104 protein-coding genes and 1 pseudogene (1 of these 105 running past the window's edge) are annotated in these 114,428 nt (G+C 73.9%); 78 read left to right on the top strand and 27 right to left on the bottom strand.

The window, feature by feature from the left end; genetic code table 11:
• Positions 1 to 202, top strand: partial view of a helix-turn-helix domain-containing protein gene (locus tag FZ988_RS14610; protein WP_149204756.1) — the 3' portion only. It extends 137 nt beyond the left edge of the window; only the last 202 of its 339 coding nucleotides appear in the window; its start codon lies beyond the left edge, outside the window; it ends in the stop codon at positions 200 to 202.
• A 45-nt stretch (positions 203 to 247) separates the two neighbouring features.
• On the opposite strand, the gene FZ988_RS14605 is transcribed toward FZ988_RS14610, so the two are convergent.
• Complete coding sequence (locus FZ988_RS14605) at positions 248 to 1,042, bottom strand: Fpg/Nei family DNA glycosylase (protein WP_149204755.1); 795 nt, start codon at positions 1,040 to 1,042, stop codon at positions 248 to 250.
• Positions 1,043 to 1,090: 48 nt separating this feature from the next.
• On the bottom strand, positions 1,091 to 6,379 hold the full coding sequence (locus FZ988_RS14600) for an Lhr family ATP-dependent helicase (RefSeq protein WP_149204796.1): 5,289 nt from the start codon (positions 6,377 to 6,379) through the stop codon (positions 1,091 to 1,093).
• Between the two features lie 68 nt (positions 6,380 to 6,447).
• Here FZ988_RS14600 and FZ988_RS14595 point away from each other — a divergent pair, with 68 nt between their 5' ends.
• The 7 genes and pseudogenes from FZ988_RS14595 (at position 6,448) to rny (ending at position 13,117) form a co-directional block, all read left to right on the top strand.
• Positions 6,448 to 6,675: a DUF3046 domain-containing protein gene (locus tag FZ988_RS14595; RefSeq protein WP_149204754.1), complete on the top strand. Its 228-nt coding sequence runs from the start codon at positions 6,448 to 6,450 to the stop codon at positions 6,673 to 6,675.
• Positions 6,676 to 7,007: 332 nt separating this feature from the next.
• Positions 7,008 to 7,922, top strand: a complete 915-nt coding sequence (locus FZ988_RS14590) for an ABC transporter ATP-binding protein (RefSeq protein WP_223145153.1) — start codon at positions 7,008 to 7,010, stop codon at positions 7,920 to 7,922.
• On the top strand, positions 7,922 to 8,731 hold the full coding sequence (locus tag FZ988_RS14585; RefSeq protein WP_149204752.1) for an ABC transporter permease: 810 nt from the start codon (positions 7,922 to 7,924) through the stop codon (positions 8,729 to 8,731). Before FZ988_RS14590 ends, FZ988_RS14585 begins: the two co-directional genes overlap by 1 nt.
• Entirely contained in the window at positions 8,732 to 9,568 is an 837-nt protein-coding gene (locus FZ988_RS14580; RefSeq protein WP_246169530.1) for an ABC transporter permease, read from the top strand.
• A 359-nt stretch (positions 9,569 to 9,927) separates the two neighbouring features.
• Positions 9,928 to 10,962, top strand: a pseudogene (gene recA / locus FZ988_RS14575) (recombinase RecA); the annotation flags it as partial.
• An 85-nt stretch (positions 10,963 to 11,047) separates the two neighbouring features.
• Positions 11,048 to 11,626, top strand: coding sequence for a regulatory protein RecX (locus FZ988_RS14570; RefSeq protein ID WP_149204750.1), 579 nt, complete (start codon positions 11,048 to 11,050; stop codon positions 11,624 to 11,626).
• Between the two features lie 30 nt (positions 11,627 to 11,656).
• A complete protein-coding gene (gene rny / locus FZ988_RS14565) occupies positions 11,657 to 13,117 on the top strand; it encodes a ribonuclease Y (protein WP_149204749.1) in 1,461 nt (486 codons plus the stop codon).
• A gap of 54 nt (positions 13,118 to 13,171) precedes the next feature.
• Here rny and FZ988_RS14560 read toward each other — a convergent pair whose 3' ends face one another.
• From FZ988_RS14560 to FZ988_RS14545, 4 genes are all read right to left on the bottom strand, one after another.
• Positions 13,172 to 14,053 (bottom strand): amino acid ABC transporter permease, encoded by an 882-nt coding sequence (locus tag FZ988_RS14560; protein ID WP_149204748.1) that lies wholly within the window; start codon positions 14,051 to 14,053, stop codon positions 13,172 to 13,174.
• Positions 14,050 to 14,697 (bottom strand): amino acid ABC transporter permease, encoded by a 648-nt coding sequence (locus FZ988_RS14555; protein WP_149204747.1) that lies wholly within the window; start codon positions 14,695 to 14,697, stop codon positions 14,050 to 14,052. Before FZ988_RS14555 ends, FZ988_RS14560 begins: the two co-directional genes overlap by 4 nt.
• Before the next feature lie 148 nt (positions 14,698 to 14,845).
• Positions 14,846 to 15,733, bottom strand: a complete 888-nt coding sequence (locus FZ988_RS14550) for a glutamate ABC transporter substrate-binding protein (RefSeq protein ID WP_149204746.1) — start codon at positions 15,731 to 15,733, stop codon at positions 14,846 to 14,848.
• A 127-nt stretch (positions 15,734 to 15,860) separates the two neighbouring features.
• On the bottom strand, positions 15,861 to 16,649 hold the full coding sequence (locus FZ988_RS14545; RefSeq protein ID WP_149204745.1) for an amino acid ABC transporter ATP-binding protein: 789 nt from the start codon (positions 16,647 to 16,649) through the stop codon (positions 15,861 to 15,863).
• Between the two features lie 77 nt (positions 16,650 to 16,726).
• Between FZ988_RS14545 and miaB the strand changes: the two genes are divergently transcribed.
• Complete coding sequence (gene miaB / locus FZ988_RS14540; RefSeq protein ID WP_149204744.1) at positions 16,727 to 18,382, top strand: tRNA (N6-isopentenyl adenosine(37)-C2)-methylthiotransferase MiaB; 1,656 nt, start codon at positions 16,727 to 16,729, stop codon at positions 18,380 to 18,382.
• 7 nt (positions 18,383 to 18,389) lie between these two features.
• On the opposite strand, the gene FZ988_RS14535 is transcribed toward miaB, so the two are convergent.
• Together FZ988_RS14535 and FZ988_RS14530 are read right to left on the bottom strand one after the other, a co-directional pair.
• Entirely contained in the window at positions 18,390 to 18,884 is a 495-nt protein-coding gene (locus tag FZ988_RS14535) for a type III secretion system chaperone family protein (protein WP_246169529.1), read from the bottom strand.
• Complete coding sequence (locus tag FZ988_RS14530) at positions 18,881 to 19,456, bottom strand: type III secretion system chaperone family protein (protein WP_149204743.1); 576 nt, start codon at positions 19,454 to 19,456, stop codon at positions 18,881 to 18,883. The genes FZ988_RS14535 and FZ988_RS14530 overlap by 4 nt, the downstream gene beginning before the upstream one ends.
• 120 nt (positions 19,457 to 19,576) lie before the next feature.
• Here FZ988_RS14530 and FZ988_RS14525 point away from each other — a divergent pair, with 120 nt between their 5' ends.
• Genes FZ988_RS14525 through dapF form a run of 3 tightly spaced genes read left to right on the top strand, consistent with a single transcriptional unit; the run spans position 19,577 to position 22,295 of the window.
• Positions 19,577 to 20,353: a class III extradiol ring-cleavage dioxygenase family protein gene (locus tag FZ988_RS14525; protein ID WP_149204742.1), complete on the top strand. Its 777-nt coding sequence runs from the start codon at positions 19,577 to 19,579 to the stop codon at positions 20,351 to 20,353.
• Positions 20,350 to 21,306 (top strand): tRNA (adenosine(37)-N6)-dimethylallyltransferase MiaA, encoded by a 957-nt coding sequence (gene miaA, locus FZ988_RS14520; RefSeq protein WP_188079121.1) that lies wholly within the window; start codon positions 20,350 to 20,352, stop codon positions 21,304 to 21,306. Before FZ988_RS14525 ends, miaA begins: the two co-directional genes overlap by 4 nt.
• Positions 21,303 to 22,295 (top strand): diaminopimelate epimerase, encoded by a 993-nt coding sequence (gene dapF, locus FZ988_RS14515; RefSeq protein WP_149204740.1) that lies wholly within the window; start codon positions 21,303 to 21,305, stop codon positions 22,293 to 22,295. The genes miaA and dapF overlap by 4 nt, the downstream gene beginning before the upstream one ends.
• A 13-nt stretch (positions 22,296 to 22,308) precedes the next feature.
• On the opposite strand, the gene FZ988_RS14510 is transcribed toward dapF, so the two are convergent.
• Entirely contained in the window at positions 22,309 to 22,851 is a 543-nt protein-coding gene (locus tag FZ988_RS14510; RefSeq protein ID WP_149204793.1) for a class I SAM-dependent methyltransferase, read from the bottom strand.
• A 278-nt stretch (positions 22,852 to 23,129) separates the two neighbouring features.
• Between FZ988_RS14510 and hflX the strand changes: the two genes are divergently transcribed.
• From hflX to FZ988_RS14495, 3 genes are all read left to right on the top strand, one after another.
• Positions 23,130 to 24,617 carry a GTPase HflX gene (gene hflX, locus FZ988_RS14505; protein WP_149204739.1) on the top strand — a complete coding sequence of 496 codons (1,488 nt, stop codon included), beginning with the start codon at positions 23,130 to 23,132 and terminating at the stop codon, positions 24,615 to 24,617.
• 50 nt (positions 24,618 to 24,667) lie between these two features.
• On the top strand, positions 24,668 to 26,911 hold the full coding sequence (locus tag FZ988_RS14500; protein WP_246169528.1) for an ATP-dependent DNA helicase: 2,244 nt from the start codon (positions 24,668 to 24,670) through the stop codon (positions 26,909 to 26,911).
• A gap of 83 nt (positions 26,912 to 26,994) precedes the next feature.
• Entirely contained in the window at positions 26,995 to 27,984 is a 990-nt protein-coding gene (locus FZ988_RS14495) for an L-lactate dehydrogenase (protein ID WP_149204791.1), read from the top strand.
• 33 nt (positions 27,985 to 28,017) lie between these two features.
• Here the strand turns inward: FZ988_RS14495 and lexA are convergent, their stop codons facing one another.
• A complete protein-coding gene (lexA, locus tag FZ988_RS14490; protein WP_149204738.1) occupies positions 28,018 to 28,794 on the bottom strand; it encodes a transcriptional repressor LexA in 777 nt (258 codons plus the stop codon).
• A gap of 248 nt (positions 28,795 to 29,042) precedes the next feature.
• Between lexA and FZ988_RS14485 the strand changes: the two genes are divergently transcribed.
• From FZ988_RS14485 to FZ988_RS14475, 3 genes are all read left to right on the top strand, one after another.
• Positions 29,043 to 29,477: a LysM peptidoglycan-binding domain-containing protein gene (locus FZ988_RS14485; protein WP_246169527.1), complete on the top strand. Its 435-nt coding sequence runs from the start codon at positions 29,043 to 29,045 to the stop codon at positions 29,475 to 29,477.
• Positions 29,478 to 29,671: 194 nt separating this feature from the next.
• Positions 29,672 to 30,187, top strand: a complete 516-nt coding sequence (nrdR, locus tag FZ988_RS14480) for a transcriptional regulator NrdR (RefSeq protein ID WP_149204737.1) — start codon at positions 29,672 to 29,674, stop codon at positions 30,185 to 30,187.
• 64 nt (positions 30,188 to 30,251) lie between these two features.
• A complete protein-coding gene (locus FZ988_RS14475) occupies positions 30,252 to 30,788 on the top strand; it encodes a hypothetical protein (protein WP_149204736.1) in 537 nt (178 codons plus the stop codon).
• A gap of 4 nt (positions 30,789 to 30,792) precedes the next feature.
• Here the strand turns inward: FZ988_RS14475 and FZ988_RS14470 are convergent, their stop codons facing one another.
• Positions 30,793 to 32,502: an AMP-binding protein gene (locus tag FZ988_RS14470; RefSeq protein ID WP_149204735.1), complete on the bottom strand. Its 1,710-nt coding sequence runs from the start codon at positions 32,500 to 32,502 to the stop codon at positions 30,793 to 30,795.
• A gap of 83 nt (positions 32,503 to 32,585) precedes the next feature.
• Positions 32,586 to 33,644, bottom strand: a complete 1,059-nt coding sequence (locus FZ988_RS14465) for an aldo/keto reductase (RefSeq protein WP_149204734.1) — start codon at positions 33,642 to 33,644, stop codon at positions 32,586 to 32,588.
• 190 nt (positions 33,645 to 33,834) lie between these two features.
• Here FZ988_RS14465 and FZ988_RS14460 point away from each other — a divergent pair, with 190 nt between their 5' ends.
• On the top strand, positions 33,835 to 34,035 hold the full coding sequence (locus FZ988_RS14460; RefSeq protein ID WP_149204733.1) for a DUF5302 domain-containing protein: 201 nt from the start codon (positions 33,835 to 33,837) through the stop codon (positions 34,033 to 34,035).
• 139 nt (positions 34,036 to 34,174) lie between these two features.
• Here FZ988_RS14460 and serA read toward each other — a convergent pair whose 3' ends face one another.
• Positions 34,175 to 35,374 (bottom strand): phosphoglycerate dehydrogenase, encoded by a 1,200-nt coding sequence (gene serA, locus FZ988_RS14455; RefSeq protein WP_149204732.1) that lies wholly within the window; start codon positions 35,372 to 35,374, stop codon positions 34,175 to 34,177.
• A 109-nt stretch (positions 35,375 to 35,483) separates the two neighbouring features.
• Here serA and FZ988_RS14450 point away from each other — a divergent pair, with 109 nt between their 5' ends.
• Positions 35,484 to 36,362, top strand: a complete 879-nt coding sequence (locus tag FZ988_RS14450; RefSeq protein WP_188079120.1) for a matrixin family metalloprotease — start codon at positions 35,484 to 35,486, stop codon at positions 36,360 to 36,362.
• On the opposite strand, the gene FZ988_RS14445 is transcribed toward FZ988_RS14450, so the two are convergent.
• Positions 36,341 to 38,683, bottom strand: a complete 2,343-nt coding sequence (locus FZ988_RS14445; protein ID WP_149204730.1) for a HelD family protein — start codon at positions 38,681 to 38,683, stop codon at positions 36,341 to 36,343. The two genes, FZ988_RS14450 and FZ988_RS14445, sit on opposite strands and share 22 nt — an antisense overlap.
• 245 nt (positions 38,684 to 38,928) lie before the next feature.
• On the opposite strand from FZ988_RS14445, the gene FZ988_RS14440 reads away from it, so the two are divergent.
• From FZ988_RS14440 to FZ988_RS14415, 6 genes are all read left to right on the top strand, one after another.
• The gene (locus tag FZ988_RS14440) at positions 38,929 to 40,122 is read left to right on the top strand and encodes a PP2C family protein-serine/threonine phosphatase (RefSeq protein WP_149204729.1); all 1,194 of its coding nucleotides are present in this window, start codon (positions 38,929 to 38,931) and stop codon (positions 40,120 to 40,122) included.
• Complete coding sequence (locus FZ988_RS14435) at positions 40,119 to 41,918, top strand: sensor histidine kinase (protein ID WP_246169526.1); 1,800 nt, start codon at positions 40,119 to 40,121, stop codon at positions 41,916 to 41,918. The genes FZ988_RS14440 and FZ988_RS14435 overlap by 4 nt, the downstream gene beginning before the upstream one ends.
• Positions 41,911 to 42,348, top strand: a complete 438-nt coding sequence (locus tag FZ988_RS14430) for a response regulator (RefSeq protein ID WP_149204728.1) — start codon at positions 41,911 to 41,913, stop codon at positions 42,346 to 42,348. The genes FZ988_RS14435 and FZ988_RS14430 overlap by 8 nt, the downstream gene beginning before the upstream one ends.
• A 105-nt stretch (positions 42,349 to 42,453) precedes the next feature.
• Positions 42,454 to 43,392, top strand: a complete 939-nt coding sequence (locus FZ988_RS14425; protein ID WP_149204727.1) for a PAC2 family protein — start codon at positions 42,454 to 42,456, stop codon at positions 43,390 to 43,392.
• 28 nt (positions 43,393 to 43,420) lie between these two features.
• Complete coding sequence (locus FZ988_RS14420; protein WP_223145150.1) at positions 43,421 to 44,773, top strand: MFS transporter; 1,353 nt, start codon at positions 43,421 to 43,423, stop codon at positions 44,771 to 44,773.
• Positions 44,774 to 45,095: 322 nt separating this feature from the next.
• Positions 45,096 to 45,299, top strand: a complete 204-nt coding sequence (locus FZ988_RS14415) for a cold-shock protein (RefSeq protein ID WP_149204726.1) — start codon at positions 45,096 to 45,098, stop codon at positions 45,297 to 45,299.
• A 141-nt stretch (positions 45,300 to 45,440) separates the two neighbouring features.
• Here FZ988_RS14415 and FZ988_RS14410 read toward each other — a convergent pair whose 3' ends face one another.
• Complete coding sequence (locus FZ988_RS14410) at positions 45,441 to 46,322, bottom strand: spermidine synthase (RefSeq protein WP_149204725.1); 882 nt, start codon at positions 46,320 to 46,322, stop codon at positions 45,441 to 45,443.
• A gap of 91 nt (positions 46,323 to 46,413) precedes the next feature.
• Between FZ988_RS14410 and FZ988_RS14405 the strand changes: the two genes are divergently transcribed.
• Genes FZ988_RS14405 through FZ988_RS14395 form a run of 3 tightly spaced genes read left to right on the top strand, consistent with a single transcriptional unit; the run spans position 46,414 to position 48,603 of the window.
• Entirely contained in the window at positions 46,414 to 46,899 is a 486-nt protein-coding gene (locus FZ988_RS14405) for an SAV_6107 family HEPN domain-containing protein (RefSeq protein ID WP_246169525.1), read from the top strand.
• Between the two features lie 7 nt (positions 46,900 to 46,906).
• Positions 46,907 to 48,172: a DNA polymerase IV gene (locus FZ988_RS14400; protein ID WP_281287191.1), complete on the top strand. Its 1,266-nt coding sequence runs from the start codon at positions 46,907 to 46,909 to the stop codon at positions 48,170 to 48,172.
• Positions 48,173 to 48,207: 35 nt separating this feature from the next.
• Positions 48,208 to 48,603 carry a DUF3040 domain-containing protein gene (locus FZ988_RS14395; protein WP_149204724.1) on the top strand — a complete coding sequence of 132 codons (396 nt, stop codon included), beginning with the start codon at positions 48,208 to 48,210 and terminating at the stop codon, positions 48,601 to 48,603.
• A gap of 126 nt (positions 48,604 to 48,729) precedes the next feature.
• On the opposite strand, the gene FZ988_RS14390 is transcribed toward FZ988_RS14395, so the two are convergent.
• The 3 genes from FZ988_RS14390 to FZ988_RS14380 are packed head-to-tail and all read right to left on the bottom strand — an operon-like array spanning position 48,730 to position 53,221.
• Entirely contained in the window at positions 48,730 to 50,928 is a 2,199-nt protein-coding gene (locus FZ988_RS14390; RefSeq protein WP_188079119.1) for a transglutaminase TgpA family protein, read from the bottom strand.
• 17 nt (positions 50,929 to 50,945) lie between these two features.
• Positions 50,946 to 52,217: a DUF58 domain-containing protein gene (locus tag FZ988_RS14385; protein ID WP_149204722.1), complete on the bottom strand. Its 1,272-nt coding sequence runs from the start codon at positions 52,215 to 52,217 to the stop codon at positions 50,946 to 50,948.
• Positions 52,217 to 53,221: an AAA family ATPase gene (locus tag FZ988_RS14380; RefSeq protein ID WP_149204721.1), complete on the bottom strand. Its 1,005-nt coding sequence runs from the start codon at positions 53,219 to 53,221 to the stop codon at positions 52,217 to 52,219. Before FZ988_RS14380 ends, FZ988_RS14385 begins: the two co-directional genes overlap by 1 nt.
• A gap of 397 nt (positions 53,222 to 53,618) precedes the next feature.
• Between FZ988_RS14380 and mraZ the strand changes: the two genes are divergently transcribed.
• The 21 genes from mraZ (at position 53,619) to FZ988_RS14275 (ending at position 78,186) form a co-directional block, all read left to right on the top strand.
• Positions 53,619 to 54,083 (top strand): division/cell wall cluster transcriptional repressor MraZ, encoded by a 465-nt coding sequence (gene mraZ / locus FZ988_RS14375; RefSeq protein ID WP_425457995.1) that lies wholly within the window; start codon positions 53,619 to 53,621, stop codon positions 54,081 to 54,083.
• Between the two features lie 257 nt (positions 54,084 to 54,340).
• The gene (gene rsmH, locus FZ988_RS14370) at positions 54,341 to 55,348 is read left to right on the top strand and encodes a 16S rRNA (cytosine(1402)-N(4))-methyltransferase RsmH (RefSeq protein ID WP_149204719.1); all 1,008 of its coding nucleotides are present in this window, start codon (positions 54,341 to 54,343) and stop codon (positions 55,346 to 55,348) included.
• Entirely contained in the window at positions 55,345 to 55,791 is a 447-nt protein-coding gene (gene ftsL, locus FZ988_RS14365) for a cell division protein FtsL (protein WP_149204718.1), read from the top strand. The genes rsmH and ftsL overlap by 4 nt, the downstream gene beginning before the upstream one ends.
• 566 nt (positions 55,792 to 56,357) lie before the next feature.
• Complete coding sequence (locus FZ988_RS14360) at positions 56,358 to 58,097, top strand: peptidoglycan D,D-transpeptidase FtsI family protein (RefSeq protein ID WP_246169524.1); 1,740 nt, start codon at positions 56,358 to 56,360, stop codon at positions 58,095 to 58,097.
• Positions 58,098 to 58,168: 71 nt separating this feature from the next.
• Positions 58,169 to 60,241, top strand: a complete 2,073-nt coding sequence (locus FZ988_RS14355; RefSeq protein WP_223145148.1) for a UDP-N-acetylmuramoyl-L-alanyl-D-glutamate--2,6-diaminopimelate ligase — start codon at positions 58,169 to 58,171, stop codon at positions 60,239 to 60,241.
• Entirely contained in the window at positions 60,238 to 61,320 is a 1,083-nt protein-coding gene (gene mraY, locus FZ988_RS14350) for a phospho-N-acetylmuramoyl-pentapeptide-transferase (protein ID WP_149204717.1), read from the top strand. Before FZ988_RS14355 ends, mraY begins: the two co-directional genes overlap by 4 nt.
• A complete protein-coding gene (gene murD / locus FZ988_RS14345) occupies positions 61,320 to 62,789 on the top strand; it encodes a UDP-N-acetylmuramoyl-L-alanine--D-glutamate ligase (RefSeq protein ID WP_149204716.1) in 1,470 nt (489 codons plus the stop codon). The genes mraY and murD overlap by 1 nt, the downstream gene beginning before the upstream one ends.
• 6 nt (positions 62,790 to 62,795) lie before the next feature.
• Entirely contained in the window at positions 62,796 to 64,061 is a 1,266-nt protein-coding gene (gene ftsW, locus FZ988_RS14340) for a putative lipid II flippase FtsW (RefSeq protein WP_149204715.1), read from the top strand.
• Positions 64,054 to 65,235 carry an undecaprenyldiphospho-muramoylpentapeptide beta-N-acetylglucosaminyltransferase gene (murG, locus tag FZ988_RS14335; protein ID WP_246169523.1) on the top strand — a complete coding sequence of 394 codons (1,182 nt, stop codon included), beginning with the start codon at positions 64,054 to 64,056 and terminating at the stop codon, positions 65,233 to 65,235. Before ftsW ends, murG begins: the two co-directional genes overlap by 8 nt.
• Positions 65,232 to 66,773, top strand: coding sequence for a UDP-N-acetylmuramate--L-alanine ligase (gene murC / locus FZ988_RS14330; RefSeq protein ID WP_149204714.1), 1,542 nt, complete (start codon positions 65,232 to 65,234; stop codon positions 66,771 to 66,773). Before murG ends, murC begins: the two co-directional genes overlap by 4 nt.
• A gap of 278 nt (positions 66,774 to 67,051) precedes the next feature.
• Positions 67,052 to 67,753 (top strand): cell division protein FtsQ/DivIB, encoded by a 702-nt coding sequence (locus tag FZ988_RS14325; protein ID WP_246169522.1) that lies wholly within the window; start codon positions 67,052 to 67,054, stop codon positions 67,751 to 67,753.
• Positions 67,754 to 67,910: 157 nt separating this feature from the next.
• Positions 67,911 to 69,203, top strand: coding sequence for a cell division protein FtsZ (gene ftsZ, locus FZ988_RS14320; RefSeq protein ID WP_149204712.1), 1,293 nt, complete (start codon positions 67,911 to 67,913; stop codon positions 69,201 to 69,203).
• Between the two features lie 39 nt (positions 69,204 to 69,242).
• Complete coding sequence (locus tag FZ988_RS14315; RefSeq protein WP_246169521.1) at positions 69,243 to 70,004, top strand: purine nucleoside phosphorylase YfiH/LACC1 family protein; 762 nt, start codon at positions 69,243 to 69,245, stop codon at positions 70,002 to 70,004.
• Positions 70,005 to 70,121: 117 nt separating this feature from the next.
• A complete protein-coding gene (locus FZ988_RS14310) occupies positions 70,122 to 70,595 on the top strand; it encodes a cell division protein SepF (protein WP_149204711.1) in 474 nt (157 codons plus the stop codon).
• Between the two features lies 1 nt (position 70,596).
• A complete protein-coding gene (locus FZ988_RS14305; protein ID WP_149204710.1) occupies positions 70,597 to 70,884 on the top strand; it encodes a YggT family protein in 288 nt (95 codons plus the stop codon).
• Between the two features lie 119 nt (positions 70,885 to 71,003).
• On the top strand, positions 71,004 to 71,711 hold the full coding sequence (locus FZ988_RS14300; protein ID WP_149204709.1) for a DivIVA domain-containing protein: 708 nt from the start codon (positions 71,004 to 71,006) through the stop codon (positions 71,709 to 71,711).
• Positions 71,712 to 71,863: 152 nt separating this feature from the next.
• Positions 71,864 to 72,334 carry a TraR/DksA family transcriptional regulator gene (locus tag FZ988_RS14295; RefSeq protein WP_149204708.1) on the top strand — a complete coding sequence of 157 codons (471 nt, stop codon included), beginning with the start codon at positions 71,864 to 71,866 and terminating at the stop codon, positions 72,332 to 72,334.
• Between the two features lie 3 nt (positions 72,335 to 72,337).
• Positions 72,338 to 73,054, top strand: coding sequence for a signal peptidase II (locus tag FZ988_RS14290; RefSeq protein ID WP_223145147.1), 717 nt, complete (start codon positions 72,338 to 72,340; stop codon positions 73,052 to 73,054).
• Positions 73,051 to 73,995 carry an RluA family pseudouridine synthase gene (locus FZ988_RS14285; RefSeq protein WP_149204707.1) on the top strand — a complete coding sequence of 315 codons (945 nt, stop codon included), beginning with the start codon at positions 73,051 to 73,053 and terminating at the stop codon, positions 73,993 to 73,995. The genes FZ988_RS14290 and FZ988_RS14285 overlap by 4 nt, the downstream gene beginning before the upstream one ends.
• A 107-nt stretch (positions 73,996 to 74,102) precedes the next feature.
• Positions 74,103 to 77,648 (top strand): DNA polymerase III subunit alpha, encoded by a 3,546-nt coding sequence (gene dnaE / locus FZ988_RS14280; RefSeq protein WP_149204706.1) that lies wholly within the window; start codon positions 74,103 to 74,105, stop codon positions 77,646 to 77,648.
• Positions 77,649 to 77,778: 130 nt separating this feature from the next.
• Complete coding sequence (locus FZ988_RS14275; protein ID WP_149204705.1) at positions 77,779 to 78,186, top strand: pyridoxamine 5'-phosphate oxidase family protein; 408 nt, start codon at positions 77,779 to 77,781, stop codon at positions 78,184 to 78,186.
• A 57-nt stretch (positions 78,187 to 78,243) separates the two neighbouring features.
• Here the strand turns inward: FZ988_RS14275 and FZ988_RS14270 are convergent, their stop codons facing one another.
• Positions 78,244 to 78,468 carry an RNA-binding S4 domain-containing protein gene (locus FZ988_RS14270; RefSeq protein WP_246169520.1) on the bottom strand — a complete coding sequence of 75 codons (225 nt, stop codon included), beginning with the start codon at positions 78,466 to 78,468 and terminating at the stop codon, positions 78,244 to 78,246.
• 227 nt (positions 78,469 to 78,695) lie between these two features.
• Between FZ988_RS14270 and hisD the strand changes: the two genes are divergently transcribed.
• Positions 78,696 to 80,024 (top strand): histidinol dehydrogenase, encoded by a 1,329-nt coding sequence (gene hisD, locus FZ988_RS14265; RefSeq protein WP_149204703.1) that lies wholly within the window; start codon positions 78,696 to 78,698, stop codon positions 80,022 to 80,024.
• Between the two features lie 72 nt (positions 80,025 to 80,096).
• On the opposite strand, the gene FZ988_RS14260 is transcribed toward hisD, so the two are convergent.
• Entirely contained in the window at positions 80,097 to 82,367 is a 2,271-nt protein-coding gene (locus FZ988_RS14260) for a RecQ family ATP-dependent DNA helicase (protein WP_149204702.1), read from the bottom strand.
• Positions 82,368 to 82,427: 60 nt separating this feature from the next.
• Here FZ988_RS14260 and FZ988_RS14255 point away from each other — a divergent pair, with 60 nt between their 5' ends.
• The 8 genes from FZ988_RS14255 to FZ988_RS14220 all read left to right on the top strand — a co-directional run bounded on the left by FZ988_RS14255 (position 82,428) and on the right by FZ988_RS14220 (position 88,640).
• Positions 82,428 to 83,279: an alpha/beta fold hydrolase gene (locus FZ988_RS14255; RefSeq protein ID WP_149204701.1), complete on the top strand. Its 852-nt coding sequence runs from the start codon at positions 82,428 to 82,430 to the stop codon at positions 83,277 to 83,279.
• 115 nt (positions 83,280 to 83,394) lie between these two features.
• Positions 83,395 to 84,027, top strand: a complete 633-nt coding sequence (locus FZ988_RS14250) for a YgjV family protein (protein ID WP_149204700.1) — start codon at positions 83,395 to 83,397, stop codon at positions 84,025 to 84,027.
• A gap of 125 nt (positions 84,028 to 84,152) precedes the next feature.
• A complete protein-coding gene (locus FZ988_RS14245) occupies positions 84,153 to 85,256 on the top strand; it encodes a histidinol-phosphate transaminase (RefSeq protein ID WP_246169519.1) in 1,104 nt (367 codons plus the stop codon).
• A complete protein-coding gene (hisB, locus tag FZ988_RS14240; RefSeq protein ID WP_149204699.1) occupies positions 85,253 to 85,885 on the top strand; it encodes an imidazoleglycerol-phosphate dehydratase HisB in 633 nt (210 codons plus the stop codon). The genes FZ988_RS14245 and hisB overlap by 4 nt, the downstream gene beginning before the upstream one ends.
• A gap of 86 nt (positions 85,886 to 85,971) precedes the next feature.
• Positions 85,972 to 86,385: a hypothetical protein gene (locus FZ988_RS14235; protein WP_246169518.1), complete on the top strand. Its 414-nt coding sequence runs from the start codon at positions 85,972 to 85,974 to the stop codon at positions 86,383 to 86,385.
• A 124-nt stretch (positions 86,386 to 86,509) separates the two neighbouring features.
• On the top strand, positions 86,510 to 87,151 hold the full coding sequence (gene hisH / locus FZ988_RS14230; protein ID WP_149204697.1) for an imidazole glycerol phosphate synthase subunit HisH: 642 nt from the start codon (positions 86,510 to 86,512) through the stop codon (positions 87,149 to 87,151).
• An 8-nt stretch (positions 87,152 to 87,159) separates the two neighbouring features.
• Complete coding sequence (priA, locus tag FZ988_RS14225; RefSeq protein WP_149204696.1) at positions 87,160 to 87,891, top strand: bifunctional 1-(5-phosphoribosyl)-5-((5-phosphoribosylamino)methylideneamino)imidazole-4-carboxamide isomerase/phosphoribosylanthranilate isomerase PriA; 732 nt, start codon at positions 87,160 to 87,162, stop codon at positions 87,889 to 87,891.
• Positions 87,888 to 88,640 (top strand): SseB family protein, encoded by a 753-nt coding sequence (locus FZ988_RS14220; RefSeq protein ID WP_342781320.1) that lies wholly within the window; start codon positions 87,888 to 87,890, stop codon positions 88,638 to 88,640. Before priA ends, FZ988_RS14220 begins: the two co-directional genes overlap by 4 nt.
• Positions 88,641 to 88,673: 33 nt before the next feature.
• On the opposite strand, the gene FZ988_RS14215 is transcribed toward FZ988_RS14220, so the two are convergent.
• The 3 genes from FZ988_RS14215 to FZ988_RS14205 all read right to left on the bottom strand — a co-directional run bounded on the left by FZ988_RS14215 (position 88,674) and on the right by FZ988_RS14205 (position 90,709).
• Entirely contained in the window at positions 88,674 to 89,195 is a 522-nt protein-coding gene (locus FZ988_RS14215) for a spore germination protein GerW family protein (RefSeq protein WP_149204695.1), read from the bottom strand.
• Positions 89,196 to 89,312: 117 nt separating this feature from the next.
• Positions 89,313 to 90,095, bottom strand: a complete 783-nt coding sequence (locus FZ988_RS14210; protein WP_425457991.1) for a S1C family serine protease — start codon at positions 90,093 to 90,095, stop codon at positions 89,313 to 89,315.
• A complete protein-coding gene (locus tag FZ988_RS14205) occupies positions 90,092 to 90,709 on the bottom strand; it encodes an AAA family ATPase (protein ID WP_149204694.1) in 618 nt (205 codons plus the stop codon). The genes FZ988_RS14210 and FZ988_RS14205 overlap by 4 nt, the downstream gene beginning before the upstream one ends.
• Here FZ988_RS14205 and FZ988_RS14200 point away from each other — a divergent pair.
• Complete coding sequence (locus tag FZ988_RS14200) at positions 90,696 to 91,010, top strand: hypothetical protein (protein WP_149204693.1); 315 nt, start codon at positions 90,696 to 90,698, stop codon at positions 91,008 to 91,010. The genes FZ988_RS14205 and FZ988_RS14200 overlap by 14 nt on opposite strands.
• Positions 91,011 to 91,059: 49 nt before the next feature.
• On the opposite strand, the gene FZ988_RS14195 is transcribed toward FZ988_RS14200, so the two are convergent.
• The 3 genes from FZ988_RS14195 to FZ988_RS14185 form a co-directional block, all read right to left on the bottom strand.
• Entirely contained in the window at positions 91,060 to 91,398 is a 339-nt protein-coding gene (locus FZ988_RS14195; protein WP_149204778.1) for a DUF1844 domain-containing protein, read from the bottom strand.
• A 186-nt stretch (positions 91,399 to 91,584) separates the two neighbouring features.
• Positions 91,585 to 93,090 (bottom strand): catalase, encoded by a 1,506-nt coding sequence (locus FZ988_RS14190; RefSeq protein WP_149204692.1) that lies wholly within the window; start codon positions 93,088 to 93,090, stop codon positions 91,585 to 91,587.
• A 58-nt stretch (positions 93,091 to 93,148) separates the two neighbouring features.
• On the bottom strand, positions 93,149 to 93,607 hold the full coding sequence (locus FZ988_RS14185; RefSeq protein ID WP_149204691.1) for a Fur family transcriptional regulator: 459 nt from the start codon (positions 93,605 to 93,607) through the stop codon (positions 93,149 to 93,151).
• 302 nt (positions 93,608 to 93,909) lie between these two features.
• Between FZ988_RS14185 and infC the strand changes: the two genes are divergently transcribed.
• The 7 genes from infC (at position 93,910) to pheT (ending at position 101,313) form a co-directional block, all read left to right on the top strand.
• Positions 93,910 to 95,019 (top strand): translation initiation factor IF-3, encoded by a 1,110-nt coding sequence (infC, locus tag FZ988_RS14180; protein WP_246169517.1) that lies wholly within the window; start codon positions 93,910 to 93,912, stop codon positions 95,017 to 95,019.
• Between the two features lie 83 nt (positions 95,020 to 95,102).
• Positions 95,103 to 95,297 (top strand): 50S ribosomal protein L35, encoded by a 195-nt coding sequence (gene rpmI, locus FZ988_RS14175; protein ID WP_149204776.1) that lies wholly within the window; start codon positions 95,103 to 95,105, stop codon positions 95,295 to 95,297.
• Positions 95,298 to 95,361: 64 nt separating this feature from the next.
• On the top strand, positions 95,362 to 95,745 hold the full coding sequence (rplT, locus tag FZ988_RS14170; RefSeq protein WP_149204690.1) for a 50S ribosomal protein L20: 384 nt from the start codon (positions 95,362 to 95,364) through the stop codon (positions 95,743 to 95,745).
• Positions 95,746 to 95,791: 46 nt separating this feature from the next.
• Positions 95,792 to 96,691, top strand: coding sequence for a TrmH family RNA methyltransferase (locus FZ988_RS14165; RefSeq protein ID WP_149204689.1), 900 nt, complete (start codon positions 95,792 to 95,794; stop codon positions 96,689 to 96,691).
• 85 nt (positions 96,692 to 96,776) lie between these two features.
• Positions 96,777 to 97,469 (top strand): RNA 2',3'-cyclic phosphodiesterase, encoded by a 693-nt coding sequence (gene thpR / locus FZ988_RS14160; RefSeq protein ID WP_149204688.1) that lies wholly within the window; start codon positions 96,777 to 96,779, stop codon positions 97,467 to 97,469.
• 176 nt (positions 97,470 to 97,645) lie between these two features.
• Complete coding sequence (pheS, locus tag FZ988_RS14155; protein ID WP_149204687.1) at positions 97,646 to 98,713, top strand: phenylalanine--tRNA ligase subunit alpha; 1,068 nt, start codon at positions 97,646 to 97,648, stop codon at positions 98,711 to 98,713.
• Positions 98,713 to 101,313 (top strand): phenylalanine--tRNA ligase subunit beta, encoded by a 2,601-nt coding sequence (gene pheT / locus FZ988_RS14150; protein WP_149204686.1) that lies wholly within the window; start codon positions 98,713 to 98,715, stop codon positions 101,311 to 101,313. The genes pheS and pheT overlap by 1 nt, the downstream gene beginning before the upstream one ends.
• A 13-nt stretch (positions 101,314 to 101,326) precedes the next feature.
• Here pheT and FZ988_RS14145 read toward each other — a convergent pair whose 3' ends face one another.
• The gene (locus FZ988_RS14145) at positions 101,327 to 102,313 is read right to left on the bottom strand and encodes a quinone oxidoreductase family protein (protein ID WP_149204685.1); all 987 of its coding nucleotides are present in this window, start codon (positions 102,311 to 102,313) and stop codon (positions 101,327 to 101,329) included.
• A gap of 158 nt (positions 102,314 to 102,471) precedes the next feature.
• Here FZ988_RS14145 and argC point away from each other — a divergent pair, with 158 nt between their 5' ends.
• From argC to tyrS, 11 genes are all read left to right on the top strand, one after another.
• Complete coding sequence (gene argC / locus FZ988_RS14140; protein WP_223145144.1) at positions 102,472 to 103,524, top strand: N-acetyl-gamma-glutamyl-phosphate reductase; 1,053 nt, start codon at positions 102,472 to 102,474, stop codon at positions 103,522 to 103,524.
• On the top strand, positions 103,521 to 104,684 hold the full coding sequence (gene argJ / locus FZ988_RS14135; protein WP_149204683.1) for a bifunctional glutamate N-acetyltransferase/amino-acid acetyltransferase ArgJ: 1,164 nt from the start codon (positions 103,521 to 103,523) through the stop codon (positions 104,682 to 104,684). Before argC ends, argJ begins: the two co-directional genes overlap by 4 nt.
• The gene (gene argB / locus FZ988_RS14130; protein ID WP_149204682.1) at positions 104,681 to 105,679 is read left to right on the top strand and encodes an acetylglutamate kinase; all 999 of its coding nucleotides are present in this window, start codon (positions 104,681 to 104,683) and stop codon (positions 105,677 to 105,679) included. The genes argJ and argB overlap by 4 nt, the downstream gene beginning before the upstream one ends.
• Positions 105,680 to 105,819: 140 nt before the next feature.
• Positions 105,820 to 107,025 (top strand): acetylornithine transaminase, encoded by a 1,206-nt coding sequence (locus FZ988_RS14125; RefSeq protein ID WP_246169534.1) that lies wholly within the window; start codon positions 105,820 to 105,822, stop codon positions 107,023 to 107,025.
• Complete coding sequence (gene argF / locus FZ988_RS14120) at positions 107,025 to 107,957, top strand: ornithine carbamoyltransferase (RefSeq protein ID WP_149204680.1); 933 nt, start codon at positions 107,025 to 107,027, stop codon at positions 107,955 to 107,957. The genes FZ988_RS14125 and argF overlap by 1 nt, the downstream gene beginning before the upstream one ends.
• Positions 107,958 to 108,133: 176 nt before the next feature.
• Positions 108,134 to 108,607, top strand: a complete 474-nt coding sequence (locus FZ988_RS14115; RefSeq protein ID WP_246169533.1) for an arginine repressor — start codon at positions 108,134 to 108,136, stop codon at positions 108,605 to 108,607.
• A 77-nt stretch (positions 108,608 to 108,684) separates the two neighbouring features.
• The gene (locus FZ988_RS14110) at positions 108,685 to 109,929 is read left to right on the top strand and encodes an argininosuccinate synthase (protein ID WP_149204678.1); all 1,245 of its coding nucleotides are present in this window, start codon (positions 108,685 to 108,687) and stop codon (positions 109,927 to 109,929) included.
• Positions 109,922 to 111,397 (top strand): argininosuccinate lyase, encoded by a 1,476-nt coding sequence (argH, locus tag FZ988_RS14105; protein WP_149204677.1) that lies wholly within the window; start codon positions 109,922 to 109,924, stop codon positions 111,395 to 111,397. Before FZ988_RS14110 ends, argH begins: the two co-directional genes overlap by 8 nt.
• A 61-nt stretch (positions 111,398 to 111,458) precedes the next feature.
• Entirely contained in the window at positions 111,459 to 112,040 is a 582-nt protein-coding gene (locus FZ988_RS14100) for a uridine kinase family protein (RefSeq protein WP_149204676.1), read from the top strand.
• On the top strand, positions 112,033 to 112,698 hold the full coding sequence (locus tag FZ988_RS14095; RefSeq protein ID WP_149204675.1) for a DNA-3-methyladenine glycosylase: 666 nt from the start codon (positions 112,033 to 112,035) through the stop codon (positions 112,696 to 112,698). Before FZ988_RS14100 ends, FZ988_RS14095 begins: the two co-directional genes overlap by 8 nt.
• 63 nt (positions 112,699 to 112,761) lie before the next feature.
• Positions 112,762 to 114,027, top strand: coding sequence for a tyrosine--tRNA ligase (tyrS, locus tag FZ988_RS14090; RefSeq protein ID WP_149204674.1), 1,266 nt, complete (start codon positions 112,762 to 112,764; stop codon positions 114,025 to 114,027).
• Positions 114,028 to 114,428 lie beyond the last annotated feature (401 nt).

Raw genomic sequence — 114,428 nt, 5'->3', positions numbered from 1 at the left:
GGCGTCGTCCGAGCTTCTCGGCTCCATCTGCGACGCGCTCGACGTCCCTCTGTCGATCGTCCTGCGTGAGGTCAGCGACCGGGTGGCTGTTGCCGAGGGCCTCTCGATCCCTGACACGGTCCCGGCTGACCTGACGGCGTGCCTCCGCGGCCCGCAGGGCGGCTCGTGGAACCGTCGCGGGGAGCTCGCCCCGGTCGGCTGACACCGCGACGGCCGGCGCCCTGCTCGCGACGCCCGGACCCGGGCCTCAGCCCCGCTGGCACGTGGGGCAGTAGAACGCGGGGCGCTCCATGGGCGGTGGGCGCACCTGCCCGACGGTGATGGGCGTGCCGCACCGCCGGCACGGCTGCCCGACGCGTCCGTGGACCCATGTGGTCGTGCCGCGGCGTTGTTCCCCGGTAGCTGACGGGGTGTCCGACTCCACGCTTCGTTGCATGAGGGTGCGCGCCGTCATGAGCAGTGACGCCGGGTCGGTGACGTCGCCGGTGGGCGTCCATGGCCAGATCCGTCGCGCGAACAGGGACTCCGCCATGTAGATGGTGCCGATCCCCGCGACCACGGACTGGTCGAGCAAGGTCTCGCCGACGGGCGTCGCCCCTCGCTCCCGGAACCGGTTGAGCGCGCGGGCGAGGCCGGCACCGGGGAAGTCGTCTGCCAGCACGTCAGGGCCCAGCCGCCCGGTGACGTCGATCTCCTGAACGGTCGGCATGACCTCGAGCATGCCCAGCCTGTTCCCGACCGCCGTCCACGTGCTCGTCGCGAGGACGGCGCGCACGAAGTCCCCTTGGCCGTGGGCGGACGCCGTACCGGTGCGTGCCAGGCGCCACGACCCCTCCATCCGCAGGTGCGTGTGCAGGGTCCTGCCGTCGTCGACCCGCAGGAAGAGGTGCTTGCCGTAGGCCTCGACGCCGACGACGGTCCTGCCGACCAGGTCGACGGTGGCGGCGCTCGGCCAGCGCAGCTCGGCGCGGACGAGGCGTTCTCCCGCGAACGCGGCGTCGAGCGTCCGAGCCGTGCGCCGCAGGATGTCGCCCTCGGGCATCAGTCCCGCCCTGCGTGGGCCGGGGGCATCAGCGCCACGCCTCGTCCATCACTGTCTCCCCGGTGCCGGGTTGAGCCTGAGGCCGCGGGGCGTCGTGCCGAACCCTGCGGCGGACAGGGCGCGTGCGAGGGGCGTGGCGAGCGTCTCCCGATCGACCAGCTCGGCGCCGTCTGCGCGCTGCAGGGTGAGGCGTCCGAGTCGCCCGGTGCGGGCGGTGGTGGCCAGGGCGTGGGCCGCTGCGGCGAGGGAGTCGTGGTCCTGGCTGAACGACAGCACCGTGCGACCGCCTCGTTCGACGTACAGCACGAGCGCCCCGGCCACGAGCACGACGAGCGCCCCTGCCTTGCGTCCTGGTCGGTGCCTGGGGGCGTCGGACGCCACTGCCGTGGCGGGTCGTCCCACGGCCCGCGCGGCCCCGGCCGCTGCCTGCGTGGAGCCCGGCCCCGGCCTGTCGGACGGCGTTGGGGCGCGCGGCGGCTCGGGCCATCCCAGGGCCGCGCCGTACGGGTTGGCGGGGTCGGTCGCGGCGAGCACGACGACGGGCGCCGCGCCGCCGACCTCGCCCGGAACCGCCGCGCCGTTCGGCTCGCCGGGCTCCCGCGGACCGCGCACGGGTCCCGGCGCCTCTGGGTCCGCGGCCTGCACGAGCGGGCCGGTGAGCGGTCCGAGGTCACCGGTGACTGCTGCGACGGACCGCGCCTCCTCGCGGACGAGGTCGACCGCGGCGGGCAGTGCGAACTGCGACCCGCCGAGGTGCTCCACGAAGTACCCCCGGCGCACCTGACCTGCCTGCTCGAGCGCAGCGAGGACGCGGTAGACGGCGCCGAACTGTCCGGCGACCCCCTCCGACGGGGCGACCGCCCGCGTCACGATGCCGTGGCGGTCGAGGAGCTGGAGGGCGAGTGCGTGGGCCCGTACCGTCGCGTCGGCCTCCCGTGCGGGCAGCGCCGACCACCGACCCGACGCATCCGCCCGGCCCGCCCCCGTGCGTCGCAGGCCGTGCATCCGGAGCCCGGACTCGTCCAGGTGCTCACCGAGCCGGGGGCGCCCGAGGCCACGGACGAGGGGACTGGTGATCGCCCGTGCCCTGGGTGCGGCACGCCGCGTCGGGTGCGCCGTGCCGCCCGGGCGACGACCCGTGCCGCTGCCGAGGCGTGCGCGCAGCGGCGCGAGACCGTCGTTGGTCACGCGCCCCGACCAGACGAGCTCCCAGAGGGCGTCGGTGACCCGCCCGGCCGTCGCCATCTCGGCGACCGCAGCGGCGTCCGCCTCCGTCGCGAGGAGCAGGTTCCTGCAGCGGTCGAGGAGGTCCTCGAGGAAGAAGGCACCCCCGCCCGCCAACGCCTCGAGCAGCGTGACGTGCACCGGCGAGTCCAGGGCCCCGCTCAGCTCGGTCGGCTCCGGGAGGGTCAGGTCGGCCGTCGAGGCGGGGTGCAGGCTCACCATGCCGTCCTGTGCCGCGAGCGACGCGTGGCCGGCCCAGACGACCTCGCCGGAGGCAGTGAGCTCGTCCAGCATCGCCGGCGAGTAGTCCGTGACGCGTGCGGGGAGCACCAGGGACTCGAGCGCCGATGCGGGTACGGCCACGCCCGCGAGCTGTTCGACGACGCGGGCCAGGCCGTCCACGCCGCGCAGCCGGGAGGATGCGCGGCCGCCGTCCACGACGCCCTGCCAGCGCGGGAGGAACTGGGCGAGCGCCTGCTGGGGCACGGGCTCGACCTCGGCGCGCAGCGCGGCGAGCGAGCGGCGGCGCAGGAGCCGGAGCACCTCCGTGTCGCAGTAGTCCTCTCCTGTGCCGCCCAGCTCGTCGGGACGCAGCCGTCCGCAGGCCACGACCCCCTGCTGCTCGAGCGCGCGCAGGGCCTGAGTGACGGTGGCTATCCCGACACCGAAGCGCCCCGCGACCTGCGCAGCGGTGAACGGGCCGTGGGTTCGCGCATGACGACGCACGAGGTCGCCCAGCGCGTCGGGCACCAGCTCGGTGAACACCTCGGGGACCCCGACCGGCAGAGCGACGCCGAACGCGTCGCGCAGGCGGCCCGCGTCCTCGACCGCCGCCCAGTGGTCGATGCCGTCAGGGCCGAGGCGCACGGTGATCAGACGACGCGTCGCGGTCAGCGTGGCGAGCCACTCGTCGAGCGCGGGACGCGCCTCCTCCCGGGTGCGGGCGGTCAGGTCGGTGCGCGTCAGCGGACCGTGCCGTCGCACGATGTCGGCGACGCCCTCGAGATCCTTGGCCTGGCGCTCCGGCGCCACAGCCATGAGCTCGGCCTCCGTGCGTTCGACCGTCGGGGGGTCGAGGAGGTCCGCGAGCTGGGACGACCCGCCCTGACCGAGCAGCTCCGCGAGCAGCGTCGGGTCCAGGGTCAGCGCCGCGGCGCGACGCTCAGCGAGCGGGGCGTCACCGTCGTACAGGAACTGCGCCGTGTAGCCGAACAGGAGGGACTGCGCGAACGGGGAAGGGCTGCGCGTGGTGACCTCGACGACGCGGACGCGGCCCGCGGTGATCGAGCGCATGAGCTCGCTCAGCGCGGCCACGTCGTAGTCGTCCTGGAGGCACTCGCGCGCGGCCTCGAGGAGGATCGGGAAGTCGGGGTACCGCGCCGCGACGGTCAGCAGCTGCGCCGAGCGCTGGCGCTGCTGCCAGAGCGGCTGGCGCTTGTCCGGGCGGCGCCGCGGCAGCATCAGGGCACGCGCGGCCGCCTCGCGGAACCGCGCCGCGAAGAGCGCCGAGCCGCCCAGCTCGGTGCGCACGGCGTCGACGACCTCGTCCGGCTCGATGAGCAGGTCGGCGAGCTCGACCACCGGGCCGTCGTCCGCCTCGACCCAGCGTGCCGCCGCGACGTCCCACGTCCCGCTGCCGCTCGTCACCAGGTCGGGCAGCCGCAGCACGATGCCGTCGTCCGCGTGCATCGCCGCGGCGTCGAGGCCGTACTTCTCGCGGAGGCGGGCGCCGATGACGAGCGCCCACGGCGCGTGCACCCGCGCGCCGTAGGGGGAGTGCACCACGATCCGCCAGTCGCCGATCTCGTCCCGGAAGCGTTCGACGACGACCGTCGTGTCGTCGGGGACGACGCCGGTCGCCTCACGCTGCTCGGTCACGTAGGCAACGAGGTTGTCAGCCGCCCACGTGTCGAGCCCGGCACCCGCCGCGAGCGCCCGCGCGGCGTCAGCCGGCAGGGCTGCGACCTCACGTACCCACGCACCCAGCGCCGCGCCGAGCTCGGCCGGGCGCCCGGGCGAGTCGCCCTTCCAGAACGGCAGTCGGCCGGGGAGCCCCGGTGCGGGGGTCACGAGCACTCGGTCGGGCGTGATCTCCTCGATGCGCCACGTGCTCGAGCCGAGGGTGAACGTGTCGCCCACACGCGACTCGTAGACCATCTCCTCGTCGAGCTCGCCGACGCGCTTCCCGCCTCGCAGGCGGGTGCCGCCGGGACCGGGCTCCGTGTCGGCCGGGACGTCGTCGCTCGCGGCGCCGGTGGCGAGGAACACGCCGTAGAGCCCACGGTCCGGGATGGTGCCTCCGCTCGTGACCGCGAGGCGCAGCGCGCCCGGTCGACCGCTGAGCAGGTCGGTCGTGCGGTCCCAGACGATGCGGGGCCGCAGCTCGGCGAACTCCTCGCTGGGGTACCGCCCGGCGAGCATGTCGAGCACGGCACGCAGCGTCGCGTCCCCCAGCCCGCTGAACGGGGCGGCCCTGCGCACGCACGCCGCGAGCTCCTCGACGGACCAGTCGTCGACGGCGAGCATCGCGACGACCTGCTGGGCGAGGACGTCCAGCGGGTTCGTCAGCACGTGGAGCTGCTCGATGCTGCCGGCCCGCATGCGCAGGGCGGACACCGCTGCGGGGACGAGGTCCCCCCGGAACGTCGGGAAGACGACGCCGCGCGAGACTGCACCGACCTGGTGCCCGGCCCGTCCGATGCGCTGGAGGCCCGACGCGACGGAGGGCGGTGACCCCACCTGCACGACGAGGTCGACGGCTCCCATGTCGATCCCCAGCTCGAGCGACGAGGTCGCGACGACCGCGGGGAGGCGGCCGGCCTTGAGCTCGGACTCGGTGTGCGTGCGCTCGGCGCGGCTCATGGAGCCGTGGTGCGCACGTGCGAGGACCGGCGTCCCCGAGCCGTCGATGCCGACCGAGACGCCCGACTGGCCCGGGGCCTGCGCGGGGGTGAGCGACCCCGGGTCGGGCACGTCGGCGCCCTGGCGCTCCGCCCACACCTCGTTCATCCGGGCGGTCAGGCGTTCCGCCCCGCGCCGGGAGTTGGTGAACACGAGCGTCGACCGGTGCTGCGCGACGAGGTCGACGATGCGCTCCTCGACGTGCGGCCAGATCGACGGGCGCGCCGGCCGGCCGGCCGCGGGACCGCTCAGGTCGGGACCGATCGGCTGAGGACCGCCGAGGCCGTGTCGGCCGTCCGCGGCGTCGTCGCTGCCCGCTGCCCGGCTGACGGGCCCGGCCGATCCGAGGTCGCCCAGGTCGGGGACCGGGACGACGACCCGGACGTCGACCTCCTTGGTCGAGGGAGGCTGGACGACGGTCACGGCACGCCCGCCGTCGGCCGGCGTCCGGGCCCCGGCGAGGAAGCCCGCGACGACGTCGACGGGTCGCACGGTCGCCGACAGGCCGATGCGCTGCGCAGGCCGACCAGCCGCAGCCGCGGGCCCGTCCGTGGCCCGTCGGGCTCGGAGGTGTCCCTGGCCACCCTCGTCCCGCGCCTCCGGCGGTGGGCTCTCGAGCAGCGCGTCGAGGCGCTCGAGGGTCACCGCCAGGTGCGCACCGCGCTTCGTGCCCGCCACTGCGTGGATCTCGTCGAGGATCACCGTGCGCACGCCCCGCAGCCCCTCGCGGGCGCCCGAGGTCAGGACGAGGAAGAGCGACTCGGGCGTCGTGATGAGGACGTCCGGCGGGCGGGTCGCGAACTGGCGTCGCTCGTTCGCCGGGGTGTCTCCCGTGCGCACCCCCACGCGCACCTCGGGCAGGTCGAGGCCGAGCCGGGCGGCCGCCTGGCGGATGCCGACGAGGGGTGAGCGCAGGTTGCGCTCGACGTCCGCGGCGAGCGCCTTGAGCGGCGAGACGTACAGGACGCGGCAGCGCAACGCGGGGTCGTCGGGCGGCGGTTCCGTGAGCACCGCGTCGATCGACCACAGGAAGGCCGCGAGCGTCTTGCCCGATCCGGTCGGGGCCACGACGAGCGAGTGGTCGCCCGCCCCGATCGCCGCCCACGCGCCCTGCTGGGCGGGGGTGGGCGCGTCGAACGCGCCCGTGAACCACGCCCGCGTCGGCTCCGAGAAGCCTGCGAGCGCCCCCGGCCCTGCGCCGGGGCCCCGCATGGCTGTCGTCACCGGTCCATTGTGGCCGTCGGCACCGACACGGCGCGCGGGCGTGGCATGGTTGCCCGATGCGCTACAGCGAGTTCCGGGAGCTCGTCGCCGACGTCTTCGGCGCCGAGCTGGGCCGCACCCTCGTCCGCGACCTCGTGCTGGGCGACCTCGAGGACCGGACGAGCGAGAAGGCGCTCGAGGCCGGCGTGGAGCCCGCCCTCGTCTGGCGCGCGCTGTGCGACGCCATGGCGGTGCCGGCGGCCGAGCGCTGGGGCAGCCAGCTGCGGACGCCGCGACGTCGGTGAACGACCCGAGGGCGCGTCCCGCCTGCCCGGCTGCGGCCCGGTGCGCACGGAGCGCCCGGGCAGTCCTGCCGGCACGCAGGCCCCGCGGGGTCGTGCGGGCGGCGGAGCGCGGTGCGGTCGCGAGATTGCGGCGGCGCGATGTCGGTGCGCGGCGGTAGCCTCCCGCAGTGCCGTACCGATCGAGCCGAGCGTCCGAGCCCACCGCGAGCCAGTCCACCGCGAGCCAGTCCACCGCGAGCCAGTCCGACGGGAGCCGGTCCGACGGGAGCCGGCCCGACGGGAGCCCGCCGGGTGCTCCCGCGTCCGGTCGGGCACCCCAGGGCACCGGGTCGCTGATCAGCGCGCGCGGCCTCGTCAAGACCTTCGGGGAGTTCACGGCGGTCGACGGCATCGACGTCGACGTCCGGCCCGGAGAGGCGTTCGGCTTCCTCGGCCCCAACGGTGCGGGCAAGTCGTCGACGATGCGGATGATCGGCTGCGTCTCGCCTCCGACGGCCGGTCGGCTGCGGATACTCGGCATGGACCCCGCGTCCCAGGGCCCGCAGATCCGCGCGCGGCTCGGGGTCGTGCCGCAGCGGGACTCGCTCGACGAGGAGCTGACCGTCGAGGAGAACATCTGGGTCTACGGGCGGTACTTCGGCCTCCCGCGCTCGGTGGTGCGGCGCCGCGCCACCGAGCTGCTCGAGTTCGCGCAGCTCTCCGAGCGCGCGGGCTCGGTCGTCGAGCCGCTCTCCGGCGGGATGAAGCGACGGCTCACGATCGCGCGGGCCCTCGTCAACGAGCCGTCGATCCTCCTGCTCGACGAGCCGACCACGGGACTGGACCCCCAGGCGCGGCACGTGCTCTGGGACCGCCTCTTCCGCCTCAAGCGGGAGGGCGTGACGCTGGTCCTGACGACGCACTACATGGACGAGGCCGAGCAGCTCTGCGACCGGCTCGTGGTGATGGACCACGGACGCATCGTGGCGCAGGGGTCGCCGCGGTCGCTCATCGAGGAGCACTCGACGCGTGAGGTGCTCGAGCTCCGCTTCGACGCGGACGACCACTCACGGCACCTCGCTGACGTGGACGGCATCGCGGAGCGGGTCGAGGTGCTCCCGGACCGGCTCCTGCTGTACGTCGCGGACGGCGAGGCGGCGCAGGGCGAGGTCGCGCGCCGGGGCGTCGAACCCCTGTCGGCCCTCGTGCGGCGCTCGACGCTCGAGGACGTGTTCCTCCACCTCACCGGCCGGACGCTGGTCGACTGATGGCTCCGGCACAGGTCGAGGTGGCCCACCCGACGGCGCACGGGGGCTGGTGGTCCGTCACGGCGCACTGGCTCACCAAGTACCGCCGCGTGTGGTTCGGCACCGCGGTCTCGAGCTTCCTGACGCCGCTGCTGTACCTGGCGGGCATGGGGTACGGGCTCGGGGCCCTCGTCGACTCCGGGGCGTCCGGCGGCATCGGCGGCGTGCCCTACGTCGTTTTCGTCGCGCCCGGCGTGCTCGCGGCGACGGCGCTCCAGGTGGCGACGGGGGAGACGACGTTCTCCGTGATCGGGTCCATCAAGTGGGACCGGCTGTACCACGGGATGCTCGCGACACCCCTCGACGTACGTGACGCCGTCGTCGGGCACCTGACGTTCGTCCTGGTGCGCGTGGCGAGCGCGAGCGTCGTCTTCATGCTGGTCGCCGCGCTCCTGGGAACCGTGCGCTCGCCCTGGGGGCTGCTGGCCCTGCCGATGGCCGTGCTGGGCGGGATGGCCTTCGCGAGCTGCACCTACGCCTTCTCCGCGGGCCTGACGAACGACCAGGGCATCACCTTGATGTTCCGCTTCGTCGTGACACCCATGACGCTCTTCTCGGGGACGTTCTTCCCGATCGAGCAGCTGCCCGGGTGGCTCCAGCCGGTCGCGTGGGCGACGCCCCTGTGGCACGCCGTCGACGCGTGCCGCGCGTTCATGACGGGCCGGGTCGACGTCGCGTCCGTCGCGGTGCACGTGCTGTACCTGCTCGTGTGGCTGGTCGCCGGGTACGTCGTGGCAGTCCGCGTGCTGCGTCGCCGGATGGTGGTCTGAGTGGCGGGCACGCCTCCCGTGACGCGTCCGGGCAAGGTCGCGCGTTCGCTCGCCACAGCGCTGCCCCTGCCGGCGGGTGCGGGGATGGCGCGCATGCTCGTCGAGCGCAACTACCGGTCCTTCCGGCGGAGCTGGACCATCATCGTCTCCGGCTTCTTCGAGCCCGTGTTCTACCTCTTCTCGATGGGCGTGGGGATCGGCGCGCTCGTCGGGGACGTCGACGCCGGTGGCCGCACGGTCCCCTACGCGGTCTTCGTGGCACCGGCCCTGCTCGCGGCCTCGGCCATGAACGGTGCCGTCTTCGACTCCACGACCAACGTGTTCTTCAAGCTCAAGTACGCCAAGCTCTACGACTCGGTGCTCGCCACGCCGCTCGGTCCGCGGGACGTGGCAGTGGGGGAGATCAGCTGGGCCCTCCTGCGTGGGCTCGTGTACTCGGGCGCGTTCCTGGTCGTCGCAGCGCTCGCCGGCGCGGTCGAGGGGTGGGAGGCGGTGCTCGCGGTGCCCGCCGCGAGCCTCATCGGCTGGGCGTTCGCCTCGGTCGGCATGGCGACGACCACGTACATGCGTTCCTGGGCGGACTTCGACTACGTCCAGCTCGCGATCTTGCCGATGTTCCTCTTCTCGGCGACCTTCTACCCGCTGTCGACGTACCCGACCGCTCTGCAGTGGCTGGTCCAGGCGACCCCGCTCTACCACGGCGTCGCCATGGTGCGGGACCTCATGCTGGGACAGGTCGGGGCGGGGATGCTCGTCCACGTGGCGTACCTGACGGCGATGGGTGTCGTGGGCACGATGTGGACGGGACGACGCATCGAGCGGCTGCTCCTGCGCTGAGCGGTCGGGCGCGTGGTGGGTCCTCGCCGTGCGGTCCTGCCACGTCTCGGCCCGGTCTCGGCACGGCCGCGTCCCGGCCGACCCGGGGCGGGCTCTCGGGCTTCCGCGAGCTCTCGGCGAGTTCTCCGCGAGTTCTCGGTGAGCTCCGGGTGCGCATCGGCGTGTCGCCCGGCCCAGGATGTCGCTCGAACAGGTGTTCGGGTAGTCTCTCCACAGGTGCTGCGGCGGCCCGCGCTTCCCCAGGCGACATGTCCCTCCAGGAGGAGTGTCAGAGCCGAGGCGTAGCGTCACCACGACACGAGACAGAGCCACACAAACGACGGGCGGCCGGGCCGCCCCATGAACCCGAGGTGACACAGATGGCTGCTCCCGCAGACCGCACCAAGGCCCTCGAGGCCGCGCTTGGCCAGATCGACCGCCAGTTCGGCAAGGGCTCGATCATGCGCCTGGGTGACGAGGGCCGCGCGCCGGTCGAGGTCATCCCGACCGGGTCGATCGCGCTGGACATCGCGCTCGGGATCGGCGGCCTCCCGCGGGGCAGGGTCGTCGAGATCTACGGCCCGGAGTCGAGCGGAAAGACGACTGTCGCGCTCCACGCGGTCGCCAACGCGCAGAAGGCGGGCGGGATCGCGGCCTTCATCGACGCCGAGCACGCTCTCGACCCGGACTACGCGAAGAAGCTCGGCGTGGACACCGATGCGCTTCTGGTCTCCCAGCCGGACACGGGTGAGCAGGCCCTGGAGATCATGGACATGCTGATCCGCTCAGGTGCCATCGACATCGTGGTCATCGACTCGGTCGCGGCGCTCGTGCCCAAGGCGGAGATCGAGGGCGAGATGGGCGACAGCCACGTCGGCCTTCAGGCGCGGCTCATGTCGCAGGCCCTGCGCAAGATCACGGGTGCCCTGAGCTCGTCCGGCACGACGGCGATCTTCATCAACCAGCTGCGCGAGAAGATCGGTGTCTTCTTCGGCTCCCCGGAGACGACGACGGGCGGCAAGGCGCTCAAGTTCTACGCGTCGGTTCGGCTGGACATCCGCCGCATCGAGACCCTGAAGGAGGGCACCGACGCGGTCGGCAACCGGACCCGGGTCAAGGTCGTGAAGAACAAGATGGCGCCGCCCTTCAAGCAGGCGGAGTTCGACATCCTCTACGGCGTCGGCATCTCGCGCGAGGGCGGGCTGATCGACCTCGGTGTCGAGCACGGCTTCGTCCGCAAGTCCGGTGCCTGGTACACGTACGAGGGCGACCAGCTCGGGCAGGGCAAGGAGAACGCGCGTGGCTTCCTGCGCGACAACCCGGACCTCGCGGACGAGATCGAGAAGAAGATCAAGGAGAAGCTCGGTATCGGGGCACGCGTGGACGCGCCTGCCGACGCCGCCACGGTGGTCGACTTCTGAGCACCGCTGCAGGCGGCCGCGACAGCGGCCGCCCGCGCCACGCACGCCGTCAGCCGGCCGGGGTGAGGAGAGATATCTGATGAGTCCCTCACCCCGACGGCGGCGGACCAACACCGACGAGCCGCCGCGCACAGGTGCTGCCGCGGTCGACCCGGAGCCGGACCCGGAGTCCGTCGCCCGCTCGATCGCCCTGCGGCAGCTGACCGGCGCGCCGCGCAGTCGCCACCAGCTCGCCGAGGCCATGGCCCGTCGTGGCGTCGAGGAGGCCGTCGCCGAGCGAGTCCTCGACAGGTTCACCGACGTCGGCCTGATCGACGACGCCGAGTACGCGCAGATGCTCGTCCGCTCCCAGCGCGAGTCCCGGGGCCTGGCGCGCCGAGGGCTTGCCGTCGAGCTGCGTCGACGGGGGATCTCAGACGAGCACGCCGAGGAGGCGCTCGCCACGGTCGACGCCGAGGCCGAGGAAGCCACCGCACGGGAGATCCTGAGGCGCCGCTGGCGGTCCGGGCCGGGCGTCGACCCGCAGGCGCAGGCTCGCCGTGCCCTCTCGATGCTCGCACGCAAGGGCTACCCTCACGGCCTGTCGGCGCGGCTCGTGCGCGAGATGGTGGACGATAGGGGCAACGATCCGTGGCACACGGCGGGTGGGCTGGACTGACGGGCGCGGTCCCGGTCGAGAGGGGACCTGATGAGTGAGGCAGCGATCGTCGTCATGCTGCTCCTGGCATGCCTCGTGGCTCTGCTCCTCGTCCTCCTGGCCCGTCGAGAGGCCGGCGCGACCCGAGCCCAGGCCGCAGAGGACGTCGCGGCACTGAAGAGCGAGGCCCGCGCCCTCGTCGCGGACGCGGAGCGACGCCACGAGCGGCTCGCGAGCCGTGAGGCCGAGATCGCCGCAGAACGGCGCGAGGTCCGCGACCAGCAGCAGGCGGCTGAGCGTCGTGCCGCCGAGGCCGAGGCGGACCGCAGGGCAGCGGCCGGCGACCTCGACCAGGCCCGGAAGGAGGCTGCCGCGATGCTCGCAGCGTCCTCCGGGCTGTCCGCGGAGGAGGCCCGCGCCGAGCAGGTGCACCTCGTGCAGGAGCAGGCGACCCACGACGCCGCCGCCGAGGTGCGCCGGATCGAGGCCCGCGCGCGCCGCACCGCCGAGGAGAAGGCCCGGCGCATCGTGGCCACCGCGGTGCAGCGGGTCGCCGGTCCCACCAGCGCTCAGTCCGTCGTCACGGTCGTGCCGCTCCCGAGCGAGGACATGAAGGGCCGCATCATCGGCAAGGAGGGGCGCAACATCCGCACCTTCGAGGCGATCACCGGCGTCAACGTGATCATCGACGACACGCCCGACTCGGTGACGCTGTCGAGCTTCGACGCCGAGCGGCGGGAGATCGCGGCGGTCGCGATGGCGGCCCTCATCGCCGACGGTCGGATCCACCCCCAGCGCATCGAGATCGCCTACGAGGAGGCGGTCTCCGGCGCCGACGAACGAGCGCTCGCCGCCGGGCACGACGCGGCCGAGCGCGCGGGGGTCGGCGGGCTCCACACGGATCTCGTCGCGACGCTGGGCCGGCTCCGCCTGCGGACCAGCTACGGGCAGAACGTCCTCGCGCACCTCGTGGAGACCGCCGAGATCGCCGGGGCGCTGGCCGCCGAGATCGGCGCCGACGAGGCGCTGGCGAGGCGTGCCGCATTCCTCCATGACATCGGCAAGGCGCTGACGGCCGAGCTCGGCGGGACCCACGCCGCCGTCGGCGCGGACCTCGCGCGCAGGCTCGGGGAGTCCGCGGCGGTGGTCAACGCGATCGCGGCGCACCACGACGAGGTCCCGATGGAGACCGTCGAGGCCGTCATCGTCCAGGCGGCGGACGCCTGCTCCGCCGGGCGGCCGGGCGCGCGTCGCGAAGAGCTCGACCAGTACATCGAACGCATGGACACGCTGGAACGCCTCGTCGTCGCCCACGAGGGTGTCCGCCGCGCCGTCGCGATGGCAGCCGGCCGTGAGGTCCGGGTCGTCGTCGAGCCCGAGGTCGTCGACGACTACGCGATGCCCGGCCTGGCACGCGCCATCGCGCGCCAGATCGAGAAGGACCTGAGCTACCCGGGCGAGATCACCGTGACGGTCATCCGGGAGCTGCGCGCCAGCGCCACCGCGGGCTGACCGCGACCCGCAGGGCGAGGGCGCCCGGGGGCCGGTCAGTGCGCACGCCGACGGTCAGCGAGGTGCGGGGCCGGCCAGAGGACCGGTCTCGAGCTCGAGAGCCGTCGGGTCAGGGAGCGTCGCGCCGCTCGTCCGCGCCGTCCGGCGGCTGATCCACCGCGCGAGCCAGGACAACGTGATGTTGACGAGCAGGAAGATGCCCGCACCTGCCGCGAACAGCGCGACGAAGTACTCCCTGCCGAAGAACTGGGCGTTGAGCTGGATCGACCGCAGCAGCTCCGGGTACCCGACGATGAAGCCGAGCGAGGAGTCCTTGAGGAGCACCACGAGCTGGGCGACGAGGCTCGGCAGCATGTTCCGCACCGCCTGGGGCAGCAGGATCGTGAAGAGCGTCTGCAGCCGCGAGAGCCCGACGGCGTACGCCGCCTCCGTCTGCCCCTTCGGCAGCGAGGCGAGGCCGGACCGCAGGATCTCGGCGATGATCGCCATGTTGTAGACGGTCAGCCCGAAGACCACCGACGCGAACGCGTCCCACCCCAGAACGAGCAGCCCGAAGAACATCATCAGCAGGACCGGCAGGCCGCGGAAGATCTCGATCACCACGATCGCCGGCGCCCTGAGCAGGCTCAGACGCGCCGTCCGCCACAGGGCCAGGACCAGGCCGAAGAGCAAGGCCAGGGGTGCCGCGACGGCGGCGGCGCGCAACGTGGCGCCGAGGCCCGTGACGACCATCGAGCGCCACACGTCCGCCGACGTCTGGTTCTTGGGCGGGTCGTAGAGGACGTCCCACCGTTCGGCGGTCAGGAGCCCCTGGCTCTCCGCGTACCTCACTCCCGCGGCGAGGACGAGCAGGAGAACCACGACGCCGACGACCGAGCCGATCCGCTCGCGGCGTCGCGCCGCAGGTCCAGGTGCGTCGTACAGGATCGACGTCATCGGGCGAACGCCACCTTCCGCTCGACCACGCCGGCCAGGAGGCCCGCGGGGATCGTGATGAGCAGGTAGAACACCGCGACGCCCACCCACACCCACGGGTCGCCGGCGTTCGCCGTGCTCAGCCGACGACCGACGCCGATGAGCTCGACGAGCCCGAACCCGGCGGCGACCGACGTGTTCTTCGTCAGGGCGATGAGGACGTTGATCAGCGGGGGGATCACCGACCGCACAGCCTGCGGCAGGATCACCTGGCTCAGGGTCTGCCCGAAGGTCAGGCCGATCGCCCGGGCCGCCTCCGCCTGCCCCACGCCCACGCTGTTGATGCCCGACCGCAGCGCCTCGGAGACGAACGCGGCCGTGTACAGGCTCAGCGCGATCACCGCGACCCACAGGAACGAGAAGGCCGGGACCCCGAACTGCGGTGCCACGAAGTACATGAAGAAGAAGACCAACGTCAGCGGCGTGTTCCGGAGGAGCTCGACGTACGCCGCCGAGAACAGGCTCAGGGGGCGCAGCGGCGACACCCGCATCGCCGCGAGCAGCAGGCCCAGCGCGAGGGCGAGGACGCCCGAGTACACGGCGAGCTGGAGCGTCAGCCGGAACCCGGCGAAGAGCGCCGGGAGGTTCTCGCTGATCAGGTCCATCCCCGTGCCACCTCCTCTCGTGTCTGACGCCCGCCCTGCCGGACGTCGCTGCCCCGGACGCCTCCCGCCCCGGACCACTCACGTCGCGGTGCCGGGCACGACCGACCAGGCCGTGCCCGGCACCGCGACGGTGCTCCCTGTGCCGCGATCAGTACCGGTCGACGGCGGGCGGCTCCGGCGTCGGCAGGACGGTGCCGGCCGTGGACTCCCAGGCCTCGGTCCAGCGCCCGTCCTCGAAGATCTCCTCGAGCACGTCGTTGATCCAGTTCCGGAACTCGTCGTCGTCCTTGGCGAGCCCGATGCCGTACGGCTCCTCGGTGAACGGCTCACCGCGCACCTCGAGCTCGTCGTCGTCCGCGGCGAACCCGGCCAGGATCACGTTGTCCGTGCTGATCGCGTCGACCTGGCCGTTCTTGAGCGGGTCCAGGCACTCGTTGTACGCGCCGAAGGGCACGACCTCGGTGTCGGGGAAGTTCTCGAGGAGGTTCGCCTCAGGGGTCGAGCCGGAGACGGTGCAGACCTTGGCGCCCGCGAGGTCGTCCGGCCCCTGGATGTCCTCGTTGGACGCGAGCGTGAGGATCGACTGCCCCGCCTCGTAGTAGGGCCCCGCGAAGGAGATCCGCTCCTTGCGGGTGTCGTTGATGGTGTACGTCGCGACGACGAGGTCGACCTGGTCGGTCTCGATGAACGACTCGCGGTTCGCGGAGATGGTCTCGACCCACTCGATGTCCTCGGGGGCGATGCCGAGCTCACCGGCGATGATGGTGCCGATCTCGACGTCGAACCCCTCGGGGACGCCGTCCGGCCCCTGCAGGCCGAACAAGGGCTGGTCGAACTTCGTGCCGATGCGGATCGAGCCGGCCTCGGCGAGCTCGGCCATGGTCGAGCCCTCGGGCAGGTCGGCGGCGGCAGGGTCGTCGCCCTCCTGCATGCCGTCGTCGGCCGGCGCCTCCGGCTCCTCGGCCTCGCCGCTGCAGGCGGTCAGTGCGAGCGTCATCGCGGCAAGCACCGCGACGGCTCCTCTCCGTGTGCGCATGGGCGTTCCCTTCGGTCGTCGTCCCTGCCTCAGTACGGCGGGACTGCGGGCGTGCTGGGTGTTCGGCTCCTGGTCGTGCTGCTCATCGGTGCGGTGGAGCCCCGGCCGGCGGTCGGGGCGGCTGCGTTCAGTGGGTGAGGATCTTGGACAGGAAGTCCTTGGCCCGGTCGCTGCGCGGGTTCGTGAAGAACGTCTCCGGGTCCGCCTCCTCGACGATCTGCCCGGCGTCCATGAAGACGACCCGGTGGGCCGCGCGGCGGGCGAAGCCCATCTCGTGGGTGACCACGACCATCGTCATGCCCTCCCGTGCGAGGTCGGTCATGACGTCGAGCACCTCGTTGATCATCTCCGGGTCGAGGGCCGACGTGGGCTCGTCGAAGAGCATGACCTTGGGCTTCATCGCCAGCGCGCGGGCGATCGCGACACGCTGCTGCTGCCCGCCCGAGAGCTGCGCGGGCAGCTTGGCCGCCTGGTTCGCGACGCCGACGCGTTCGAGGAGCTCGACGGCGCGCTCCTTCGCCTCGGCGCGCTTGACGCCCTTCGCCTTGACGGGCCCGAGCATGACGTTCTCCAGGACCGTCTTGTGGGCGAAGAGGTTGAACGACTGGAACACCATGCCGACGTCCGCACGCAGCCGCGCCAGGGCCTTGCCCTCGGCCGGCAGGGGCACGCCGTCGAGCGTGATCGTGCCCGAGTCGATGGTCTCGAGCCGGTTGATCGCGCGGCAGAGGGTCGACTTGCCCGACCCTGACGGGCCGATCACGACGACCACCTCGCCACGGTGGACCGTCAGGTCGATGTCCTGCAGCACGTGCAGGGCGCCGAAGTGCTTGTTGACCTTCGTCAGGACGACGAGCGGGGTGGTCAGGGGTCCGCGCCCGGGCTCGGCCGTCGGCTCGTCGAGATCATGCGCCATCTGACGAACCTAGAGGCCGTGCGGGCTGAGGGCCAGTGCACGGCCGGCCGGGTGGTGCCACGTAGGCTGGGCCCGCTATGGCTACGACATCCCTGACCGGACGAGACGCGCAGGCCGCGCAGGCCGTCCCCGCACCCACCGACCGGACGGCCCCGGCGCCGGGCCTCGGCCGCACCTACGTCGTCCGTACCCTCGGGTGCCAGATGAACGTGCACGACTCCGAGCACATGGCCGGGATGCTCGAGGCGGCCGGCTACCGCCCGGCGACCGCCGAGGACGCGGCGCAGTCGAACGCTGACGTCGTGGTCATCAACACGTGCGCGGTCCGGGAGAACGCTGCGAGCAGGCTCTACGGCAACCTGGGCCAGCTCGCCGCCGTCAAGAAGGAGCGGCCGGGCATGCAGATCGCCGTCGGCGGCTGCCTCGCCCAGAAGGACCGGGCCGGGATCGTCGAGCGCGCGCCCTGGGTCGACGTGGTCTTCGGGACGCACAACCTGGACGCCCTGCCGGTGCTGCTCGGACGCGCCCGGCACAACGACGCCGCCCAGGTCGAGATCGCCGAGTCGCTCCAGGTGTTCCCGTCGACGCTGCCCACCCGGCGTGAGTCGGTGTACGCGGGCTGGGTGTCGATCAGCGTCGGGTGCAACAACACGTGCACCTTCTGCATCGTGCCGCACCTGCGCGGCAAGGAGCGGGACAGGCGGCCGGGGGAGATCCTCACGGAGGTCGAGGCGCTCGTCGCGCAGGGCGCGATCGAGGTGACCCTGCTGGGGCAGAACGTCAACAGCTACGGCGTCGAGTTCGGCGACCGCGGCGCCTTCGCGAAGCTGCTGCGGGCCACGGGTGCGGTGCCCGGGCTCGAGCGGGTCCGCTTCACCTCGCCCCACCCGGCGGCCTTCACCGACGACGTCATCGAGGCGATGGCGCAGACGCCGACGGTGATGCCGCAGCTCCACATGCCGCTCCAGTCCGGCTCCGACCGCGTGCTGCGCGCGATGCGACGCTCGTACCGCTCGGCCAAGTTCCTCGGCATCCTCGACCGTGTCCGCGCCGCGATGCCCGAGGCCGCGATCACGACGGACGTCATCGTCGGGTTCCCGGGGGAGACCGAGGAGGACTTCGCGCAGACCCTGCGCGTCGTCGAGGCCGCCCGCTTCTCCTCCGCGTTCACCTTCCAGTACTCGCAGCGGCCCGGCACGCCGGCGGCGGACCTCCCGGACCAGCTGCCCAAGGCCGTGGTCCAGGAGCGCTACGAGCGTCTCGTCGAGCTCCAGGAGCGCATCTCGACGCAGGAGAACGCCGCGCAGGTGGGGCGCGTGGTCGAGGTCCTCGTCTCCGAGGGCGAGGGCCGCAAGGACGGCGCGACGCACCGGGTCACCGGCCGCGCGGCGGACAACCGGCTCGTGCACCTCGCGGCCCCTCCGGCCGCGGCTGCGTTCCTGGCGGCAGGCGTCCCCTCCGGGGCGCTCGACCCGCGGGCGGCGGACGAGCTGCCCGACGACGTCCCGCGACCCGGCGACCTCGTCACGGTCGCGGTCACCGCGTCGGCGCCCCACCACCTGGTCGCCGACTCCGCGCTCGTCGGCGGGACCTACGCCGTGCGGCGGACCAGGGCCGGCGACGCGTGGGCGCGGCAGCAGCGGGCGGCCTGCGGCGTGGACGACGACCACGGGCACGGTGCCGGGTCGCAGGGCGGGCCCGTCGTCCTCCCGATGCCGGTGCTGCGCCGCTGAGGTCCGGTCAGTCCTCGGGCACGAGCGTCGCGAGCGCCGCGAACAGCTGAACGCCCGTCCCGAGCCCGCAGGCGACCAGCTGGGCCAGCTGGTCGTCCGTGACGCCGTGCTCGAGGTCGACCGAGACCTCTCCGTACAGCGCGAGCGCGCCGTCCTCCGAGCGCAGGTAGGCCTTGGGCCAGATGCGCTCGCGGTTCCAGTCGTTGACGGCGAGCAGCGCCGCGGCCCTGCGCTCCTCCGGGAGCGTCCGGTGCCAGCGGCCACGGACCTGGAGCACCTCGTGGTCGTCGCCGAGGAGCAGGAACCAGAACCGGTCGCCGTCCCAGGTGCCGGTGAGGTCGTCGTCCTCGTCGCGGTGCACGTGGTAGCCCTGACCGACCAGGTACGCCTCGACGCGGGCGCTGTCGAGCGGGCGTGGACGCTGGGCGAGGCGTGTCACGGCTGCGGGGCCGGTCGACGGGGTGCCGTCGTCGGGCGCCGGGCGGCGCCAGGGCGCGTTCACGGTGCCGTCGCCGCGGGGTCGGGGAACATCTCGTCGAGCGTGTCGAACAAGCTGCTGGTCGCGCTCACGCCGCAGTGCAGGAGCTGGCCGAGCTGGGCGTCGGTCACGCCGTGCTCGAGGTCCGTCGCGACCTCGCACGTCATGTGGACCATGCCGTCGTCGCGGACCCGCACGTACGCCTTCGGCCAGATGCGGTCGGCGTTCCACTCGTTGCAGATCTCGAGCACGTCGGGGAGTCGCTCGATCGCGAACTCACGGTTCCACTGGCCGCGTACCTGGAGGATCTCCTGGTGCTCGCCGAAGAGGAAGAAGTAGAAGAGCCGCCCTCGCCAGACGCCGCCCACGTCGCCCTCGTCGTCCACGAAGTAGCGGTAGCCGTGACGCGTGAACCACGCGCCGAGGCGCTCGTTCGTCAGGGGCGTGGGGACGTCGGGCTCGGCAGCGCCGCCCTGTGCGGGTGCGTCACGCGCAGGACCACCCAGGAGGCCGCCGAGGGGGCGTCCCGAGGTGCCCGACCCGGAGAGCTCGGGCGTGACGTCGCGTACCCGGCGGACCCAGGAGAAGAAGCCCATCGTGGCACCATACCCGGCCCCGAGGTCCTGCGGCCCGACGCGCCGTGGCATCGCCCGGATCGGGTGACGGCCCGAGCGCCGTGGGCGCACGGCACACCGCGCTCCGGCTACGGTCGTGGCGTGCTCGCCGCTGCCGTCCTCGTCCCCGAGACCGCGCTGCTCGTCCCGGGCGCCGCCGGGACGGCTGACGTGCTGCGTGACGAGCGGTCCGCCGCGGTCGCGGCGGTGCGTGACGGCCTGCGCTCCGGGCGGCCCGACCGGGTCGTCCTCGTCGGTCCGCGCGGGCGGCCTCGCACCATGGACCCCGTCGGTCTCGACCAGGTGCGCCCGACGCTGGCCGCGGCCGGGATCCCGGACGATGCTTGGGCGTCGGGCGCGTGGGCGGTCCCGGGCGAGGCCCGCGGTCCCGTGCTCGCGGACGTCGCGCTCGCCGTCGCCGCACTGGTCCTGCGCGCCGCGGGCTGGACGGGTGCGGTGAGCTGGACAGGGACTGACGACGACGGGGTCGCGCTGCGCGCGCTCGGGGCGTCCCTCGCGGACGGTGCGGACCGGGTCATGCTCCTCCTGGTGGGGTCGCTCAGCGCGCGTCGTGGCCCGGACGCGCCCCTGGCCGAGGACCCCCGCGCGGTCGCGGTCGACGCTGCGCTGCTGGACGACCTCGCGCGCCTCGGGTGGCCGACCGGCCCGGGCGCGACGTCCAGCCCCGGCGCCGTCGCGGTGCCACGCGCGCTGGCGGCCGAGCTCGCGATCACGGCCTGGGGGCCGTGCGAGGTGCTCAGGGGCGCGGCGGAGGTGGCGGCAGGCGGTGGGCCCGACGAGGCGGTCACCGCGCAGGTGCGCCTGGTGGGGGCGCCGCTCGGCGCGACCTACGCCGTCGTCCTGTGGGCGCCCCGGTGAGCGCACCGGGCCTCGTCGTCGCCGTCGTCGGGCCGACCGCGACGGGCAAGTCGGACCTCGGGGTGGCGCTCGCGCAGGCGCTCGGCGGAGAGGTCGTCAACGCCGACGCCATGCAGCTCTACCGCGGCATGGACATCGGCACCGCGAAGCTCTCGCCGGCCGACCGCCGCGGCGTCGCCCACCACCAGCTCGACGTCCTCGACGTGGGCGAGGACGCGTCCGTGGCCGCGTACCAGCGCCATGCGCGCGCCGACATCGGTGCGGTGCAGGCGCGCGGGAGCCGGGCCGTCGTGGTCGGCGGGTCGGGCCTGTACGTCCGCGCCCTGCTCGACCGGATGGAGCTCGCACCCGTGGACCCCGCCGTCCGCGCGCGCCTCGAGCAGCGCGCCCTCGAGGTGGGTCCGGGCCTCCTCCACGACGAGCTCGCAGCCGTCGACCCGGAGGCGGCCAGGGCGATCGGCCGCGCGAACACCCGCCGCATCGTGCGTGCCCTCGAGGTCATCGAGATCACCGGACGGGCGTACAGCGCGTCGTTGCCGGAGCAGGTGTACGCCGTGCCGGCCGTGCAGATCGGGCTCGACCACGCGCGGGAGGCCCTCGACCGCCGGGTCGAGGCCCGCGTCGGACGCATGTGGGACGCGGGCCTGGTCGAGGAGGTCCGCGGCCTCGCCGCCCGTGGCATGGGGCGCACCGCCGCGCGCGCCGTCGGGTACGCGGAGGTCCTCGCCATGCTTCGCGGCGACCTCACCGAGGCGGCCGCGCGTGAGGCCGTCGTCGCGGGCACCCGGCGGCTCGCCCGCAAGCAGATGGGCTGGTTCGGCCGGGACCCGCGCGTCCACTGGCTCGACGCGCAACGGCCCGACCTCGTCGACCGAGCCCTCGAGCTCGTCGGGGCGGCCGACGCCGGACGCCTGCCCGACCCGGGTCAGCGTCGCCGTACCCTCGGGTCATGACTGCACCGAGCGCGTCGTCCGCCACGCCGACGGGAGGGTCACGACCCGACGGGGCCCCGTCGAGCACCCTGGCCGTGCTCAAGGGCCACGGGACGCAGAACGACTTCGTGCTCGTCGACGACCGCGCCGGTGACCTGGACCTGACGCCCGAGCTCGTGCGTGCGCTCGCGGACCGGCGTGCGGGCGTCGGTGGCGACGGCGTCATCCGGCTCGTCGCGAGCCGGGCGCTGCCCGAGGGGGCGGCCTCCCTCGTCGAGGACCCGCGCGCCGTGTGGTTCATGGACTACCGCAACGCCGACGGGAGCGTCGCGGAGATGTGCGGGAACGGCGTCCGGGTCGTCGCGCGGCTCGCGGAGCACGTCGGCGCGTGGGACGGCAGCGGCGAGCTCGTGCTGGGCACGCGTGCCGGGGTGCGCCGGGTCCGCCGTGTCACGGACCCGACGGGCCGGGGCGCCGACTGGTACGCCGTGGACATGGGGCCGTGGCACCTGCCGGGCGGCGCAGGGGCCGTCGAGGCGGGTGGTGACGCCGAGGTGACCGTGCGCGGCCTGGACGTCGTCCGCCCGGGCCTGAGCGTCGACCTCGGCAACCCCCACACCGTCCTCGTGCTCGCCGACGCGGGCGAGCTCGCGCGTGCGGACCTGAGCGTCGCGCCCGACGTCGTGCCCGAGCCGCCGCGGGGCACCAACGTCGAGCTCGTGGTCCCGCTGGGCGAGCGCACCGAGGCCGACGGCGGCCTCACGGGCGTGGTCCGGATGCGCGTGCACGAGCGAGGCGTCGGGGAGACCCGCTCGTGCGGGACCGGGGCGTGCGCCGCCGCGTTGGCGGTGCGCACGTGGGCCGGCGCCGGTGCGCCCGACGTGTGGACGGTCGAGGTGCCGGGCGGGACAGTCCGCGTGCGGGTGCTCGACGGCGGTCACGTCGAGCTCGCGGGTCCTGCGGTGCTCGTGGCCGAGGCGGTCGTGGACCTGGAGGCCCTGCCGCGGTGAGACCGGCCGCGGCCTAGTGCGTCACGCGCAGGACGCGGAAGCCCTTCGCACTCGCGACCTTCGTGACCGGCATGGCGAGCTCGCTCGCGATCCACCGCTGCAGCGAGTCCGCCCCGAGGTTGCGCTGCACGACCAGGTGCGCGTCGGCACCGTCGTCCAGGCGGGGGAGCCAGCGGGTCAGCATCGCGTGCAGCGCGTCCTTGCCGACGCGGATCGGCGGGTTGGACCACACGGCCGCGAACAGCACGTCCTGCGGGACCTCGTCCGGCGTCACGGCGCTGACGTTCGCGAGGCCTAGGTCCCGGGCGGAGCGCCGCAGGAGGTCCAGCGCCCGCGCGTTCACGTCCACGGCCCACACGTGCGCCTCGGGCGACTCGAGCGCGAGCGTCAGCGCGACGGGGCCCCAGCCGCAGCCCAGGTCGAGGAGGTGGCCGTGCGCCGGTGCCGGGGGGACGGTGCGCAGCAGCACCTGCGTGCCGAGGTCCACGCGACCGGGCGAGAAGATGCCGCCCGCCGTCCACACGCTCACGTCGCGCCCCGCCAGCCGCACGTCCATGCGGCGCTGCTCCGCGGGCGACGCCGGCGTGGCCGTGAAGTAGTGGTCGCCTGCCGTCGGGTCCGCGGTCACGGGTGGGTGGGCCGCGCGCGGCTCCTCGGCGTCGTCGGGCACGTGCCGAACTGTACCGAGGCGCACGGGGGTGGGGCTGCGGACGTGCGGCGGTACGGCGCGCCCGGCCCGGTGCGCCGACGTCGCGCGCGGCGTCCCGCCCACGGCGTAATCGTTTCGCACCGCGACACGCCGCGTGCGACGCTAGAGGTCGACGGAAGGACCCGATGACCAACCCCGAGAACGATGCCCGGAGCTCACGCGAGCTCGCCGACGCCGTGGTCGCCCGCGTGCTGGCCAGGGCAGGGACCGCGCTGGACGACGGCGCGACCCGCCACACCGAGACCGACGGGGAGCAGCTCGACCGCGAGGACCGTGCCGCCCTGCGCCGCGTCTCGGGCCTGTCCACCGAGCTCACGGACGTCACGGAGGTCGAGTACCGGCAGCTGCGCCTCGAGCGGGTCGTGCTCGCCGGGGTGTGGACGTCAGGTACGGGGGAGGACGCCGAGCTGTCCTTGCGCGAGCTCGCCGCGCTCGCGGAGACAGCGGGCTCCGAGGTGCTCGACGGGATCCTCCAGCGACGGTCCCACCCAGACCCGGGGACGTACCTGGGCTCCGGCAAGGCCGCGGAGCTCGCGGGGATCGTCCAGGCGACGGGCGCCGACACGGTGATCGTCGACGCCGACCTGGCGCCGTCGCAGCGGCGCAGCCTCGAGGACATCGTCAAGGTCAAGGTCATCGACCGGACCGCGCTGATCCTCGACATCTTCGCCCAGCACGCGAAGTCCCGTGAGGGCAAGGCGCAGGTCGAGCTCGCGCAGCTCGAGTACCTGCTGCCGCGGCTGCGGGGCTGGGGCGAGTCCATGTCCCGGCAGGCCGGAGGCCGCGTCGCGGCGGGCGCGGGGATCGGCTCGCGCGGTCCTGGCGAGACCAAGATCGAGCTCGACCGCCGACGCATCCGCACACGCATGGCCAAGCTCCGCCGGGAGATCGCGGCGATGGCACCGTCCCGGGCGACGCAGCGCTCGTCCCGCAGGCGGCACCACGTGCCGTCGGTCGCGATCGCGGGGTACACGAACGCGGGCAAGTCGAGCCTCCTGAACCGGTTGACGGGCGCGGGTGTGCTCGTGGAGAACGCCCTGTTCGCGACCCTCGACCCCACGGTGCGGCGGGCCCAGACACCCGACGGCCGCGCCTACACGCTCTCCGACACCGTCGGGTTCGTGCGGTCCCTGCCGACCCAGCTCGTCGAGGCGTTCCGCTCCACGCTCGAGGAGGTCGGGGACGCCGACCTCATCCTGCACGTCGTCGACGTCTCGCACCCGGACCCCGAGGGCCAGGTGGCGGCCGTCCGCGCCGTGCTCGCGGAGATCGAGGGCGCGGGTGCGATCCCCGAGCTCGTGGTGCTCAACAAGGCCGACGTCGCCGACCCCGACGTGGTCGCCCGCCTGCGGCGACGCGAGCCGCGTTCGGTCGTCGTCTCGGCCCACACAGGAGCGGGCATCGAAGACCTGCGGGAGAGGATCGCCGCCGAGCTGCCCCACCCCCTCGAGACCGTCGACGTCGTCGTGCCGTACCGGCGGGGCGACCTCGTGAGCCGCGCGCACACCGCGGGCGAGATCGAGGCCGAGGAGCACACGGAGCAGGGCACGGTCCTGCGCGGACGCGTCGACCCGGACCTGGCTGCCGAGCTGCGGGCCGTCTCCGTCGGCTGAGACCCGGGGACGAGGTCGGGGGCGGCGGGTCGAGCATCTAGGCTTCCCGGGTGAGTCGGAAGCGCACGTCCTCGTCGTCGGACGACGGGCAGGACGGGCCGGGGACGTCCGGGCACCCGACGCCCGACGGCGCCCCCCGTCGGGCCGACGCCGCCGAGACGGCACCGACGGGTGAGACGGCTGCGGCCGACGCCCTCCTCGACCTCGCCGTCACGGCGCTCGGGGGTCGTCGCCGGGATGGACAGCACGCCATGGCGCGCGCCGTGGCCGCATCGATCGACCGTCGCGAGCACCTGCTCGTCCAGGCGGGCACGGGCACGGGCAAGTCGCTCGCGTACCTCGTGCCGGCGGTGCGGCACGCGGTCGTCGCCGACGAGCGCGTGGTCGTCTCGACGGCGACCCTGGCGCTCCAGCGGCAGGTCATGACGCGTGACCTCCCGCTCGTCGCCGCCGCCGTCGCGCCGCAGCTCCCACGCGCGCCGCAGATCGCGCTGCTCAAGGGCTGGCACAACTACCTGTGCCTGCAGAAGGTCGCCGGCGGCTATCCCCAGGACGAGCCGGGGACGCTGTTCGCGGCCGTCGGCGAGTCGCCCGGGGCTGCGGAGCACCCCGCCCTCACCGGGGCGGACGAGCCGGGCGCGACAGGCGGTGGCGTGGGCGAGCTGGGCCGTCAGGTCCTGCGGCTGCGCGAGTGGGCCGACGAGACGACGACGGGCGACCGGGACGACCTCGTGCCGGGCGTGCCCGACCGCGCGTGGCGGCAGGTCTCGGTCACCGCGATGGAGTGCCTGGGCAGCAAGTGCCCGCTGGTCGAGGAGTGCTTCCCGGAGCAGGCCCGCGCGCGTGCACGCGAGGCTGACGTCGTCGTGACGAACCACGCGATGCTCGGGATCGCCGCCGGGGGCTCCCCGGGCGTCCTGCCCGAGCACGACGTGCTCGTCGTGGACGAGGCGCACGAGCTCACGGACCGCGTCACGGCCCAGGCCACGGCAGAGCTGTCGGTCGCGACCGTGGAGCATGCGGCACGGCTCGCCCGCCGTCACGGCGGCGTCCAGACGACCGAGCTCGACACGGCGACGCAGGCGCTCGGCACCGCGCTCGCCGCGCTGCCCGAGGGACGGTTCAGGGGTGGCCTGCCACCCGAGGCGGCCATGGCCGTCGCGGCTGTCCGCGACGGGATGCGCGGGCTCCTGACGGCCCTCAAGCCCGAGCCCGGCGGCCCCGCGGCGAGCCAGGCCGAGGGGGGCCTCAAGATGGCTGTCTCCGCGGTGCTGGCCGTGTTCGAGATCGCGGAACGCATGAGCGGCGACGCCGCGAGCAACGGCTTGGACGTGCTGTGGTGCGCGCGGGGCGACCAGGGCTTCGGCCGTTCGGGCGCGTCTCGCCTGCACGCGGCGCCGCTCGCGGTGGCGGGCCTCGTGCGCGCACACCTGCTGACGGGACGCACGGCCGTGCTCACCTCGGCGACCCTCGCGCTCGGCGGCAGCTTCACGCCCGTGGCCAGGAGCGTCGGGCTCGACCCGGAGCAGGAGGCGCAGGGCGAGGTGGACGCACCCGCCGCACCCCTGGCGGCGCCGTCGCACGACCCAGCGGTCGCCCGGGCGTGGCGTGGGCTCGACGTGGGCAGCCCGTTCGACTACCCGCGCAGCGGGATCCTGTACGTCGCCAGGCACCTTCCCGCGCCGGGGCGTGAGCCGACCACGCAGGCGCAGCTCGACGAGATCGCCGAGCTCGTCAGCGCCGCGGACGGGGCGACCCTCGGCCTGTTCTCGTCCCGCCGGGCGGCGGTCGCGGCTGCGGAGGCGATGCGCGAACGCCTCGACGTGCCGATCCTGTGCCAGGGCGACGACCAGCTCCCGACCCTCGTCCGGCAGTTCGCGCAGGACGGGCGGACGTGCCTGTTCGGGACGCTCTCCCTGTGGCAGGGGGTCGACGTCCCCGGCGACGCGTGCCGGCTCGTGCTCATCGACCGGATCCCGTTCCCGCGGCCCGACGACCCGGTCCGGTCCGCGCGCACGGAGGCTGTCGAGGCGTCGGGTGGGAACGGCTTCATGACGGTGTCGGCGAGCCACGCGGCGCTCCTCCTCGCGCAGGGTGCGGGCCGGCTCATCCGGACGGACACGGACCGCGGCGTCGTCGCCGTCCTCGACCCACGTCTCGCGACCGCGAGGTACGGGTCGTTCCTCGCACGCAGCATGCCGCCGTTCTGGCAGACGACGGACCGCGCGGTCGCGCTGGCCGCGCTCGCCAGGCTCGCGAGGGGCGCGGCGCCGGCCACCCCGGCCGTAGGGTGAGGCACACCGAGGACCGAACGACAGGGAGCATCGTGGTGGACAGCAACGGGCGTGCCGAGCGTCGGATCAGCGAGGCGGACGAGATGGGCCTGGACGCGGTCCCCGCGGGACGCAGGACGACCAAGCTCGCCGTGGTCGGTGCGGGCTCCGTCGGGTCGACGATGGCGTACGCCGCTCTGATGCGCGGCGCCGCGCGCACCGTGGCGCTGTACGACATCAACGCGGCGAAGGTCGAGGCCGAGGCGCTCGACATCGGCCACGGCATCCAGTTCATGCCCATGGCCGACGTCGTCGGCTCCGACGACATCGCGGTGTGCGCGGGGGCCGACGTCGTCGTCGTGACGGCGGGCGCCAAGCAGAAGCCCGGCCAGACCAGGATCGACCTCGCGGAGGCCACGATCTCCCTGGTCCGCTCGATCCTTCCGCGGCTGGTGGAGGTCGCACCCGACGCCGTCTACGTGATGGTCACGAACCCCGTCGACATCGTCACGTACGCCGCTCTCAAGATCTCGGGGCTGCCCGCGAACCAGCTCTTCGGCTCCGGCACGGTCCTCGACTCGTCACGCCTGCGGTACCTGCTCGCCCAGCACACGGGCGTCGCCGTCCAGAACATCCACGCGTACATCGCCGGGGAGCACGGCGACTCCGAGATCCCGCTGTGGAGCTCGGCGACCATCGGGTCGGTGCCCCTCATGCAGTGGCCGGGCGTCATGGGCCCGGACGGCCGGGTCGAGGGGCGGTTGGGCTCCGCGGACCGCAAGCGCATCGCGGAAGAGGTCGTCAACTCCGCCTACCGGATCATCGCGGGCAAGGGCGCGACCAACTACGCCGTGGCCCTCGCCGGCTCGCGCATCATCGAGGCCGTGCTCAACGACGAGCGGCGCGTCCTGCCCGTCTCGTCCCTGCTCGACGGGTACCTCGGCATCTCGGACGTGTGCCTCTCGGTGCCGTCGATCGTCGGGAGGCACGGGGTCGGTGCGCGGCTCGAGGTCGCCATGAGCGACGAGGAGCTCAGCGGCCTGCGCAGCTCCGCCGAGGCCCTGCGCTCGGTCGCGCGCCAGTTCGGGCTGTAGCGGCGCGGGACCTGACCGTCCCGCGCGCGCAGGTCAGAGGCTGCGAAGGACCGTGACGACGCGCCCGAGCACGACCGCGTCGTCGCCCGGGATCGGTGCGTACGACGGGTTCTGCGGGAGCAGCCACACGTGGCCGTCGGCGCGGCGCAGGGTCTTGACCGTCGCCTCGCCGTCGATCATGGCCGCGACGATCTCCCCGTTCTCGGCGACCGGCTGCCTGCGGACGACCACCCAGTCGCCGTCGCAGATCGCGGCGTCGATCATCGAGTCGCCCGCGACCTTGAGGAGGAACAGCTCCCCGTCGCCCACGAGCTGACGCGGCAGCGGGAAGACGTCCTCCACGACCTGCTCGGCAAGGATCGGTCCGCCGGCGGCGATCCGGCCGACCACGGGGACGTAGGAGGGCGTGGGTGTCGCGTCGCCGCGCGCGAGGTCGTCCTCGGCGTGCCCGACCTCGGCGCCGAAGGGGCTGATCGCGCGCGAGTCGTCCGGGTGGACGACCTCGATGGCCCGGGGGCGGTTCGGGTCCCGCCGCAGGTACCCCTTGCGCTCCAGGACCGTCAGCTGGTGCTTGACGGAGGATGGGCTCGTCAGACCGACGGCCTCCCCGATCTCACGCATGCTGGGCGGGTACCCGCGGCTCTCGACGCTCGACCGGATGGTCTCGAGCACGAGCCGCTGCCTGCTGGTCAGGCCGTTCCCGTCGGCTGCGCCGTCCGGCAGCGCGTGGACGGAGGCGAGCGTCCCGTCGGACCCCGTCGGTGGGGTGGTTCTCGCTGCCACGGTGACCTCCTGGGCCAAGTCGTCCATGCGTCGTCGGGTCCTGCTCGGTCCGTCCGCGGTGCCTGACGGGCCGCCCGCCACCGGTGCCCTGACGCGGGCCCCGGGGCCGTGTCAGTGGTCGGTGGTGGGCTCTTCTCGTGGCTCCCACCCTAGGGGCGCCGCGGTTAGGGATCAAACACCTGTTCGAGCGTGTCTCGACATCGCGCGGGATTCCGTGCTACACATCGTACAGACGTTCGACGAACAGGTGTTCGACGATTCACGAGGAGACGACCATGAGCGCGATCGCTTGGGACAACCACCCGGCTCTCGGTGCGGGTGCGCCTCGGCGGCGCCGGGTCGGGCAGGGCACGAGCTCCGCGGCTGTCATGCGTGGGTCCCGCGTGGACGCACCCTCGAACGCGAGCGCCGGTACCGGCTCGGTCCGGCTGACGAGGCGGGGGAGGGCCGTGGTGATCGTGCTCGCGAGCATCCTCGCGCTCGGTGCCGGCTTGTCGGCGCAGCGGGCCATGGCAGACGGCCCGGCGGACGCGGTGCCGGTCGTCGCCCGCACCGTGGCGGCGGGAGAGACGCTGTGGGCCATCGCCGGTGAGGTCGCCGGGCCCGGCCAGGACATCCGCGACGTTGTGGACCGGATCGCCGAGGTCAACGGCCTCGACGGCGTCGAGCTGCAGGCCGGGCAGCAGATCCTGGTGCCCGCGCAGTCCTGACACCGGCACGGGTGCCGCCGGCCCTGGGCGAGGCGTCGCACGGGCCTGTGAGAGCGGCGAGATTCTTGCACCGCCTGGGGCGCCCCCGTACGGTGGCCGACGTATCGCGTCGACCCGTCCGGGTCGGCGCGCACACGGGGGCCGCCGACGTCCGATGCGAGCGCGTCCCTGCTGTTCCGAGAGGTGACGTCCCGGTGCACTGCCCCTTCTGCCGCCACGCGGACTCGCGCGTCGTCGACTCACGAACCTCCGACGACGGATCCTCGATCAGGCGGCGACGCCAGTGCCCGGCGTGCCAGCGGCGTTTTACGACGATCGAGACGGCCAGCCTGTCCGTGGTCAAGCGGTCGGGAGTGACCGAGCCGTTCAGCAGGGACAAGATCGTCACGGGCGTGCGCAAGGCGTGCCAGGGGCGCCCGGTCAGTGAGGACGACCTCGCCGTGCTCGCCCAGCGAGTCGAGGAGACCCTGCGCAGCACGGGCAGTGCCGAGCTCGACGCGCACGAGATCGGCCTGGCGATCCTCGGGCCGCTGCGGGAGCTCGACGAGGTCGCCTACCTGCGGTTCGCAAGCGTCTACCAGGCGTTCCAGTCGCTCGACGACTTCGAGAGCGCGATCACCGCGCTTCGCGCCGAGCACGCGCACGCTGCGGACGAGGCAGCGCCGTCGGACGCGGCGCCCGCCTCTGCGGGTCCGGCCGCCGCCGACTGACCCGAGCGGTCGCGAGGGCGGGGCCGCGGTGCGAACCTGAGCACCTCACCCACCTGGAGGTGCGATGTCAGCTCTCCCGACGGCGCCCCGCGGCGTCGCGTCACCGGTCGACGAGCAGCTGCTCGAGATCTACCTCAGCGACCACCTCGCCGGTGCGGTCGCGGGCTCCCACCGCATCGGGCGTCTCGCACGCACGCTCAGGGGGACGCGGGTCGGACCGACGATCTCCCGCGTCGCCGCCGAGGTGAGCGACGAGCGTGAGGAGCTGAGGCGTCTGATCGGGACCCTCGGCCTGGCGGGGTCGCCGCTGAAGCAGGCCGTCGCCAGGGCGGGCGAGGTCGCGGCACGGCTCAAGGCGAACGGCCGCATCGTGCGCAGCTCCCCGCTGACGGCGCTCCTGGAGACGGAGATCGCTCGCAGCGCCGTGGCCGGCAAGCTCGGGCTGTGGCAGACCCTGGACGGGCTCGGCGAGGCGAGCGGCATGGCTCCCGGCCGCTCCGCCCGGCTCGTGGACCAGACCGCGGCGCAGCTCGAGGCGCTGACCGAGGTGCACGCCTACGTCCGCGCGCGTGCCCTGCGGGCGGGCGCCGCTCGGGCGTGACGCGTCAGCTCTTGTCGATGATCTGCTCGCGCACCACGCGCCGCAGCACCTTGCCGATCTGGGAGCGCGGCAGCTCCGTGAGCACGACGAGGTCCCGGGGGTGCGCGTAGCGCGCGAGCTTCTGCTCGCTCCATGCGCGCACGGCGGCGAGCTCGATGCGGGTCGCACCCTCGGCGAGGACGATGGCGGCCACGACCTTCTCGCCGAGGTCGCCCCCGGGGATGCCGACCACGGCGACGTCCTGGATCCCGGGCATCTGGCGCAGGTGGTCCTCGACCTGGGAGGGGTACACGTTGAACCCGCCCGTGATGATGACCTCCTTGATGCGGTCGACGAGGCGCACGAACCCGCCGTCCTCGACGACCACGACGTCACCCGTGCGCAGCCACACCCGGTCGCCGTCCTCGAGCAGCACGGCCGCCGTGTCCTCGGGGCGGTTCCAGTACCCGTCGAAGACCTGCGGGCCGCTGATGAGGAGCTCGCCCCGCTCGCCCGGCTCGACGTCGCGCGTCGGGTCCTCCGGGTCCACGACGCGCACGTAGGTCGACGGGAAGGGGAGGCCCAGCATCCCGGGCCGTCGCTCGGGCGACATCGGGCTGCCGAGGGCGACGGGCGACGTCTCGGTCATCCCGTAGCCCTCCACGAGGATGCCGCCCGTGACGTCCTCCCACCCCGCGGCCGTCTCGCCGGACAGCGACATCGCGCCGGAGATCGCGTGCCGGATGGACGTGAGGTCGGTGCCGGTGCGCCGGGCTCCTGCCGTGAGGCGCTCGAACATCGGCGGGACACCGGGGATGAACGTGGCCGGCCGCCGCCGCTGCGCCGCGAGCACGCTGTCGACGTCGAACTTCGGGAAGATCACGATGGTCGCCGCGAGACGGATCGCGTACGTCAGGCACAGCATGAGCCCGAACGCGTGGAAGAACGGCAGCGCGGCGTAGATCGTCTGGTTGCCCTCGGTGTGCTGCGTCCAGGCCTGACCCTGCGCAGCGTTGACCGCGACGTGCCGGTGCCGCAGCACCGCGCCCTTGGGCGTGCCGGTCGTGCCGCCGGTGTACTGCAGGAGCGCGATGTCGTCCAGGCCCGGCTGGGGGTGGTCGGACGGGAGCGGTCGCGCGTGCGCCACCAGGCGGTCCCAGCGCAGGACGCCTGCGTCGGCGCGGACCCGGGAGCGCATCGACGCGCGCGTCTTGCGGGCGGCGGGGACGGGCAGGTAGAGCGCGGCCCGCTTGACCCCGGGCAGGTCGGACGCCAGGTTCACCGCGATCACGGTGCGGAGGTCGGTCCCCGCCCGGACCTCCTGGACGGCAGCGACGGCCTTCTCCCACACGATCGCCACGACGGCGCCGCTGTCGCTCAGCTGGTGCTCGAGCTCGTTCGCCGAGTACGTCGGGTTGTGCTCGACGACGACACCGCCGATGCGCAGGACCGCGTAGAACGCGACGACGTGCGTCGCGCAGTTGGGCAGGACCAGTGCGACGCGGTCACCCGGCCGGACGCCGATCTCGCGCAGGGCCTCAGCGGCCCGCTCCACCCGCCGCAGCAGCGCGTCGTACGTCGTCACCGCACCCATGAAGTCGGTGGCGACCCGCGAGGGGTACGCCTCGGCGCTGCGGGCGAGGGTCACGGTGACCGGCTCGGTCGGTACGTCCACGTCCGCGGGCACGCCCGGGGCGTAGGAGTCGAGCCAGGGGCGGGGCAGGGGGGTGCTCACGCCCCCAGGGTATCCCTACGGCGCCGTAGGTTACCGCACCGTAGGTCACGCGTCGTCGGGGTGGCCGGGGCTCCGCCCCGCGCTCACAGGTCACTCGACCGGCTGGCCCAGATGTTGACGTCCGCGTCGACCGCGTGCCGGTCGATCGCCTCGAGCTCGTCGGTGCTGAACGGGGGCGAGGCGACCGCTCCCAGGTTGGCCAGGAGCTGCTCGGTGCTGCTGGCCCCCACCACCACGGAGGTCACCCGTGGGTCCCGGGCGGCCCACGCGATCGCCATCTGCGCCAGGCTCTGACCACGGTCGTGGGCGATGCGGTCGAGCGCGCGCACGTGGTCCAGGGTCTCGGCCGTGAGCATCCGAGGGTCGAGCGGGCCGCCACGTGCCGCACGCGACCCCGCAGGCACGCCGCCGAGGTAGCGCTCCGTGAGCATGCCCTGGGCCAGCGGCGAGAAGACCACTGTGCCGAGTCCTGCGGCCCCGACGACGTCGAGCAGGCTCGCGCCGCCGGCGTCGGCGGCCGGGCGCTCGATCCAGCGGTTGAGCATCGAGTACGACGGCTGGTGCAACGTGAGGCGCAGACCGATCCGCGAGGCGACGGCGAGCGCCTGGCGCGTGCGTGCCGCCGAGTAGGAGGAGATGCCCGCGTAGAGCGCCTTGCCCTGGTCGACGGCCGTCTTGAGCGCGCCGAGCGTCTCCTCGAGCGGCGTGGCCGGGTCGAACCGGTGGCTGTAGAAGACGTCGACGTGCTCCAGGCCGAGCCGTCGCAGCGACTGGTCGAGCGATCGCAGGAGGTAGGCCCGCGAACCGTGCTCCCCGTAGGGCCCGGGCCACATCCGGTACCCGGCCTTGGTGGTCAGGACGAGCTCGTCACGGCGGCCCCGGAGGTCGGTGCGCAGCAGCGTGCCCATGACCTCCTCGGCCGCGCCCGGGGGCGGGCCGTAGTTGTTGGCCAGGTCCAGGTGCGTGATCCCGTGCTCGACGGCCGCCAGGACGATGGCGCGCTGCACCTCGAAGGGCTGCGCCGCTCCGAAGTTCTGCCACAGGCCGAGGGAGACCAGGGGGAGGTCGAGGCCCGATCGGCCCGCGCGCCGGAAGGTCATGGACGAGGTGCCCGGGGCGTGCGGTCGCGTGTCGCTCGACATGCGTCGACCGTAACGCGCCGCGCCCGCACCCCCGTGCACGCCCGGCGGTGCCGCCGCCGGGACGAGAATGGGGTGGCGCGTCCCCGTCGCGTACCGTCAGGCTGGTCAGGACCGGTGCGGTCCGGCCTCGGCTCACATGCGGCGAGGGCGACGTCACACCATCTCGAGCAGGACGAGCAGGAGGTAGGCCATGGCCGACCACGACCAGGAGGCTCCGTCGCACACGGAGCCGGCCGCAGCCGACGATGCGAAGGCGCGATTCCGTGCGGCGCTCGCGCGCAAGCAGGAGAGCGCGCACCGGACCGCGGAGGGACGCCAGAACACGGGCGTCGTCCACGGCTCCGAGGTCACCGGGGGCGGCAAGCGCGCCTTCCGGCGCAAGACGGGCTGACGGGGCCCGCCCGCTCCCGGCCTGCCGCGTGCGAGCGCGGACCGGCCAGGGGCGCGGGTCGGTCTCCCGGCCCGGCACCCGACCTACGGCGGCGGCGCGACGAGCGTCGCCGCCGTCGGCGTGTCCGGGCCGCGCGGCGTCAGGACAGGACGCGCAGGCGGATCGTCTGGGCCATGGACCGCAGGACGTCGCACACGTCCGGGCCGAGGTCGGCCGCGACGTCCGTGACGACGTACCCCAGGTCCCCGCGCGTCGCGAGCAGCTGGCCCTCGATGTTGACGCCGTGCTCGGCGAGCGTCTGGTTGATCCCGGCGAGGACGCCGGGCGTGTTGCGGTGCAGGTGGGCGAGGCGGTGCGAGCCGGTCCTGGCGTCCAGGGCCAGGTTCGGCAGGTTGACGCTCAGCGTCGTCGACCCGTTGCCGAGGTAGTCGCGCAGCTTGTTCGAGACGAACTGGCCGATCGCCTCCTGCGCCTCCTCCGTCGAGCCGCCGATGTGCGGCGTGAGGATCACGTTGGGCAGCCCGCGCAGCTCTGACTCGAACGCGTCCCCACGTCGCTTGGGCTCCTCCGGGAAGACGTCCACCGCCGCACCGCCGACGTGGCCCGCCAGGACCTGCTCGCGTAGGGCGGCGTAGTCCACGACGAAGCCGCGGGAGAGGTTGAGGAAGATCGCGCCCGGCCTCATGCGGGCGAACTGCGTGGCTCCGAACAGCCCCGCGTTGCCGCTGCGGCCGTCCACGTGCAGCGTGACCACGTCCGCGACGTCGAGGAGCTCGTCGAGGCTCTCCAGACGCCGCGCGTTGCCGAGCGCGAGGCGCTCCGCTGTGTCGTAGAAGACGACCGACATGCCGAGCGCCTCGGCGAGGACCGAGAGCTGCGTGCCGATGTTCCCGTACCCGACGATGCCGAGCGTGCGGCCGCGGACCTCGTGCGCGCCGTCCGCCGACTTGTCCCAGACGCCGTCGTGCAGCGATCGGTCGCGCTCGGTGAGCCGCCGCGTCAGGGCGATGATCTCGGCGAGCGTCAGCTCCACGACGGAGCGCGTGTTGGAGAACGGGGCGTTGAACGCCGCGACGCCGCGGTCCGCCGCAGCCCGGAGGTCGATCTGGTTCGTCCCGATGCAGTAGGCGCCGATCGCCAGCAGGTCCGGGGCGTTCTGCAGCACCTTCTGGGTCACCTGCGTCTTGGACCGGATGCCGAGCAGGTGGACGCCGTCGAGCGCCTCGATGAGCTCGTCCTCGTCGAGGGCCCCGGAGCGGGCCGTGACGTCGACGCCGCCGCCGCGCAGGATGGTCGTCGCATCGGGATGCAGGTTCTCGAGGAGCAGGGCTCGTAGCACGGCCCCATCGTGGCCCTCGGCGGGCCACGGGCCAAAACTCGACCGACAGGCGGGACGCCCGGGACGTCGGAACCGCGCCCGTGTCCGTGCCCGCTGCCACACTTGCCCCGTGGACAGGCATGAGCGGCGGGAGCGGCGGCGCGCCCGCAGGGTCGTGCGCCAGATGGATCGTGCGGCCCGCCGGTCCCGGCGGCGGCCCGGACGCACCCTCGGTGCCCTCGTCCTGCTCGCGGCCGTGGTCGCGGTCACCGCGCTGGTGCTCCCCGAGGGCTGGGAGCCGGCAGACATCCTTCGTCCCCGCGCGTACGTCGAGATCGACGGGGCCGCGGTCGCGGTCCCGCGGCCGGACCCGTCGTCGGGCCGCGTCCTGCCCCCGGTGCCGGTGACCACGGCGGGGTCGCACGCCTTCCTGCACACCGACGAGGCAGGGGCGCCCGTCGGGTACGACCCGTGCCGACCGGTGCGCTACGCGATGCGGCCGGACGGCGCCCCCCAGGGTGGCGACCAGCTCGTCACGGACGCGATCGCGATCGTGTCGGCGGCGAGCGGCCTGGCGTTCATCGACGTCGGGCCGACGGATGAGCCGCCCGCCCTCGGGCGTGCCCTCATCCAGCCGGACCGGTACGGCGCCGCGTGGGCCCCGGTGCTGGTCGCGTGGTCGGACGAGACATCGGTGCCCGAGCTCGCGGGCCAGGTCGCCGGCGTGGGCGGCTCAGCCGCCGTGCCGGGGGCGAGCGGCCAGGGGACCTGGCTCGCGGCCGGACGCCTGGTGCTCGACACCCCCGACCTCACGGCGATCCTCGGCCGCTCCGACGGGTACGCCCAGGCGCGGGCCATCGTCGTCCACGAGCTGGCGCACGTGCTGGGCCTCGACCACGTCGACGACGCGACGGAGCTCATGCACCCGATGACCTCCACGAGGACCGACCTGGGGCCGGGCGACCTCCAAGGGCTCGCCCTCGTGGGTCAGGTCGCCTGCGAGGAGTAGCTCGCGACGTCGGCGAAGCCGTCCGGCAGCGGCGCGCTGGTCACGACCCGCAGCGCCTGGGTCGGGCGCGTCATCGCGACGTAGAGGTCACCGGCGCCGCTCCGTGCGACCTCGGTCGGCTCGACGAGCACCACGACGTCGAACTCGAGCCCCTTGCTGGCGCGCGGGCCCATGACCGCGAGCCGGGCGTCGAGGACCGAGCCCGACCCGTCGGCGTGCAGGTGGTCCCCGACCGGCGAGGACGAGAGGGCGTCCCGGAGCGCCCGCACCCGGTGGTCCGCCGCGATCACCGCGACGCGGCCCGCGGCGGCCGCGCCGTCGGCGCCCGCGTCCACCCCCACCGGCATCGCGTCGTGACGTCCGTCACCGGGCGCGACCCCGAGGGCTCGGAGCGCCTCGACCGTCGCGTCGACGGTGGCGCCGACCACGGCGCCGGGGGACGTCGGCGTGACCAGGAGCGACCGCGGCACCTCCCGTGCGGACGTGAGGTCGCTCACGGGCAGCCCGGCGCGTGTCGCGACGTCCTGCGCCGTGCGTGCCACGAGGGCCGGGGTCCGGTAGTTGACCGTCAGCTCGGCGAGCCGCCACGACCCCCGCAGGACGGGGTCGAGCATCGCGTCCCATCGCCGGGCACCGCCCGGCGCGGCCGTCTGCGCGACGTCCCCCACGATCGTCATCGAACGCGTGGGGCAGCGCCGGAGCACCATGCGCCAGGCCATCGGCGAGAGCTCCTGGGCCTCGTCGACGACCACGTGCCCGTAGGTCCAGGTGCGGTCCGAGGCCGCGCGCTCCGCGGTCGTCAGCGACGGCCCGGAGTGGGCGAACCGCTCCGCGAGGACCTCGGCGCTCACGAGACCGCCGCCGGCGCCGGAGGACGTGAGGACCTGGCGCGCGTAGTCGAGCTCGGCCGAGCGTCGGCGGGCGTTCTCCGCGGCCTGGGCGCGCTCGGCCTGGTCGTCCTCGCCGAGCAGCTCCGCCGCCTCGTCGAGGAGGGGGACGTCCGCCGGGGTCCACGGCGAGCCGGGCTCGCGCAGGAGCAGGTCACGCTCGGCGGGGGACAGGTCGGGCGCGGCGGCGGCGAGCCGGTGCGGCTTGCTCAGGAGGTCGTCCACCAGGCGCTCGGGCGTCAGCGGCATCCACGCGAGGTTGAGGGCGACCCGGATCTCGCGCGTCGTGCGCAGCTCCTCCACGATGTCCGCGCGGTCCTCGGGCGGCACGCTCTGACCGAGGCCCTCGACGTACTGCTGAGCGAGGCGCCCGAGCATGTCGCGCACGAAGCCCACGCGGGCCAGGTTGTGGGGCTTGCCCGTCCGCTGGGCGCGGCCGATCGCGTCCGCGACGTCGCGGGGCGTCACGGTCACGGGCCTGCCGTCGATGGACACGGTCACGGGTTCGCGCGGTGTGCGCTGCCGCTGGCGGACGGCGCGCGCGACGACTCGGGCCATCGTCGGCCGCCCCTTGATCTCTGCGACGGCGTCCGGCTCCTGGCCGACGGCGTCGAGCCCGGGGAAGAGGTCCGCGACCGTCGTGGTCACGACGCCGGTCTCCCCGAGGGACGGGAGCACCTGGTCGATGTAGCGCAGGAACGTCCGGCTCGGCCCCAGGAGGAGCACGCCCGATCGCTCGAGCGTGCGGCGGTGCGCGTACAGCAGGTACGCGGCACGGTGCAGCGCCACGGCGGTCTTCCCGGTCCCCGGCCCGCCCTGCACGACGAGTGCACCCGCGAGCTCGGAGCGGATGATCGCGTCCTGCTCGGCCTGGATGGTCGCGACGATGTCGCCCATGCGTCCGGTGCGTCCCGCGGCCAGCGCGGCGAGCAGCGCGCCCTCGCCGGACAGGCCCGCGAGCACCGCCTCGTCGCCGTCCTCGCCGGTCAGGAGGGCCAGGTCCAGCACCTCGTCCTCAAGGCCGGTCACCGCACGGCCCCGGGTCACGATGTGGCGCCGACGCACGAGGCCGTCGGGCTGGGCAGCGGTCGCGCGGTAGAACGGCTGGGCCGCAGGTGCGCGCCAGTCCGTGAGGAGCGACGTGTGCTCGCTGTCCGTGAGCCCGATGCGGCCGATGTAGCGCAGCCCACCGTCGGCCAGGTCGAGCCGACCGAAGCAGAGCCGCTGCTCGACGGCGTCGAGCTGGGCGAGCCGGTCCTCGTAGAGCGTCGCGAAGGCGTCACGCTCGGACCGGTTCTGCGGCGAGCCCGACGGGCCGACCCGTCGCGTGCGGGCGAGGCGCGCCGCCGTCTGGGCGCGCAGCGCGTCGAGCCGCGCGTACCGGACGTCGACTGCGGCCTGCTCCTCGTGGAGCTGGTCCTGCCTGCCTGTCACTGGGCCCCCTCGGTCGGACGTCGCGCGATCGGCCGTCCATTATCTGCCCTCCGGAGGTCCTCGCGGGCCACTTCGGCGCGGCGGGCGTCCGGTCACGCGACTTCTGCGCGGCCCGCGCCTCTGCGAGGCGGCCCGCGCCTCTGCGAGCACGACGGGCCCGCGCGCCCTAGGATCGGGCCCGCGGCCTCCATGGACCTCCCGCGGTCCACGGTGGCGCCGTCGGGCGGGCCAGCGAAGGGTGACGTGTGCCGTACAACGAGATCGACCCGCGGCCCCTCACGGTGCTGCTGGTGGAGGACGACGACGCGGACGCGCTCCTCGTCGCGGAGCTCTTCGCCGACGGGCACGCGCCCGTGGACCTGCGGCGCGCGCGGACCGTCGACTCCGCCCTGACACAGCTCGACGTCGACTGCGTGCTGCTGGACCTCGGCCTACCCGACGCGGTCGGCATCACGGCGCTCGAGCGCGTCATCACGGCCCCCCAGAGCCCCGCCGTCGTCGTGCTCACCGGTCTGACGGACACGGGGCAGGGCCTGCGGGCGGTCGCCGCGGGCGCGCAGGACTACCTGGTCAAGGGCGACGTCGAGCCCGAGCTCCTGGTGCGCTCGGTGCGGTACGCGATCCAGCGCCGGCACGCCGAGAGCCAGGAGCGTGAGCTCTACCGCGCGCAGCTGCGCGACTACGAGACATCGCGGCTGGAGCGCGCGCTGCTGCCCACCCCGCTCGTCGGCGACGGTGCCCTGGAGGTGCTCGTCGGCTACCGAGCGGGGCGTGACGGGCTCCTCGGGGGCGACTTCTACGACGTGGTGGAGCGCGACGACGGTTCCGTGGCCGCGGTCGTCGGCGACGTCGCCGGGCACGGCCCCGACGAGGCCGCCCTCGGAGCGACCCTGCGCACGGCCTGGCGCACGTCCGTGCTCGCAGGCCTGCCCGCGGGCAAGGTCCTCGACGTCGTGGAGCAGATCCTGCACGCCGAGCGGGGGCGGCCCGAGATCTTCGCGACGCTCGTCATGGTCGTCGTCGCGCCCGACCGGCGGTCGATGGAGCTGTACCTGTGCGGCCACCCGTCGCCGTTCCTGCTCGGCGTCCCGACGACCGTCCTGCCGTCCGACACGCGGGGACGGGCCCTCGGAATCCCGGTGCTCGGGGGCTGGCAGCCGCAGCACGTGGACCTCCCGGAGGGCTGGCGGGTCATCCTCTTCACCGACGGCGTCCTCGAGACCACGGTGGACGACGGCCTGACGCGCCTCGGCGAGGAGGGGCTCCAGCGCCTCATGGAGCAGCAGGTCGCGACGGACCCGGGTATCGGGGAGCCGCCGGCGCCGGGGGAGCCCAACCTCGTCGACCGGATCCTCGAGGCGGTCCGGGCGCGTCACGGCGGCAACCTCGTCGACGACACGGCCCTCGTCGTGCTCGGCTGGGCGGGCTCCGCCCGATGACGGCGGCGCAGGAGGCTGCCGCCCCCGATGCCACGTCCGCGCGCAGCCCGATGACGTCGCCGGACGTGGCCGCCCGCCCGTCGGGTGGTCGGCGGCGCCCCGGGCAGGAGATGTCGCTGCGCCGCCGGCTCAGCGCCGCGTTGATCGCCGCCGCCGTCGTGCTCGTCGTGATGCTCGCCGCCGCGCTGTGGGCACTGGCCGCTGCGAGCGAGCGGCTCACGGCGGTCACCGGCACGTACTTCCGCGCGGTGACCGAGGCGGACGCGGGCTACACGATGCTCGTCGACGCCGAGACGTCCGTCCGCGGCTACGCGCTGACGGGCAACCCAGTGACCCTCGAGACGTTCCACCGGGTGAGCGCCGACACCCAGGGCGACGCGGGCGACGCCCCGCCCGACGTCGAGGCGGACCTCGTCGAGGAGCTGGGGAGCGATCACCGGGTGCTCCGCCTGCGGGCCGAGGCGGACGCGGCGGCCGCCGCCTGGTACTCCGGCTTCGCCGAGCCGGCGATCGCCGCGGTCGACGAGGGCGGGGCGGCCGCGGTCACGGCGGCGGACATCGAGGCGGGGAGCGCCCTGTTCGACGACGTCAGAGGGCTTCTGGTCGAGTACCGCGCGGCGTTGCGTGAGGCGCGCTCCGACTCCGTGGACGCGATGCGCTCCTCGATCGCGACGCTGCGGGCGATCCTCGTCGCCTTCCCGGTGGCGGCCGTGGTCGTCGGCACGCTCCTGTGGGTGTACCTGCGCCGCTGGGTCACGGACCCCCTGGGGGAGCTCGCCGCGGACGCGCGCGTCGTGGCCGAGGGCGACGTCGGCCACGCCGTGCGCCTGACGGGCACGGGCGAGGTCGGCGAGGTCGCGCGCGACGTCGAGCAGATGCGCGGACGGCTCGCCGTGCTCGTGACCGAGGCCCGCTCCGCGCAGGCCGAGCTCGAGGCGTCGCACGCGCAGCTCGTCGAGCAGGCGGAGGACCTGCGCCGCTCCAACCGGGACCTCGAGCAGTTCGCCTACGTCGCGTCGCACGACCTCCAGGAGCCCCTGCGCAAGGTCGCGAGCTTCACGCAGCTGCTCGCCAAGCGCTACGAGGGGCAGCTCGACGAGCGCGCCGACCAGTACATCGGCTTCGCCGTCGACGGCGCGAAGCGCATGCAGCGGCTCATCAACGACCTCCTCGGCTTCTCGCGCGTCGGCAGGATCGGTGGCGAGGTCTCCGACGTCGACATGGCGCAGGCGCTCACGCAGGCCACACGTGACCTGCAGGACACGATCGAGGCGACCGGCGCGACGATCGACGGTGAGGGCCTGCCCGTGGTCCGCGGCGAGGAGCCGCTGCTCGTCCAGCTCCTGGCCAACCTCGTCGGCAACGCCCTGAAGTTCCGCCACCCGGACCGACCGCCCGTCGTGCGGCTCGAGGCGCGAAGGGTGGAAGGATCGTGGGAGCTCGCCTGCCACGACAACGGCATCGGGATCGACCCGCAGTACGCAGACCGGGTCTTCGTGATCTTCCAGCGCCTGCACGCGAAGGACGTCTACGAGGGCACCGGCATCGGGCTGGCCCTGTGCAAGAAGATCGTGGAGTACCACAACGGGCACATCTGGATCGACCCGGACGCCACCGAGGGCGCCACCATCCGGTGGACCCTGCCGGCGGCCGCGGACGTCGACCCGGGCGAGCCCGGTGCCGACGGCGCGCCCGGGGTGGACCCGGCGCCCACCGCACGCAACGACCCCGCGGCAGAGCCTGCCGCGGGCCCGCAGGACGCCGGTTCCGGCGGAGAGGACGGCCCCGATGCCTGACCACAAGACGATCGACGTGCTGCTCGTCGAGGACGACCCGGGCGACGTCCTCATGACGCGCGAGGCGTTCGCCGAGAACAAGGTCGCCAACCGGTTGACCGTCGTCAGCGACGGCGTGAGCGCGATGAGCTTCCTGCGCAAGGAGGGCGAGTACACGGACGCCCCGACGCCGGACCTCGTCCTCCTCGACCTCAACCTGCCGCGGATGGACGGCCGCGAGGTGCTCAGCGCGATGAAGTCCGACGAGAGCCTGCGCAGCATCCCGGTCGTCGTCCTGACCACGTCGGAGGCGGAGGAGGACGTGCTGCGCAGCTACTCGCTCCACGCGAACGCGTACGTGACCAAGCCGGTGGACTTCGAGCGGTTCATCGACGTCGTGCGACAGATCGACGACTTCTTCGTCTCCGTGGTCCGCCTGCCCTCACGGTGAGCGCTGGAATGCCCGCGCGGCGTCGTGCGTTGCCCACTGCGACGACGGGACGAGGCTGCCGCGCGGCACCTACGACGGATGCTGTGCGCGGGGACGGAGGACGTGATGCGAGACCCTGGTGAGATCTACACGATCGACGAGGACGTCGCGAACGAGCTGGCCGAGCGCGCCGACGCCGGTGCAGGCCCGCTGCTGCTGCACATGGTGCGCGGGTTCGTCGACGCCGGGAACGCCGGCCAGACGGCCGCCGAGCACCTGGTGTCGAGCTTCACGACCCAGCGACTGGCGACCTTCGACGTGGACGAGCTCCTCGACTACCGGTCGCGGCGGCCGATGATGACGTTCGACGCCGCGACATGGAGCGACTACACCGCGCCCGAGCTCGTGGTGGACGTGGTGCGCGACGGCGAGAACGTGCCGTTCCTGCTCCTGCACGGCGTCGAGCCCGACGTCCAGTGGGAGCGCTACGTCGCCGCCGTGCGGCAGATCGTCGAGCGCTTCCGCGTCCCGCTGACCGTCGGCGTCCACGGCATCCCCATGGGCGTGCCGCACACGCGCCCGCTCGGCGTGACGGCGCACGGCTCGCGCCCCGAGCTCGTCGAGGACCACGTGTCGTGGTTCGGGACCGTCCAGGTGCCGGCGAGCGCGAGCGCGGTCCTCGAGTACCGCCTCGGCCGGTGGGGGCACGACGCGATGGGGTTCGCCGTCCACGTGCCGCACTACCTCGCGCAGTCGACGTTCCCGCAGGCCTCCCTGGTCGCGCTCGAGCAGGTCGAGCGGGCCACGGGCCTCGAGCTCGGCACCTCCGGGCTCGAGGGTCCGGCGGCGGACGCGCTCGCCGAGGTCGAGCGGCAGGTCGCGGGCTCGGAGGAGATCGGCTCCGTCGTGCACGCCCTCGAGGAGCAGTACGACTCGTTCACGCGGGTCATCGGGCGCACCAACCTGCTCGCCGAGACGAGCGACCTGCCGACCGCCGACGAGCTCGGTGCGGAGTTCGAGCGCTTCCTCGCGCAGCAGCAGGGGGGCGACGGATCCACCCCGTGACCTCGTGCACCGAACGGTCCGGTCGGCGGTGACGCAGGCCGGACCGTCGCTCGAGCGACCCTCCGCGGCGCGCGCCCACCTGGTGTGGGGTGCGGCGATCGGGGCGTACGCCGTTGCCGTCCTGCACCGCAGCTCGCTCGGGGTCGCTGGGGTCGAGGCGGTCGACCGGTTCGGCGTGAGCGCGACCGTGCTCTCGACGTTCGTCATGGTGCAGCTCGCCGTGTACGCCGGGCTCCAGGTCCCCGCGGGCGTCCTGCTCGACCGCTTCGGCTCGCGCGCGCTGATCTCGGCGGGCGCCGTGCTCATGGCGGGTGGTCAGCTCCTGCTCGGCGTGACGGACTCGCTGCCGCTCGCGTACGCGGCGCGCGTCCTCATCGGGGCGGGCGACGCCGCCACGTTCATCTCGGTCATCCGCCTGGTCGCAGCCTGGTTCCCGGTCCGCCGCGTCCCGCTGTTCACCCAGCTCACCGGCCTCCTCGGGCAGGTCGGCCAGCTGGCCGCCGCCGTCCCGCTCGTCGCGGTGCTGCACCTCGCCGGCTGGACCCCGGCCTTCGTGGGGCTCGCGGCGGTCGGGGTGCTCGCGGCCGTGCTCGCCGTCTCGGCCGTGCGCGACGGCCCGCCCGGCACTGTCGTACGCACCCGCAGCGGACTCCTCGGCCCGGTGCGCGACGTCGTCCGTGTGCCCGGCACGTGGCTCGGGTTCTGGTCGCACTCGGCGACGCAGTTCTCGCTGACGGTCTTCGTGCTCCTGTGGGGGTTCCCGTTCCTCACGTCGGCGCAGGGTCTCTCGCCGGCGACGGCAGGCGCGCTCCTGAGCGTCAACGTCCTGTCCGTCGTGCTCTCCGGGCCCGTCATCGGCCTCCTGACGGGGCGGCACCCGCTCCGGCGCTCCTGGATGGTGCTCACCATCGCCTTCGCGACCGCCCTCGCGTGGGCCGCCGTCCTCGTGCACCCGGGGCGCAGCCCGCTGTGGCTGCTCGTGGTCCTCGTCGTGGTGCTGGGGCTCGGCGGCCCGGGGTCCGCGATCGGCTTCGACTTCGCGCGGACGTTCAACCACTCCGGTCGCCTCGGCACCGCGACGGGGCTCGTCAACGTCGGCGGGTTCGCCGCGGCCGTGGTCTCGATCCTCGCGGTGGGCGTCGTGCTCGACGCCGCCGCGGCGGCCGGCGCCGCACCGTTGTCCCTCGACGCGTTCCGGCCGGCCTTCGCGGTCATGGCCGTCCCGTGGCTCGTCTCGGTCGTCGGCGTGCTCGTGAGCAGGCGCCGGACCCGTCGGGTCATGAGCGCCGAGGGCGTCGTCGTGCCGAGGGTGCGCGAGGTCCTCGCGCGTCGCCGCGACGCCCGTGCCGTCGAGGCCCGCGGGCCCGTCGAGCGCCCCTGACCCACCCCTCGCCGAGGGCGTCCGTGAGGCGTCTTCGGGGCGTCTGCGGGCGTCCAGGAGGCCACCGCGGACTATGGCGCCGTGCGGCGGCACCATGCCAGACTTGCCGGTGTTGCAGTGACGACTTACGGATGACCCGGGTCACCGCCTGCACCTGGTGGGCCGCCGCCAGCAGTGCCGCGAGGTGAAGGCCGACCCTCGTCGTCAACCTGTTCGCTGGGATCCAGACGGGGCAGGGCGTGGGACAGGGCATTGCGGCACGAGGAGCGGGCAGAAGGCCCGGTCACGACGTCCCCCGGATGGACAGAAGGACAGGAACAGCATGGCGCAGGGATCTGTGAAGTGGTTCAACGGCGAGAAGGGCTACGGGTTCATCGCCCAGGACGGTGGCGGTGCCGACGTCTTCGTCCACTACTCGGCGATCGAGACCCAGGGCTACCGCACGCTCGAGGAGGCCCAGCGGGTCGAGTTCGAGATCGCCCAGGGCCCCAAGGGACCGCAGGCCGAGAAGGTCCGCCCGCTCTGAGCAGGCACCACTGACGGCCCGAGGCCGCGCCCCGTCCCGGGGCGCGGCCTCGTTCGTGAGCGGGGAGGCTCGGTGAGCGGGAGGTCCCGTTGGGACGCCCGTGCTGGTCGCGCGGCAGCCCGCGAGCGGGCGCTGCGCCTCTCACCCCGCGGGGTCGTGCAGGACGGCGGGGTCTCGCAGGACGGCGGCGCCCCCGACGAAGGCACGCGCCTGCGGGCCGTGCAGGAGGCGTACCGGCACGGGCAGGCTGCGCAGCCGGCGCTCGAGCGCCGGGCCGGCGAGGTCGGGCCCGGCGTCGGCGGACACGACGGCGGCGACCAGGAGGTTGCCGTAGCGCCGGCCCTTGAGCTGACCGGGCTCCGCGGCGAGGGCGACGTCCGCGAAGACGGCGTCGGCGGTCGCGAGCTCCGCGCGCGCCAGGCCCAGGGGCGGACGGTCGGCGCAGTTGGCGAGGTAGACGCCGCCCGGCCGCAGGACGCGGCTGACCTGCTCCAGGAACTCGGCCGTGCACAGGTGGGGCGGGGTCTGGTCCCCCGCGAAGACGTCGCGGACGACGACGTCGGCGCTCGCGTCCGCCAGGGTGCCGAGGACCGTGCGCGCGTCGCCCGCGCGCAGGCGCAGCCGTGGTGAGCGCGGCAGGTCGAACCAGCGCCGCACGAGGGTGAGCAGCTCTGCGTCGATGTCGACGGCGAGCTGGGTCGAGCCCGGTCGGGTCGCCTCGACCCAGCGGGGGAGCGCGCACCCCCCGGCGCCCAGGTGGACGGCGTCGAGCGGGCCGGGGGGCATGCCCTCGAGCACCGCCACCATCTGCTGCATGTACTCGAACTCGAGCCAGGTGGGGTCGTCGAGGTCGAGGTGGGAGCTCGGCACGCCGTTGACCAGCACGGTGACCGCGGCGGGACGGTCACGGTCGCGCCGCAGCTCGACGGTGCCCGAGGGGATCGGCAGAGGTCCCGTGGGGAGGTCGGCGGGCGGGCGTGTCAGTGGTCGGCGGGATGCTCTCCCTGTGCGGCGATCGGGCATGGACGTCACGCTAGGCCCTTGCCCCGCACGGAGATGACGGCTTGACGGCGTCGAACATGTGTTCGACACTGGTGGTGAGGAGGTGGGGACGATGACGCTGAGCACGATGACCAGGACGGCCGGGCACCGGCCGCTGCGCGCTGCGGGCACGCCAACCGGCATGGCTGCTCCGGTGCCGGCCTCGGCGCTCGAGCTGCTGGCGCGGAGCGACGCGGAGCTGGTCGCGGCGCAGCTCGCCTCGTCGGACGACGAGCGGTTCCTGCACGCGCACCTCGCCGCCCTGCGGGCGGGCGCGGCACTCCTCCAGGTGACCGGGCGGCCGACCCGTCGGCCCGTGCCGCGGACCGTGTGGGAGATGGTCGCGCTCGTCGCGCCTGAGCTCGCCGAGTGGACCGCGTTCTTCGCCGACGGTGCAGCGGCACGCTCGGCCGTGGAGGCCGGCCGCGGTGACGTGGTCGACGCGGCGCGTGCCGACCACACGGTCGCCGCGGCGGAGGACTTCCAGGACGTCGTCCGGGCCTTCGTGCGGCCCGAGGGGACGGGGACCCAGGGCTCCCTCACGCTGCGCGCGTCATGAGCCTGCGGTGAGCCGCCGACCCGTCCTCCGCGGCGGGCGGCCCAGCTGGGGCGAGGACGACGAGGGCTGCTCGATCCTTCACGTCGACATGGATGCGTTCTTCGCCTCGGTGGAGCTCGCGCGCCGTCCTCAGCTCCAGGGCAGGGCCGTGATCGTCGGGGGAGAGGCGCGGTCCGTCGTGCTCGCCGCGACGTACGAGGCGCGCGCGTTCGGCGTGCACTCGGCGATGCCTATGTCCGTCGCCCGCCGCCTGTGCCCGCAGGCGGTCGTCGTGCCGCCCGACCACGCCGCCTACCGTGCGGCCTCGGCCGCTGTCATGACCCTCCTGCGGGACGTCACCGCGCTGGTCGAGCAGGTGAGCGTCGACGAGGCGTTCCTGGACGTGTCAGGCGCGCGACGACGCAGCGGCTCGCCGACGGCGATCGCCGAGGCGTTGCGGGCGCGGGTCCGCCAGGAGACCGGCCTGCCGTGCTCCGTCGGGGTCGCGTCGACGAAGTTCGTGGCCAAGCTCGCCTCGGGCTTCGCCAAGCCGGACGGCCTGCTCGTCGTCCCACGCGCGGCAACCGTGCCCTTCCTGCACTCCCTGCCGGTCGAGGCCCTCTGGGGTGTGGGCGAGCGCACGCGCGAGGCGCTCGCGCGCTGGGGCATCCTGACCGTCGCCCAGCTGGCCGAGGCGGACGTGGCAGTGGTCCAGCGCGCCGTCGGCGCCGCGGCGGGTGCGCACCTGCACGATCTCGCATGGGGCAAGGACCCGCGGCCCGTGGTGCCCGAGCACACCGAGAAGAGCATCGGGGCCGAGACCACGTTCGAGGTCGACACGCGAGACCTCGCAGTGATCGAGGCCCAGCTCCTCGCCCTGGCCGACCGCACCGCCGGCCAGCTGCGTGCGCGCGGGCTCGTCTCGCGCACGGTCAGCATCAAGGTCCGGACCTCGGACTTCCGCACCATGTCCCGTTCTCGCACGCTGTCCGCGCCCACGGACGTCGCCCGGGAGATCCACCTGGCCGCCCGCGCGCTGCTGGCGGCCACGGAGCTCGGGGGCCTCGCGGTCCGCCTCATCGGGGTCCGGGCGGAGGGGCTCTCCGAGGTCGCTGCGCGACAGCTCACGCTCGAGGAGGCCGTCGACGACTCACTCGGCGCCCGTCGCCGCGCCGAGCAGGCGATGGACGAGGTCAGGCACCGGTTCGGCACCTCCGCGGTGCGCTCCGCGTCGGTGCTCCGGGGGAACGGCACGCCGTCAACTACCGCGGGCGCGTCCGGGGATCTATCCTGAGCATGTCCCGTCCCACCGGCAGCACGGAGGTAGCGATGCCTCTGTCCGAGTACGAGCAGCGCGTACTGGAGCAGATGGAGCGTCAGCTCACGTCTGACGACCCCAAGCTCGTGAACACCTTCCAGGGTGGTCGGACCAGTTCAGTACGTCGGTGGCTGCTGACGGGTGCCGGTGCCCTCGCAGGACTCACCGTCCTCGTCGTCGGCGCGGCCACCAGCCAGCCGTGGATCGGCGTCCTCGGTTTCGTCGCGATGTTCGTCTCCGTGGTGCTTGCGTTCTCCCCGCCACGCAGGCAGGGCCCCGCCGGGGTCGTGACCGACAGCGGCACCGTGCGGCCCCGTTCCGGGAAGCGGCCATCGGCCGGCTCCCCGGGCTTCATCACACGCTTCGAGCAGCGCTGGGACCGGCGCCGGGACGAGCGCGGCCGCTGAGAACCGCGGCATCCCGCGCGGCAGGTCAGGTACTCGCGGCTCCCAGCCGCTCGCGCCCGACCTGACCGGACGGCACGCCGGCCCCGCACGTGATCAAGCCCGCACCTGATCGGGCCGATCGGCAGCTCAGGACCGTGCGTCGGCGCCCTCGGTCACCAGCGGACGCTCGGCGAGGGGCACCAGGGGGCGCTCCGCGAGGTCGACCCACGACGCGAGGTCGTCCGGCTCGGGCTCCACGGGCAGGGGCCCGTAGCGCACGTCCTCGACCGCCGCGACGAGACGGTCCACGGCGCGCAAGGACGCCTCCGGGGTCTCGTCGTCCCCGGCGCTGCGGTAGGCGGCGCGGATCGAGGCGGCCACCTGCCGTGGTGTCGTCGCGTCGGTCCAGGTGACGCCCCGGGCGCCGAGGCGTGCGCGGAGCTCCGCCCACCACTCCTCGGTGCCGAGGGGCTCGTGCGGGCGTGCGCGTCGGCGTCGGACGAGAAGGACCGTGACGGCCGCGAGCGCCAGGACCAGCACCCCGGCGCCCCCGATGACCGCCGTGACGGGGACGGTCGCCGAGCCGATGCCCACGGAGTCGTCGCGCTGGCTGCCGGACGCGTCGGGGGCCGTCGACGGCGCGGCCGCCGGCCCGGCCGTACCGCCCAGCTCCTCCTCCTCGGGCGTGAGGTTCTGGCCCGAGAACGGGTCGGCGTAGACGGGCGGTGCGCCCGTCTGCACGGCGGGCGTCGGCTCGAAGCGCACCCAGCCCGCGCCCTCGAAGTACAGCTCCGGCCACGCGTGAGCCTGACGGCCCGAGATCGCGTACTCGCCGCGGGTCGAGGTCGGCTGCCCCGGCAGGAAGCCGATGGCCATGCGTGCGGGGATGCCGAGGGCACGCGACATCACGACCATCGCCGTCGCGTACTGCACGCAGTACCCGGTCCGCTGCGTCAGGAAGTCCCACACCGCGTCGTCCGTCTGCGCCTCGGGCACCTCCGTGTCGTACCGGAAGTTCGTGACGTCCCGGAAGTACGACTGGAGGGCCAGCGCCTGGTCGTACGGGTTCGCGGCACCCGCGGTCACCTCGTCGGCGAGCGCCTGGATGTCTGCGACGAACGCGGTCTGCGGCACGTCGAGGACAGGCCCGGGGAGGCCGTCGGGCGATGCGGTGCCCGCGAGCCTCAGCACGTCGGGCGACAGGTCGCGCGGGCTCGTCTCGATCATGTAGGACGTGTTGCGGGTCGACGTGGAGCCCACGCCCACGACCTCGTCCCTCGAGGCGTCGTACCGCCAGATGCCCGGGGCCTCGATCGTGCGAGGCTCGACGGGCACGGGCAGACGGTCCTGGTCGAGGTCCCCGACGTCGACGGTGATGCGCACGCGGTCGTCGGGGGCGACGTCCTCGGTGCGCTCGGGCCACAGGAGTCCGTCGGACTCGGAGAAGTCGCCGTCGGCGTCCCCTCGGGCCCACTCACGCCCGTCGAACTCCGTCATGGTGTACATGCGGAACGGGCCGGTGGTCGGTGCATCGGTCCGGTACGTGAGGAGGGTCCGGCCGGAGCGCTCGGACAGGCTCGACCGCATGTCGAGGTCCGTGGACAGCCTGAGCGGGCCGCCCCCGACGCCGCCACCCCACGTCCCCTCCAGCCTGACCGAGCCGTAGAGGGGCAGCCCCGCCGTGACGGGGCCGAGGACCATCGCCGCGACCGTGACGACGACCGCGGCGCCCAGGACGGGTCCGACGGAGCGCGGCAGCGCGGTGCCGGCTGCCCGGCCGCGGGGGCGGGTCAGGACGAGCAGGAGGACGAACACGATCCCGCCGAGGGCGAGGGCCGCCGGCCCCGGCTCGCGCTCGAACAGGATCACCGGGAGCCACAGGCCCAGGAGCGCGAGGCCGGCGAGGCCGGCGCGTCCCAGGCCGAGCGCGAGCAGGTCAGCGACCAGGTAGACCAGGACGACGCCCGCGACCACGAAGAGCTCGATCCCGCGGACCGGCTCGACGGGGACGCGTCCGTCCGCGATGGCCTCGACCCCGCTGCGGGCGAGGCGGACGAGGCGGTCGAGCGCCTCGGGCGTGGGCACGGGCAGGCCCGGGGCGGTCCCGGTCCCCGAGTAGACGGAGACGAGGCTCAGGAGGCCGACGGCGAGGCCCCAGAACGTGGGGGCGGTCCGCGACCGGGTCACCTGGCGCACCTGCGCCGTCACGAGGGCGAGGACCAGCACGAGCACCGCTGTCACGCCCACCCAGGGCCCGGTCTCCAGCACGGGTCGCAGTGTGGAGGCCCCGACGAGCGTGCCGAGCACGACGAGCCCCGACCCGCCCCACGCGGCCGGTCCGGTCACTGCCGCTCCCTGGGCGTTCATGCGCGCCCTGCCACACGCTCGTCGGAGTCGAGCAGCCTCTGCCAGCTCACCGCGATGTCCTCGCCGGGATGCACGGCGCACGCCGTCCACCCCGCTCGACGCAGCGACTCGAGCGTCCTGGTCTCGTCGGGTGTCGGCAGCGTGTCGCGCCCCGCCTGCCCGGACCGGACCATCGCCCACCCGTGGCTCGCGGCGCCGACACGGGCGAGATCTCCGAGCGCCGTCGGCCACAGCGCGCCGACGACCGCGAAGACGAGCTCGGCGCCACCGGCCTCCGCGGTGAGCGTGTCGACCGCGGCCGAGAGCCACGCGGCGCGGTCCCCCGGGGTGGAGGGGAGTCTCAGGTCGACGGTCTGGTCGAGCAGGGCGTCGACGGCGGTGCCGTCCGTGTCGGGCCTGTGGTGCTCCGTGCCGACCGACAGCACGTCGCCACCGAGGATGCGCACGTGGTGCCCGGCGCCGGCGAGGGCGAGGGCGATCGACGCGCCTGCGGAGATGGTCCACTCCGCTGCGGCGTCCTCGGGCGGGAGGTCGATGACGACGCTGACGGGTCGGCGGCCCGCGCGCTCGTCCTGGCGGACCATGAGCTGCCCCCGGCGCGCGCTCGACCCCCAGTGGACGCGTCGCAGGTCGTCGCCGGGCCGGTAGTCGCGCAGCGAGGCGTCGTCGGCCGCAGGTGTCCGAGCGCCCGCCGAGGCACGGTCCACGTCGGTGGACGCGGCGCGGTTCGACGTGCCGAGGCTCACGACGGCGGGCCGGACGGCCACGCGCATCGGACCGCCCAGCGGGCCGACCCAGGACGCGACGCCGAACGGGTCGCGCCGCTGGACCTCGAGGGGCCCGACGGGCCACCGTCCTCGGTGCCTGGGCGAGATCGGGTACGTCAGGGCGAGCCGGCCGGGCGTCCGCTGGACGCGGGCGCGGAGTGCTGCGGGTCCCGAGAGCTCGCGCGCCGCCCGCTCGGCGATCTGGAGACCGTCGATGCGGTGCCCGCTGCGTGAGCTGACCTCGACACGGACGACCGCGTCGTGGCCCACGGCGACCGGGTGCGGAGTGACGCGTCGGTCGAGGCGGAGCCGACCGCGTTCCTGGCTCCGGGCCTCGTGCACGAGCCAGGCGACGCCCGCGGCGACGGTGAGGAGGAGGAGCGCGCCGATCTGCGTCAGGATCCGGACACCGAGGACGAAGCCCACGACGAGGGTCAGTGCGCCGAGGGCCGTGAGGGCGGCGCCGCGGCGCGTGGTGCGCACCCCCCGCAGGACGCCCATCAGCTGATGGCGCGCCGGTCCGGTGCGGCGGCGCGGCCCGACGCGGGCAGCCGCGTCCTGGTGAGGATCGCGTCCAGGGTCTCCTCGACGGTCCGCCCGGCGAGCCGTGCGTCCGTGCTCGCCAGGAGGCGGTGCGCGAGCACGGGCAGCGCAACGTCCTGCACGTCGTCGGGCAGGACGTGGTCGCGGCCGGCCATCGCGGCCGTCGCCTTGGCGGCGCGCAGCAGCTGGATCGCGGCGCGGGGGGACGCCCCGAGGCGGAGCATCGGGTCGTCGCGGGTCTCGCCCGCCAGGTCCACGACGTACTGCTTGATCCCGGGTGCGGCGTAGAGGCGGCGCGCGACGTCGATCATGCGTGCCACGTGCTGCACGTCGGTCACGTGGTGGAGGTGCTCCAGGGGGTCGACGGCCTCCTGCCGGTCCAGCATCTCGACCTCGGCGCTGCGTGCCGGGTACCCGACGCTCAGGCGCGCCATGAAGCGGTCGCGCTGCGCCTCGGGCAGCGCGTAGGTGCCCTCCATCTCGATGGGGTTCTGGGTCGCCAGCACGAGGAAGGGCCGGGGGAGCTGGTACGTCGTTCCGTCGATCGTCGTCTGGCCCTCCTGCATGCACTCCAGCAGCGCGGACTGCGTCTTGGGCGACGCACGGTTGATCTCGTCGCCGATCACGATGTTGGCGAACACGGGCCCGGGCCTGAACTCGAACGTGTGCTCCTGCTGGCGGTAGATCGTGACGCCCGTGAGGTCGCTGGGCAGGAGGTCGGGTGTGAACTGGATCCGGCCGACCGTGCAGTCGATCGAGCGCCCGAGCGCCTTCGCGAGCGTCGTCTTGCCGACGCCTGGTACGTCCTCGAGCAGCAGGTGCCCCTCGGCCAGCAGCACGCCCACGGTGAGGCGCACGAGGTCGGGCCGGCCGGAGATCACGGTCTCCATCGCCGTGCGGATGCGTCCCGCGGTCTCGGCGAGGTCGTCGAGCTCTGCGGGTGTTGGAAGCGCGTGAACCATGCCCACCCCTTCGTCTGGCTGGCACCGAGCGTAGGTGACAGGGCGGTGCCGCGGCGACGGGCGTCCGGGCGACCCTGAGCTCGGTTCCTCCAGGCGCCCCCCACTTCCCTCCACGTGCACGGCTCGCGCCCCGGGTGAGGCCGCCACGGGTCGTCGTCCCGTGCGTACGGTCGCGCGGGGCCGCCTCGGCGGGCTCGGTCCGGTCCCGTGCGGCCGACACGCGGCGCCACATGCCCTCCACTCCGCTCCACGGCCCGTGACCTGCGACGACGTGCCGCCACGCGGGTGAAGAAGGGGTGGTTCCCCTCGTCGGTGGAGGGAAGTGGAGTACTGTGGGGCCACCTGGGGCGAGGTGGGTTCGCCCGGTCCGTCTGGCGGTGGAGGGGAGGGCGGTGTGGTGAGCGACTCGGCGAGCTACGGCTCCTACTCCCCGTTCCTGGGCACCTACACGCCGCGCCTCGACGACAAGGGCCGCCTGATCCTCCCGGCGAAGTTCCGCGGCCAGCTCGCCTCCGGCCTCGTCGTGACGCGGGGGCAGGAGCGGTGCCTCTTCGTGTTCCCCGTCGAGGAGTTCCGCCGCATGCACGACCAGATCCGCCAGGCGCCCGTCACGAGCAAGCAGGCGCGCGACTACCTGCGCGTCTTCCTCTCGGGCGCGCACGACGAGGTCCCGGACAAGCAGGGACGCCTCTCCATCCCCGCGGCCCTGCGCTCCTACGCGGGTCTCGACCGGGACGTCGCCGTGATCGGCGCCGGCACGCGCGTCGAGATCTGGGACGCGACGGCATGGGAGACGTACCTCGAGGAGCAGGTCAACGCCTACGCCGACACGGCCGAGGAGGTGTTCCCCGGTGCCTTCTGACTGATGCGTGGCCGACCTGGCCGCGGACGGTGCCCCGCTCACGTGGCACGGCCGCCCGGTGAGGTCTCTCCCCGCCCGCTCTGACGCACTTCCCCGGCGTCAGAGGGCTGCGGTGGGAGACCTGGTCGGGCGGCGGAGGGCCCCCGACCAGCACCGTCCACGCCGGCAGTCACCCGCACCACCCGCACGACCCGCACCACCCGCAGGACCACGCACGACGCCCGAGCATGCCGAGCCCGTCACCACCTGGAGGTGAGATGACCCAGCAGGACCGCCCCGCGCAGGACCGCCACATCCCCGTCCTGCTGGAGCGCTGCATCGAGCTGCTCGCGCCCGCGCTCGACGTCCCCCGCCCCGTGGTGGTCGACGTGACCCTGGGCATGGGCGGCCACACCGAGGCGCTGCTCGAGCGGTTCCCGACCCTCCGCGTCGTCGCGCTCGACCGGGACCAGGAGGCGATCGCGCTCGCAGGTGCCCGCCTGCGCCGGTTCGGGGACCGGTTCACCGCGGTGCACGCGGTCTACGACGAGGTGCTCGACGTGGTGCAGGACGTGGTGGGCAGGCCGGTCCAGGGCCTCCTGGCGGACCTCGGCGTCTCCTCGCTCCAGCTCGACGAGCCCGAGCGAGGCTTCTCGTACGCGCAGGACGCACCCCTCGACATGCGGATGGACCCCTCGACGGGCCGGACGGCAGCAGAGGTGCTCAACACCTACCCGGAGGACGAGCTCGTGCGGATCCTGCGCGAGTACGGCGAGGAGAAGTTCGCCGCACGCATCGCACGCCGAGTCGTGACCCAGCGTGCAGCGGTGCCGCTGACCCGCACGGCCGAGCTCGTGCAGATCGTGCGCGCGGCGATCCCCGCGGCGGCCCGTACGACGGGAGGCAACCCGGCCAAGCGCACGTTCCAGGCGCTGCGGATCGAGGTCAACAGCGAGCTCGAGGTCCTTGAGCGCACCCTGCCCGCCGCGCTCGAGAGCGTGGACGTCGGCGGGCGCGTCGTCGTCATGTCCTACCAGTCCCTCGAGGACCGGATCGTCAAGCGCGCCCTGGCTCGCGGCGCCGTCTCGAGCGCACCCGCGGGCCTGCCCGTCGAGCCCGAGACCCACCGGCCGTACCTGACGCTCCTGACTCGCGGCGCCGAGCAGGCGTCGGCCTCGGAGCTCGCGGCCAACCCCCGGTCCGCCTCGGTGCGGCTGCGTGCCGCGACCCGGGTACGGCCCACCCCCGAGCACCTGCGCGTCGTCACGGCCCGGTGGGCGGCATGAGCGCGGCCCAGGCCAGTGCCGTCCGCGCCCCCCGTCGTGGTGCGCCCGACGTCGCCCCCACGTCGCCCCGGCGTGCACCGGTCCCGGCGACGCCGGCCCGGCCCCGGCTCCACGTCGTCCGCGCACCTGCCCAGGCACGCACCCGCGTGCCCTTCGTGCTCCTGTGCATGGCGCTGCTGGCGTCCTCCCTGCTCGGCGCGCTCCTGCTCAACACGGCCATGGCACAGGGCGAGTACGAGCGCATCGCCCTGCAGAACCGGCTCTCGGAGTCCAGCCAGGTGCAGGAGCAGAAGACTGCCGAGCTCCAGACCCGGTCCAGCTCGGCCCAGCTCGCCGCCGCCGCCCAGGCCCTCGGGATGATCCCGACGGCCCACGGCGCCTACCTGCGACTCTCCGACGGAGCGATCCTCGGCGACCCCGTCCCAGCGGGGCCGCAGGGATGAGCGTGCGTCGCGAGCCGGACCGCGCGGCTGGCCGGCGCACGCCCACCGCCGCGCCCGCCACCCCAGCGCCCGCGAGCACTGCGCGCCCCGAGCGTGCCGGTGCGGCGCGCCCGGGCGGCGGAGGCCGTGCCGACTCCTCCGACGTCCGGACGGCGCGCGGCACGGCACCCCGGCCCGGACCCGACCGCGTGCGCGCGTCCCGCCTCGACTCGCCCCGTGCGCAGGCCTCGCCCAGGGCGTCTGCGACCCCCGCCGCCGGCCGGGGCGCCGAGCGCACGGGCAGCCGCGCGACCGGCGGTGCGCGGCGTCGCGACACCGGGCCCGCGGCGCTCCCGGGCGCCGGGCGGCCGACCTCGGCCCGCACCGACAGCGGCCCGTCCACCCCCCGCACCTCGGCACCCCGCACCTCGCCGGCCCATCCCCAGGTCCCGCGCCCTGCCGACCGCGTCCCCACCCAGCGGTCGGTCACGCGCGGCGTACCGGACCCGCGCCGCGCGCGCCCGGCGTCGGCCACGTCGGCCGCACCGGCGACGTCCGCGCGGACCGCGGCGGTCGCGGGCACGAGGGTGCAGGCGCCCGGGCCGCGCCGCCTGACGGTCGGCACGCCGCACCGCAGGCAGTCGATCCTGCTCGTGGCCGTCGTCGTGCTCCTGGTGGTCTTCACGGGTCGCCTGGTGATCGTCCAGGGCGTCGAGGGCCCCGCCATCGCCCAGGTCGCGCTCGAGGAGAGGCTCGAGACCGTCGCCATCCCGGGTGACCGGGGCGACATCGTCGACGCCCAGGGCAAGGTCCTGGCGACCACCGTCGAGCGCTACGACATCGTGATCAACCAGCTGCTGTTCCAGCGCGCGGACTCGTCGCAGGACGCGGCGCTCGAGGCTGCCGGCGAGCTCGAGCCGTTCCTCGGCATCCCGGCGGCGGAGCTTGCCCCCAAGCTCATGGGCGAGCGTCAGTTCGTGTACCTGAAGAAGGGTGTGACGCCCGAGGTGCACCGCCAGGTGATGGACCTCGGCGTCGTCGGCGTGACGGCGGAGCGGACGACGGAGCGCGTGTACCCGGCGGGCACCACCGGGGGGAACATCGTGGGCTTCACCGGCGCCGAGGGCTACGGGCAGGCGGGCCTCGAGCAGATCTACGACGACCAGCTCACCGGGAAGGCCGGCTCGGAGACGTTCGAGCAGGGCGGGCTGGGCCAGCGCATCCCGACGGGCGCGGACGACGTGACCCCCGCGGTACCCGGCGACGACCTGCAGCTGACGTTCGACCTCGACCTCCAGTACATGGCGCAGCAGGCGCTCGACGCGCAGGTGCTCGCGACCGGCGCGGAGTGGGGCACGGTCGAGGTGCTCGACGTCGCGACGGGCGAGATCCTCGCGCTCGCCGACTCCGGGACGATCGACCCCAACAGCCCCACGAACGCGGCTCCGAGCCGGGCCGCGGCGGTCATGTACGAGCCCGGCTCGACCGCGAAGGTCATCGCGATGGCGGCGATCCTCGAGACGGGTGTCGCGACGCCCGCGTCCCAGTTCGTCGTGCCGTACCAGTACACCGTCGGCAACGGGCAGACGTTCAAGGACTCGCACGAGCACGCAGACCTGAACCTCACGCTCACGGGGATCCTCGCGGAGTCCTCGAACACGGGGACGGTCATGGTGGGGCAGCAGGTGCCCAAGCAGGTGCGCCACGACTACCTGAGCAAGTTCGGCTTCGGCTCGACGACGGGCGTCGGGCTCCCCGGCGAGCAGTCGGGGCTCCTGGCTGCGGCCGAGGACTGGGACGGGCGCTCCGAGTACGCGGTGCTCTTCGGTCAGGCCGTCTCCGTCACGACCCTCCAGGCGACCCAGGTGTTCGCGACGCTGGCCAACGGCGGCGTGCGTGTGCAGCCCCACCTCGTCAAGGGCACCACCGACGCCGACGGCGTCTTCCACGCGGTCGAGGTGCCCCAGACCCAGGTCGTGAGCGAGCAGACCGCTGACACGATCCTCCAGATGCTCGAGACGGCGGTCGCGGACGGCACGGGCACCAAGGCGGCCGTCCCGGGCTACCGCATCGCCGGCAAGACGGGTACGGCTCAGGCGTTCGAGGGCAACGGCGTCGTCAAGAACGTCGCGTCCTTCATCGGCATCGCGCCCGCGGACGACCCCCGCCTCGTCGTCAACGTCGCCCTGTACGACCCCAAGACGTCGATCTACGGCGGCGACGTCGCAGCGCCGGTGTTCAGCGAGGTCACCGCGCACGCGCTGCGTCACCTCGGCATCCCGCCGAGCGGCACCCAGGCCCAGCTGCTGCCCACGACGTGGCAGTGACCGGGCGCCTCCCGCTCGCCGGACGGACGCCGCGGGCGGCCGGCCACCCGGCCGGACGGTAGATTCGAGCCGTGACGTCCCCCCAGGGCCGGATGCGGCCCGAGCATCGAGCCTCCCGTCACCTCAGCGACCTCGCCGGAACCTTCGCACTTCGCCCTGCCCCGAGCCCGTCGGGCGTCGGGACCGCGGAGCAGGGTGGCCCGGACGTGCTCGTGACAGGTGTCGCCGTCGGCTCCGCCGACGTCCTCCCGGGCGACCTGTTCGTCGCCCTGCCCGGTCTGCGGGCGCACGGCGCGGACTACGCCGCTCAGGCGGTCGCGGCCGGCGCGGTCGCCGTGCTCACCGACCTGGCCGGTGCGGCACGCCTGGGCGCGGACCTGCGCGTGCCCGTCCTGACGTGGTCCGAGGACGCCTCGCCCCGCACGCTCCTGGGGGAGCTGTCCGCATGGTTCTACGACCACCCCGCCCGCGGGCTCACGGTCGTCGGCATCACGGGCACCAACGGCAAGACGACCACGTGCTACTTCGTCGACGCCGCGCTCCGGTCGGTGCACGCCGCGACGGCGGTCATCGGCACGGTCGAGCTGCGGGTCGGCGAGGAGGCCATCGAGAGCCCGCGCACGACCGTCGAGGCGCCCGTCCTGCACGGCCTGTTCGCGCTCATGCGCGAGCGCGGCGCGACCGCGTGCGCGATGGAGGTCTCGTCCCACGCGCTCGCGCTCGAACGGGTCGGCGGGCTCGAGGTCGACGTCGCCGGGTTCACGAACCTCCAGCGCGACCACCTGGACTTCCACGGCGACATGGAGGGCTACTTCCGCGACAAGGCGCGCCTGTTCGCGCCCGGCCACGCCCGCCGGGGCGTGGTGTGCGTCGACGACGCGTGGGGCGTCAGGCTCGCCCACGAGTCGGCGATCCCCGTCGAGACGGTCGCGACGAGGGACGACTCGGCGGGGCTGGCCGACGCCGACTGGCGCGTGACCGAGGCGACGATCGGGCTCGACGGCGTGGGCTCGACCTTCACGCTCGTGGGACCGTCGGGGCAGCGCGTGGCCGCGGTGAGCCCGCTGCCCGGGCTCGTCAACGTCTCGAACGCCGCCCTCGCCGTCGTGCTCGCCCACCGTGCCGGCGTCCCTCTCGAGCAGGCCGCCGAGGCCGTCGGGCGGGCGCACGCGATCCCCGGGCGCATGGAGCGCGTCGTCGAGCGGGGTGCCGGGCGGCCCCTGTGCCTCGTGGACTACGCGCACACGCCCGACGCGCTCGTGCTCGCCCTCGAGGCGGTCCGGCCCATCACCCCCGGCCGCCTCGTCATCGTGCTCGGCTCGGACGGCGACCGGGACCAGGGCAAGCGCCCGATCATGGGCGAGGTCGCGGCGCGCCTCGCGGACGTCGTCGTGGTCACGGACGAGAACCCGCGCTCCGAGGACCCGGCCACGATCCGGCGCGCCATCCTCGAGGGCGTGCACGGCGTGCGGCCGGACGGCTTCGACGTCCACGAGGCCGACTCCCGGGCCGGGGCCATCCGGCTCGCGCTGCAGCTCGCGGGGGAGCAGGACACGGTCATCGTCACGGGCAAGGGCCACGAACCGACCCAGGAGATCGCCGGCGTGTTCCACCGGTACAACGACCGCGACGTGTTCCTCGCCGCCGTCGCCGCGGCGCAGCACGCCGAGGGGTGTCCGCGCGTGACCGAGCGCCCCGACGCCGTGGTCGTCGTCGACGCCACGGGTGCACCCGACGACGCGGGCGACGAGCAGGCCGTGAGCACGGTCGAGGCGCTCCGGGCCGGGCTGCGGGACCTCGCGGTCCGCGCGAAGGGCCGGCGCACCGTCGCGGTCGTCGGTGGCGTGAGCGGGCTCGGGCCCGACGCCGTCGCTCGTCTCGACGAGGTCGGTCGCCTCGCGGTCCGGCTCGACGTCGGCCGCCTGGTGGTCGTGGGCGAGCGGTTCCGCGCGATCCACACGGGCGCCCTCCAGGAGGGCTCGTGGGGCGAGGAGACGCGTCTGGTGCCCGACGTCGACGCAGCGCTCGCCTGGGTCGCCGACGGCATCGAGCCCGGTGACGTCGTGCTCGTGCAGGGCTCTGCCGAGGCCGGGCTGAGCCGCGTGGTGGACGCGCTCGTCGGGCGCCCGGTGGTCACCCGATGAGGGCGGTCCTCATCTCCGGTGGGCTGTCGATGCTCATCGCGCTCCTCGGCACCCCGCTGTTCATCCGGTTCCTCGTGCGGCGGCAGTACGGCCAGTTCATCCGCCAGGACGGCCCCACCGCGCACTTCACCAAGCGTGGGACACCGACCATGGGTGGCGTCGTCATCATCGTCGCGACGCTCCTCGGATGGGGCGGGGCGGGGCTCGTCACGGGCAACATGCCGAGCGCCTCGGCGCTCCTCGTGCTCTTCCTCATGACGGGGCTCGGGGTCGTCGGCTTCCTCGACGACTTCATCAAGATCTCGCGGCAGCGCAGCCTCGGCCTGTCTGCACGGTGGAAGATCGTGGGCCAGGGCCTCGTCGGCGTGACCTTCGCGGTCCTCGCGCTGCAGTTCCCGAACGAGAGCTTCCGCACGCCCGCGTCGACCCACATCTCGTTCATCCGCGACACGAACCTCGACCTCGCGTTCCAGGGCGCGACGATCGGGCTCATCCTCTTCGTGCTGTGGGCCAACTTCCTCATCACGGCGTGGTCCAACGCCGTGAACCTCACCGACGGCCTCGACGGGCTCGCTGCGGGCGTCTCGCTGATCGTGTTCGGCGCGTACGTGCTCGTGGGCGTGTGGCAGTCGAACCAGACCTGCCAGAGCCTCTTCACGGCGGGTCCGAGCTGCTACGAGACCCGGGACCCGCTCGACCTCGCGGTCGTCGCCGCCGCCGTGACCGGGGCGTGCTTCGGGTTCCTGTGGTGGAACGCGTCACCGGCGAAGATCTTCATGGGCGACACGGGTTCGCTCGCCCTGGGCGGGGCGCTCGCGGGCCTGTCGATCCTGTCCCGCACCGAGATCCTCGCGGCCATCATCGGCGGGATGTTCGTGCTCGTGGTGCTCTCCGACGTCATCCAGATCGGGTTCTTCAAGATGACGGGCAGGCGCGTGTTCAAGATGGCGCCCCTGCACCACCACTTCGAGCTGTCCGGCTGGGGCGAGGTCACGATCGTCATCCGCTTCTGGATCATCGCGGGCCTCTTCGTCGCCGGCGGCGTCGGGATCTTCTACGCCGAGTGGGTGGCCGGGTAGTGGCACGTGACGACCCCTTCGAGGGCCTCGCCGGTCGGCGGGTCCTCGTCGCGGGGCTCGGGCTGTCCGGGCGCGCAGCGGCGGCGGCGCTGCGCGACCTCGGCCCGGCCGCACCCCGCGTGGTCACGGTCGACGAGCACGCGCCCGACGCCGACGTGCGCGACGCCGGGCAGGTGGACCTCGCCGACGTGGACCTCGTCGTCGCGTCCCCGGGCTGGCGGCCGACGTCGCCCCTCCTGGCCGCGGCCGTCGCACGCGGACTGCCCGTGTGGAGCGAGATCGAGCTCGCGTGGCGCCTGCGGGTGGAGCGCGCCGGTCGCCCGGGCCCGGCCCCGTGGCTCGTGCTGACCGGGACCAACGGCAAGACGACGACCGTGGGGATGCTCTCGGCGATCCTGTCGGCGGCGGGGGAGCGCGCACCCGCGGTCGGCAACGTGGGCGAGCCCGCGGTCGCCGCGGCGACGGACCCGTCGAACGACGTGCTGGCCGTCGAGCTCTCGAGCTTCCAGCTCCACTTCACCCGCACGATGGCGCCCGAGGCGGCCGCGGTCCTCAACATCGCGCCGGACCACCTGGACTGGCACGGCTCGTTCGAGGCCTACGCGGCCGCCAAGGGCCGCATCTTCACGGGCACGCAGGTCGCGTGCGTCTACGGCACGGACGACCCGCGGCTCGAGGCGCTCGTGCGTGACGCCGACGTCGCGGAGGGTGCGCGCGCGGTCGGCGTGACGCTCGGTGCGCCCGGACCGGGCCAGCTCGGTCTGGTCGACGGGATCCTCGTGGACCGCGCGTTCCACACGGCGTGGGAGGACCGGGCCCGGCACACGACCGCGGCCGAGCTCGGCACCGTCGACGACCTCGCGCACCTCGCCGGTGCCGGCGCGCACCTCGCGGGCCACGTGGTCGCCGACGCGCTCACGGCCGCCGCGCTCGCGCGGGCCCACGGGGTGCCCGCCGCGGCGGTGCGCGACGGGCTGCGCGCGTACCGGCCGGGAGCGCACCGCATCGAGCACGTCGCGGACGTCGACGGGGTCGCGTACGTCGACGACTCCAAGGCGACCAACGCCCACGCCGCGGCGGCGTCCCTCGGGTCCTTCCCTGCGGGCTCGGTCGTCTGGGTCGCGGGCGGGCTCGCGAAGGGCGCGCGCTTCGAGGACCTGGTCCGGGACCGGGCGGAGCGGCTGCGGGCCGTCGTGCTCATCGGCGTCGACCAGGGACCGTGGCGCGAGGCCCTGGGCCGACACGCGCCGGGAATCCCCGCCGTCGGCATCGATCCCGCCGACACTGGGACCGTGATGAGCCGTGCAGTGCACGAGGCCCGCCGGCTCGCCCGGCCGGGCGACACGGTGCTGCTCGCCCCCGCGTGCGCGTCCATGGACCAGTTCGCCTCGTACGCCGACCGCGGCGCGGCGTTCGTCGACGCCGTGCGTGCGCTCGACGGCGCACCCCAGCCCCTCACGGACGGCTGACGCCCGATGGCTCACCGGACCGCGGAGCGTGCTCTGCCGACGACGTCACCCGACGGCACGGCCCAGGTGGGGCAGTGGAACAGCGCCGTGACGAGCTACTACCTCATCGCCGGCGCGAGCCTCCTCCTCGTCGCGATCGGGCTCATCATGGTGCTCTCGAGCTCGAGCGTCGACGCGCTGTCCGCCGATCGCTCGGCGTACAGCACCTTCCTCAACCAGGCGAAGTTCGCACTCGTGGGGCTGCCCTTGGCGTGGCTCGCGAGCCGGTTCCCACCGGCGTTCTACAAGCGTTTCGCGTGGCCCGCCCTGCTCGCGTCGATGGCCGTCCTCGCCCTCGTCCCGTTCATCGGCAAGGAGGTGAACGGCAACACGAACTGGATCATCATCGGCGGCCAGTCGTTCCAGCCGTCGGAGCTCGCGAAGCTCACGCTCGCCCTCTGGCTCGGCGTCGTCCTCGCCCGCAAGGGCCCCCTGCTCAACAGGTGGCTCCACGTCCTGGTGCCCGGCGTCCTCGTCGCGCTCGCCGCGATCGGCCTCGTGCTCGCGGGCGGTGACCTGGGGACGGCGATCGTCCTCGTCACGCTGGTCGCGGGTGCGCTGTTCGTCGCGGGCGTCCCGCTGCGGATGTTCGCGGCCGCCGGCGTCCTCGCCGTCTTCGCGGTGATCCAGCTGAGCCAGATGAGCAACAGCCGCGTCGCGCGCATCGAGGCCTTCTTCAGCGACAGCTGCGACAGGTTCGACGAGTGCTACCAGACGAGCCGCGGGATGTTCGCGCTCGCGTCGGGCGGCTGGACCGGCGTCGGCCTGGGCGAGAGCCGCGAGAAGTGGTCCTACCTGCCCGAGGCGCACAACGACTTCATCTTCGCGGTGCTCGGCGAGGAGCTCGGCGTCCTCGGCACCGTGCTCGTCCTGGCCCTGTTCGGGGTCCTCGCGGTCGCGATGTCGCGCGTGATCCGGCGGCACACCGACCCGTTCGTGCAGATCGCGACGGCGGGCATCGCCACGTGGATCCTCGGCCAGGCCCTCGTCAACATCGCCGTCGTGGTCGGCTTCCTGCCCGTCATCGGCGTGCCCCTGCCCCTCGTCTCGGCCGGCGGCTCGGCGCTCATCACGACGATGCTCGCCCTCGGCGTCGTGCTCTCGTTCGCGCGGAACGAGCCCGGCGCCGCCGAGGCGCTCACCGCGCGGCCGAGCGTCGTCCGGCGCTCGCTCGCCGTGGTGGGACGCTCCGCGCGGGCCGCCCGCCCCGCCCGTGGAGGTACCCGTGAGTGAGAACCCCGCCCGCCTGACGTCCGTGCTCCTCGCGGGCGGCGGCACCGCGGGTCACGTGAACCCCCTGCTCGCCGTCGCCGACGAGCTGCGGCGGCGCCACCCCGACGTGCGGATCACGGTGCTGGGCACGTCGAGCGGCCTCGAGGCCGAGCTGGTCCCTGCGCGGGGCTACCCGCTCGCGCCCGTGCCCCGCGTGCCGCTGCCGCGTCGGCCGACCCTGGACTGGCTGCGGCTGCCGGGCAGGCTCCGCGCTGCCGTGCGGGCGGCCGGCCGAGCGATCGACGAGAGCGGCGCCCAGGTCGTCGTCGGGTTCGGCGGCTACGTCTCGACGCCCGCGTACCTCGCCGCGCGACGACGGCGCGTCCCCGTGGTGGTGCACGAGCAGAACGCGCGCCCGGGCCTCGCCAACCGCCTCGGGGCACGGTGGGCGCACGCCGTCGCCGTCACGTTCCCCGGGACGCCCTTGCGCGGCGCGCAGGTCACGGGCCTGCCGCTGCGTCCTGAGGTCGCTGACCTCGCGGCGCGCCGCGAGACGGACGCCGCCGGCGCGCGCACGGATGCCGCCGCGGCGCTCGCCCTCGACGCCGCGCTGCCGACGGTGCTCGTGACCGGCGGTTCGCTGGGCGCCCTGAGCCTGAACACGGCGGTGAGCGCGTGCGCGTCCGACCTGCTGGCCGCCGGGGCCCAGGTGCTGCACCTGACGGGGGCGGGCAAGGCCGACGCCGTCCGGGACCGCCTCGCAGAGGTGCTCGGGACGCAGACGGCCGGCTCGCGCGAGGGCCACGAGCCGGGCGAGCAGCGCGCGCGGGCCGACCGCTACCAGGTGCGGGAGTACCTCGCGGACATGCACCATGCGCTCGCGGTCGCCGACGTCGTCGTGTGCCGGGCCGGGGCGGGCACGGTGAGCGAGCTCGCTGCGCTCGGGCTCCCCGCGATCTACGTCCCCCTGCCCGTGGGCAACGGTGAGCAGCGGCTCAACGCGGCCCCCGTCGTCGCGGCCGGCGGTGGGATCCTCGTCAAGGACGCGGACCTCGACCCCGCCTGGCTGCGTGCCCGGCTCGTGCCGCTGCTCGGCGACCCTGCGCGGCTCGCGACGATGGCTCAGGCGGCGCGGACGGTGGGCGTCGTCGACGCCGCGCGCCGTGTGGCCGAGCTCGTCGAGGCGGCGTCATGACGCGCACCGAGGCCGGGGCCGGGGACGCCGGCACGGGGCCCGGGGCCGACGGGACGACCCGACCTGGGGCGGGACCTGGGGCGACGAGCCTCGACGACCTCGCGGCGCGCGGGCCGGTGCACCTCATCGGCGTGGGTGGGGCGGGCATGTCGGTCGTCGCAGGGCTGCTGGCTGCGCGGGGTCTGAGCGTGCAGGGGTCGGATGCGCGTGAGGGTGCGGGCCTCGCGGCACTGCGGGCCGCGGGCGTGCGCGTGCACGTCGGGCACGACGCGGCGCTCGTCGACGGCGTCGGCACCGTCGTGGTCTCGACGGCGATCCGCGCCACGAACCCCGAGCTCGTGCGCGCCAGGGAGCTCGGCACCCCGGTCATCCACCGGTCGCAGGCCCTCGCGGCGCTCATGGCGGGCCGGCGTGCCGTGGCCGTCGCGGGCGCGCACGGCAAGACGACGACGTCGGCGATGGTGGCTGTGACCCTCGCGCACGCGGGCCTCGACCCCTCGTGGGCGGTCGGGGGCACCGTGCTGCCGACGGGCGGGCAGCGCGCTCCCGACGGGCCGGCGACGCTCGAGGTCGGCGGCGCGCACCACGGCGCGGGCGACGTCTTCGTGGCCGAGGCGGACGAGTCGGACGGCTCGTTCCTGGCGTACCGGCCATGGGCGGCCGTCGTGACGAACATCGAGCCCGACCACCTCGACCACTACGGGTCGCGCGCGGCCTTCGAGGACGCGTTCGTGCGTTTCGCCGAGCGTGTCGAGCCGGACGGGTGGCTCGTGGCGTGCGCCGACGACCCCGGTGCGCGCGCTCTCGCCGACCGGGCCCGCGCCGCGGGTCGGCGGGTACGGACCTACGGCACGACCGCAGGCTCCGACGTCCTGCTGGGCGACTGGTCCCCGTCGGAGGCGGGCGTCGGCCACCCGGGCGGAGCCGTGACGGTCCGTGAGCCTGGTTCCGAGCCGGTGCGGCTCGAGCTCGCCGTGCCGGGCGCGCACAACGCCCTCAATGCGGCGGCGGCCTGGACGGTCGCGAGGCTGCTCGGTGTCGACGCCGAGACGGCCGCCCGGGGCGTCTCGGGCTTCCGCGGGACCGGTCGGCGCTTCGAGGAGCGGGGCACGGCGGGCGGCGTGCGCGTGGTCGACGACTACGCCCACCACCCGACCGAGGTGGCGGCCCTCCTGCGCGGGGCCCGACCGGTGGCCGTCGGCGGGCGGGTGCTCGTGCTCTTCCAGCCCCACCTGTTCTCCCGGACGGCCGCCTTCGCCGACGAGTTCGCGCAGGCGCTGGCCCTCGCGGACGTCGTCGTCGTGACGGACGTGTACGCCGCACGCGAGGACCCGGACCCGACGGTGACCGGCGCGTCGATCGTGGACCGCATGCCGGCCGGCGCTGACGCCACGTTCATCCCCGACCGCGTCGACGCCGCACGCGCCGTCGGTCGGGCCGCCCGTCCCGGCGACCTGGTCCTGACCGTGGGCGCGGGGGACGTGACGGAGCTCGCACCGGTCGTGCTCGAGGCCGCGGCACAGGTCCGCGACAGATGAGGCCACCGGCACGCCCGCGTCGGGTCGCGCCGGTGCAGCCCGACCGGACCCGTGCACGGCCCGTCCCACCGCCGACGGCGGGCCCGCCGGCCGGTCCGGCGGACGACGAGTCGGCCGGCGCGACGTCCGACCTGCCCCACGACCCTGCTCCCGACGCCTCCCGCGAGGCGCGCGAGGCACGCGCTGCGGGCGGGGTCGTGATGCCACGGAGCTGGCAGCCGGTCCGCCCGCCGGTGGTCTCGAGCGGGTCGGCGGCTCGCTTCGCGGAACGTGCCGCGATGCGCCGGAGCCTGCTGCGGCGACGGGTGATCATCGGCTCGGTGACGGGTGTCGTCCTCGTCGCGCTCTCGTGGCTCCTGCTCGTCTCACCCGTGCTCGCGCTCGACCTCGCCGAGGTCGAGCTCACGGGGGAGGGCACGGTCGTGGACGGCGCGGCCGTCGCGGCCGTCGTCGCGCCCTACGCGGACGTCCCGCTGCCGCGGCTGGACACGGTGGCGCTGCGGCGCGAGGTCCTCGACGTGCCGGGGGTCCGGGCGGCGGAGGTCGCACGCGTGTGGCCCCACGGGTTGCGCATCACGGTCGTCTCGCGGGAGCCCGTCGCGGCGGTGCCGCAGGTCGAGGGCGGGTTCGCGCTGCTCGACGTGGAGGGCGTCCAGGTCGGCCGGGTCGACGCCCCGCCCGAGGGGCTCCCGGTGATCTCGGTGCCCGCCGACGACCCGGGCGCACGTGCGCTCACGGCCGTGCTGACGGTCCTTCAGCAGCTCCCCCCGGAGCTGGCGGCCCAGATCGCGACGGCATCGGCCGACAGCCAGGACGCGGTCAGGTTCGGCCTGCGTGACGGCGCCGTCGTCGAGTGGGGGAGCGCGGACCGGAACGCGCTCAAGGTGCGCGTCCTGCAGACGCTTCGGTCCGCGGAGGCGAGCCGCGGGGCCGCGGTCTTCGACGTGTCGGCCCCGACGCTGCCCATCACCCGGTCCTGAGCCGTCGCGGGCACGTCAGATCAGCGACACGCGCCCGTGGTCGTTGCCGGTCCGCCATCCGGCACCTAGCGTCGCTCTCGACAGCATCTGACATAACTCTAACCTTCAACCTGAACGTGAAGGTTTGGACCCCGTTTGCAGGACGAGAGGCACCGACGTGGCAGCTCCGCAGAACTACCTGGCGGTCATCAAGGTGGTCGGCATCGGTGGCGGTGGCGTCAACGCCGTCAACCGCATGATCGAGGTCGGCCTCAAGGGGGTCGAGTTCATCGCGATCAACACCGACGCCCAGGCGCTGCTCATGTCGGACGCCGACGTCAAGCTCGACGTCGGCCGCGAGCTGACCCGGGGCCTCGGTGCAGGCGCGGACCCCGAGGTCGGCAAGAAGGCCGCAGAGGACCACTCGGAGGAGATCGAGGACGTCCTGCGCGGTGCGGACATGGTGTTCGTCACGGCCGGCGAGGGCGGTGGCACCGGGACGGGCGGCGCCCCCGTGGTCGCCCGGATCGCGCGTTCGCTCGGCGCCCTGACGATCGGGGTCGTCACGCGTCCCTTCACGTTCGAGGGGCGACGCCGCTCGGTGCAGGCCGAGACGGGCATCGACAACCTGCGCTCCGAGGTCGACACGCTGATCGTCATCCCGAACGACCGCCTGCTGTCCATCTCGGACCGGTCGGTCTCCGTCCTCGACGCGTTCCACTCGGCGGACCAGGTGCTCCTGTCCGGCGTGCAGGGCATCACGGACCTCATCACGACCCCGGGTCTGATCAACCTCGACTTCGCCGACGTCAAGAGCGTCATGCAGGGTGCCGGCAGCGCGCTCATGGGCATCGGGTCGGCCCGCGGCGACGACCGCGCCGTCCAGGCCGCAGAGCTCGCGATCTCCTCGCCGCTGCTCGAGGCGAGCATCGACGGCGCGCACGGCGTGCTGCTCTCGATCCAGGGCGGCTCCGACCTCGGCCTCTTCGAGATCAACGAGGCCGCGCGCCTCGTGCAGGAGGCCGCGCACCCCGAGGCGAACATCATCTTCGGCGCGGTCATCGACGACGCGCTGGGCGACGAGGTCCGGGTGACCGTCATCGCGGCGGGCTTCGACAGCGGCTCCCCGACGATCAGGCGTGACAGCCGTGCGCTCGGCCAGGTCAGCGGCACCCCTCGGGTCCCGGCGGTCGAGCAGCCCGCGATGCGTCCCGCGGCCGACCTCCCGCCCGTCGTCCCCGCCGCCGCGCCCGAGCCCTGGCGTGCGTTCGGGACCCCGGAGCCCGTCGTGCAGCCCGAGGCCGCCGAGCGGGCCGACGAGGCCGTGCCGTCGTTCCTCGCCGACGAGCGCGAGGGGGGCGGGCAGCACGAGGTGCCGTCCGACGTCGAGGTGCCGCGGGTGTTCGAGGACCGGCCGAGCCGCCGCGGGACCGACGACCTCGACCTCCCGGACTTCCTCAAGCACTCCTGAGGCCTTCCGTGCGGGGACGTGGCTCGCCGCGGTGCCGGCGTGCGTGAGCCCGGGGTGACCGGCCCGGCACCGGCCGTCGACCTGCTCGAGGTCGACCTGGGCCCCGGCGTCCTGGCCGGCTTCACGCGTGCGGGTGCGAACCTGAGCGTCGTGGTGGGGCCGGGCGTGCCCGACGCGGGCCGGGCGGCGAGGCGCTCGCTCGACGCGCGCATGGGCGTGCCCGTCGCCTACGTGGAGCAGGTGCACGGCGCCGACATCCTCGAGTGCGCGGTGGCGCCGGAGCCGGGTGCGCACGTCGGCAGGGCTGACGCGCTGCTGACGACCGAGCGCACCGTCGCCGTCGCCGTGCTCGTCGCGGACTGCGTGCCCGTGCTCCTGGCGGACCCGCTCGCGGGCGTCGTGGCGGCGGTCCATGCGGGCCGCCGCGGCCTCGTCGCTGGAGTCGTCCCGGCGGCGGTCCGCGCGATGCAGGTGCGCGGTGCCGACCCACGACGCGTGCGCGCCGTCATCGGACCGTCCGTGTGCGGCGCCTGCTACGAGGTCCCGGACGCGCTGCGCGCCGAGGTCGACGCCGCGGTGCCCGGGACGGCGACGACGACGTCGTGGGGGACACCGGCCCTCGACCTGCCGGCGGGTGTGCGGCACCAGCTCATGACGTGCGGCGTCACCGGCGTCGTGGACGTCGGTGCGTGCACCCTGTCCGACGACGGGTGGTTCTCGCACCGGGGTTCGGTCGCGGCGCCCGCCCAGCGGCCCCCGGGCCGGTTCGCCGGCGTCGTGCGCCTGCTCCCGACGGGCTGATCAAGCCCGGGCGTGTCGCCGCAGCCTGCCAGGAGCGCTGGGTTAGCGTGGTCAACGACCGGATCGCGGCCCTCGGGCAGCGGTCCACCGGGACCGTTTCTGGGGATGGAGGCCGCGATGGCCGGAGCGCTGCGCAAGACGATGCTGTACCTGGGGCTGGCCGAGGACGAGCGCCACGGCCAGGTCGACGAGTACGTCGAGGAGTACGACCAGGAGTACGCCGTGCCCGACGAGTACGAGGCCGAGGTCACCCCCCTGCACCGGACGCCCACCCGCGCCCACACGACGCACGCGCCCGCAGCCGAGCTGCGGCGGATCACGACCGTCCACCCGCGCTCCTACAACGACGCGCGCGTCATCGGCGAGGCCTTCCGGTCGGGCACCCCGGTGATCATGAACCTGTCGGAGATGACGGACGCCGACGCGAAGCGCCTCGTCGACTTCTCCGCGGGCCTCATCTTCGGCCTGCACGGCGCGATCGAGCGCGTGACGAGCAAGGTCTTCCTCCTGTCGCCCGAGCACGTCGAGGTCACGGGCGAGGAGCAGGTCGTCGCGGGCGAGCAGCGCGCCGGCTTCTACAACCAGAGCTGACGTGCTCGACCTCGTCTGGGCGGTCCTGTACTACGTCGTCCTCGCCTTCTTCGTCCTGATGTTCGTCCGCCTGGTCATCGACTGGGTCCAGGTGTTCGCGCGGGACTGGCGCCCACGCGGCGTCGCCCTGGTCGTGGCCGAGGTGACGTACACCGTGACGGACCCGCCCATCAAGGCCGTCCGCCGCGTCCTGCCGCCCCTGCGCATCGGTGGCCTGCAGATCGACCTGGCGTTCTTCGTCGTCATGGTCGTGTGCTCGATCTTGCTCAGCGTGCTCGCCGTGCTCTGACCGACACGCCGCCGCAAAGCGCTCTCCAGCCGTGCGCCACGCGCAATCTCCGCTACCGTGAGCCCAGGCGGTCGGCGGACTGCCAGGGCCCGACCAACGCGATCAACCGAGGTGAGACCATGGCGCTGCTCACGGCAGACGACGTCCTGAACAAGAAGTTCCAGGCGACCAAGTTCCGGGAGGGCTACGACCAGGACGAGGTCGACGACTTCCTGGACGAGGTCGTCAACACGCTGCGTGCAGTGTCCGCGGAGAACGACGACCTCAAGGGCAAGCTCGCCGCCGCGGAGCGTCGGATCGCCGAGCTCAGCCGCTCCGAGGGCGCCTCCGGTCCCGCGCAGCCCGCGCCGTTCGCCGCGCCGGAGCCTGTCGTCGCGCCCGAGCCGGAGCCGGCCCCGGCCCCGGTCGTCGCGCCGGTCCCCGCGCCCGCGCCGGTCAACGTGCAGGAGCGCGTCTCCGCAGCCGCCGCACCCCAGCGGATCAGCGAGCCGGAGTCCGCGACCGGCATGCTGCAGCTCGCGCAGAAGCTCCACGACGACTACGTGCGCTCCGGCCAGGAGGAGGGCGACCGGATCATCTCCGACGCCAAGTCCCAGGCGCAGCGCATCGTCCGCGAGGCCGAGGAGACGTCGGCCCGCACGCTGTCGCAGCTCGAGCAGGAGCGTGGCCTCCTGGAGCGCAAGATTGACGAGCTGCGCGTCTTCGAGCGCGACTACCGCACGCGGCTCAAGAGCTACCTGGAGAACCTCCTCGGCGACCTGGACGCGCGCGGCTCGACCGTCGCTCCCCGCCAGGGCGGGGACCAGGGTCTTCAGTTCAACGGCTGAGCCTGCTCCTCCGCTCCGCCGGCCGAGCCCCTCGCAGGGCTCGCACACCGTTCGAACGACGCATGACGCACCGCACCGGCCTCCGGTGTGGTGCGTTGTGCGTCGCCCGTGGGAGGTCTACTCTCGCGTGACCTTCTGCAACAGGGAGAGCCATGGCCCTCGACGACACGGTCAGCTCGACGATCGAGACCGAACCGCTCCACGACATGCCCGACCTCGCGAAGCTCGTGCGCACGTTCCTCGTGCGTGAGGGCGAGAAGCCGTGGACCGTCAAGGAGGTCCGCGCGATCGCGGACGAGCTGACCGCGGAGATCGCCCGCCTGCGCGTCGAGCTCCTCGAGGCCGACGCCGAGCTGTCGGCGCTGCTGCGCAACTCCGGCGACGGCGCCGGTGACGACCAGGCCGACTCGGGCTCGAGCGCGCTCGAGCGTGAGCAGGAGCTCACCCTCGTGAACAACACCCGCGACCTCCTCGAGCAGAACGGCCACGCGCTCGAGCGCGTCGGTGCGCCGGGCTTCGGCACGTGCGAGTCGTGCGGCGAGGCCGTCGGCAAGGCGCGCCTGCAGGCGTTCCCCCGCGCGACCCTGTGCGTCGCGTGCAAGGCCCGCCAGGAGCGTCGCTGACCCGTGCGCCCTGCCCGCCGACCGCTCGTCCTCGCACTCCTCGCCCTCGCGGCGGCCGTCCTGGTCGTCGACCAGCTCAGCAAGCTGTGGGCTGTCGCCTCCCTCACCGAGGGCGAACGCACGCCGCTTCTCGGTGACCTCCTCGGCCTGACCCTGCTGTACAACCCCGGCGCCGCGCTGAGCATCGCCACCGGCATGACGTGGGTCCTCACTCTCGCTGCGGGCGCCGTCTCGGTCGTCATCCTGCGCATCGCCAACCGGCTGGGCTCGCGCGGCTGGGCGGTCGCCCTCGGGCTTCTGCTCGGCGGCGCCCTCGGCAACCTGTGCGACCGGATCTTCCGCGAGCCCGGTGTGGGCCGCGGCCACGTCGTCGACTTCATCGCCTACGGGTCGGTGTTCGTCGGCAACGTGGCCGACATCGCGATCGTCGCTGCTGCCGTGCTCATCGTCCTGCTGAGCCTGCGCGGCATCGGCGTGGACGGGACGCGGGCCGTCGACGGGGACGCCGAGGAGGCGTCGGGGGAGGCGGCCACACCCGGCAGCACCGCACCTGACGACCGCGCGCCCGACGCCGCACCGGACGACGCCGCACCAGACGACGCCGCACCAGACGACCGCTCACCTGACGAGGTGGTGCCCGCCGGCACCGGGCTCGACGCAGACGCGACGGCCGCCCCCGGGGCCGCCGGGCGCGGCGCACGCGCGACCGAGGACGCGTGAGCGGCGTCCGCTCGCTGCCGGTGCCTGACGGCCTGGGCGGCGAGCGTGTCGACGCGGGGCTCTCGCGACTGCTCGGCGTCTCGCGCACCAGGGCGGCCGACCTGGCGGGTGCCGGGGCGGTCGTGCTCGACGGTCGCGCCGTCGGCAAGTCCGACCGCCTCGTGCCCGGCGGGTGGCTCGAGGTCGACCTGGAGGCGCTCGACGGGCCCGTGGCGGAGGCTGCGACAGCGGCGGCGCAGCCGGTGCCCGGCATGCGCATCGTGCACGAGGACGACGACATCGTGGTGGTCGACAAGCCCGTCGGCGTCGCCGCGCACGCCTCACCGGGCTGGACGGGCGCGACAGTCGTCGGTGCGCTCGCGGCTGCCGGCTACCGGGTGGCGACGTCCGGTGCGGCCGAGCGTCAGGGCGTCGTGCACCGCCTCGACGTGGGGACCTCCGGTCTCATGGTCGTGGCCAAGAGCGAGCACGCCTACTCGGTGCTCAAGCGGGCGTTCAAGGAGCGCACCGTCGACAAGACGTACCACGCCGTGGTCCAGGGGCACCCGGAGCCGACGACGGGGACGATCGACGCGCCCATCGGGCGGCACCCCACGTCGGACTGGAAGTTCGCCGTCACGGAGTCGGGCAAGCCGTCGGTCACGCACTACGAGGTGCTCGAGATGTTCCCCGCCGCGTCGCTCGTCGAGGTGCACCTCGAGACCGGGCGGACGCACCAGATCCGCGTGCACATGTCCGCGCTGCGGCACCCCTGCGTCGGTGACGTGACGTACGGCGCCGACCCTGCGCTCGCCGCCCGGCTCGGTCTCGAGCGGCAGTGGCTGCACGCCGTCCGCCTCGGGTTCGACCACCCCGCCACGGGCCAGTGGTTCGAGGTCTCCAGCGAGTACCCGGCGGACCTCGCGGGCGCGCTCGCGACGCTCCGCGACACCTACCGCTGACCTCGGGGACGGCCCGCGTGGCGGCGTGACGCGCGTCTCGCGCCGATCGCGCGACGCGGGCCCGAGCGGCACCGGGCATGTCGGTCCGGCCACCTAGAATCGCTCGCATGGCTGCTGCAGGTGGATCCGACTTCGTCCACCTCCACGCACACACCGAGTACTCGATGCTCGACGGTGCCGCGCGCCTCGACGACCTGTTCGAGGAGGTGGTGCGCCAGGGGCAGACCGCCATCGCGATGACGGACCACGGCTACCTGTTCGGCGCGTTCGAGTTCTGGAGCAAGGCGCGCCGCGCGGGCGTCAAGCCGATCATCGGCCTCGAGGCCTACCTCACGCCCGGCACGAGCCGCCACGACCGGACGCGCGTCAAGTGGGGCGAGGCGCACCAGAAGTCGGACGACGTCTCCGCCAACGGGTCCTACACGCACATGACGCTCCTCGCGAAGTCGACGGAGGGCATGCACAACCTGTTCCGGCTCGGGTCGCTCGCGTCGCTCGAGGGTCAGATGGGCAAGGCCCCCCGGATGGACCGGGAGCTCCTGCAGACCTACGGGACGGGCCTCATCGGGACCACGGGCTGCCCCTCGGGCGAGGTCCAGACGCGCCTGCGGCTGGGGCAGTACGACGAGGCGGTCCGGGCGGCCGCCGACTTCCAGGACATCTTCGGCCGGGACAGCTTCTACGTCGAGCTCATGGACCACGGCCTCGACATCGAGACCCGCGTGCAGAAGGACCTCCTGCGGATCGCCCAGGAGATCGGTGCGCCGATCATCGCGACGAACGACCTGCACTACGTCAGGCGTGAGGACTCCGCGTCCCAAGAGGCGCTGCTGTGCATCAACTCGGGGTCGACGCTCGCGGACCCGGACCGCTTCAAGTTCGACGGCGACGGCTACTACGTGAAGTCCGCCGCCGAGATGCGTCGCCTGTGGGGAGAGCTGCCTGAGGCGTGCGACAACACGCTGCTCGTGGCGGAGCAGTGCGAGGTCGAGTTCAACACGTCGGCCAACTACATGCCGAACTACCCGTGCCCCCCGGGAGAGAACGAGACGTCCTGGTTCATCAAGGAGGTCGAGAAGGGCCTGCACTACCGCTACCCGGACGGCATCCCCGACCACGTCCGGCGCCAGGCGGAGTACGAGACCGAGGTCATCACCCAGATGGGCTTCCCGGGGTACTTCCTCGTGGTCGCCGACTTCATCAACTGGGCGAAGGACAACGGGATCCGGGTCGGCCCCGGCCGCGGCTCAGGCGCGGGCTCGATGGCCGCGTACGCGATGCGCATCACGGACCTCGACCCTCTTGCGCACGGTCTGATCTTCGAGCGGTTCCTCAACCCCGACCGCGTCTCGATGCCCGACTTCGACGTCGACTTCGACGAGCGCCGGCGCGGTGAGGTCATCCGCTACGTCACCGAGAAGTACGGCGAGGACCGCGTCGCGCAGATCGTCACCTACGGCACCATCAAGGCGAAGCAGGCGCTCAAGGACTCGAGCCGGCTCCTGGGCTTCCCGTTCGCGATGGGGGAGAAGCTCACCAAGGCGATGCCCCCCGCGATCATGGGCAAGGACATCAGCCTCACCGGGATCTTCGACCCGCAGGACAAGCGGTACCAGGAGGCCGAGGAGTTCCGTCAGCTGCACCAGGCGGACCCGGACGCGCAGCGTGTCGTCGAGCTCGCCAAGGGCATCGAGGGCCTGAAGCGTCAGTGGGGCGTGCACGCGGCCGGCGTGATCATGTCGAGCGAGCCGCTGATCGACATCATCCCGATCATGCGCCGCCCGCAGGACGGCGCGATCATCACGCAGTTCGACTACCCCACGTGCGAAGGCCTCGGCCTGATCAAGATGGACTTCCTGGGGCTGCGCAACCTCACCATCCTCGACGACGCACTGCTCAACATCGAGATGAACGGCAAGGAGCCGATCGAGCTCGAGACGCTCACGCTCGACGACCCGGCGACGTACGAGCTGCTCGGCCGCGGTGACACCCTCGGCGTGTTCCAGCTCGACGGCGGCGGCATGCGCACGCTCCTGCGCCTGATGCGCCCCGACACGTTCGAGGACATCTCGGCCGTCGGTGCGCTCTACCGCCCGGGCCCGATGGGTGCGAACTCGCACACGAACTACGCGCTGCGCAAGAACGGCATGCAGCCGGTGGTGCCGATCCATCCCGAGCTCGCCGAGGCGCTCTCGGAGATCCTGGGCACGACGCACGGCCTGATCGTGTACCAGGAGCAGGTCATGGCCATCGCGCAGAAGGTCGCCGGGTACTCGCTCGGCCAGGCCGACATCCTGCGGCGCGCGATGGGCAAGAAGAAGAAGTCCGAGCTCGACAAGCAGTTCGAGGGCTTCTCGCAGGGCATGCAGGACCGCGGGTTCTCGATGGACGCGGTCAAGACCCTGTGGGACATCCTGCTGCCCTTCTCGGACTACGCCTTCAACAAGGCGCACTCCGCCGCCTACGGCGTCGTGTCCTACTGGACCGCCTACCTCAAGGCCAACTACCCGACCGAGTACATGGCGGCGCTCCTGACGAGCGTGCGCGACGACAAGGACAAGTCGGCCCTTTACCTCGGTGAGTGCCGCCACATGGGCATCACCGTGCTGCCTCCCGACGTGAACTCGTCGTCGGCGAACTTCACCGCCGTGGGGGTCGACATCCGCTTCGGGCTCACCGCGGTCCGCAACGTGGGTGCGAACGTCGTGGACGCGATCGTCGAAGCCCGCGAGGCGAAGGGGGAGTTCACCTCCTTCACGGACTTCCTGGACAAGGTCCCGGCGGTGGTCTGCAACAAGCGGACGATCGAGTCGCTCATCAAGGCGGGCGCGTTCGACTCGCTCGCGCCGAGCCGGCGAGCCCTGCTCCTCGTCCACGAGCAGGCCGTCGACGCCGTCGTCGGCGTCAAGCGCAAGGAGGCCGAGGGGCAGTTCGACCTGTTCGCGGGGTTCGGCGGCGACGACGAGGACGACGCCTCACTGACCTTCCGCATCGACGTCCCCGACGTCCCGGACTGGGACAAGAAGCAGCGCCTCGCCTTCGAGCGGGAGATGCTCGGCCTGTACGTCTCCGACCACCCGCTGTCGGGCCTGGAGCACGTCCTCGCGCAGGCTGCGGACTGCTCGATCGCGACCCTCATGGCCGACGAGTCACGCGCCGACGGCTCCATGGTCACGGTCTGCGGTCTCGTCACGTCGCTCCAGCGCAAGATGTCGAAGAACGGCAACCCGTGGGCGGCCGTGACCCTCGAGGACATCGACGGCTCGGTCGAGATCATGTTCTTCGGCGAGACGTACCTCGCGTACTCGACCGCACTGGCCGAGGATGCGGTGATCACGGTCCGGGGCCGGGTGCGACGGCGCGACGAGACGATGCAGCTCCAGGCGGTCGAGGTCTCCCTGCCCGACGTCTCACAGGTCGAGTCCCGGCCGATCACGATCACCCTGCCCGTCTCGCGCTGCACCCCGCCCGTGGTCGAGCGGCTCCGCGAGGTGCTCGCGACGCACCCGGGCGTGACCGAGGTGCACCTTCGGCTGACCCAGCCCGGCCGGTCGACCGTGATGCGCCTCGAGGAGAGCCTGCGCATCGAACGGTCGCCGGGTCTGTTCGGGGACCTGAAGGCGTTGCTCGGCCCGGGCTGCCTCGCGACCTGACGCCAAGCTCGGTCACACCGACCTCGATGCCCCCTCGATGCGCGCGAGCGGCGCAGGCAGCCGGCGTGCGGACCGCCCGCCCGTCGCCGCGTGGCGGCGAGCGGCGGCGGGCGGCGCCTAGACTCTGCCGGTGATCCACCTGACGCCCGAGCAGCACGTCTTCGTGACCGAGCGGCACCTCGCGACGCTCGCGACGTCGCGACCTGACGGCACGCCCCACGTGGTCCCGGTCGGGTTCACCTGGGACCCCGACGCGGGTCTCCTGCGGATCACGACGCGCGACGCGTCCGCCAAGGTCCGCAACATCGAGGCCGCGCGGGAGCGCCTCGGCGTCGCGCACGGTGCCGTCTGCCAGGTCGACGGCGGGCGGTGGCTCACGCTCGAGGGCACGCTGACGGTGTCCCGGGACCCCGAGGAGGTCACGGACGCGATGCGCCGCTACGCGCTGCGGTACCGGCAGCTCGAGCACGACCCGCGACGCATCGTGCTCCGGCTCGCTGTGACCCGGGTCATGGGGTCGGACTACATGACGCGCTGAGCGCGTCAGCCGGACGGGTCAGGAGTGGGACGCCTCACGCGGACCGGCGGACTCGCGCTAGCCGACGCGGAGCCGCTCCTCGCCGCCGGGCAGACTGACGACGACCTGGTCGCCGGCGACGAGCTGTCGGCCGCGCCGCTGCTCGGGCTCCCCGTTCACCGTGACCTCACCGTCGGCGAGCAGGGCGCGCGCGTGGGCGCCCGACTCGGCGAGGCCCGAGAGCTTGAGGAGCTGGCCGAGGCGGATGACGCCGTCGCCCACGTCGATCGTCTGTGCGTCCACCCCACCAGTCTGGCAGCCGCTGCCGACGTGTCGTCCGCAGGCCCGCTGGCCTCTGCGGCCCCGCTGGCCTGCCGCCCCGCCGGGCTGTCGACGTGTCGTCCCGCCGGTCGCCATCTCGCGCCCGTCCGTCGGCCTGCCCGACGCCGGGGCGCCGGCCGGCTGCGAGCCGTGACCCGTCGAGCGGACGCGCCGGTGCCGCTCGGGGCGGGCGACCTAGACTGCGTGCTGTGATCACCCGTATCGACCTGCGTGGTCGTCGCCTGACCCCCCGTGAGCTCACCGCCGTCCTGCCGCGGCCCGACCTCGACGTCGAGGGCGCGGCCGAGCACGTGGCGCCCCTCCTGGACGACGTGCGCCATCGCGGTGCTGCGGCGCTGCGCGACCTCGCCGAGCGGTTCGACGGTGTCCGGCCGGTCCACCTGCGCGTCCCGGCGGACGCGATGGTGTCGGCCCTCGAGGCCCTGGCGCCCCAGGTGCGGGCTGCGCTCGAGGAGTCGATCGTGCGGGTGCGCGCCGTGCACGCCGCGCAGCGTCCCACGGACCTCGCCGTGGACCTCGCGCCTGGCGCACGGGTGCGCCAGCGGTGGCTCCCCGTGAACCGCGTGGGCCTGTACGTCCCGGGTGGGCTCGCCGTGTACCCGTCGTCGGTCGTGATGAACGTGGTCCCTGCGCAGGAGGCGGGAGTCCGTTCCCTCGTCGTGGCGAGCCCTCCGCAGAAGGCGAGCGGCGGCCTGCCGCACCCCACGATCCTCGCCGCGTGCGCCCTGCTGGGCGTCGAGGAGGTCTACGCGGTCGGTGGCGCGCAGGCCGTCGCGATGCTCGCGTACGGGGCGAGGGGAGAGACGGCGGACGACGGCGAGATGCTGTGCGAGCCGGTCGACGTCGTCACCGGTCCTGGCAACCAGTACGTCACGGCCGCCAAGCGGCTCGTCCGGGGCGTCGTGGGCATCGACTCGGAGGCTGGGCCCACCGAGATCGCGGTCCTCGCCGACGCGACCGCGGACCCACGCCACGTCGCTGCCGACCTCGTCTCGCAGGCGGAGCACGGGCCGACGTCGGCATCCGTCCTCGTCACCGATGCGATCGGGCTCGCGGATGCCGTCGAGGCGCTCCTGCCCGGCGTCGTGTCCGCAACGAAGCACAGCGAACGTGTCGCGACGGCGCTCGCCGGGCCGCAGTCGGCCGTCGTCCTGGTCGACGACATCGACCACGGCCTGGCCGTGGTGAACGCGTACGGGGCCGAGCACCTGGAGATCCAGACGGCAGACGCGGGCGCGGTCGCAGATCGCGTCACGAGCGCGGGAGCCATCTTCGTCGGCCCGTGGGCGCCGGTCTCGCTCGGCGACTACATGGCGGGCTCGAACCACGTGCTGCCCACGGGCGGCTGCGCGCACTACGCGAGCGGCCTCGGCGTGCACAGCTTTGTCCGCGCGGTGCAGGTCATCGAGTACGACCAGCCTGCGCTCGCCGTGCTCGCGGACCGGATCGTGGCGCTCGCGCAGGACGAGGACCTCCCCGCCCACGGCGAGGCGGTCCAGGCGCGGTTCGACGCCTGAGCCCTCGCTCAGCCCGCGGGTCCCTCAGCCCGCGGGTCCCTCGGCCCGCGGGCCGCTCAGCCTGCGGGTTGCTCAGCCCGCGGCGAGGGTGAACGGCAGGACGTGCGCCGCACCGGCGTCCCGGAGCAGGCGTGCGGCGACGGTGACCGTCCACCCGGTGTCGTAGCGGTCGTCCACGAGCAGGACGGCGCGCCCGGGAAGCCCGCCGCGCGCGGCGTCCGAGAGGTCGAGGTGCAGCCGCCGTGCGACCGAGGCGAGGCGTTGCGCCGAGTTGACGTCGTGGCGTCCAGGGCCGGCTGACGGGTCGGGACGGACGTGCCCGACGAGGGGGACGCCCAGGTGCCGGGCGGCAGCCGTCGCGAGGTGCTCCACGAGAGCCGGCCTGGATGCCGACGCGACGACGACGACACCGTCGACCTCAGGGTGCCAGGCGTCGAGGACCTCGAGCACCGCGCCCCGCAGGGCCGCGGGCACGGGACCGTCCTCGACCGCGCCGCCGACCGGCGTCAGGAGGGCGCGCAGGACGGCACCGAGACCCAGCCCGTCCAGCCGCCCCACGGCTCGCCCTGGCTCGGCGCGCTCGGTCTCCCCGATCTTGCCGCGCAGCTCGAGCCCGAGGGTCCCGAGGCCGCTCGGCCACTGCCGCCTCGGCTCGAGCGGTGTGCCCGGGACGGCGAGCTGCTCACGGGCGGCCGCGACCGCCACCGCATCGGGGGCGGCAGCGGCCGTCACGCCGCCGCACCGGTCGCAGCGACCGCACCGCCAGCCCGGCTGCTCGGCGAGCTCGGGGTCGTCGAGGGCGGCACGCAGGAACGACATCCGGCACGTCGTCGAGCGGACGTAGTCGAGCATCAGCTGCTGCTCGGCGCGCCGTGTCTCGGCGACGCGGGCGTAGCGCTCCGCGTCGTAGGCCCAGGCGCGCCCGGTCGCCTCCCAGCCGCCCTTGACGCGCCGGACCGCGCCGTCCACGTCGAGGACCTTGAGCATGAGCTCGAGGCGGTTCCGGCGCAGGCCGACGTAGGGCTCGAGCGCGGCGGTCGAGAGCGGGCCGCCCGCCGTCGTCAGCGCGTCGATCGTCGCCCGGACCTCCGCCTCGGGCGGGAACGCCATCGAGGCGTACCAGTCCCAGATCGCGCGGTCGTCACGCCCGGGGAGCAGCACGACGTCGGCGCGCTCGGTCGCGCGTCCGGCACGCCCCACCTGCTGGTAGTACGAGATCGGCGAGCTCGGGGCGCCCACGTGGACCACGAACCCGAGGTCGGGCTTGTCGAAGCCCATGCCGAGCGCGGAGGTCGCGACGAGGGCCTTGATGCGGTTGGCGAGGAGGTCCTGCTCCTGCTCGAGCCGCTCGGCCGGGTCCGTATGACCGGTGTACGCACGTACCTCCATCCCGGTGCTGCGCAGGTGATCGGCGACCTGCTCGGCCGCCGCCACCGTGAGGCAGTAGACGATGCCGGACCCGGCCATGCGCGGGAGCTCCTGAGTCAGCCACGCGAGCTGCGCGGCGTGGTCGGGCAGCTCGCGGACCGCGAGCCGCAGGCTCTCGCGCTCGAGCGTTCCCCGGAGCACGAGCACGTCGGCAGCGGGGGCCGCGGCGTCCACGGTCGCCCCGGCGGCGAGCTGCTCCGCGACGTCCGCAGTGACCCGTGCGTTCGCGGTCGCGGTCGTCGCCAGCACGGGCGTCCCGGTGGGCAGCTCCTCGAGCATCGTGCGGATCCGGCGGTAGTCGGGGCGGAAGTCGTGCCCCCAGTCCGAGATGCAGTGGGCCTCGTCGACGACGAGCAGCCCCGCGTCGCGCGCGAGACGGGGGAGCACCTCGTCGCGGAAGGCGGGGTTGTTGAGCCGCTCGGGGGACACGAGCAGGACGTCGGTCGTCCCTGACGCGACCCGCGCGTGGACGGTCTCCCACTCGTCGGTGTTCGCCGAGTGGATGGTCTCCGCCTGGATGCCCGCTCGCCGCGCCGCCTCGACCTGGTTGCGCATGAGCGCGAGAAGGGGGGACACGATGACGGTCGGACCGGCGCCGAGCTCGCGCAGGAGCGCGGTCGCGACGAAGTAGACCGCCGACTTGCCCCATCCGGTGCGCTGGACGACGAGTGCACGGCGACGGTCGACGACGAGCGCCTCGATGGCCGTCCACTGATCGGCTCGCAGGCGTGCGTCGGGGTGCCCGACGAGGTCGCGGAGCACCTCCTGGGCGCGGCGCTCGAGTGCAGCACGGTCCGGCGTCGCGCCGAGGGAGCGCTCAGGTCCCGGCCCGGGAGCCCCGGCGAGGCGGGTCTGCGGTCGCTGGTCGACGGCGGCGCTGGGTCGGTCGGTGGGCTCAGGCGAGGTCGGCGGCACCCTGGAAGTGTCGCAGCCGGCTCCCACACGAGCGCGTGCCGCGGGTGCCAGACTGACGGCATGAGGTGGCCCGTGCGTCGTGCGGTCGCGCTCGGTGCCGCCGTCGGGCTGCTCGCCGGGTGCTCGACGAGCGACGACGCGGGCGGCGCGGGCGACGCGGGCGGCGGGGGACCGGCACCCGCGGGGACGGTGGAGTACCGACCGGGGATGACCGCGTCGACGAGCCTGCCCGACGGCGCGCCGCAGGGCGTCGTCGTGCTCGTCCCGGGTGGCGGCTGGTCCAGCGCCGACCCGTCCGGCCTCGTACCGTTGTCCCAGGACCTCGTCGACGGCGGGCTCGCCGTCGTGACCATCACCTACGGCACGGCCGGCACGGGTGACCGGTTCCCTGTCCCGGTCGACGACGTGCGGTGCGCCGTCCGCGTGGCCGCCGACCAGGTGCCCGGAGTGCCCGTCGTGGTCGTGGGGCACTCCGCCGGCGCTCACCTGGCGTCGCTCGCCGGCCTCGTCCCGCAGGCGTCGGCGCAGGGTCGTGAGACGTGCGAGGTCCCGGAGGCGCAGGCGGACGGCGTCGTCGGGCTGGCGGGTCCCTACGACGTCGCGGCGACGGGAGGTCTCGCGCAGGACCTCTTCGGCACCGCCCAGGCGCAGGACGCCGAGCGCTGGCGCGAGGGGAACCCCCTCGCGCAGGCCGCCGAACGCCCCGGGCTGCCGTTCCTCCTCGTGCACGGTGACGCGGACACGGTCGTCCCGATGTCGTTCACCGACGCGTTCGCCGACGAGCTCGTCGCCGGCGGGCACGACGTCACCGTGGAGCGGCTCGCGGGGGTCGACCACGCGGACGTCTACCTGCCGGACGTCGTCGGGCCCCTGATCCTGGAGTGGGTCGGGTCGGCCGTCGGCCAGGGGTGACCGGGCTGCGCGTGGGGTCCCGGACCGGGACCCGGGGGCGGCGACCCGGCTGGGCCTAGGATCGGTAGCCGGACGGCGCCCACAGGTGCCGGTGACGTGTCGTGGAGCGTGTGACGTGCCTGTCCTTGAGATCGTCGGCTGGCTGGGCTCGGCCGTCCTCGTGCTGTCCCTGCTGCAGACCCGCGTCATGCGGTTCCGGGTCCTGAACACCATCTCGTGCGCCGTGCTCATCGCGTACAACGCGATCGTCGGCGTGTGGCCCATGGCGGCCATGAACGTGGTGCTCGTCGGGATCAACATCTGGGTGATCGCACGGCTCCTGCGTCAGCGCCACGACGCGCGCGTGTACGACGCGGTGCCGATCGGCCTGGACGAGCCGTACCTGCGCCACCTGCTCACACGGCACAAGGACGACGTCGCGGCCTTCAACCCGGGCCTTCCCGCGGACGTGACCGAGGCCGCCGACCACGCGTTCCTCGTCAGCACCGAGGACCAGGTCGTCGGCGTCGTGCTGTCACGCGCCGGTGAGCGGCCCGACGAGCAGCAGGTGGTGCTCGACTACGTCCTCCCGGCGTTCCGGGACTTCACGCCCGGCGAGTTCGTGTTCCGCCCGGACGGACCCTTCGCGGCCCTGGGCACGCGCCGGGTCGTGGCGTCCGACGGCATGGCCGCGTCCGAGAAGTACCTGCGCGCCGTCGGGTTCGTCGAGCGCGATGGCCGGCGGGTCCTGGAGCTCGGCGCCGCCTGACGCCGGACCCAGCGCCACGGCGGGCACCCGAGCACGCGTCGGCGTCGGGCGCACGGTCGGGGCCGACGGCTGACGGGCGGTGGACGGGACGTCGCCGGTTGGCGCGCCTGGCTACGATCGAGCCCGTGACCGCCCCCGACCTCCCGCTGCGTCCCGAGCTCCGTGGTCTGGAGCCGTACGGCGCCCCGCAGCTGGACGTCCCGGTGCTCCTCAACGTCAACGAGAACCCCTACCCGCCGTCCGACGCCGTCGTCGCGGACGTGGCACGTGCGGTCGAGGCCGCGGCGCGCGGGCTCAACCGCTACCCGGACCGGGACTTCGGTGCCCTGCGCACGGACCTGGCCGCGTACCTGCTCCGGGAGTCGGGCGTCGAGCTCGACGCCGCGCAGGTCTGGGCGGCCAACGGGTCGAACGAGGTCATGCTGCACCTGCTCCAGGCGTTCGGTGGACCCGGCCGGACAGCGCTCTCCTTCGCGCCCACGTACTCGATGTACCCGGAGTACGCCCGGGACACCGCCACCGTCTGGGTCGCGGGGCGCCGTGCGGAGGACTTCTCGCTCGACCTCGACGAGGTCGAGCGCATGACGACCGAGCACCGGCCGTCGGTCATCCTGCTCGCGAGCCCGAACAACCCGACGGGAACCGCACTGCCGCGGGGCACCGTCGAGGCCGTCCTCGCGGCAGCGGACGCGGTGCCGGGTGGCTGCGTCGTCGTCGTGGACGAGGCCTACGGCGAGTTCAGGCGCACAGGCACCCCGTCGGCGCTCGAGCTGCTCGGGGCGCACCCGAACCTGGCCGTGGCACGGACGATGTCGAAGGCGTTCGGCCTCGCGGGGGCCCGGGTCGGCTATCTCGCGGCCTCGCCCGCGCTCGTGGACGCGCTGCGCGTCGTGCGCCTGCCGTACCACCTGTCGGCGGTCACGCAGGCGGTGGCACGTGCGGCGCTGGGGCATGCGACCGAGCTCATGGCTCAGGTCGGTGCGCTGCGCGAGGAGCGCGACGCGACGGTCGCGTGGCTGCGCGCGCGAGGGCTCACGGCGGCCGAGAGCGACGCGAACTTCGTGCTCTTCGGCCGGTTCGCGGACCGGCACGCCGTCTGGCAGGGTCTGCTCGACCGTGGCGTGCTGATCCGCGAGACGGGTCCGGACGGGTGGCTCCGGGTGTCGATCGGCACTCCGGCGGAGATGGCGGCCTTCCGTGCCGCCCTCGTGGAGGTGGCGGGACTGTGACCACAGGCAGCACGGGCAGCACCCCGGCGGGTGCCCGCGTCGGGCGCGTCGAGCGCACGACGTCCGAGTCGAGCGTGCTCGTCGAGCTCGACCTCGACGGCACCGGGCGCACCGAGATCTCCACGAGCGTGCCGTTCTACGACCACATGCTCACCGCCCTGGGCAAGCACTCGCTCATCGACCTGACCGTACGGGCGACCGGCGACACGCACATCGACGCGCACCACACGGTCGAGGACGTCGCTATCGCGATCGGCGAGGCGCTGCGGCTCGCGCTCGGCGCCAAGGCGGGCATCGGCCGCTTCGGCGACGCCCTGGTGCCGCTCGACGAGGCCCTGGCGCAGGCGGTCGTCGACGTCTCGGGACGCCCGTACCTCGTCCACTCCGGGGAGCCCGCCGGCCAGGAGTACCACCTCATCGGAGGGCACTTCACCGGGTCGCTCACGCGGCACGTCCTCGAGTCGATCGCCCACCACGCGGGCATCTGCATCCACATGCGCGTCCTGGCCGGGCGCGACCCGCACCACGTCGTCGAGGCGCAGTTCAAGGCCCTCGCCCGCGCGCTGCGAGCGGCCGTGGCGCCGGACCCGCGCGTGGACGGGGTGCCCTCCACCAAGGGCACCCTGTGACCGAGGGGCAGGTGCCCGAAGAGGACCCCGGCACGCCCCGGTCCGGTGCAGGGACGGGCGATCCGGCACCGCCGACGGTCGCCGTCGTGCTGACGAAGGTCGCGGTCGCGCAGGGCCTGGCGGCCGCGTGCGCGCTGAGCAAGGTCCCGGTCGACGCGGCGCCGACGGAGATCGGTGCGGTCGCGGTCTGCCGGTCGACGGAACCGGGGGAGCCGCAGCGTGCTGCCCAGGTCATCTCCCAGCTCCTGGCGAACACCCCCGTGGTCCTGGTCGAGCAGCGCGCGGGTCACATGACCGCGACGCGCTGGTCGCGCGGAGCGCCCGACGGCGAGGTACCCGCGGTGCTCATGCTCGACGGCGCCCCGCCGGAGATCGAGCAGGTCCTGCTCGGCGTCCTGACCGTCGCCGACCTGACGGGAGTGGTGTCCTCGGTCGGGATGTCCCGGTGGCGTGCGACGCGGTTGCTGGCCGCCGCTGCGCGCGCCGCCCGCCGGCGCTGACCGCTCGCGCGTCGACCTGCCGCGCGTACGGGACCCGCCCGTCCCGCGCTGCGCGCCGCACGGCGGGTCGGGGTGGATCTGGACATGGGCGGGCGGCGGCGCCCCGGCCCCGTAAAATCCTGGGGTGACCTCTCCCAGCGTCGTCGTCCTCGACTACGGCTTCGGCAACGTGCGCTCCGCGGTGCGCGCGCTCGAACGTGTCGGGGCGCAGGTCGAGCTCACGTCCGACGCCGATGCCGCCGCACGCGCGGACGGCCTCGTGGTCCCCGGCGTCGGCGCCTTCGCGGCCGTGATGCACGGGCTCCGTGCGGTCCGCGGCGACCAGATCGTCGACCGTCGCCTCGCCGGGGGGCGTCCGGTGCTCGGCATCTGCGTCGGCATGCAGGTCATGTTCGACGCGGGGGACGAGCACGGTGTGCGCACGGACGGGCTGGGCGAGTGGCCGGGGGTCGTCGACAGGCTGGACGCGCCGGTCGTCCCTCACATGGGGTGGTCCACGATCGACGCGCCCGAGGGCTCGACGCTGTTCCGCGGCATCGAGCAGGAGTACTTCTACTTCGTGCACTCGTACGCGGCCCGCTCGTTCGGCCCGCTGGGCGACGCGCGGTTCACGCCGCCCAAGGTCACGTGGGCCGAGCACGGCGAGCGCTTCGTCGCGGCCGTCGAGAACGGGCCGCTCGCGGCCACGCAGTTCCACCCCGAGAAGTCCGGCGACGCCGGCGCCCAGCTGCTCGAGAACTGGGTCACCACCCTGAAGGGACACTGAGGCTCCGCATGACTCGACTCCAGCTCCTCCCCGCCGTCGACGTCGCCGACGGTCAGGCGGTGCGCCTGGTCCAGGGCGCCGCGGGCTCCGAGACGTCCTACGGGAGCCCCCTGCAGGCCGCGCTGGACTGGCAGGCGGGCGGCGCGGAGTGGATCCACCTGGTCGACCTCGACGCGGCGTTCGGCCGCGGCTCGAACGCCGACCTCCTCGCGTCCGTCGTGGGGACGCTCGACGTGAAGGTCGAGATGTCGGGCGGGATCCGTGACGACGCGTCGCTCGAGCGTGCCCTCGCGACGGGGTGTGCGCGAGTGAACCTCGGTACCGCCGCGCTCGAGGACCCGGACTGGACGGCCAGGGTCATCGCCGAGCACGGCGAGGCCGTGGCGGTCGGCCTCGACGTGCGCGGCACGACGCTCGCTGCGCGCGGCTGGACCCAGGAGGGCGGTGACCTCTGGGAGGTGCTCGAGCGCCTCGAGGCCGCGGGCTGCCCGCGGTACGTGGTGACGGACGTGACGAAGGACGGGACCCTGCGCGGCCCGAACGTCGAGCTGCTCCGCGACGTCTGCGCGCGTACCGGGTCGCCGGTGGTCGCATCCGGTGGCATCTCGAGCCTCGCCGACCTCGCGGCACTGCGCGAGCTCGTTCCTGACGGCGTCGAGGGAGCGATCGTGGGCAAGGCGCTCTACGCCGGCGCGTTCACGCTCCCCGAGGCGCTCGACGTCGCCGGACGCCCGGTGTGACGATCGGCGCTCCTGCGGGGCAGGCGGGGCCCGGGCGCGCCCTGCCGGGCCCGTCGCCGTTCGCGGGGGACGACGGGACGGCCGATCCGGCGCTCATGGCCGCGCTGTCGGCCCACCTGGGCGGGGCGGCCGGCCTGGGCGACGTCGTCGCAGCCCTCACGTCGGCCCGCGTCCTCGTGCCCGTGCTCGCCCGGCTGGAGGCGGCGGGTGTCACCGCGGACGGCCTCGAGGTCGACAAGGAGGCCTCGGCGGGCGTCGTCGCCGTGCGCGTCCCGGACGGGCGCGCCGCCCTCCCGGTGTTCACGAGCGTCGCGTCCATGCAGGCGTGGCGTCCGGAGGCCCGCCCTGTCCCGTCGTCGGCGCCGCGTGCTGCGGTGGCTGCGCTCGCCGAGGGCTGGGAGGCGCTCCTTGTCGACCCGGCCGGCCCGGTCGCCGTGGTCCTTCCCCGCACCGCTGTCCGTGCCCTCGCGACGGGCCGGCCCTGGCGGCCCGCGGTCGAGGGCGGGAAGGTCCGTCCCGACGTCCGCGCGGCTGTCGTGGGGGCCGTCGCGGGCATGGAGCACGTCACGTCGGTCGACGTCCGCCCGGGGACGGGGACGGCGGTGGCTGTCGTGCTCGGGCTGCGTGACGGGCTGGACCGTTCCGGGCTCGACGAGGTGCTCACGCGGGTCGGGGCGGCCCTCGCCGCGCAGGCGCTCGTCGTGGACGCGGTCGACGCGCTCGAGGTCCGCGTCGAGCGCGCACCCTGAACAGCGGCGAGGCCGGCGCGCGGGGACCGACGGTCAGCGGCGGCGTCCGCGGCGACGCACGGCCCAGCTGACCGCGACGACGGCGACGAGCCCGACGAGCTGACCGCCGAGGATGACGCGGCCGAGGTCGAGGGCCGGTTGCCACTGGACGTCCGCGCCACGCACGACGTAGACGCCGATGGGCTTGACCCGGACGGCGAACGCACCGCCGGCACCCGAGCCCGACGCCTCCCCGCGGGCCGAGGCCCTCTCGGCGTCGCTTCCGCCACCTCCGACGCCGCCGGAGCCGTGCCCCGAGCCCGAGCCGCCGGTGACCCTCGCGACGGGGACGAGCATGGTCTCGCCCTGGCGGATGGGCTCGCCGAAGGCTCGGCGCACGCTCAGCGCGTCCCCCGCCACGCGTGTGACCAGGGTGCGCGCCCCTCGGTCACGGCCGTGCCAGCGCCCGGTCCCGTCAGGTCCCTCGGGGACGTCCTCGGTGGGCTGCCCGGCCCCCCGTGCCTCGCTCGGGCTCGACTCGGGGGCGCTGTGGTCGTCTCGGCTCGATGCAGTCATGGTCACATCGTGCCCCCGGCGCGCCGCGCGGCACAGCAGATCCGCGCCACGCGTCTCCCCAGCGGCGTGGGACGCGTCGGGCGCCGACGCGGGCGGATCCTGCGACGACCGCGAGGGTCAGGACCCGCAGCCCGGGGCCGGTGTGAACGCGGACTCGTCGGCCAGCAGGTTGCGGAGCGTGCTGACGGGGACGATGAAGCTCTGACCGGCGGCGTTCTTCGCGTAGACCACGCCCACCACGCGGCCGTCGGCGTCCAGGACCGCGGACCCCGAGCTGCCCGGTTCGACCGGCGCGTCGGTCACGAGGACCTCGCCGAGGTTCTCGTTGAGCGGGTCCGTCGTGGTGCCGATCACCTGGCCCGTGGTGAGCGTGAGCGCACCACCTTGCGGGTAGCCGACGACCGTGACGGCGTCCCCGCGCACGGGGTCGCTCGTCGCGAGCTCGGGTGACGTCGGCAGCGCCTGCGCGGTCCGCACGACGGCGAGGTCCGCGAGCGCTGCGGTGCTCGACGCGGTCACGGCGACGTCGCGACCGTCGTACGTGGAGACCTGGAGGTCGGCAGAGTCCGCGACGACGTGCCGGTTGGTGATGAGGGTGGTCGCGTCGATCGCGAAACCGGAGCCGGTCGAGAGCGAGCTGCACCCGACGTTACGGATGCGCACCGCCATGCGCTGGACGGCGTCGAACCCGTCCGGCGAGAGGTTGCCGGTCCCGGTGGGTGCCACCTCGGGCACGTCGGTCGGGACGAAGTCCGTCACCGGGGGGCCGGGCATGCGGGGGATCTCCTCGACGACGGCGCAGCCGGCGAGGGCGAGCATGGCGGCGAGACCTGCCGCGGCTGTCGCCGTGCGCACCGGGGCCGGGCGCGGGCGAGGTCGGCGCACCCGTGCGCGCGTCATGGCGCGAGCTCCCGCTGCAGGGCCGTGTTGGCCTCGGTCGCGGCCTGGCACAGGGCCTGCACGTCGTTGCCGAACTGCTCCAGCTCGGTCGGGTCGTACTGTGCGGCGTTCTCCATGTAGCCGATGAGCTGGTTCTGGCCCTGGACGCACTGGTCCAGCGCGAGTGCGACGTCCCCCGCGGCGTCCGTCACGCGCGCCTGGTAGTCCGCGAGCTGGCGCTGGACCTCGCGGTCGTCGCCGAGCTGGGCCTTCTCGTCCGCCAGCTCGACGATCCGCTCCTGCGCCGTCGCGAGCTGCGCGCGTACGGCGTCGAGCTCGGACTGGGCGCCCTCGAGCTCGGCCTCGGTCGTCGCGACCTGCGACCCGAGGTCACGTGCGGAGTCGAGGTAGTCCGCCGACCTCTGCTCGAGCGCCTTCGCGACGACGAACAGGTACACGGCCGCCGCGGTCGCCAGGACCAGTGCCCCGGCGAGGACCGGGACGGCGCGGCGCCGACGGGGGCGGTGCCGGTGGCTCACGGGCGCGGTCTGCCCCGCGGTGTCGTCCGCACCCAGGACCGTCGGCGCGTCGCTGTGCACCTCGGCGCGGACGGTGGCCGCCGTGCCTGCTGCCACCTCGGGTGCCGTGCTGGGGGCGTCCTCGGACGCGGTGCTGCCGACGTCCGCGGGTGTCTCGCCACCCACGTCCGACGACGTCGTGCTGGGAGCGTCCGACGACGTCGTGCTGGGGGCATCCGACGAGGTCGCGCTGCGGGCCTCCGACGGCGTCGTGCTGGGGGCGTCCGAGGACGTCGCGCTGGCGGGCGCGGCCAGGCCGGTGCTGCCGTTCGCGGGATCGGCGTGGTCCGGCGCCGGCCGCGGGACGGGCGCCTGCAGACGCTCAGCCGTCGACGGGTCGGTCACGCAGCCAGGATAGGAGAGTCAGGCCGTCGATGACGCGCCCGGCCGCCGATCGGGACGCCGGGTCAGGTCGCGGACGGCGCCACGGCCCCGGTGAGCTTCTCGCCGGGACCCTCGCCGGGGGCGTCGGGGAACGGCGACGCCTCCCGGAACGCGAGCTGGAGCGAGCGCAGCCCGTCACGCAGAGAGCGGGCGTGCTGGTTGCCGATGTCGGGTGCCGAGGCCGTCACCAGGCCAGCGAGGGCGGTGATGAGCTTGCGAGCCTCGTCGAGGTCCATGAGGTCGACGCCACGCACGCCGTCGGCGTCGGGCCCGAGGCCGCACTTCACGGCCGCGGCGCTCATGAGGTGGACGGCCGCGGTCGTGATCACCTCGACCGCCGCGACGTCCGCGATGTCGCGCATCTGGCTCGTGGCGGTGTGCGTGTCGGCCGCCGGACCGTCCGACCGAGGGTGCGTGTCGTCGTTCATCCGCTGATCCTCTCACCGCCGCGGGGTGGCTTAGCGGTGGTGCCGCCGTGGACGTGCCGGCGGGCCGTCATGGTCGGCCCGCGGCACGTCCACGGCGGCCCGGTCAGCCGCCGCCGACGCTCAGGCGACCGGCAGCGCCGACGTCGCCGGCTGGCCCGTCTCGACGGGGGCCGTGCCCTGGAGGTTCGCGCGGAGAGCAGACCCGAGCCCGGCGTCGACGTTGGTCCAGTAGGCGATCGCCCGTTCACGGATGTCCTCGCTCTTCACGCCGCCGACGTGGCCCGTGATGGTGTCGAGGAACCGTGCGCGTGCCGCGTCGTCGAACACCTCGCGGTACAGCGTGCCGGCCTGGCCCCAGTCGCTGTCCTGCTCGTGGAGGGTCGCTGCCGCCCGGACGAGCGCGCCGTCGGACTCCCACCCGGGAGACTCGGCCGCGCGACCCGGCTCGGCGTGCGCCCCGCCGCGTGAGTTGGGTGCGTACACCGGGACGTCGGGCCCGCTGAACGTGTACCGCGCGGCGCCGTCCTGCGAGTAGGCGTGCACGGGCGCCGCGTGGGGTGCGTTCACCGGGAGCTGCGCGTGGTTGGTGCCGACGCGGTAGCGGTGGGCGTCCGCGTAGGAGAAGATCCGCGCGAGCAGCATCTTGTCCGGGCTCGCCGCGATGCCGGGGACGAAGTTCGAGGGGGCGAAGGTGGCCTGCTCGATCTGCGCGAAGTAGTTGTCGGGGTTGCGGTCGAGCCGCATGGTCCCGACCTTGATCAGCGGGTAGTCCGCGTGGGGCCAGACCTTCGTCAGGTCGAACGGGTTGAAGCGGTAGCCCGCGGCGTCGTCGTACGGCATGACCTGGACGTAGAGCGTCCACGACGGGTGGTCGCCCCCCTCGATGGCGTCGTGCAGGTCCCGGATGTGGACGTCGGCGTCGGAGCCCGCGAGCTGCGAGGCCTCGTCGGGGCTGAAGTTCTGGATGCCCTGGTCGGTCTTGAAGTGGTACTTGACCCAGAAGCGCTCGCCTGCGGCGTTGATCCACTGGTAGGTGTGCGAGCCGAACCCGTCCATGTGCCGCCAGGACGCGGGGATGCCGCGGTCGCCCATGAGCCAGGTGACCTGGTGCGCGGACTCGGGCGACAGCGACCAGAAGTCCCACTGCATGTCGTTGTCGCGCAGGTGAGAACCCGGCAGACGCTTCTGCGAGTGGATGAAGTCGGGGAACTTGATCCCGTCGCGGATGAAGAAGACGGGGGTGTTGTTGCCGACCAGGTCGTAGTTGCCCTCGGTCGTGTAGAACTTCAGCGCGAAGCCGCGCGGGTCCCGCCACGTGTCGGGCGAGCCCTGCTCGCCGGCGACGGTCGAGAAGCGCGCGAGCATCTCCGTCCGGGTCCCGGGCTGGAAGAGCGCGGCGCGCGTGAAGGATGACACGTCCTCGGTCGTGGTGAACGTGCCGAACGCGCCGCCGCCCTTCGCGTGGACGACACGCTCGGGCACGCGCTCGCGGTTGAACTGGGCGAGCTTCTCCACGAGGTAGTGGTCGTGCAGGACGATCGGGCCGTCCGCGCCGACGGTCTGGGCGTGGGCGTCGGAGGCGACGGGTGCCCCTGCGTTGGTGGTCGTGTACGGCGTCTGCGTCACGGTGTTCCTCTCGTGTGCGTGCCGTCCCGTGCGGGTCGGCGTCGCCCGGCGGGCCAGGTCAGGCCGCGTCGGGTGCGACCGGCTGGTCGCGTGTCGTGTGCGTGTCGGGGGCGGACTGGCAGGCAGGGCAGAGGCCCCAGTAGGTGACCTCGGCGGTGTCGATCGTGAACCCGCTGGTCGAGCTCGGGGTGAGGCAGGGCGACGGGCCGACCGCGCAGTCCACGTCGTCGAGCGCCCCGCAGCCACGGCACACGACGTGGTGGTGGTTGTCGGCCACCCGACGCTCGTAGCGCGCCGCATGGCCCGCCGGCTCGATGCGGCGCAGCATCCCGACGTCGGTGAGCGCGTGCAGCACGTCGTAGACCGCCTGCACGGAGACCGTGGGCAGGGCGCGCCGGACCTCGGTCAGCACCCGGTCCGCGGTCGCGTGGGGCACGCGACCCACCGCCTCGAGCACCGCCAGGCGTGGGGCGGTGACCCGCAGCCCCCGCTCGCGCAGCGCGTTCGTGTCGGTCATGATCGCATCGTCGCACACCAATCTGGAATCGTTCAAGAATCGGGATGGCGTATGGGCGTCGGGCCCCGGGTCTGCGGCACGCAGCGCCCACCCCCGACCTCCGACCCCCGAGGGGAGGGTGCTACGCTTGCTGCGACCCATCGGTGAGTTGCGTCTGCACTCGTGCTCACGTGACGCGCCGATGCACAAGTGGAGCTGATCCCACCCGCGTGCCGACCGACCCTCCGGGGCGACAGGTGCCGGGTCCGGTCCGAGGGTTGTGGTGCGCGTCAGCGTTCACGGCCCGGTGCTGTGCATGCCCCGTGCGTGCCGTCACCACCGGACGCAGGCCTCCGCTCGTGCTCAGCAGCGGAGGCCTTCTTCGTTGCTGGTGGTCCCACGACGAGCACGAGGAGCAGCACATCAGCGAGCCCCGCATCAACGATCGGATCCGCGTCGCCGAGGTCCGCCTGGTCGGCCCGAACGGCGAGCAGGTCGGCATCGTCCGCGTGGAGGACGCCCTGCGTCTCGCGCAGGAGGCGGACCTCGACCTGGTCGAGGTCGCACCTGACGCCCGCCCCCCGGTCTGCAAGCTCATGGACTACGGGAAGTTCAAGTACGAGGCCGACATGAAGGCCCGTGAGGCCCGGCGCAACCAGGCCAACACGGTGCTCAAGGAGATCCGCTTCCGCCTCAAGATCGACCCGCACGACTACGGCACCAAGAAGGGCCACGTCGAGCGGTTCCTCAAGGCGGGGGACAAGGTCAAGGTCATGATCATGTTCCGCGGTCGTGAGCAGTCGCGTCCGGAGATGGGCGTTCGCCTCCTGCAGCGCCTCGCCGACGACGTCGTCGAGCTCGGCTTCATCGAGAGCATGCCCAAGCAGGACGGGCGAAACATGATCATGGTGCTCGGCCCGACGAAGAAGAAGGCCGACGCCAAGGTCGAGCAGCAGCAGCGTCGACGCGCCCAGGAGGCCGAGGCCAACGAGGTTCCCGGCGCCGAGGCGGCTCCCGCAGCGCCCGTCGCCCAGCCTGTGAGCGCTCAGCCGGCCGCGGCCGCGCAGCAGCCCGCTGAGGTCGAGGTGGCCGAGGTCGCATCGACGCCCGCCGTCGCGGAGTCGAAGGCCGCTCCGGCGCCTAAGGCTGCTCCGGCACCCAAGGCCGCTCCGGCACCCAAGGCCGCTGCGCCCGCGGCAGCCAAGGCCGCCGCTCCTGCTGCCCCGAAGGCTGCAGCGCCCGCGGCAGCCGAGGCCGCAGAACCGGCGCCCACGACCGCGGCACCCGCCGCGGCCAAGGCGCCGGCCGCGAGCACGCCCAAGCCCACCCCGGCGAAGGCGGCGGCTGCACCGACACCGGCCAAGCCGGCAGCGAAGCCGGGGGCCCCCAAGCCCGCGGCCCGCGCCAAGGCGTCTGGTTCCGAGCAGGCGTAGACCACCTGTCCCGTGCGGGCCCACCGGCCCGGACATGAACGTGTCGTCCTCCCCGGGACGACCTGATGGAAGAGAGCACACCAGTGCCGAAGAACAAGACGCACAGTGGTGCGAAGAAGCGTTTCCGGATCACCGGGACCGGCAAGCTCATGCGTGAGCAGGCAGGCGCCCGGCACCTGTTCGAGCACAAGTCGAGCCGTCGGACCCGTCGTCTCGCCTCCGACCAGGTCGTCTCGGCCGTCGACACCCCCAAGATCAAGAAGCTGCTCGGCAAGTGAGCCCCGCGGCGTGCTCAGCACGCCTCGGCCTCACCTGTGAGCCCCGAAACGCAAGGAGCATCACGTGGCACGCGTGAAGCGGGCAGTCAATGCCCAGAAGAAGCGTCGTACGACTCTCGAGCGCGCCAGCGGTTACCGCGGGCAGCGTTCTCGCCTGTACCGCAAGGCGAAGGAGCAGGTCACCCACTCCCTCGTCTACGCGTACCGCGACCGCAAGGCCCGCAAGGGTGACTTCCGTAAGCTGTGGATCCAGCGCATCAACGCGGCGTCGCGCGCCCAGGGGCTGACGTACAACCGTCTGATCCAGGGCCTCAAGCTCGCCGGCGTCGAGGTCGACCGCCGTGTCCTCGCGGACATGGCCGTCAACGACGCGCCCGCGTTCAACGCCCTCGTCAAGGTCGCGAAGGACGCTCTCCCGGCAGACGTCAACGCGCCCTCGGCGGCGTGACAGCGACGCAGGCGACCCACTGAGCACCACCCCCGGACGCCCGGCAGTGCCCGAGCTGACCAACCCCCGCGCTGAGCGGGTGAAGGCGGTCAGGGCACTGGCCGGGCGTTCGGCGCGTGCACGCCACGGCCAGTTCCTTGCCGAGGGCCCCCAGGCCGCCCGTGAAGCCGTGCGGTCGCACGGCAGCGGGTTCAGCGTGCGGGACCTGTACGTCACGGACGCAGCGGCGCAGCGCCATCCTGAGATCCCCGCCGAGGCGACGGCCGCCGGGATCCGGGTGCACACGGCATCGCCCGAGGTCCTCGAGGCCATGAGCGGCGACGCGCAGGGCGTCCTCGCCGTGGTCGCCGGCTCCGCGAGGTCGCTCGCTGACGTCCTCGCCGGCGGCCCGCAGCTCGTCGCGGTGCTCGCCCACGTGCGCGACCCGGGCAACGCGGGTGCCGTGATCCGCGCCGCGGACTCCGCCGGCGCGGCGGCCGTGGTCGTCACGTCGGAGAGCGTCGACGTGCACGGCCCCAAGGTGGTGCGCTCCACGGCCGGGTCCCTCTTCCACGTCCCGGTCGTCACGGGCGTGCCCCTGTCAGAGGTCCTGAGCTCGTTGCGCGCCGCAGGCCTCACCGTCCTGGCGACGGACGCCGCCGGTGCGCACGACCTCGACGACCTGCAGGACGAGGCGGCCGACGCGCGGCGCACCTCGCCGCAGTGCGGAGGCGAGCACTCCGACGCCGCCACCTCCAGCGGCGCGCGTGCGCACGACCGCGCGACGCCCGACCTGTGCGCGCCGACCGCCTGGCTGTTCGGCAACGAGGCGTGGGGCCTCTCGCAGGCTGATCGCGATGGCGCGGACGCCGTCGTCCGCGTGCCGATCCACGGGCGTGCCGAGTCGTTGAACCTCGCGACGGCCGCCGCGGTGTGCCTCTACGCGTCCGCGCGCGCGCAGCGCTGAGGCTTCACAGCTCGGGTGGGTGACGGCGTCGCCCACCCCGGTGCCGTCCCGTGCCGCGACGTGCGCCGTCCGTCATGCTGGTCCGGTGCGCCTCTTCGCCGCGATCGTCCCGCCGCAGCCCGTCCTGGCCCACCTCGAGGGTGCGCTCGACCTCGCGCGCTCGGCGTCCGGGTCATGGGCTGACGACCGCGGCCCGGCGGCCGTGCGCTGGACGCCGGCCGAGGACCGGCACCTGACCGTGGCGTTCTACGGGGAGGTGCCCGAGGGGTCCGCGGACGACCTGGCGGAGATCCTCGCGCTCGTGGCGAGGGACCGTGCGCCGTTCCGGCTGTGGCTGCACGGTGCTGGGGTGTTCGATCGGCGGACCCTGTGGATCGGGTGCGGCGGGGACACGGCCGCGCTCGCCGAGCTGTCCGACGCCGCGTCGGACGCCGGCGGAGACGTCCTCGGCCGTCGCGACCCGCGGGAGAGGTCCCGTGGCCACCTGACCGTCGCGCGGGTGCGCGGCTCGGCCCGGGGGCGCCCCGGGCCTGGCGGAGGCGGGCGGCGTGACGGGGGCAGGGTCGACGGCGGGCGGCGGCTCCCGTCGGTCCGTGCCGGCACGACGGGTCCCGCCACGGACGTCGCGGCGCTCGCGCACGCGCTCGCCGTGTACCGCGGGCCGGACTGGGCCGTGGAGTCGTTCGCGCTCGTCGCGTCCGAGCTCGGAGCCGGCCCGGGAGGGGCGCCGCGGCACCGGACCGTCGCCCGGTTCGATCTCGGTGCTGTGGCAGGATGAACGCCATGCCGCGCAGCCCCGGGGTGAGGGATCACCGATTTACCAGGCCCGCAGGTGGGCCGCGCGGCTGAGCCGCGCACGGGGACGGGCCGAGCGCCACGCTCCGCGACAGCCCACGGCGGGCCGTGCTCCGTCGAACGGCCGTGAGGCCACCCGCACCTGCCCGGAAGGCTCGCATGTCTGACTCAGCCACGCTCTCCCCCCTCGATGCCGACGGCATCTCCGCCGCCGTCGACGCGGCTCTTGCGGCGTTCGCGGCCGCGCGCGACCTCGACGAGCTGAAGGACGCCCGGCTCGCGCACGTGGGGGAGCGAAGCCCGCTCGCGCTCGCCAACCGGGCCATCGGTGGCCTCGCCCCCGCCGACAAGGCCGTCGCGGGCAAGTCGCTCGGGGCCGCGCGCGGTCGCGTCTCGGGCGCCCTCGCCGCACGTCAGAGCGCCCTCGAGGAGGAACGCGACGCCCGGGTCCTCGTCGAGGAGTCGGTCGACGTGACGCTCCCCGTCGACCGCGTCGCGCCTGGTGGCCGGCACCCGCTCGAGCTGGTCCAGGAGCAGATCGGCGACGTGTTCGTGGCGATGGGCTGGGAGATCGCCGAGGGCCCGGAGCTCGAGACCGAGTGGTTCAACTTCGACGCCCTCAACTTCGGCGTCGACCACCCGGCCCGGCAGATGCAGGACACGTTCTTCGTCGCGGACCCCGCCTCGCCGGACGGGTCGGGGTCCGGCCTCGTCCTGCGCACCCACACGTCACCCGTGCAGGCGCGTGCGCTCCTCGAGCGGGACCTGCCCGTGTACGTCGTGTGCCCCGGCCGGACGTTCCGGACGGACGAGCTGGACGCGACGCACACGCCGGTCTTCCACCAGGTGGAGGGTCTCGCGGTCGACAAGGGCCTGACCATGGCCCACCTCAAGGGCACGCTCGACCACTTCGCGCGCGCCGTCTTCGGCCCCGAGGCGCGGACCCGCCTGCGCCCGTCGTTCTTCCCCTTCACGGAGCCGTCCGCGGAGATGGACCTGTGGTTCCCGCAGAAGAAGGGCGGTCCGGGCTGGATCGAGTGGGGCGGCTGCGGCATGGTCAACCCCAACGTCCTGCGCGCGTGCGGCGTGGATCCCGAGGTCTACAGCGGGTTCGCGTTCGGCATGGGCATCGAGCGCACGGTCATGCTGCGGCACGGGATCGCCGACATGCGAGACATGGTCGAGGGCGACGTCCGCTTCTCGCTCCAGTTCGAAGGGACGATCTGATGCCGCGCATCCCGCTCAGCTGGCTCGCCGAGCACGTCGAGCTCCCCGCGGGGACGACGGCGGCGCAGCTCGCCGCCGACCTCGTCCGTGTGGGCCTCGAGGAGGAGGCGGTGCACCCGGCCGCCGTGTCCGGTCCGCTCGTCGTCGGCCAGGTCGTCGAGCTGACCCCGGAGCCGCAGAAGAACGGCAAGACGATCAACTGGTGCCGGGTGGACGTCGGCGCCCACAACGAGCAGGCCGACGACGGGACGCTGACTCCGCGCGGCATCGTGTGCGGCGCGCACAACTTCGGCGTCGGCGACCGGGTCGTCGTGGCGCTGCCGGGCGCCGTCCTGCCCGGACCGTTCCCCATCGCGTCGCGCAAGACGTACGGGCACGTGTCCGACGGGATGATCTGCTCGGCCCGCGAGCTCGGCCTCGGTGACGACCACGACGGCATCATCGTGATCTCCCGGCTCGGCCTGGACGCCGAGCCGGGGGCCGATGCGCGCGAGCTCCTGGGACTGGGCGACGAGGTCCTCGAGATCAACGTGACGCCCGACCGTGGGTACTGCTTCGCGATGCGCGGGGTCGCCCGCGAGTACGGGCACGCCACGGGTGCGGCGTTCGCCGACCACGGCGTCGCCACGCCGGCCGACACGGCCCCGGCGACGGGCGGCTTCAGGGTCGAGATCGCCGACGACGCGCCGATCAGTGGTCGCGCGGGCTGCGACCGGTTCGTCGCTCAGGTGGTGCGCGGGGTCGACGCGTCCCGTCCGTCGCCCACCTGGATGCAGACCCGCCTGACGCAGGCAGGGATGCGACCGATCTCGCTCGCGGTCGACGTCACGAACTACGTGATGCTGGACCTCGGCCAGCCGTTGCACGCCTACGACCTCGCGGGCGTGTCCGAGCCGATCGTCGTGCGCCGCGCCGTTCCCGCCGACCGGCTCACGACCCTCGACGGCGTGGACCGCGCGCTCCATCCCGAGGACCTCCTGATCACGGACTCTCCCGCAGCGGGTCACGGCACCAGGGTCCTGGGCCTCGCCGGTGTCATGGGTGGCGCTGACAGCGAGGTCGGGTCCGGCACGAGTGACCTGCTCGTCGAGGCCGCGCACTTCGACCCGGTGTCGGTCGCCCGGACGGCTCGGCGCCACAAGCTTCCGAGCGAGGCGGCCAAGCGCTTCGAGCGGGGTGTCGACCCGGCCCTGCCGCGCGTGGCCGTCCGGCGCGTCGTGGAGCTGCTCCTCGAGCACGGCGGCGGCACCGCGGACCCCTCGCTCACGGACGTCGACCGGACCGAGCCCGTCCCGGTGGTGCGCCTGTCCCTCGACCTGCCGGCGCGTCTGGTCGGGGTCCCGTACACGCACGACGAGGTGCGGGCGACGCTCGAGGAGATCGGCTGCACGGTCGCGAGCGACTCCGGTGCCGACGTGGTCGAGGTGACGGTCCCGACATGGCGGCCGGACCTGCGCGTCGACGTGGACCTCGTCGAGGAGGTCGCGCGGCTGCGGGGGTACGACGCGATCCCGTCGGTCGTGCCGTCGGCTCCCGCGGGCCGGGGACTCACGGTCGCCCAGCGCGGACGGCGCGCGGTCGCGCGCGCTCTCGCGGACGACGGATTCGTGGAGACGTTGAGCTACCCGTTCGTCGGCACGCACCAGCACGACGAGCTCGCGCTGCCCGCGGACGACGAGCGACGCCGCGCGGTCGTGCTCCTCAACCCGATCTCGGACGAGCAGCCGGAGATGCGCACCCACCTCCTGGTGACGCTCCTGGACACGGCGCGCCGCAACGTCGCCCGGGGCGCGACCGATCTCGCCCTGTTCGAGGTCGGTGCGGTGACGCTGCCGACCGGCCCGCTGGTCGCGCCGATGCTGCCGGGTGCGCGCCGCCCCTCCGACGAGGACCTGGCGCGTCTCGAGGCCGCGGTACCGCCGCAGCCGCGTCGCGTGGCGGGCGTCGTCGCGGGGATGCGTGAGCGCGCGGGGTGGTGGGGCCCGGGTCGACGCGCGGACCACACCGACGCCGTCGGCGCCGCGCTCCGGGTCGCGAGCGTGCTCGGCGTCGAGGTGCGCGTCGTGGCCGACCGGGACCGGGCTCCGTGGCACCCGGGCAGGACCGCTCGGATCGAGCTCGCCGACGGGACCCTCGTCGGGCACGCCGGTGAGCTGCACCCGAAGGTCGTGTCCGCCCTGCGGCTGCCGGCACGCGCCGCGGCCTTCGAGGTCGACCTCGACGTGCTGCTCGGGGCCCACCCGGACGCACCGGTGCAGGCCGTACCGGTCTCGGCGTTCCCGGTCGCCAAGGAGGACCTCGCCCTCGTGGTCGCCCGGACCGTGCCCGCAGCGGAGGTGTTCGAGGCCGTCCGGGTCGGTGCGTCGAGCTCGCCCGCGGGTGACGTCCTCGAGGAGCTGCGGCTCTTCGACGACTACACGAGCGAGGAGCTCGGGTCGGGGCAGCGGTCGCTCGCCTTCTCGCTGCGCCTGCGCGCCGCGGACCGCACCCTCACGGCGCAGGAGACCGCGGCGGTCCGGGAGTCGGCCGTGGCCGAGGCTGGTCGTCGCGTCGGTGCGGTGCTCCGCGGCTCGCAGGACTCGGGCCTGCCCACCGCGTGACGCCGGCCGGACGTCAGGGGAGCAGGACGACCTTGCCGGTGGTGGCCCTCGCCTCGAGCTCACGGTGGGCCTCGGCGGCGTGGGCCAGCGGGTGGCGCGCGCCGATGCGCACCTCGAGCGTGCCGGCCTCGACGGCGGACATGAGGTCGTGGGCGCGGCCGAGCAGCTCGGCGCGGGTCGCCGTGTACGCGCCGATGCTCGGCCGCGTGAGGTAGACCGAGCCTGCGGCGTTGAGGCGCTGGGGGTCGAACGGCGGCACCTGGCCGGACGCGCCGCCGAAGAGCGCGAGACCGCCACGGGGGCGCAGCGACGCGAGGGAGGCGTCGAACGTCGCGCGGCCGACGCCGTCGAAGACGGTGTGGACGCCCTGGCCGTCGGTGAGGCGCCGCACCTCGGCGGGGAGGTCGCGTGCGAGGTCGTCGAGCTGGTCGTACCGGATCACGTGGCTCGCGCCGGCCTGCCGCGACAGGTCGGCCTTCGCGACGGTGGACACGGTCGTCAGGACGCGTGCGCCGCGCGCGACCGCGAGCTGGGTGAGCAGCAGGCCGACGCCTCCTGCCCCTGCGTGGACGAGCACGTCCTGCCCGGGCTCGACCGGGAAGGTCGACGAGGCGAGGTAGTGCGCGGTGATCCCCTGGAGCAGGAGCGCTGCGGCGACGGCGAGGTCGACGGAGTCGGGCACGGGCACGGCCTGGTCGGCGGCGACGAGGACAGTCTCGGCGTAGGAGCCGGTCCGGCTCGTGACCCACGCGACCCGGTCGCCCTCGGCGAGGTCGGTGACCTCGGCGCCGACGGCGACGACGGTCCCGGCGCCCTCGGAGCCGACGACGTGGGGGAAGGGCATGGGGTAGACACCCGCCCGCCGGTAGGTGTCGATGAAGTTCACGCCGGCGGCCGTGAGCCGGACGGCGACCTCGTCAGGCCCGGGACTGGGGTCCGGCAGCTCGACGACGGACAGGACGTCGGGTCCACCGGCGGCGGTGGCCTGGATGGCGCGCATGATCAGCAGCGTCGCCGACGGCGCGTCGCCTCGCAAGGGGACCTGCTCGGTCCGAGGATCGTTCCCGGACGGGTGCCCGGGTGGCCCCGCGCACCGAGGGGCTCTCTGCCCCGCGTGTGCGATGCGCAACCCATGCATCGGTGTGTATATTCATGCACATGACGATCAGGGTCGCGGTCTCCGGCGCCAGCGGCTACGCCGGCGGTGAGATCCTCCGCCTGCTCGCCGGTCACCCGGACGTCGAGATCGGTGCCGTCACCGCCCACTCGTCCGCGGGCGAGCGGCTCGGTGACCATCAGCCGCACCTGCGCTCGCTCGCCGACCGGACGATCGCACCCACGACGGCCGAGACGCTCGCGGGCCACGACGTCGTCGTCCTCGCGCTCCCGCACGGCGCCTCGGCGGCCGTCGCCGCGGAGCTCGGGCCGGACACGCTCGTCCTCGACTGCGCGGCCGACCACCGCCTCGTCGCGGCCCAGGACTGGGCCGCCTTCTACGGTGACAGCCACGCCCACGCGGGTGCCTGGCCGTACGGCATGCCCGAGCTCATGCTCGCCGACGGGGGCCGCCAGCGTGACCTCCTCGCCGGCGTACGGCGCGTCGCGGTGCCGGGCTGCAACGTCACCGCTGTGACGCTCGGCATCCAGCCCGGCGTGGCTGCCGGGCTGGTCTCGGCCGAGGACCTCGTCGCAGTCCTCGCCGTCGGGTACTCGGGCGCGGGCCGCGCGCTGCGTACCCACCTGCTCGCCGCCGAGGGCCTCGGCTCGGCCGCGCCGTACGCGGTCGGCGGCACGCACCGCCACATCCCGGAGATCGAGCAGAACCTGCGCTCAGCGGGGGCCGACCACGTCCGGATCTCCTTCACGCCGGTGCTCGTCCCGATGGCGCGCGGCGTGCTCGCCACCACGACCGCCCGGCTGACGCCCGGTGCCGATGCACGCACGGTCCGCGCGGCCTGGGAGCAGGCGTACGCGGGCGAGCCGTTCGTCGAGCTCCTTCCGCAGGGCCAGTGGCCGACCACGGGCTCCACCGCAGGGGCCAACACCGCCCTCGTCCAGGTGGCCGTCGACGAGCGTGCGGGCAGGGTCGTGACCGTGTGTGCCCTCGACAACCTCGTCAAGGGCACGGCGGGCGCGGCCGTGCAGTCCATGAACCTGGCCCTCGGCCTGCCCGAGACCGCAGGCCTGACGACCGAGGGGGTCGCGCCATGAGCGTCACCGGACCGCAGGGGTTCCGCGCAGCAGGTGTCGCGGCCGGCCTGAAGTCGTCGGGGGCGCCCGACGTCGCCCTCGTGGTGAACGACGGGCCGCAGCTCGTCGCCGCGGGCGTCTTCACCGCCAACCGGGTCCAGGCGGCGCCGGTGCAGTGGTCGCGGGTGGCGCTGGGCGACGGCGTCGCTCGCGCGGTCGTGCTCAACTCCGGCGGCGCGAACGCGTGCACGGGCCCGGAGGGGTTCGCCGACACGCACCGCACCGCGGAGCACGTCGCCGAGGTGCTGGCGTGCTCGTCGGGTGACGTCGTCGTGTGCTCCACGGGCCTCATCGGGGAGCGGCTGCCCATGGACCGGCTGCTCGACGGCGTCGACGACGCCGCCGCTCGCCTGGCCCCCGATGCGGGTGACGACGCGGCGAGGGCGATCATGACCACCGACACGGTCCCCAAGACGGTCCACGTGCAGCGGGACGGGTGGTCCGTGGGCGGGATGGCCAAGGGCGCGGGCATGCTCGCTCCGGGCCTGGCGACCATGCTGTGCGTCCTGACGACGGACGCCGAGGTCGACGCCGGGGTCGCCGACGCGGCGCTGCGGGCCGCGACCCGCACGACGTTCGACCGGGTGGACTCCGACGGGTGCATGTCGACGAACGACACGGTCGTCCTCCTCGCCTCGGGCGCCGCCGGACGGACGGTCGCCGCCGAGGAGCTGGCCGAGGCCCTCACGCAGGCGTGTGCGAGCCTCGCGCGCCAGCTCGTGGCGGACGCCGAGGGCGCGACGCACGACATCGCGGTGACGGTCCGAGGTGCGACCACGCAGGACGCGGCCGTCGCGGTCGCACGTGCGGTCACGCGGTCGAACCTCTTCAAGGCAGCGGTCTTCGGGAACGACCCCAACTGGGGACGGGTGCTCTCGGCGGTGGGCACCGTCCCCGTCGACGTGGCGCCCTTCGAGGCTGACCAGGTCGACGTGTCGATCAACGGGGTCCAGGTGTGCCGCGCCGGCGGCGTGGGCGCGCCACGTGACACCGTGGACCTCGCGGCACACCGCGTGGTCGAGGTCGACGTGGACCTGCACGCCGGCTCGGAGGCCGCGACCGTCTGGACCAACGACCTCACGCACGACTACGTCCACGAGAACAGCGCGTACTCCACATGAGCGAGTCGACCCTGCCCAGCCCCGACGACGACGCCTTCGACACCCGGACCGACCTGCGTCCCGACCAGAAGGCCGAGGTCCTCATCGAGGCGCTGCCCTGGCTCCAGCGCTTCGACGGCGCGCTGTTCGTCGTCAAGTACGGCGGCAACGCCATGATCGACGACGACCTCAAGCGTGCGTTCGCGCAGGACATGGTCTTCCTGCGGCAGGTGGGGCTGCGCCCCGTCGTCGTGCACGGCGGTGGGCCGCAGATCTCCTCGATGCTCGCCCGCCTCGGCATCGAGAGCGAGTTCCGTGGCGGGCTGCGGGTCACGACGCCCGAGAGCATGGACGTCGTCCGCATGGTCCTGACCGGCCAGGTCTCGCGTGAGCTGGTCGGCCTCCTGAACGCCCACGGGCCCTACGCCGTCGGGCTCTCGGGTGAGGACGGCGGGCTGCTCCGCGCGCGGCGGCGCACCGCGACCGTCGACGGCCGGCAGGTCGACGTCGGGCATGTCGGCGACGTCGTCGAGGTCGACCCGCGCGCGGTCCAGGACCTGCTCGACGCGGGCCGCATCCCGGTGGTCTCGACGGTCGCACCGGACATCGAGGACGCGACCCAGGTGCTCAACGTCAACGCGGACACGGCCGCGGCGGCGCTCGCGGTCGCCCTGGGGGCGAGCAAGCTCATCATCCTGACCGACGTCGAGGGGCTGTACACGGACTGGCCCGACCGGTCGTCGCTCGCGCGGCAGATCCGCACGTCGGCGCTCGCGGAGCTCCTGCCCCGGCTGGAGTCCGGCATGGTGCCGAAGATGGAGGCATGCCTGCGGGCGGTGCGCGGCGGTGTGCCCCAGGCCCACGTGGTCGACGGACGCGCCGCGCACTCGGTGCTCATGGAGGTCTTCACGGAACGAGGGGTGGGCACGATGGTCCTTCCGGACGACCTGCGCACGGGTGCGCTGCCCGTGGTGGGCCCGGCCACGGGCGCGCCGGCCGCCGGCGGTGCACGGTGACGGGGCCGCAGGCGCGCGAGGAGGTCGCGGCCGTGACGCACGAGGGCACGTCCGTCGCGTCGACGGCGACCTCGTCCTCGTCCTCGCCCGAGTGGACCGGTTCGGTTCACGAGTGGACGCAGCGGTACGAGCACGCGCTCATGGGCACGTTCGGCACCCCCCGACGCGTCCTGGTGCGCGGTGAGGGCCCGTACGTCTGGGACGCCGACGGCCGCCGCTACCTGGACCTGCTCGGCGGGATCGCGGTCAACGCGCTCGGTCATGCCCACCCGACGCTGACCGCAGCGATCAGCGCGCAGCTCGGGACGCTGGGCCACATCTCGAACTTCTTCGCGAGCCCCACCCAGATCGTGCTCGCCGAGCGGCTCCTGGAGCTGGCCGGCGCGGGCGACGTCCCCGGCTCCCGCGTGTTCTTCACGAGCTCGGGGACGGAGGCGAACGAGGCCGCGTTCAAGATGGCCCGACGCACGGGACGCCCGCGCGTCCTCGCGCTCGAGGGTGCCTTCCACGGCCGGACCATGGGCGCGCTCGCGCTGACCCACAAGGAGGCGTACCGGGCCCCGTTCGAGCCGCTGCCCGGTGGCGTCGAGTTCGTGCCGTTCGGTGACGCGCAGGCGCTCGCGGAGGCGATGGCCGACGACGTCGCGGCGGTCGTCCTGGAGGTCGTGCAGGGTGAGGCGGGCGTGCGTCCGTTGCCCCCGGGCTACCTCGCGCACGCGCGGCGTCTGTGCGACGAGCACGGTGCGCTGCTGGTGCTCGACGAGGTGCAGACGGGCGTCGGCCGTACGGGCGCGTGGTTCGCGCACCAGCACCCGACGCTCGGCGGTGGCGTGCGCCCGGACGTCATGACGCTCGCCAAGGGCCTCGGGGGCGGCTTCCCGATCGGTGCCGTCGTCGCCTACGGCGAGCGGGCGGCGTCGCTGCTCGGCGCCGGGCAGCACGGGACGACGTTCGGGGGCAACCCGGTGGCGGCCGCGGCGGCGCTCGCGACGCTCGGGGTGATCGACCGGGACCGGCTCCTCGACCACGTCCGCACCGTGAGCGATCGCCTGGTCGACGCCCTGCGCGACGTCGGGTCGCCGGTCCGGGAGGTCCGCGCCGCGGGCCTGCTGGTCGCGGTCGAGCTGGACGCGCCCGTCGCGGCGCAGGTCGCGGCCCGCGCTCTGGACGCGGGCTTCATCGTGAACCCGGTCACCCCGACGGCACTGCGCCTGGCACCGCCGCTGGTCGTCACCGCCGGCCAGCTCGCGGGCTTCGTCGACTTCCTGCGCGGCGAGGCGACGGCGCGGCCCGCGGCGCCCGGACCGCAGGGTGCGGCCGCCGACGAGACGACGGAGACCTCCTGATGACCCGGCACTTCTTGCGCGACGACGACCTGACGGCCGAGGAGCAGCGGCACGTGCTGACGCTCGCAGCGCAGATCGCGGGCGACCGGTTCGCGCTGCGCCCGCTCGCCGGGCCGCGGACCGTCGCGGTCCTCTTCGACAAGCCGACCCTGCGCACGCAGGTCTCGTTCACGACGGGCATCGTCGAGCTCGGCGGCTACCCCATGGTCGTCGACGGCAAGCTCGCGCAGATCGGGGTGCGTGAGTCGATCGCCGACACCGCCCGTGTGCTCGGCCGACAGGTCGCGGCCGTCGTCTGGCGCACGTACGAGCAGAGCCGCCTCGAGGAGATGGCCGAGCACGTGGGAGTGCCGGTCGTGAACGCGCTGACCGACCAGTTCCACCCGTGCCAGGTGCTCGCGGACCTGCTGACGATCGCCCAGCACCGCGGCGGCGTCGACGCGCTCCCGGGCACGGTGCTCACGTACCTCGGGGACGGGCGCAACAACATGGCCCACTCGTACCTCCTCGGCGGGGCGCTCGCGGGACTGCACGTGCGGGTGGCCACGCCCGCCGAGCGGCAGCCCGACCCCGACGTGCTCGCGCGTGCCGAGGGACTCGCCCGCGCATCGGGTGGCTCGGTCACGGTGACCGCCGACGCGACCGCTGCCGTGAGCGGCGCCGGTGCCGTGGCGACCGACACGTGGGTCTCCATGGGCGACGACCGCAGCGCGGAGGAGGCGGAGGCGCTCTTCGGGCCCTTCCGGCTCGACGAGCGGCTGCTCGCGCACGCGGCACCGGACGCCGTCGTGCTCCACTGCCTGCCCGCGTACCGCGGCAAGGAGATCACGGCCGAGGTCATCGACGGCCCCCGGTCGGTCGTGTTCGACGAGGCTGAGAACCGCCTGCACGCGCAGAAGGCGCTCCTCGCATGGCTCCTGGAGCAGTCATGAGCCCCGCACGGGAGAGCTCGCGCACTGTCGACGCCCAGCTCGGCGCGCCGGCCGATGCTGCGGAGGGCGCGGCTCGCGCGGGCGGCGCCGCTCCGGGCGTGCGCGACGCGCAGGCCGACGTGGGAGTGCCCACGACGACCGGCGGGGTCCCCGCCACGAAGGCGGCGCGGCACGCGATGATCGCGCGCCTGCTCGCCCGCCAGCCGGTGCGCTCCCAGGGCGACCTCGCGGCGGCGCTCGCGGCCGAGGGGCTCAACGTGACGCAGGCGACGTTGTCCCGTGACCTCGTCGAGCTCCGGGCGGTGCGTATCCGCGCCGCGGACGGCAGCCTGACGTACGCCGTGCCGTCCGAGGGTGGCGACCGGACCCCGCACAGCGCTGGCCTGGACGCCCAGGAGCAGCTCGCCGCGCGCCTGGCGCGGCTGTGCGCCGAGCTCCTGGTGACCGCGGAGTCCTCGGGCAACCTGGTCGTCCTGCGCACGCCGCCGGGCGCCGCGCAGTTCCTCGCCTCGGCGATCGACCACTCGATCCTGCCCATGGTGCTCGGCACGATCGCCGGGGACGACACCGTGCTCGTGATCGCCAAGGAGGTCGACGGCGGCGAGGCCGTCGCACGCCGCTTCCTCGACCTCGCCACCGACGGCGCCTAGACCCCGCGGGAGCAGCCGCGACCGTTCCCGCCCTCGTACACCCCTTGCTCCGCATCGTTCGAGAAAGAAGACCTGAGATGACTGAACGTGTCGTGCTCGCCTACTCCGGGGGCCTGGACACCTCCGTCGGCATCGGCTGGATCGCTGAGGCGACCGGCGCGGAGGTGATCGCGGTGGCCGTCGACGTCGGCCAGGGCGGCGAGGACCTCGAGGTCATCCGCCGTCGCGCGCTCGACTGCGGCGCGGTCGAGGCCTACGTCGCGGACGCCCGTGAGGAGTTCGCGACGGAGTACTGCATGCCCGCGCTCCAGGCGAACGCGCTGTACCTCGACCGGTACCCGCTCGTCTCCGCCCTCTCCCGCCCGGTCATCGTCAAGCACCTGGTGCGGGCGGCGCGCCAGTTCGGGGCGACGACCGTGGCGCACGGGTGCACGGGCAAGGGCAACGACCAGGTGCGTTTCGAGGTGGGCATCACCTCGCTCGCCCCGGACCTGCGCTGCATCGCACCGGTCCGCGACCTGGCACTCACCCGTGACAAGGCGATCGAGTACGCCAACAAGCACGCGCTGCCGATCGAGACGACCAAGCACAACCCGTTCTCGATCGACCAGAACGTGTGGGGCCGGGCCGTCGAGACGGGCTTCCTCGAGGACATCTGGAACGCCCCGACGAAGGACGTGTACACCTACACCGACGACCCGACGTTCCCGCCGGTCGCGGACGAGGTCGTCGTCACGTTCGAGCAGGGCGTGCCCGTCGCCCTCGACGGCGTGCGCGTGACACCGTTGCAGGCGGTCCAGGAGATGAACCGTCGTGCGGGCGCCCAGGGCGTGGGCCGGATCGACATCGTCGAGGACCGGCTCGTCGGCATCAAGTCCCGCGAGGTCTACGAGGCCCCGGGCGCGATGGCCCTCATCGCGGCCCACCAGGAGCTCGAGAACGTCACGGTCGAGCGTGAGCAGGCCCGGTTCAAGCGCGGCGTGGAGCAGCGGTGGACCGAGCTCGTCTACGACGGCATGTGGTTCAGCCCGCTCAAGCGTTCGCTCGACACGTTCATCGCGGACACGCAGCGCTACGTGAGCGGCGAGGTGCGCCTGGTGCTCCACGGCGGCCGTGCGACGGTCACGGGCCGGCGCAGCGAGGCGAGCCTGTACGACTTCAACCTCGCCACGTACGACACCGGTGACGCCTACGACCAGTCGCAGGCCCGGGGCTTCATCGAGATCTACGGCATGACGGCCCGCCTGGCCGCCGCGCGCGACGTGAAGTTCGGCAACGGCGTCGACCTGGGCGTCGGAGAGCTCCCGGTGGCTGATGACTGAGCGGAGCGGACCGGTCGTCGGCGGTGAGCCGCCGGTGCCCGGCGGCGCCCCCGACGAGCGCGTGAGCCTGTGGGGCGGCCGCTTCCGCGGTGGACCGGCTGATGCGCTCGCGGCGCTGTCGGTCAGCACGCACTTCGACTGGCGCCTCGCGGCGCACGACATCGCGGGGTCCGTGGCCCATGCGAGGGTGCTGCACCGTGCCGGGCTCCTCGACGACTCCGAGCTGGAGACGATGACGTCGGCGCTGGCGCGGCTCGACGCCGACGTCGCGGACGGCTCGTTCGTCCCGTCGGCGCAGGACGAGGACGTGCACACGGCGCTCGAGCGGGGGCTCATCGAGCGGGCGGGCCCGGACGTCGGCGGCAAGCTGCGTGCGGGGAGGTCGCGCAACGACCAGATCGCCACGCTCGTGCGCCTGTACCTGCGTGAGGAGGCCCGCCGGGTCTCGGGCCTCGTCCTGGACGTCGTCGACGCCCTGACGGACCAGGCGGCTGCGGCCGGCTCGGCGCCGATGCCTGGGCGCACGCACCTGCAGCACGCTCAGCCGGTCCTGCTCGCGCACCACCTGCTCGCCCACGCCTGGCCGCTGATGCGCGACGTCGACCGCTGGCGGGACTGGGACCGTCGAGCGGCGCGGTCGCCCTACGGCTCGGGCGCCCTCGCGGGCTCCTCGCTCGGGCTCGACCCGGCCGCGGTCGCCCGTGACCTGGGGTTCGACGGGCCCGTGGAGAACTCGATCGACGGGACCGCGTCGCGGGACGTCGTCGCGGAGTTCGCCTTCGTGGCCGCGATGACGGGGATCGACCTGTCTCGGCTCGCCGAGGAGGTCGTGCTGTGGGCGACGAAGGAGTTCGGCTTCGTCCGCCTGGACGACGCGTACTCAACCGGCTCGAGCATCATGCCGCAGAAGAAGAACCCCGACGTCGCCGAGCTCGCGCGAGGCAAGGCGGGCAGGCTGGTCGGCGACCTCACGGGTCTCCTGACGACGCTCAAGGGCCTCCCGCTCGCGTACAACCGTGACCTCCAGGAGGACAAGGAGCCCGTGTTCGACCAGGTCGACACACTGACCGTCCTGCTCCCCGCGTTCGCCGGGATGGTCGCGACCCTGACGTTCGACCTCGAGCGCATGGCGGCCCTCGCGCCGCAGGGTTTCTCGCTCGCGACGGACGTCGCCGAGTGGCTCGTGCGTCAGGGCGTGCCCTTCCGGGTGGCGCACGAGGTCGCGGGCGCGTGCGTCCAGGCCTGTGAGGAACGGGGCATCGAGCTCTGGGACCTGACGGACGAGGACCTCGCGCGGATCTCGCCGCACCTGACGCCGGGCGTGCGCGCGGTCCTGAGCGTCGAGGGATCGCTCGCGTCGCGCGACGCGGTCGGCGGCACGGCGCCCGCACGGGTCGCGGAGCAGCTCGAGGCCGCTCGGGCGTCGGCTGCCGAGCTGCGGCGATGGGTGCTGGGTCGGACCGCTTGACCGTGGGTGCGGTGCCGGCCTGGACGGCGGGACGGGCCTGCACCTGCCAGAATCCGACGCCATGAGCTCACCCGGTCCTCGCGTCCGCGAGCTGGCCGTGCGGGTGCGGTCGTCCGTGCCGCGACTGGGCCCGGTGCGCCTGGTGTGCGTCGACGGCCCGGCCGGCTCCGGCAAGACGACGCTCGCCTCGGCCCTTGCCGCGCATCTCGAGCGGTCAGGCACACGCGTGACGGTCGTGCGGATGGACGACCTGTACGAGGGCTGGACGGGGCTCGAGGGCGTCTGGGGCCGTGTCGAGGACCAGGTGCTGCGCCCGCTGGCCTCAGGTGGTGCGGCGCGCTACCAGCGCTACGACTGGGTGGCCTCCGGGTTCGCGGAGTGGGTCGACGTCCCGCCGCCGGACGTCCTGGTGCTCGAGGGGTGCGGGAGCGCACGCCGTGACGTCGACGGGCGGGCTGCGCTCGTCGTGTGGGTGGAGGCCCCGCCCGACCTGCGCCTCGAGCGGGGGCTGGCTCGGGACGGCGAGTCGTTGCGCGAGGAGTGGCTGCGGTGGCGGGGGCTCGAGGCGGCGCACTTCGAGCGGGAGGCGACCCGGGACCGTGCGGACGTGCACGTCGACGGATCGCTGCCCCTCGATGAGTGACCGCACCGCGCAGCCGTCCGAGGATGCCACGCGCCGGGAGTGGCTCGCGGGTGACGTCCTCGGCGTCGCGCCGACGCTGCTGGGTGCGCTCGTGACGTCACGTCTCGGTGGGGGCGAGGTGACGGTCCGGGTCACGGAGGTCGAGGCCTACGCGGGGGAGTCCGACCCGGGCTCGCACGCGTTCCGGGGGCGTTCGGCCCGGAACGCGGTGATGTTCGGTCCCGCGGGTCACCTGTACGTGTACCGGCACATGGGCCTGCACCACTGCGCGAACGTCGTCACGGGGGTGCCTGGCCGCGCGTCGGCCGTGCTGCTGCGTGCCGGCGAGGTCGTCGCGGGTCGGGACCTCGCCCTGGCCCGACGCGTGCGGCGCGGTGTCGTCCGGTCGGACGTCGACCTCGCGCGCGGGCCGGCTCGCCTCGCCGACGCGCTGGGCCTCGACCTCGCGTCCTACGGGCTCGACCTTCTCGACCCGGCGTCGCCGGTCCGCCTCGCCCCTGGGCGGTCGCCCGGCGCCTGGAGCACCGGCCCTCGCGTCGGGGTGGGCGGCGAGGGCGGCGACGCGACCCGGTTCCCGTGGCGGTTCTGGATCTCCGGCGACACCCACGTGTCCGCCTACCGTGCGGCCCCGCCCCCTGGCAGCCGGCGTCGCCGGTGAGCCGTGGCCCCGGCCGGCTGGGCGGGCGGGCAGACTAGGGCCGGACCGAACGAGAAGGAGCATGTGGTGCACATCCTCGACGAGCTGGCGTGGCGCGGGCTGCTGGCCCAGACCACTGACGAGCGGGCCCTGCGGGAGGCCCTCGACGCCGGGCCCGTGACGCTGTACTGCGGTTTCGACCCGACGGCGCCGAGCCTGCACCACGGGCACCTCGTGCAGCTCGTGGTCCTGCGCCACCTCCAGCTCGCCGGGCACCGCGTGCTCGCGCTGGTCGGGGGCGCCACAGGCCTCATCGGCGACCCGCGGATGTCGGGCGAACGGGTGCTCAACACGAAGGACACCGTTGCCGAGTGGGTCACACGCCTGCAGACCCAGGTGTCCCGCTTCCTCGACTTCGAGGGCGAGAACGCGGCGCGCATGGTGAACAACCTCGAGTGGACGGGGGACCTGACGGCGATCGACTTCCTGCGCGAGGTCGGGAAGCACTACCGCCTCGGGACGATGCTCGCCAAGGACACGGTCGCGCGCCGGCTGGCGAGCGACGAGGGCCTGAGCTTCACGGAGTTCAGCTACCAGATCCTGCAGGGCATGGACTTCCTGGAGCTCTACCGCCGTCATGGCTGCACGCTCCAGACGGGCGGCAACGACCAGTGGGGCAACCTGCTCTCGGGGGTCGAGCTCGTGCGCAAGTCCGACCAGGGCAGCGTCCACGCCCTGACGACCCCGCTGATCACGAAGGCGGACGGGACGAAGTTCGGCAAGTCCGAGGGCGGCGCCATCTGGCTCGCCCCGGACATGATGACGCCCTACGCCTTCTACCAGTTCTGGCTGAACACCGACGACGCCGACGTCGTGCGCTACCTCAAGATCTTCACGTTCCGCACGCGCGAGGAGATCGCCGAGCTCGAGGAGAGCGTGCGTGCGAGGCCTGCCGCCAGGGAGGGGCAGCGAGCTCTGGCGAGGGACGTCACGACGCTCGTGCACGGTGCCGAGGCCACGGACGCCGTCGTCGCCGCGAGCCAGGCGCTCTTCGGCCGCGGGGACCTGGCGTCGCTCGACGTCGACACCCTGGAGGCGGCGTTCGCCGAGCTGCCCCGGACGACCCTCGACCTCGACGCTCCCGAGCTCGTGGACCTGCTCGTGGCGACGGGGCTGGTCGGTGGGCGGTCGGCCGCCCGACGAGCGATCGGCGAGGGCGGCATCTCGATCAACAACGTGCGCGTCGAGTCGGAGGACGCCGTCGTGTCCCCGGGCCAGCTGCTTCACGGTCGCTGGGCGCTCCTGCGGCGGGGCAAGCGCACGCTGGCCGTCGCCGAGTGGCGCCCCTGACGCTCTCGCCGGCGTCGCCCCTGACGCTCTCGCCGGCGTCGCCCCAGGCCCGGAGCGACGGCTCGCGCCTGGGGTGACGCCCGTCACGGCGGCCCAAGTTGACGCTCTCGGCCCGGCCTGCGTACTGTTCTCGACGTCGCCCCGGTGCGGGAGGAACGGACAGCGAGGAACACCTCGCAGGCCGGTCCCGCAGGGCGAAACCCCGGCAAGAGACGATGAGCGCTTCTGGCGCTTCATCGGGTGTGCCGGGACTCCTCGACGAGGTCAGCACGTGCCGCTGGAAGCAGCGGTACGGAGCGCCTCGCGGAGGGGGTAGCATTGAGTGGTTGCCTCCGGACGGGTTGTGATGGCCTGGATGGATGAGCGTCTGTTCCTTGAGAACTCAACAGCGTGCCAAAAGT

The sequence above is a fragment of the Actinotalea subterranea genome (assembly GCF_008364845.1).
Taxonomy (GTDB): Bacteria; Actinomycetota; Actinomycetes; order Actinomycetales; family Cellulomonadaceae; genus Actinotalea; species Actinotalea subterranea.
The sequence above is the reverse complement of the archived record's forward strand: the minus strand, read 5'-3'. Positions and strand labels throughout refer to the sequence as shown.

Coding starts and splice junctions, on each gene's coding strand:
- FZ988_RS14605 (WP_149204755.1), bottom strand. CDS start 1,042: ATGCCCGAGGGCGACATCCTGCGGCGCACGGCTCGGACGCTCGACGCC.
- FZ988_RS14600 (WP_149204796.1), bottom strand. CDS start 6,379: ATGCGGGGCCCCGGCGCAGGGCCGGGGGCGCTCGCAGGCTTCTCGGAG.
- FZ988_RS14595 (WP_149204754.1), top strand. CDS start 6,448: ATGCGCTACAGCGAGTTCCGGGAGCTCGTCGCCGACGTCTTCGGCGCC.
- FZ988_RS14585 (WP_149204752.1), top strand. CDS start 7,922: ATGGCTCCGGCACAGGTCGAGGTGGCCCACCCGACGGCGCACGGGGGC.
- FZ988_RS14570 (WP_149204750.1), top strand. CDS start 11,048: ATGAGTCCCTCACCCCGACGGCGGCGGACCAACACCGACGAGCCGCCG.
- rny (WP_149204749.1), top strand. CDS start 11,657: ATGAGTGAGGCAGCGATCGTCGTCATGCTGCTCCTGGCATGCCTCGTG.
- FZ988_RS14560 (WP_149204748.1), bottom strand. CDS start 14,053: ATGACGTCGATCCTGTACGACGCACCTGGACCTGCGGCGCGACGCCGC.
- FZ988_RS14555 (WP_149204747.1), bottom strand. CDS start 14,697: ATGGACCTGATCAGCGAGAACCTCCCGGCGCTCTTCGCCGGGTTCCGG.
- FZ988_RS14550 (WP_149204746.1), bottom strand. CDS start 15,733: ATGCGCACACGGAGAGGAGCCGTCGCGGTGCTTGCCGCGATGACGCTC.
- FZ988_RS14545 (WP_149204745.1), bottom strand. CDS start 16,649: ATGGCGCATGATCTCGACGAGCCGACGGCCGAGCCCGGGCGCGGACCC.
- miaB (WP_149204744.1), top strand. CDS start 16,727: ATGGCTACGACATCCCTGACCGGACGAGACGCGCAGGCCGCGCAGGCC.
- FZ988_RS14530 (WP_149204743.1), bottom strand. CDS start 19,456: ATGGGCTTCTTCTCCTGGGTCCGCCGGGTACGCGACGTCACGCCCGAG.
- dapF (WP_149204740.1), top strand. CDS start 21,303: ATGACTGCACCGAGCGCGTCGTCCGCCACGCCGACGGGAGGGTCACGA.
- FZ988_RS14510 (WP_149204793.1), bottom strand. CDS start 22,851: ATGGACGTGCGGCTGGCGGGGCGCGACGTGAGCGTGTGGACGGCGGGC.
- hflX (WP_149204739.1), top strand. CDS start 23,130: ATGACCAACCCCGAGAACGATGCCCGGAGCTCACGCGAGCTCGCCGAC.
- FZ988_RS14495 (WP_149204791.1), top strand. CDS start 26,995: ATGGGCCTGGACGCGGTCCCCGCGGGACGCAGGACGACCAAGCTCGCC.
- lexA (WP_149204738.1), bottom strand. CDS start 28,794: ATGGACGACTTGGCCCAGGAGGTCACCGTGGCAGCGAGAACCACCCCA.
- FZ988_RS14485 (WP_246169527.1), top strand. CDS start 29,043: ATGAGCGCGATCGCTTGGGACAACCACCCGGCTCTCGGTGCGGGTGCG.
- FZ988_RS14475 (WP_149204736.1), top strand. CDS start 30,252: ATGTCAGCTCTCCCGACGGCGCCCCGCGGCGTCGCGTCACCGGTCGAC.
- FZ988_RS14465 (WP_149204734.1), bottom strand. CDS start 33,644: ATGTCGAGCGACACGCGACCGCACGCCCCGGGCACCTCGTCCATGACC.
- FZ988_RS14460 (WP_149204733.1), top strand. CDS start 33,835: ATGGCCGACCACGACCAGGAGGCTCCGTCGCACACGGAGCCGGCCGCA.
- FZ988_RS14435 (WP_246169526.1), top strand. CDS start 40,119: ATGACGGCGGCGCAGGAGGCTGCCGCCCCCGATGCCACGTCCGCGCGC.
- FZ988_RS14430 (WP_149204728.1), top strand. CDS start 41,911: ATGCCTGACCACAAGACGATCGACGTGCTGCTCGTCGAGGACGACCCG.
- FZ988_RS14425 (WP_149204727.1), top strand. CDS start 42,454: ATGCGAGACCCTGGTGAGATCTACACGATCGACGAGGACGTCGCGAAC.
- FZ988_RS14415 (WP_149204726.1), top strand. CDS start 45,096: ATGGCGCAGGGATCTGTGAAGTGGTTCAACGGCGAGAAGGGCTACGGG.
- FZ988_RS14410 (WP_149204725.1), bottom strand. CDS start 46,322: ATGCCCGATCGCCGCACAGGGAGAGCATCCCGCCGACCACTGACACGC.
- FZ988_RS14405 (WP_246169525.1), top strand. CDS start 46,414: ATGACGCTGAGCACGATGACCAGGACGGCCGGGCACCGGCCGCTGCGC.
- FZ988_RS14395 (WP_149204724.1), top strand. CDS start 48,208: ATGCCTCTGTCCGAGTACGAGCAGCGCGTACTGGAGCAGATGGAGCGT.
- FZ988_RS14385 (WP_149204722.1), bottom strand. CDS start 52,217: ATGGGCGTCCTGCGGGGGGTGCGCACCACGCGCCGCGGCGCCGCCCTC.
- FZ988_RS14380 (WP_149204721.1), bottom strand. CDS start 53,221: ATGGTTCACGCGCTTCCAACACCCGCAGAGCTCGACGACCTCGCCGAG.
- rsmH (WP_149204719.1), top strand. CDS start 54,341: ATGACCCAGCAGGACCGCCCCGCGCAGGACCGCCACATCCCCGTCCTG.
- ftsL (WP_149204718.1), top strand. CDS start 55,345: ATGAGCGCGGCCCAGGCCAGTGCCGTCCGCGCCCCCCGTCGTGGTGCG.
- mraY (WP_149204717.1), top strand. CDS start 60,238: ATGAGGGCGGTCCTCATCTCCGGTGGGCTGTCGATGCTCATCGCGCTC.
- ftsW (WP_149204715.1), top strand. CDS start 62,796: ATGGCTCACCGGACCGCGGAGCGTGCTCTGCCGACGACGTCACCCGAC.
- murC (WP_149204714.1), top strand. CDS start 65,232: ATGACGCGCACCGAGGCCGGGGCCGGGGACGCCGGCACGGGGCCCGGG.
- FZ988_RS14325 (WP_246169522.1), top strand. CDS start 67,052: ATGCGCCGGAGCCTGCTGCGGCGACGGGTGATCATCGGCTCGGTGACG.
- FZ988_RS14310 (WP_149204711.1), top strand. CDS start 70,122: ATGGCCGGAGCGCTGCGCAAGACGATGCTGTACCTGGGGCTGGCCGAG.
- FZ988_RS14300 (WP_149204709.1), top strand. CDS start 71,004: ATGGCGCTGCTCACGGCAGACGACGTCCTGAACAAGAAGTTCCAGGCG.
- FZ988_RS14295 (WP_149204708.1), top strand. CDS start 71,864: ATGGCCCTCGACGACACGGTCAGCTCGACGATCGAGACCGAACCGCTC.
- dnaE (WP_149204706.1), top strand. CDS start 74,103: ATGGCTGCTGCAGGTGGATCCGACTTCGTCCACCTCCACGCACACACC.
- FZ988_RS14255 (WP_149204701.1), top strand. CDS start 82,428: ATGAGGTGGCCCGTGCGTCGTGCGGTCGCGCTCGGTGCCGCCGTCGGG.
- priA (WP_149204696.1), top strand. CDS start 87,160: ATGACTCGACTCCAGCTCCTCCCCGCCGTCGACGTCGCCGACGGTCAG.
- FZ988_RS14215 (WP_149204695.1), bottom strand. CDS start 89,195: ATGACTGCATCGAGCCGAGACGACCACAGCGCCCCCGAGTCGAGCCCG.
- FZ988_RS14210 (WP_425457991.1), bottom strand. CDS start 90,095: ATGACGCGCGCACGGGTGCGCCGACCTCGCCCGCGCCCGGCCCCGGTG.
- FZ988_RS14195 (WP_149204778.1), bottom strand. CDS start 91,398: ATGCGCGACATCGCGGACGTCGCGGCGGTCGAGGTGATCACGACCGCG.
- FZ988_RS14185 (WP_149204691.1), bottom strand. CDS start 93,607: ATGACCGACACGAACGCGCTGCGCGAGCGGGGGCTGCGGGTCACCGCC.
- pheS (WP_149204687.1), top strand. CDS start 97,646: ATGTCTGACTCAGCCACGCTCTCCCCCCTCGATGCCGACGGCATCTCC.
- pheT (WP_149204686.1), top strand. CDS start 98,713: ATGCCGCGCATCCCGCTCAGCTGGCTCGCCGAGCACGTCGAGCTCCCC.
- FZ988_RS14145 (WP_149204685.1), bottom strand. CDS start 102,313: ATGCGCGCCATCCAGGCCACCGCCGCCGGTGGACCCGACGTCCTGTCC.
- argC (WP_223145144.1), top strand. CDS start 102,472: ATGACGATCAGGGTCGCGGTCTCCGGCGCCAGCGGCTACGCCGGCGGT.
- argJ (WP_149204683.1), top strand. CDS start 103,521: ATGAGCGTCACCGGACCGCAGGGGTTCCGCGCAGCAGGTGTCGCGGCC.
- argB (WP_149204682.1), top strand. CDS start 104,681: ATGAGCGAGTCGACCCTGCCCAGCCCCGACGACGACGCCTTCGACACC.
- FZ988_RS14125 (WP_246169534.1), top strand. CDS start 105,820: ATGGGCACGTTCGGCACCCCCCGACGCGTCCTGGTGCGCGGTGAGGGC.
- argF (WP_149204680.1), top strand. CDS start 107,025: ATGACCCGGCACTTCTTGCGCGACGACGACCTGACGGCCGAGGAGCAG.
- FZ988_RS14115 (WP_246169533.1), top strand. CDS start 108,134: ATGATCGCGCGCCTGCTCGCCCGCCAGCCGGTGCGCTCCCAGGGCGAC.
- FZ988_RS14110 (WP_149204678.1), top strand. CDS start 108,685: ATGACTGAACGTGTCGTGCTCGCCTACTCCGGGGGCCTGGACACCTCC.
- argH (WP_149204677.1), top strand. CDS start 109,922: ATGACTGAGCGGAGCGGACCGGTCGTCGGCGGTGAGCCGCCGGTGCCC.
- FZ988_RS14100 (WP_149204676.1), top strand. CDS start 111,459: ATGAGCTCACCCGGTCCTCGCGTCCGCGAGCTGGCCGTGCGGGTGCGG.
- FZ988_RS14095 (WP_149204675.1), top strand. CDS start 112,033: ATGAGTGACCGCACCGCGCAGCCGTCCGAGGATGCCACGCGCCGGGAG.